The organism is Bradyrhizobium liaoningense, assembly GCF_018130825.1.
Taxonomy (GTDB): domain Bacteria; phylum Pseudomonadota; class Alphaproteobacteria; order Rhizobiales; family Xanthobacteraceae; genus Bradyrhizobium; species Bradyrhizobium liaoningense_B.
Window position 1 is genome coordinate 53,317 of the sequence record NZ_JAFCJS010000006.1, and the last position, 114,519, is coordinate 167,835.

At 64.9% G+C, this 114,519-nt stretch carries 100 protein-coding genes and 1 tRNA gene (2 of these 101 cut by a window edge); 48 read left to right on the forward strand and 53 right to left on the reverse strand.

The window, feature by feature from the left end; all coding sequences use genetic code 11:
* From JQ603_RS25125 to JQ603_RS25155, 7 genes are all read right to left on the reverse strand, one after another.
* Positions 1-453 carry the 5' portion of a TlyA family RNA methyltransferase gene (locus JQ603_RS25125; protein WP_212343365.1) on the reverse strand. 282 nt of this gene lie to the left of the window's left edge, so only the first 453 of its 735 coding nucleotides appear in the window; the start codon lies at positions 451-453; the stop codon falls past the left edge of the window.
* A gap of 20 nt (positions 454-473) precedes the next feature.
* Positions 474-1,028: a nucleoside 2-deoxyribosyltransferase gene (locus JQ603_RS25130; RefSeq protein WP_212343366.1), complete on the reverse strand. Its 555-nt coding sequence runs from the start codon at positions 1,026-1,028 to the stop codon at positions 474-476.
* A 37-nt stretch (positions 1,029-1,065) separates the two neighbouring features.
* Positions 1,066-2,994 carry a 1-deoxy-D-xylulose-5-phosphate synthase gene (dxs, locus tag JQ603_RS25135; protein WP_212343367.1) on the reverse strand — a complete coding sequence of 643 codons (1,929 nt, stop codon included), beginning with the start codon at positions 2,992-2,994 and terminating at the stop codon, positions 1,066-1,068.
* A gap of 582 nt (positions 2,995-3,576) precedes the next feature.
* A complete protein-coding gene (locus JQ603_RS25140; protein WP_018648646.1) occupies positions 3,577-3,828 on the reverse strand; it encodes an exodeoxyribonuclease VII small subunit in 252 nt (83 codons plus the stop codon).
* A gap of 74 nt (positions 3,829-3,902) precedes the next feature.
* Positions 3,903-4,832, reverse strand: coding sequence for a histone deacetylase family protein (locus tag JQ603_RS25145; RefSeq protein ID WP_212343368.1), 930 nt, complete (start codon positions 4,830-4,832; stop codon positions 3,903-3,905).
* Positions 4,833-4,966: 134 nt separating this feature from the next.
* Positions 4,967-6,625, reverse strand: a complete 1,659-nt coding sequence (locus JQ603_RS25150) for a bifunctional metallophosphatase/5'-nucleotidase (protein ID WP_212343369.1) — start codon at positions 6,623-6,625, stop codon at positions 4,967-4,969.
* A 118-nt stretch (positions 6,626-6,743) separates the two neighbouring features.
* Positions 6,744-7,502 (reverse strand): enoyl-CoA hydratase-related protein, encoded by a 759-nt coding sequence (locus JQ603_RS25155; protein WP_212343370.1) that lies wholly within the window; start codon positions 7,500-7,502, stop codon positions 6,744-6,746.
* 81 nt (positions 7,503-7,583) lie between these two features.
* Here JQ603_RS25155 and JQ603_RS25160 point away from each other — a divergent pair, with 81 nt between their 5' ends.
* A complete protein-coding gene (locus tag JQ603_RS25160; RefSeq protein ID WP_212343371.1) occupies positions 7,584-7,778 on the forward strand; it encodes a hypothetical protein in 195 nt (64 codons plus the stop codon).
* Positions 7,756-8,997, forward strand: a complete 1,242-nt coding sequence (locus JQ603_RS25165; protein ID WP_212343372.1) for an MFS transporter — start codon at positions 7,756-7,758, stop codon at positions 8,995-8,997. The genes JQ603_RS25160 and JQ603_RS25165 overlap by 23 nt, the downstream gene beginning before the upstream one ends.
* A gap of 147 nt (positions 8,998-9,144) precedes the next feature.
* Here JQ603_RS25165 and JQ603_RS25170 read toward each other — a convergent pair whose 3' ends face one another.
* A complete protein-coding gene (locus JQ603_RS25170; RefSeq protein WP_212343373.1) occupies positions 9,145-10,923 on the reverse strand; it encodes an acyl-CoA dehydrogenase in 1,779 nt (592 codons plus the stop codon).
* A 258-nt stretch (positions 10,924-11,181) separates the two neighbouring features.
* On the opposite strand from JQ603_RS25170, the gene JQ603_RS25175 reads away from it, so the two are divergent.
* Positions 11,182-11,256, forward strand: a tRNA-Gln gene (locus JQ603_RS25175).
* Between the two features lie 35 nt (positions 11,257-11,291).
* Here JQ603_RS25175 and JQ603_RS25180 read toward each other — a convergent pair.
* From JQ603_RS25180 to JQ603_RS25190, 3 genes are all read right to left on the reverse strand, one after another.
* Entirely contained in the window at positions 11,292-13,256 is a 1,965-nt protein-coding gene (locus JQ603_RS25180; RefSeq protein ID WP_212343374.1) for a sigma-54-dependent Fis family transcriptional regulator, read from the reverse strand.
* 187 nt (positions 13,257-13,443) lie between these two features.
* A complete protein-coding gene (locus JQ603_RS25185) occupies positions 13,444-14,637 on the reverse strand; it encodes a serine hydrolase domain-containing protein (protein ID WP_212343375.1) in 1,194 nt (397 codons plus the stop codon).
* A 77-nt stretch (positions 14,638-14,714) separates the two neighbouring features.
* Positions 14,715-16,346, reverse strand: a complete 1,632-nt coding sequence (locus JQ603_RS25190) for a flavin-containing monooxygenase (RefSeq protein WP_212343376.1) — start codon at positions 16,344-16,346, stop codon at positions 14,715-14,717.
* Between the two features lie 290 nt (positions 16,347-16,636).
* Here JQ603_RS25190 and JQ603_RS25195 point away from each other — a divergent pair, with 290 nt between their 5' ends.
* The 4 genes from JQ603_RS25195 to JQ603_RS25210 all read left to right on the forward strand — a co-directional run bounded on the left by JQ603_RS25195 (position 16,637) and on the right by JQ603_RS25210 (position 21,279).
* Entirely contained in the window at positions 16,637-17,692 is a 1,056-nt protein-coding gene (locus tag JQ603_RS25195) for a LacI family DNA-binding transcriptional regulator (RefSeq protein WP_212343377.1), read from the forward strand.
* A gap of 198 nt (positions 17,693-17,890) precedes the next feature.
* On the forward strand, positions 17,891-19,249 hold the full coding sequence (locus JQ603_RS25200; RefSeq protein WP_212343378.1) for an ABC transporter substrate-binding protein: 1,359 nt from the start codon (positions 17,891-17,893) through the stop codon (positions 19,247-19,249).
* Positions 19,250-19,357: 108 nt separating this feature from the next.
* Positions 19,358-20,275, forward strand: coding sequence for a ribokinase (locus tag JQ603_RS25205; RefSeq protein ID WP_349630758.1), 918 nt, complete (start codon positions 19,358-19,360; stop codon positions 20,273-20,275).
* A gap of 71 nt (positions 20,276-20,346) precedes the next feature.
* Positions 20,347-21,279 carry a dihydrodipicolinate synthase family protein gene (locus tag JQ603_RS25210; RefSeq protein WP_212343379.1) on the forward strand — a complete coding sequence of 311 codons (933 nt, stop codon included), beginning with the start codon at positions 20,347-20,349 and terminating at the stop codon, positions 21,277-21,279.
* A 48-nt stretch (positions 21,280-21,327) separates the two neighbouring features.
* Here JQ603_RS25210 and JQ603_RS25215 read toward each other — a convergent pair whose 3' ends face one another.
* Positions 21,328-22,911: a winged helix-turn-helix domain-containing tetratricopeptide repeat protein gene (locus JQ603_RS25215; protein ID WP_212343380.1), complete on the reverse strand. Its 1,584-nt coding sequence runs from the start codon at positions 22,909-22,911 to the stop codon at positions 21,328-21,330.
* Between the two features lie 114 nt (positions 22,912-23,025).
* Between JQ603_RS25215 and JQ603_RS25220 the strand changes: the two genes are divergently transcribed.
* Complete coding sequence (locus JQ603_RS25220) at positions 23,026-24,417, forward strand: FAD-binding oxidoreductase (RefSeq protein WP_212343381.1); 1,392 nt, start codon at positions 23,026-23,028, stop codon at positions 24,415-24,417.
* A gap of 185 nt (positions 24,418-24,602) precedes the next feature.
* Here JQ603_RS25220 and JQ603_RS25225 read toward each other — a convergent pair whose 3' ends face one another.
* Positions 24,603-25,853 carry an MFS transporter gene (locus JQ603_RS25225; RefSeq protein WP_212343382.1) on the reverse strand — a complete coding sequence of 417 codons (1,251 nt, stop codon included), beginning with the start codon at positions 25,851-25,853 and terminating at the stop codon, positions 24,603-24,605.
* An 89-nt stretch (positions 25,854-25,942) separates the two neighbouring features.
* The gene (locus tag JQ603_RS25230; RefSeq protein WP_212343383.1) at positions 25,943-27,295 is read right to left on the reverse strand and encodes a glycosyltransferase; all 1,353 of its coding nucleotides are present in this window, start codon (positions 27,293-27,295) and stop codon (positions 25,943-25,945) included.
* Positions 27,296-27,661: 366 nt separating this feature from the next.
* Here JQ603_RS25230 and JQ603_RS25235 point away from each other — a divergent pair, with 366 nt between their 5' ends.
* The 8 genes from JQ603_RS25235 to JQ603_RS25270 all read left to right on the forward strand — a co-directional run bounded on the left by JQ603_RS25235 (position 27,662) and on the right by JQ603_RS25270 (position 36,331).
* The gene (locus tag JQ603_RS25235; protein WP_245003845.1) at positions 27,662-28,612 is read left to right on the forward strand and encodes a c-type cytochrome; all 951 of its coding nucleotides are present in this window, start codon (positions 27,662-27,664) and stop codon (positions 28,610-28,612) included.
* A gap of 429 nt (positions 28,613-29,041) precedes the next feature.
* Positions 29,042-29,767 (forward strand): response regulator, encoded by a 726-nt coding sequence (locus JQ603_RS25240; protein ID WP_212343385.1) that lies wholly within the window; start codon positions 29,042-29,044, stop codon positions 29,765-29,767.
* 184 nt (positions 29,768-29,951) lie between these two features.
* Positions 29,952-30,563 (forward strand): DUF1127 domain-containing protein, encoded by a 612-nt coding sequence (locus tag JQ603_RS25245; protein WP_212343386.1) that lies wholly within the window; start codon positions 29,952-29,954, stop codon positions 30,561-30,563.
* Positions 30,564-30,851: 288 nt separating this feature from the next.
* Positions 30,852-31,751: a cytochrome-c peroxidase gene (locus tag JQ603_RS25250; protein ID WP_349630759.1), complete on the forward strand. Its 900-nt coding sequence runs from the start codon at positions 30,852-30,854 to the stop codon at positions 31,749-31,751.
* The gene (locus JQ603_RS25255) at positions 31,748-34,249 is read left to right on the forward strand and encodes a two-component system VirA-like sensor kinase (RefSeq protein WP_212343387.1); all 2,502 of its coding nucleotides are present in this window, start codon (positions 31,748-31,750) and stop codon (positions 34,247-34,249) included. The genes JQ603_RS25250 and JQ603_RS25255 overlap by 4 nt, the downstream gene beginning before the upstream one ends.
* A 119-nt stretch (positions 34,250-34,368) precedes the next feature.
* Positions 34,369-34,659: a hypothetical protein gene (locus JQ603_RS25260; RefSeq protein ID WP_212343388.1), complete on the forward strand. Its 291-nt coding sequence runs from the start codon at positions 34,369-34,371 to the stop codon at positions 34,657-34,659.
* A gap of 216 nt (positions 34,660-34,875) precedes the next feature.
* Positions 34,876-35,172: a hypothetical protein gene (locus JQ603_RS25265; RefSeq protein WP_212343389.1), complete on the forward strand. Its 297-nt coding sequence runs from the start codon at positions 34,876-34,878 to the stop codon at positions 35,170-35,172.
* A 415-nt stretch (positions 35,173-35,587) separates the two neighbouring features.
* Positions 35,588-36,331, forward strand: a complete 744-nt coding sequence (locus tag JQ603_RS25270; protein ID WP_212343390.1) for a class I SAM-dependent methyltransferase — start codon at positions 35,588-35,590, stop codon at positions 36,329-36,331.
* A 148-nt stretch (positions 36,332-36,479) separates the two neighbouring features.
* On the opposite strand, the gene JQ603_RS25275 is transcribed toward JQ603_RS25270, so the two are convergent.
* The 4 genes from JQ603_RS25275 to JQ603_RS25290 form a co-directional block, all read right to left on the reverse strand.
* Positions 36,480-37,628 carry an amidohydrolase gene (locus JQ603_RS25275; protein WP_212343391.1) on the reverse strand — a complete coding sequence of 383 codons (1,149 nt, stop codon included), beginning with the start codon at positions 37,626-37,628 and terminating at the stop codon, positions 36,480-36,482.
* A gap of 100 nt (positions 37,629-37,728) precedes the next feature.
* Positions 37,729-38,817 (reverse strand): mandelate racemase/muconate lactonizing enzyme family protein, encoded by a 1,089-nt coding sequence (locus JQ603_RS25280; RefSeq protein ID WP_212343392.1) that lies wholly within the window; start codon positions 38,815-38,817, stop codon positions 37,729-37,731.
* A gap of 150 nt (positions 38,818-38,967) precedes the next feature.
* Complete coding sequence (locus tag JQ603_RS25285; protein WP_212343393.1) at positions 38,968-40,161, reverse strand: M20/M25/M40 family metallo-hydrolase; 1,194 nt, start codon at positions 40,159-40,161, stop codon at positions 38,968-38,970.
* A 67-nt stretch (positions 40,162-40,228) separates the two neighbouring features.
* A complete protein-coding gene (locus JQ603_RS25290) occupies positions 40,229-41,473 on the reverse strand; it encodes an MFS transporter (protein ID WP_212343394.1) in 1,245 nt (414 codons plus the stop codon).
* A 189-nt stretch (positions 41,474-41,662) separates the two neighbouring features.
* Here JQ603_RS25290 and JQ603_RS25295 point away from each other — a divergent pair, with 189 nt between their 5' ends.
* Entirely contained in the window at positions 41,663-42,001 is a 339-nt protein-coding gene (locus JQ603_RS25295; protein ID WP_212343395.1) for a hypothetical protein, read from the forward strand.
* Positions 42,002-42,009: 8 nt separating this feature from the next.
* On the opposite strand, the gene JQ603_RS25300 is transcribed toward JQ603_RS25295, so the two are convergent.
* The 5 genes from JQ603_RS25300 to JQ603_RS25320 form a co-directional block, all read right to left on the reverse strand.
* The gene (locus JQ603_RS25300) at positions 42,010-42,549 is read right to left on the reverse strand and encodes a hypothetical protein (protein ID WP_212343396.1); all 540 of its coding nucleotides are present in this window, start codon (positions 42,547-42,549) and stop codon (positions 42,010-42,012) included.
* A gap of 234 nt (positions 42,550-42,783) precedes the next feature.
* A complete protein-coding gene (locus tag JQ603_RS25305; protein WP_212343397.1) occupies positions 42,784-44,298 on the reverse strand; it encodes a CYTH and CHAD domain-containing protein in 1,515 nt (504 codons plus the stop codon).
* Between the two features lie 111 nt (positions 44,299-44,409).
* Complete coding sequence (locus JQ603_RS25310) at positions 44,410-44,589, reverse strand: hypothetical protein (protein ID WP_245003846.1); 180 nt, start codon at positions 44,587-44,589, stop codon at positions 44,410-44,412.
* Between the two features lie 14 nt (positions 44,590-44,603).
* Positions 44,604-45,734, reverse strand: coding sequence for a PepSY-associated TM helix domain-containing protein (locus JQ603_RS25315; protein WP_212343399.1), 1,131 nt, complete (start codon positions 45,732-45,734; stop codon positions 44,604-44,606).
* Positions 45,735-45,755: 21 nt separating this feature from the next.
* Positions 45,756-48,038, reverse strand: a complete 2,283-nt coding sequence (locus tag JQ603_RS25320) for a TonB-dependent siderophore receptor (protein ID WP_245003847.1) — start codon at positions 48,036-48,038, stop codon at positions 45,756-45,758.
* 144 nt (positions 48,039-48,182) lie between these two features.
* Between JQ603_RS25320 and JQ603_RS25325 the strand changes: the two genes are divergently transcribed.
* On the forward strand, positions 48,183-48,896 hold the full coding sequence (locus JQ603_RS25325) for a TetR/AcrR family transcriptional regulator (protein ID WP_212343400.1): 714 nt from the start codon (positions 48,183-48,185) through the stop codon (positions 48,894-48,896).
* An 87-nt stretch (positions 48,897-48,983) separates the two neighbouring features.
* Here JQ603_RS25325 and JQ603_RS25330 read toward each other — a convergent pair whose 3' ends face one another.
* On the reverse strand, positions 48,984-49,250 hold the full coding sequence (locus JQ603_RS25330) for an HGGxSTG domain-containing protein (protein WP_212343401.1): 267 nt from the start codon (positions 49,248-49,250) through the stop codon (positions 48,984-48,986).
* Positions 49,247-49,846 carry a hypothetical protein gene (locus JQ603_RS25335; protein ID WP_212343402.1) on the reverse strand — a complete coding sequence of 200 codons (600 nt, stop codon included), beginning with the start codon at positions 49,844-49,846 and terminating at the stop codon, positions 49,247-49,249. Before JQ603_RS25335 ends, JQ603_RS25330 begins: the two co-directional genes overlap by 4 nt.
* Positions 49,847-50,295: 449 nt before the next feature.
* Between JQ603_RS25335 and JQ603_RS25340 the strand changes: the two genes are divergently transcribed.
* A complete protein-coding gene (locus JQ603_RS25340) occupies positions 50,296-51,279 on the forward strand; it encodes a Bug family tripartite tricarboxylate transporter substrate binding protein (RefSeq protein ID WP_212343403.1) in 984 nt (327 codons plus the stop codon).
* Positions 51,280-51,285: 6 nt separating this feature from the next.
* Here the strand turns inward: JQ603_RS25340 and JQ603_RS25345 are convergent, their stop codons facing one another.
* The 4 genes from JQ603_RS25345 to JQ603_RS25360 form a co-directional block, all read right to left on the reverse strand.
* Positions 51,286-53,826 carry a branched-chain amino acid ABC transporter ATP-binding protein/permease gene (locus JQ603_RS25345; RefSeq protein WP_212343404.1) on the reverse strand — a complete coding sequence of 847 codons (2,541 nt, stop codon included), beginning with the start codon at positions 53,824-53,826 and terminating at the stop codon, positions 51,286-51,288.
* Positions 53,823-54,698, reverse strand: a complete 876-nt coding sequence (locus tag JQ603_RS25350; protein ID WP_212343405.1) for a branched-chain amino acid ABC transporter permease — start codon at positions 54,696-54,698, stop codon at positions 53,823-53,825. Before JQ603_RS25350 ends, JQ603_RS25345 begins: the two co-directional genes overlap by 4 nt.
* Before the next feature lie 77 nt (positions 54,699-54,775).
* The gene (locus JQ603_RS25355; protein ID WP_211410959.1) at positions 54,776-56,020 is read right to left on the reverse strand and encodes an ABC transporter substrate-binding protein; all 1,245 of its coding nucleotides are present in this window, start codon (positions 56,018-56,020) and stop codon (positions 54,776-54,778) included.
* 139 nt (positions 56,021-56,159) lie between these two features.
* The gene (locus JQ603_RS25360) at positions 56,160-57,074 is read right to left on the reverse strand and encodes an IclR family transcriptional regulator (protein WP_212343406.1); all 915 of its coding nucleotides are present in this window, start codon (positions 57,072-57,074) and stop codon (positions 56,160-56,162) included.
* A 209-nt stretch (positions 57,075-57,283) separates the two neighbouring features.
* On the opposite strand from JQ603_RS25360, the gene JQ603_RS25365 reads away from it, so the two are divergent.
* Genes JQ603_RS25365 through JQ603_RS25375 form a run of 3 tightly spaced genes read left to right on the forward strand, consistent with a single transcriptional unit; the run spans position 57,284 to position 60,230 of the window.
* On the forward strand, positions 57,284-59,083 hold the full coding sequence (locus tag JQ603_RS25365; protein ID WP_212343407.1) for a thiamine pyrophosphate-binding protein: 1,800 nt from the start codon (positions 57,284-57,286) through the stop codon (positions 59,081-59,083).
* Positions 59,084-59,130: 47 nt separating this feature from the next.
* Positions 59,131-59,835: an SDR family oxidoreductase gene (locus tag JQ603_RS25370; protein ID WP_212343408.1), complete on the forward strand. Its 705-nt coding sequence runs from the start codon at positions 59,131-59,133 to the stop codon at positions 59,833-59,835.
* An 11-nt stretch (positions 59,836-59,846) separates the two neighbouring features.
* Positions 59,847-60,230, forward strand: a complete 384-nt coding sequence (locus JQ603_RS25375) for a cupin domain-containing protein (RefSeq protein WP_212343409.1) — start codon at positions 59,847-59,849, stop codon at positions 60,228-60,230.
* Between the two features lie 12 nt (positions 60,231-60,242).
* On the opposite strand, the gene JQ603_RS25380 is transcribed toward JQ603_RS25375, so the two are convergent.
* A complete protein-coding gene (locus JQ603_RS25380; protein ID WP_212343410.1) occupies positions 60,243-60,704 on the reverse strand; it encodes an NUDIX domain-containing protein in 462 nt (153 codons plus the stop codon).
* Between the two features lie 98 nt (positions 60,705-60,802).
* Between JQ603_RS25380 and JQ603_RS25385 the strand changes: the two genes are divergently transcribed.
* On the forward strand, positions 60,803-61,909 hold the full coding sequence (locus JQ603_RS25385; protein WP_212343411.1) for a DUF1236 domain-containing protein: 1,107 nt from the start codon (positions 60,803-60,805) through the stop codon (positions 61,907-61,909).
* A gap of 50 nt (positions 61,910-61,959) precedes the next feature.
* Here JQ603_RS25385 and JQ603_RS25390 read toward each other — a convergent pair whose 3' ends face one another.
* The 4 genes from JQ603_RS25390 to JQ603_RS25405 all read right to left on the reverse strand — a co-directional run bounded on the left by JQ603_RS25390 (position 61,960) and on the right by JQ603_RS25405 (position 65,694).
* Positions 61,960-62,922 (reverse strand): lytic transglycosylase domain-containing protein, encoded by a 963-nt coding sequence (locus JQ603_RS25390; protein WP_212343412.1) that lies wholly within the window; start codon positions 62,920-62,922, stop codon positions 61,960-61,962.
* Between the two features lie 206 nt (positions 62,923-63,128).
* A complete protein-coding gene (locus JQ603_RS25395) occupies positions 63,129-63,404 on the reverse strand; it encodes a hypothetical protein (RefSeq protein WP_212343413.1) in 276 nt (91 codons plus the stop codon).
* A gap of 78 nt (positions 63,405-63,482) precedes the next feature.
* A complete protein-coding gene (locus JQ603_RS25400) occupies positions 63,483-64,340 on the reverse strand; it encodes a VOC family protein (RefSeq protein ID WP_212343414.1) in 858 nt (285 codons plus the stop codon).
* A 163-nt stretch (positions 64,341-64,503) separates the two neighbouring features.
* Positions 64,504-65,694: a urate hydroxylase PuuD gene (locus JQ603_RS25405; RefSeq protein WP_212343415.1), complete on the reverse strand. Its 1,191-nt coding sequence runs from the start codon at positions 65,692-65,694 to the stop codon at positions 64,504-64,506.
* 236 nt (positions 65,695-65,930) lie between these two features.
* Here JQ603_RS25405 and JQ603_RS25410 point away from each other — a divergent pair, with 236 nt between their 5' ends.
* A complete protein-coding gene (locus tag JQ603_RS25410) occupies positions 65,931-67,262 on the forward strand; it encodes a PQQ-dependent sugar dehydrogenase (protein ID WP_212343416.1) in 1,332 nt (443 codons plus the stop codon).
* A 205-nt stretch (positions 67,263-67,467) separates the two neighbouring features.
* On the opposite strand, the gene JQ603_RS25415 is transcribed toward JQ603_RS25410, so the two are convergent.
* The gene (locus JQ603_RS25415; RefSeq protein WP_212343417.1) at positions 67,468-68,268 is read right to left on the reverse strand and encodes an SDR family NAD(P)-dependent oxidoreductase; all 801 of its coding nucleotides are present in this window, start codon (positions 68,266-68,268) and stop codon (positions 67,468-67,470) included.
* A gap of 210 nt (positions 68,269-68,478) precedes the next feature.
* Here JQ603_RS25415 and JQ603_RS25420 point away from each other — a divergent pair, with 210 nt between their 5' ends.
* Genes JQ603_RS25420 through cyoD form a run of 4 tightly spaced genes read left to right on the forward strand, consistent with a single transcriptional unit; the run spans position 68,479 to position 72,326 of the window.
* On the forward strand, positions 68,479-69,312 hold the full coding sequence (locus JQ603_RS25420) for a cytochrome ubiquinol oxidase subunit II (RefSeq protein ID WP_212343418.1): 834 nt from the start codon (positions 68,479-68,481) through the stop codon (positions 69,310-69,312).
* Positions 69,302-71,302, forward strand: coding sequence for a cytochrome o ubiquinol oxidase subunit I (cyoB, locus tag JQ603_RS25425; RefSeq protein WP_212343419.1), 2,001 nt, complete (start codon positions 69,302-69,304; stop codon positions 71,300-71,302). The genes JQ603_RS25420 and cyoB overlap by 11 nt, the downstream gene beginning before the upstream one ends.
* Positions 71,302-71,943, forward strand: coding sequence for a cytochrome (ubi)quinol oxidase subunit III (locus JQ603_RS25430; RefSeq protein WP_212343420.1), 642 nt, complete (start codon positions 71,302-71,304; stop codon positions 71,941-71,943). The genes cyoB and JQ603_RS25430 overlap by 1 nt, the downstream gene beginning before the upstream one ends.
* Positions 71,940-72,326 carry a cytochrome o ubiquinol oxidase subunit IV gene (gene cyoD / locus JQ603_RS25435; protein WP_212343421.1) on the forward strand — a complete coding sequence of 129 codons (387 nt, stop codon included), beginning with the start codon at positions 71,940-71,942 and terminating at the stop codon, positions 72,324-72,326. Before JQ603_RS25430 ends, cyoD begins: the two co-directional genes overlap by 4 nt.
* Positions 72,327-72,557: 231 nt before the next feature.
* Here cyoD and JQ603_RS25440 read toward each other — a convergent pair whose 3' ends face one another.
* Entirely contained in the window at positions 72,558-73,346 is a 789-nt protein-coding gene (locus tag JQ603_RS25440) for a thermonuclease family protein (protein ID WP_212343422.1), read from the reverse strand.
* Positions 73,347-73,546: 200 nt separating this feature from the next.
* On the opposite strand from JQ603_RS25440, the gene JQ603_RS25445 reads away from it, so the two are divergent.
* From JQ603_RS25445 to JQ603_RS25460, 4 genes are all read left to right on the forward strand, one after another.
* Positions 73,547-75,145 (forward strand): GMC family oxidoreductase, encoded by a 1,599-nt coding sequence (locus JQ603_RS25445; RefSeq protein WP_212343423.1) that lies wholly within the window; start codon positions 73,547-73,549, stop codon positions 75,143-75,145.
* Positions 75,146-75,154: 9 nt separating this feature from the next.
* Entirely contained in the window at positions 75,155-75,604 is a 450-nt protein-coding gene (locus JQ603_RS25450; protein ID WP_212343424.1) for a hypothetical protein, read from the forward strand.
* 97 nt (positions 75,605-75,701) lie between these two features.
* Positions 75,702-76,721, forward strand: coding sequence for a S1C family serine protease (locus tag JQ603_RS25455; protein WP_212343425.1), 1,020 nt, complete (start codon positions 75,702-75,704; stop codon positions 76,719-76,721).
* 58 nt (positions 76,722-76,779) lie between these two features.
* On the forward strand, positions 76,780-78,510 hold the full coding sequence (locus JQ603_RS25460) for an FAD-dependent oxidoreductase (protein WP_212343426.1): 1,731 nt from the start codon (positions 76,780-76,782) through the stop codon (positions 78,508-78,510).
* 142 nt (positions 78,511-78,652) lie between these two features.
* Here the strand turns inward: JQ603_RS25460 and JQ603_RS25465 are convergent, their stop codons facing one another.
* Entirely contained in the window at positions 78,653-82,135 is a 3,483-nt protein-coding gene (locus JQ603_RS25465; protein WP_349630761.1) for an indolepyruvate ferredoxin oxidoreductase family protein, read from the reverse strand.
* 161 nt (positions 82,136-82,296) lie between these two features.
* Here JQ603_RS25465 and JQ603_RS25470 point away from each other — a divergent pair, with 161 nt between their 5' ends.
* The 3 genes from JQ603_RS25470 (at position 82,297) to JQ603_RS25480 (ending at position 85,847) form a co-directional block, all read left to right on the forward strand.
* A complete protein-coding gene (locus JQ603_RS25470; protein WP_212343428.1) occupies positions 82,297-83,265 on the forward strand; it encodes a hypothetical protein in 969 nt (322 codons plus the stop codon).
* 205 nt (positions 83,266-83,470) lie between these two features.
* The gene (locus tag JQ603_RS25475; RefSeq protein WP_212343429.1) at positions 83,471-84,169 is read left to right on the forward strand and encodes a cysteine hydrolase family protein; all 699 of its coding nucleotides are present in this window, start codon (positions 83,471-83,473) and stop codon (positions 84,167-84,169) included.
* 10 nt (positions 84,170-84,179) lie between these two features.
* The gene (locus tag JQ603_RS25480; RefSeq protein ID WP_212343430.1) at positions 84,180-85,847 is read left to right on the forward strand and encodes a regulator; all 1,668 of its coding nucleotides are present in this window, start codon (positions 84,180-84,182) and stop codon (positions 85,845-85,847) included.
* A 60-nt stretch (positions 85,848-85,907) separates the two neighbouring features.
* On the opposite strand, the gene JQ603_RS25485 is transcribed toward JQ603_RS25480, so the two are convergent.
* The 10 genes from JQ603_RS25485 to JQ603_RS25530 all read right to left on the reverse strand — a co-directional run bounded on the left by JQ603_RS25485 (position 85,908) and on the right by JQ603_RS25530 (position 95,051).
* On the reverse strand, positions 85,908-86,732 hold the full coding sequence (locus tag JQ603_RS25485; RefSeq protein WP_212343431.1) for a carbohydrate ABC transporter permease: 825 nt from the start codon (positions 86,730-86,732) through the stop codon (positions 85,908-85,910).
* On the reverse strand, positions 86,729-87,667 hold the full coding sequence (locus tag JQ603_RS25490) for a carbohydrate ABC transporter permease (protein WP_212343432.1): 939 nt from the start codon (positions 87,665-87,667) through the stop codon (positions 86,729-86,731). Before JQ603_RS25490 ends, JQ603_RS25485 begins: the two co-directional genes overlap by 4 nt.
* A complete protein-coding gene (locus tag JQ603_RS25495) occupies positions 87,664-88,989 on the reverse strand; it encodes an ABC transporter substrate-binding protein (RefSeq protein ID WP_212343433.1) in 1,326 nt (441 codons plus the stop codon). The genes JQ603_RS25490 and JQ603_RS25495 overlap by 4 nt, the downstream gene beginning before the upstream one ends.
* A 79-nt stretch (positions 88,990-89,068) precedes the next feature.
* Complete coding sequence (gene soxA, locus JQ603_RS25500) at positions 89,069-89,848, reverse strand: sulfur oxidation c-type cytochrome SoxA (protein WP_212343434.1); 780 nt, start codon at positions 89,846-89,848, stop codon at positions 89,069-89,071.
* On the reverse strand, positions 89,845-90,162 hold the full coding sequence (gene soxZ / locus JQ603_RS25505; protein WP_212343435.1) for a thiosulfate oxidation carrier complex protein SoxZ: 318 nt from the start codon (positions 90,160-90,162) through the stop codon (positions 89,845-89,847). The genes soxA and soxZ overlap by 4 nt, the downstream gene beginning before the upstream one ends.
* Positions 90,162-90,629 carry a SoxY-related AACIE arm protein gene (locus tag JQ603_RS25510; RefSeq protein WP_212343436.1) on the reverse strand — a complete coding sequence of 156 codons (468 nt, stop codon included), beginning with the start codon at positions 90,627-90,629 and terminating at the stop codon, positions 90,162-90,164. Before JQ603_RS25510 ends, soxZ begins: the two co-directional genes overlap by 1 nt.
* Positions 90,630-90,633: 4 nt before the next feature.
* The gene (soxX, locus tag JQ603_RS25515; RefSeq protein ID WP_212343437.1) at positions 90,634-91,080 is read right to left on the reverse strand and encodes a sulfur oxidation c-type cytochrome SoxX; all 447 of its coding nucleotides are present in this window, start codon (positions 91,078-91,080) and stop codon (positions 90,634-90,636) included.
* Positions 91,073-92,356: an NAD(P)/FAD-dependent oxidoreductase gene (locus JQ603_RS25520; protein ID WP_212343438.1), complete on the reverse strand. Its 1,284-nt coding sequence runs from the start codon at positions 92,354-92,356 to the stop codon at positions 91,073-91,075. The genes soxX and JQ603_RS25520 overlap by 8 nt, the downstream gene beginning before the upstream one ends.
* A 47-nt stretch (positions 92,357-92,403) precedes the next feature.
* Positions 92,404-94,590 (reverse strand): xanthine dehydrogenase family protein molybdopterin-binding subunit, encoded by a 2,187-nt coding sequence (locus JQ603_RS25525; protein ID WP_212343439.1) that lies wholly within the window; start codon positions 94,588-94,590, stop codon positions 92,404-92,406.
* Between the two features lie 11 nt (positions 94,591-94,601).
* A complete protein-coding gene (locus JQ603_RS25530) occupies positions 94,602-95,051 on the reverse strand; it encodes a (2Fe-2S)-binding protein (RefSeq protein WP_212343440.1) in 450 nt (149 codons plus the stop codon).
* 269 nt (positions 95,052-95,320) lie between these two features.
* Between JQ603_RS25530 and JQ603_RS25535 the strand changes: the two genes are divergently transcribed.
* The 7 genes from JQ603_RS25535 (at position 95,321) to JQ603_RS25565 (ending at position 103,899) form a co-directional block, all read left to right on the forward strand.
* Positions 95,321-95,575, forward strand: coding sequence for a hypothetical protein (locus tag JQ603_RS25535; protein ID WP_018646167.1), 255 nt, complete (start codon positions 95,321-95,323; stop codon positions 95,573-95,575).
* A gap of 85 nt (positions 95,576-95,660) precedes the next feature.
* The gene (locus JQ603_RS25540) at positions 95,661-96,719 is read left to right on the forward strand and encodes a radical SAM protein (RefSeq protein WP_212343441.1); all 1,059 of its coding nucleotides are present in this window, start codon (positions 95,661-95,663) and stop codon (positions 96,717-96,719) included.
* Positions 96,716-98,662, forward strand: coding sequence for a RiPP maturation radical SAM C-methyltransferase (locus tag JQ603_RS25545; protein WP_212343442.1), 1,947 nt, complete (start codon positions 96,716-96,718; stop codon positions 98,660-98,662). The genes JQ603_RS25540 and JQ603_RS25545 overlap by 4 nt, the downstream gene beginning before the upstream one ends.
* Entirely contained in the window at positions 98,659-99,819 is a 1,161-nt protein-coding gene (locus tag JQ603_RS25550) for a radical SAM protein (RefSeq protein ID WP_212343443.1), read from the forward strand. The genes JQ603_RS25545 and JQ603_RS25550 overlap by 4 nt, the downstream gene beginning before the upstream one ends.
* Positions 99,816-101,231: a hypothetical protein gene (locus JQ603_RS25555; RefSeq protein ID WP_212343444.1), complete on the forward strand. Its 1,416-nt coding sequence runs from the start codon at positions 99,816-99,818 to the stop codon at positions 101,229-101,231. The genes JQ603_RS25550 and JQ603_RS25555 overlap by 4 nt, the downstream gene beginning before the upstream one ends.
* Before the next feature lie 22 nt (positions 101,232-101,253).
* Positions 101,254-102,093, forward strand: a complete 840-nt coding sequence (locus tag JQ603_RS25560) for an aKG-HExxH-type peptide beta-hydroxylase (RefSeq protein ID WP_212343445.1) — start codon at positions 101,254-101,256, stop codon at positions 102,091-102,093.
* 189 nt (positions 102,094-102,282) lie between these two features.
* Positions 102,283-103,899 carry a B12-binding domain-containing radical SAM protein gene (locus JQ603_RS25565; protein WP_212343446.1) on the forward strand — a complete coding sequence of 539 codons (1,617 nt, stop codon included), beginning with the start codon at positions 102,283-102,285 and terminating at the stop codon, positions 103,897-103,899.
* A 5-nt stretch (positions 103,900-103,904) separates the two neighbouring features.
* Here the strand turns inward: JQ603_RS25565 and JQ603_RS25570 are convergent, their stop codons facing one another.
* Positions 103,905-105,293 (reverse strand): MFS transporter, encoded by a 1,389-nt coding sequence (locus JQ603_RS25570; protein WP_212343447.1) that lies wholly within the window; start codon positions 105,291-105,293, stop codon positions 103,905-103,907.
* Between the two features lie 172 nt (positions 105,294-105,465).
* Here JQ603_RS25570 and JQ603_RS25575 point away from each other — a divergent pair, with 172 nt between their 5' ends.
* The 3 genes from JQ603_RS25575 (at position 105,466) to cax (ending at position 108,318) form a co-directional block, all read left to right on the forward strand.
* On the forward strand, positions 105,466-106,527 hold the full coding sequence (locus JQ603_RS25575; protein ID WP_212343448.1) for an isocitrate/isopropylmalate dehydrogenase family protein: 1,062 nt from the start codon (positions 105,466-105,468) through the stop codon (positions 106,525-106,527).
* A gap of 224 nt (positions 106,528-106,751) precedes the next feature.
* Entirely contained in the window at positions 106,752-107,105 is a 354-nt protein-coding gene (locus JQ603_RS25580; protein ID WP_212343449.1) for a UBP-type zinc finger domain-containing protein, read from the forward strand.
* Between the two features lie 112 nt (positions 107,106-107,217).
* Positions 107,218-108,318, forward strand: a complete 1,101-nt coding sequence (gene cax / locus JQ603_RS25585; RefSeq protein WP_212343450.1) for a calcium/proton exchanger — start codon at positions 107,218-107,220, stop codon at positions 108,316-108,318.
* 189 nt (positions 108,319-108,507) lie between these two features.
* Here cax and JQ603_RS25590 read toward each other — a convergent pair whose 3' ends face one another.
* Positions 108,508-108,954: a hypothetical protein gene (locus tag JQ603_RS25590; RefSeq protein ID WP_212343451.1), complete on the reverse strand. Its 447-nt coding sequence runs from the start codon at positions 108,952-108,954 to the stop codon at positions 108,508-108,510.
* Between the two features lie 329 nt (positions 108,955-109,283).
* On the opposite strand from JQ603_RS25590, the gene JQ603_RS25595 reads away from it, so the two are divergent.
* Positions 109,284-109,496 (forward strand): ClpX C4-type zinc finger protein, encoded by a 213-nt coding sequence (locus tag JQ603_RS25595; protein WP_212343452.1) that lies wholly within the window; start codon positions 109,284-109,286, stop codon positions 109,494-109,496.
* Between the two features lie 84 nt (positions 109,497-109,580).
* Here JQ603_RS25595 and JQ603_RS25600 read toward each other — a convergent pair whose 3' ends face one another.
* Complete coding sequence (locus tag JQ603_RS25600) at positions 109,581-109,778, reverse strand: hypothetical protein (protein WP_212343453.1); 198 nt, start codon at positions 109,776-109,778, stop codon at positions 109,581-109,583.
* Between the two features lie 292 nt (positions 109,779-110,070).
* Between JQ603_RS25600 and JQ603_RS25605 the strand changes: the two genes are divergently transcribed.
* Positions 110,071-110,415 (forward strand): hypothetical protein, encoded by a 345-nt coding sequence (locus tag JQ603_RS25605; RefSeq protein WP_212343454.1) that lies wholly within the window; start codon positions 110,071-110,073, stop codon positions 110,413-110,415.
* Between the two features lie 220 nt (positions 110,416-110,635).
* Here the strand turns inward: JQ603_RS25605 and JQ603_RS25610 are convergent, their stop codons facing one another.
* Together JQ603_RS25610 and JQ603_RS25615 are read right to left on the reverse strand one after the other, a co-directional pair.
* Positions 110,636-111,043, reverse strand: a complete 408-nt coding sequence (locus tag JQ603_RS25610) for a hypothetical protein (protein ID WP_212343455.1) — start codon at positions 111,041-111,043, stop codon at positions 110,636-110,638.
* A 466-nt stretch (positions 111,044-111,509) separates the two neighbouring features.
* The gene (locus JQ603_RS25615) at positions 111,510-112,553 is read right to left on the reverse strand and encodes a medium chain dehydrogenase/reductase family protein (RefSeq protein ID WP_212343456.1); all 1,044 of its coding nucleotides are present in this window, start codon (positions 112,551-112,553) and stop codon (positions 111,510-111,512) included.
* A gap of 123 nt (positions 112,554-112,676) precedes the next feature.
* Between JQ603_RS25615 and JQ603_RS25620 the strand changes: the two genes are divergently transcribed.
* Entirely contained in the window at positions 112,677-113,042 is a 366-nt protein-coding gene (locus tag JQ603_RS25620; protein ID WP_212343457.1) for a hypothetical protein, read from the forward strand.
* A 199-nt stretch (positions 113,043-113,241) separates the two neighbouring features.
* On the opposite strand, the gene JQ603_RS25625 is transcribed toward JQ603_RS25620, so the two are convergent.
* Positions 113,242-114,519: the 3' portion of a SulP family inorganic anion transporter gene (locus JQ603_RS25625; RefSeq protein WP_212343458.1), read on the reverse strand. It continues 441 nt past the right edge of the window; only the last 1,278 of its 1,719 coding nucleotides appear in the window; its start codon lies beyond the right edge, outside the window; it ends in the stop codon at positions 113,242-113,244.

The window sequence follows — 114,519 nt, forward strand, 5'->3', positions numbered from 1 at the left end:
GACGACGACATCGGGCCGCGCCGGCAGGCGCTTGCCGTCATAGGCACGGATATCGGTCTCCTCCATCGACACGATCTTGGGATGATCGCGCAGCGAGGGATGCAGCTGGCTGGTGCCGACATCGATCGCGAACACCAGGCTCGCGCCGTTCGCCAGCAACACCTCGGTGAAACCGCCGGTGGAGGCGCCGACGTCGAGGCAGACATGATCTTCGATCTCGATCGGGTAGCGCTCCAGCGCGCCCGCAAGCTTGACGCCGCCGCGCGAGACGTAGGGGTGAGCGGGCTCGGCCTGGATCACCGCATCCTCGGCGATCGTCTCCGACGGTTTTGAAACCTGCTTGTCATCGGCCGTGACGAGGCCGGCCTCGATGGCCGCGCGCGCCCGCGCCCGGCTCTCGAACAGGCCGCGCTCGACCAGCAATACATCCGCGCGCTTGCGGGCAGGGGACATCGGTTCTCTCGGGCTGGTGCTTATTTAGCGATCAATCGCGCGGCCGCCATCCGGACGCAAGTCTCGAACGCGGCCAGATCGTGCCAGACGTCGATCGGCATCGTGGCCGGCGTCACCAGCGGGCAGCCGTGCAGCTCCAGCGCATGGATCATCATGAGGTTGTCGACGAGGCCGAAATCCTCGACCGTCAGCCCCTGGGCATCGACCAGCCGCCCGTCCTCGGAGGTGAGCTCCATGAAGCGACCGACACGGTCGGCATAGGCGGCGCCATCGTTGGAATAGGCGAGACAAAACTTGCGGCGGCCGGCCATGTAGCCGAGCTCATAGACGGTGCCGGGATCGGCGCCGGCGCCGCGGAACGGGGTGAGATTGGCGATGATGGCATCGGCCGCATCCATCATCGCCTCGTTGCCGCAGAAGATCTGCCGCGAGGCGTCGGGCGCGGTGAGGTCGATCGCGTTGTCGAGCGGATAGAGGCCGGTGAGCCCGTGCGCCGCGCAGATCGCAGCCTTGCGCCGGCCGATCTCGACCGCATCCGGCAGGAACACGTCGGGACCTGCCAGATAGATTTTCATGTGAGTGTATCGCTTCGCCGAAGGCCGAAGCTCGCCCTTAGGCGAGCTTGACCGTCTCGGCCTTCACGTCCTTGCCGAGCGCTTCGAACACCTTGGCGACGATGCCCTTGGCGTCGAGACCGGCGCGGCCGTACATCGCGGCGGGCGTGTCGTGATCCTGGAACACGTCGGGCAGCACCATCGAGCGGAACTTGACCAGGCCGGTGTCGAGCACGCCCTGATCGGTCAGGAACTGCGCCACATGCGAGCCGAAGCCGCCAACTGAGCCTTCCTCGATCGTGATCAGGATCTCGTGGTCGCGGGCGAGCTTCAGCACCAGCTCGGTGTCGAGCGGCTTCATGAAGCGCGCATCCGCGATGGTGGTCGACAGGCCGTGCGCGGCGAGTTCGTCGGCCGCCTTCTCGCATTCGGCTAGGCGGGTGCCGAACGAGAGCAGGGCGATCTTGTTGCCCTGGCGGATCGTGCGGCCCTTGCCGATCTCGAGCGGAATGCCGACTTCGGGCATCTCGATGCCGCGGCCTTCGCCGCGCGGATAGCGCAGCGAGCTCGGGCGGTCGTCGATCGCAACCTGGGTCGCCACCATGTGCACCAGCTCGGCCTCGTCCGCCGCCGCCATGATCACCATGTTGGGCAGACAGCCGAGATAGGCGTTGTCGAACGAGCCGGCATGCGTCGCGCCGTCGGCGCCGACGAGGCCGGCGCGGTCGATGGCGAAGCGGACGGGCAGGTTCTGGATCGCGACGTCATGCACGATCTGGTCGTAGCCGCGCTGCAGGAAAGTCGAGTAGATCGCGCAGAACGGCTTGTAGCCTTCGCTGGCGAGGCCGGCGGCGAAGGTCACCGCGTGCTGCTCGGCGATGCCGACGTCGAAGGTACGGTCCGGGAACGCCTTGTTGAAGATGTCGACGCCGGTGCCGGACGGCATCGCCGCGGTGATGGCGACGATCTTGTCGTCCTTCTGCGCTTCCTTGACGAGGCTCGCGCCGAACACGTTCTGGTAGGCCGGCGCATTCGGCTTGGCCTTGGCCTGCGTGCCGGTGGCGACGTCGAACTTGACGACGGCATGGTACTTGTCGGCGGAAGCTTCCGCCGGGCCGTAGCCCTTGCCCTTCTGGGTCACGACGTGGACCAGGATCGGGCCTTCCTCCATGTCGCGCACGTTCTTCAGCACGGGCAGGAGATGGTCGAGATTGTGGCCGTCGATCGGACCGACGTAATAGAAGCCGAGCTCCTCGAACAGCGTGCCGCCGTCCATCATGAAGCCGCGCGAATATTCCTCGACGCGGTTGGCGCGGTTGGCGATGATCTTGGGCAGGCGCTTGTTGATCTGCTTGGCCGCATCGCGCAGCGTGCGATAGGTCTTGCCCGAGTAGAGGCGCGACAGATAGGCGCTCATGGCGCCGACCGGCGGCGCGATCGACATGTCGTTGTCGTTGAGGATGACGATCAGGCGCGAGTTCATCGCACCGGCATTGTTCATGGCCTCATAGGCCATGCCCGCCGACATCGCACCGTCACCGATCACGGCGATAACGTTGTTCTTGCCGCCGGAGAGGTCGCGCGCCACGGCCATGCCGAGGCCGGCGGAGATCGAGGTCGAGGAATGGGCCGCGCCGAACGGATCGTAGTCGCTCTCGCTGCGCTTGGTGAAACCGGACAGGCCGCCGCCGGTGCGCAGGGTGCGAATCCGGTCGCGCCGGCCGGTGAGGATCTTGTGCGGATAGGCCTGGTGGCCGACGTCCCAGATCAGGCGGTCGCGCGGCGTATCGAAGACGTAATGGATCGCGGTGGTGAGCTCGACCACGCCGAGGCCCGCGCCGAAGTGACCGCCGGTCACCGAGACGGCGTCGATGGTCTCCTGCCGCAGCTCGTCGGCGACCTGGCGAACTTGCTCGATCTTGAGCTTGCGCAGGTCTTCCGGTGTCCGGATGGTGTCGAGAAGCGGCGTCTTACTGTATGCGTTCACGGCGATTTCCAATTTGTCAGCGCCGGAAGATCGTTCCGGTGCGCGATGGGTTTGCACAATATCGGCGCAGCGCGAGTCCTTAAACCGTCGGAGCCACCTGCATGGGGCAAGGCCCCGTCTTCAAGCTTAGGTGAGCTTAGGTACGCTCCGGTTCAGTCTCTGTGATCCCTGTCACTTAGATCGGCTTCGTCCGTCCCAGCCAATTTCATTAGCAGTTTGAAGCGCTTGTCGTTGGTAATCGGTGCCCACGCAAGGCTTACAAAAAGCCACACTCCGCGCAGCTTTACACCAAAGCTTGGGCCAAAGCCAACCCGCTGGGCCGATTACGGGCATGCACGTGCAACCCCCGGGCCAGAGTGGTTAACCGTGGCGCCGGCGGCGGGTTCCAAACTTGCCCGGTTCCGCGGCAGTATTTTTGAGCGGAAGCGAGGGCTTTTGGGCGGATTTTGAGGGGCTGGGTGCCCCTCGGCAGGGAGTTCCCTGATCCTTGTCCCGGGTCGGCCCGCCGCGTGAGGGAATCAGCGGCGTGCGATCATGAAATAATGCAGGCGTCAGATGCCCAAACTGGGCCTGACCGCGGCCTTACTGGACGTCGAGCGGTGCGGTTCCTGTGGGCTGGCCACTGGCATCGGTGGTGATCTTGTCGACGCGGGCCTCGGCCTGGCGCAACAGTTCCTCGCAGCGGCGCTTCAGCGCCTCGCCGCGCTCGTAGATCGTCACGGATTCCTCGAGCGGCACCTTGCCGTCCTCGAGCCGCTTCACGATCGTTTCGAGTTCCTCGATCGCGCGCTCGAAGGTGAGCCTGGAGACGTCGATTTGGGTATTTTCAGCCATATCCGTTTCCGATTGCCCGATTCGCTTTCCCTGGAGTGAAGGCGGGTTTTGCGGGCTTAATGTGGCGGGTGCTTTCAAGCGCCCATCAGGGCGCCGACATGCGCCGTAACAGATTCTTTCAGTCCTTGCAGGTCATAGCCGCCCTCGAGCACCGAGACAACGCGGCCCCCGGCGGACTTGTCGGCGAGGTCCATCAGCTTGCGCGTGACCCAGGTGTAGTCCTCCGCGCGCAGGTTCAGCGAGGCCAGCGGATCGCGGTAATGCGCATCGAAGCCCGCCGAGATGATGAGCAGCTCGGGGCTGAATTTTTCGAGCTGCGGCAAAATCAAATTCTCGAACGCGGAGCGGAATTCGGGGCCGCCGTCTTCCGACGCCAGCGGCGCGTTGACGATGGTGTCGTGGTCGCCGCGCTCGCTCTTCGCGCCGGTGCCCGGAAACAGCGGCATCTGGTGCGTCGAGCAGTACATCACGGTCGGGTCCGACCAGAAGATGTCCTGCGTGCCGTTGCCGTGATGCACGTCGAAATCGACGATGGCCGCGCGCTTGATGCCGTATTTGCGCTGCGCATGGCGCGCGGCGATCGCGACATTGTCGAAGAAGCAGAAGCCCATCGGCTTGCCGATCTCGGCGTGATGGCCGGGCGGGCGCACTGCGACGAAAGCATTGCGGTGCTCGCCATTCATAACTGCTTCGGTCGCCGCCACCGCGCCGCCGACGCCGCGCATCACCGCTTCCCACGTGCCAGGGGACATCGAGGTGTCGCCGTCGATATAGACCTGACCGCTGGTCGGCGCGATGTGGCGCAGCTCGGTGACGTAATGCTCGTTGTGGCAGAGCGTGACGAGGTCGAGATCGCCCTCCGGCGCCTGGTCGCGAACGAGAAACTGGAATCGCTCGTGCGACAGCGCTTCCTCCACCGCGCGCAGCCGGTCGGGCCGTTCTGGGTGTCCCGGCGGCGTGACGTGGTCGAGGCAGGCCTTGTGGGAAAGAAGAAGCGTGCTCATCAGGTCGGCCTCATGGGATGCGGGCTCTTGACGTCGCTTGACGCATCCGGCGCCAAAACGCAATGCCAAACCCAATCTATGCGCCTGGACGGGAATGGCAAAGGGTTGTCCCGTTCCGGCCCGTTTGATCCGGATCAATTCACGCGCAGGATCCGAGTCGGAGGCAGCGGGCCGATCGGCCCGTGCGCGCGGAAAAAGGCGAACAGCGCGTCCGCGTCGTAGCCGCCATATTGCGGCGCCGAGCCCTGCTTGGCGACCGTGAAGCCGTCGCCGCCGACGGCGAGGTAATCGTTGAGGGTGACGCGGTAGCCGCTGGCCTGCTCGATCGGCCTGCCGTTGAGCGTCATCTTCTCCGCCATCACGCGCTCGCCGAACGGCTTCGAGCCGTCCCAGGTGTAACTGAACCCGTTCGACACCTGCAGGATCCGCGGCCGCTTCGGGTCGAGCCATTGCTGTTCCAGCATGTCCTTGAGCTGGCTTCCGGTCAGCGTCATCGTGACGAGGCGGTTGCGAAAGGGCTGGCTGGCGAAGACATCGCCGAACGATATGGCGCCGTTCTCCTTCGGGACGATATCGGTGCGGATGCCGCCGGGGTTGGTGAGCGCGATGACAGCGCCGCCATCCTGGGCCGCCTTGGTCGCTGCGAGCTGCGCATCCGCGATGACGTCGCCGAGCGCGCTTTCGCCGGCCTCGTTCGGAACGCGTGACAGCGTCTGCGTCACCGATCCCGCCGGCCGGTTGGCGATCGGCGCCGAAAGCTTGTCATAGGCATCGATCAATGCGGTCTGTTCGGGGTCCTTCGCGAGCGAGGCGTTGGCGACGATGACGTTCTCGGCCCTCGCGCTGACGATGTCGCGCGTTGTCGGATCGAGCTTGAGGTCGATCGCCGTGACCAGCGTACCGTATTTGTCGCCGCTGGTGACGAGCCGTCCGTCGATATCGCAGACATAGGCGCGGTGGGTGTGGCCGCTGACGACGACGTCGACGGCGCGATCGAATTTCTTGACGATGTCGACGATCGGCCCCGTGATGGCGGGGCATTCGTTGTAATCGCCGGAGGGCTCGCCGCCCTGGTGGATCAGCACCACGATCGCCTCGACGCCGCGCGCCTTCAGCTGCGGCACCAGCGCATTCACCGTCTCGGCCTCGTCGCGGAATTCGAGTCCGGCAATGCCTGACGGCGAGACGATGCCCGCCGTCTCCTTCAGCGTCAGTCCGATGAAGGCGACGGGAATTCCGTCGAACTCCCTGATCTCGTAGGGCGGCAGCACGCTCTTGCCGGTCGCAGTCTCGATCGTGGAGGCCGCGAGATAATGGAATTTGGCACCTAGGAAGGGATGCGGTCCCTGGCAGCCGTCGAGCGGATGGCAGCCGCCGTTCTGCATCCTGAGCAGCTCGGTCTTGCCCTCGTCGAATTCGTGATTGCCGACCGAGGTGATCGCAAGCCCCATCATCGAGAGCGACTCGATCGAAGGCTCGTCGTGGAACATCGCCGACAGGAACGGGCTCGCTCCGATCAAATCACCGGCGGCGACGAAGATCGTGTTCTTGTGCCCTTCGCGCAATTGCTTGACCAGCGTCGCCATGTACTCGGCGCCGCCGGCCGCGACCATCACCTTCCTGGTCTTGTCTTCGGGATCATTGATGCGGATGCCGCCCGGCGGCGGCCGCAGATTGCCGTGGAAATCGTTGATCGCGAGAATGCGCAGCTCGACGGGTGCGGCGGTCTGGGCGGAGGCGGGAAGGGGGGCAAGCGCGAGGACAAGCGCAGCAAGGATGGATCCGTATCGCATGGAACCAAGATTAGTCGTTTCGCGCGAAGATTTCACGAAACCTTTTGTTAAGTTGCGGCGGACGCCGCATGTTCCCACCCGCCCCTTGAGGGGGCGGGTGACAACTGAGCGCTCGCCTCTACCGCTTCTTCCGGTTCGCAAACGCGTTGAACGCAGCCACCGCGTCGTCCGATTTCAACCGCTCGCCGAACAGGTGGGCCTCCTGGTCGATGCGGCGGGTCAATTCCTCCGGCGGGGTGCGCAGCAGCTTGCGCGAGGTCGCGACCGCCTCGGCCGGAAGCCGGCAGATCTCGCGCGCTACCTTGCGCGCCTCGACCTCGGTGTGTCCCGGCGAGACCACGCTGTTGACGAAGCCTGCGGCTTCGGCTTGCGCGGCGGTGAAGGTCCGCCCCATCACCAGCATCGCGAAAGCGCGCTGGTACCCCATCGTGTTCGGCATCAGGAGGCTGGCCGCGCCGACCGGTACCAGCCCGAGATGGATATAGGGCGCCGAGAACGTCGCAGCTGTCGAGGCGAGCACGTAGTCGCAATGAAACAGCATCACCGTGCCCATGCCGATCGACGCGCCGTCCACTGCTGCGATGATCGGCTTGACGTTGAGGGCGAGCGAATAGAGAAACTTGGCGCCGTTCGACAGCGTTTCCGGGCGTGCGGTGTCGGCGTGGAGAAAATCGTCGATATCGTCGCCGGCGGTGAACACGCCGGAGCCGCCGGTGATGATCATGCAGCGGATGTCGGGATTGTTCTGCGCGGTATCGATCGCGTGGCTCATCTCCCGGTACATGTCCTGGGTGATCGCGTTCTTCTTGCCCGGACGCCGCAAGGTGATCACGCGCGTCCCCCGCTCTTCGGTGACCACGATATTGCCATTCGGCATGAGAGCCCCCCTGCGCCGTCGCGACGTTTGCCGCCCGCGAGTCTCGCAGACCTCAGCCTACATCATCTTGCTGGCGTGCCAATGCGCTCGCTCAACCTTTTCGAGCTTGAACCCCGCAAGCCCGCGCCCACTGCCGGTTGCATTGCCCATCACATGCTTTTGCGCGTCGCAACAAATGGCTACAATGTTTCATTTGAAAAACCGGTGGTTGTGGGGCACGATCTTGCCCAGTTCCATCTGGTCGGCCCGATTGATGGTTGCCGCAACAGGCGTTGACGAATCTTCGCTGTATTATCGCGGCTGGCGCGTCGTGCTGGCCTGCTTCCTGATGGCCTTCTTCATGTTCGGCTTCGGCCTCTACGGCCAGGGCGTCTATCTCGCCGAACTCCAGCGCGCCCATGGCTGGCCCGGCACGCTGGTCTCCGCGGCCAGCACGTTCTCGTTTCTTCTGACCTCCGTCCTCGTCATCTTCACCGACGATCTGCTCGACCGCATCGGGCTGCGCTCGCTGATCCTGTGCGGGCTTTCCGCACTGGGCGCTTCGACCGTGCTGCTGGCGCTGATGCAGACGCCCTGGCAGCTCTACCTCGCCTATGCGCTGATGTCGGTCGGCTGGACCGGCATGGGTACCGTGGTGATCGCGACCGTGCTGAATTCCTGGTTCGAGCGGCGCCGCGGCCTCGCGCTCAGCCTCGCCTTCAACGGCGCGACCTGCGGCGGCATCATCCTCGTTCCGCTGCTGCTGTCGCTGACCGGCAGCATCGGCTTCCGTTCGGCGATGCTCGCGGCAACGATCGTGATGGTGGTGCTGGTGCTGCCGGTGGTCATCGGCTTCATCGGCTGGCCCGGGGGGACATCATTGGCATCGGGCGGACGACCGTCCGGTGCCGGCACAGCCGCAGTGCATTCGCGCAAGGCGCTGCTCGCCAACGCCGCGTTCTGGACCATGGTGCTGCCGATCGCGATCGCGCTGCTGGCGCAGATGGGGTTCATCATCCACCAGGTGACGTTCCTCGAACCGCTGATCGGTCGCGCCAACGCGGGCCTTGCGGTGACGATCATGGCCGCGATGGCGGTGGTCGGGCGCCTCTCGCTCGGCCTGTTCGTCGACCGGCTCGATCCGCGGCTTGCCTGCGCGGCGTCGATGACCAGCCAGGCGGCCGCGCTCTTCGTGCTGCTCCAGAGCACGAATCCGACTGTGCTGCTGGCGTGCTGCGCCGTCTACGGCTTCTCGATCGGCAACATGATCACGTTCCCGCCCCTGATCATCCAGCGCGAGCTCGGCTCTGCCGCCTTTGCCGCCGCGATGGGATTGGGCACCTCGATCAGCGGCGTCGTCAGCGCCTTCGGCCCGGGCATCGTCGGGCTCGTGCGCAGTTTCACAGGTAGCTACACGACGGCGTTCGCGATGTGCGTGCTGCTGGATCTCGTGGCGGCGGGAATCGTGCTGTGGCGGCCGGGAGGAAGGGCGAAGATCGTTCGTAGGGTGGATTAGCCCTGCAGATGCGCAAAGCGCATCTGCAGGGCGTAATCCACCTCTTCTGTTCACGCGGCGGCACAAGCGGTGGGTTACGCGAGCGGGCTGCGCTGCGCGCAGCCGCAGGCTAACCCACCCTACGCATCGATGCTCGCGGTCAGCAGCTTACCCCAACAACACCGCATCCGCCGCCGCGACCGAGTCCGCGCTCTCGGTCACGGTGCGCTCGAGCGCGCCGGCCTGGACTGTGATGTTCTCGGCGAAGAAACGCGCGAGCGAGACGTAGCGCGCGGCGTCCGTATTGCCGTCGGCCTTCGCGGCGAGCGCCTCGGAGGCCAGCATGCAGCCGCCGAGCGTCGCGCCGAACTGCTGCAAGTAAGGCGTCGCGCCGGCCAGCGCATCGTTCGGCGCCGACGTCACGCGCTCCAGCAGCCATTTGCTGGTGCGCGCCAAGGCCTCCAGCGCCTCGCGAAGCTTGACGCCGGTGGTGCCAAAAGCAGGATCGTTGGAGGCTTCGACCTGTTTGACGGTTGCCGAGAGCTCGTCGAGCAGTGCCCATACGGCAGCGCCGCCGTTCGCCGCGAGCTTTCGCGTGACGAGGTCGATGGCCTGGATGCCGTTGGTGCCCTCATAGATCGCGGTGATGCGCGCGTCGCGATAGTGCTGGGCGGCGCCGGTCTCCTCGATGAAGCCCATGCCGCCATGCACCTGCACGCCGAGATAGGCGACCTCGTTGCCGATATCGGTGGAATAGCCCTTCGCCATCGGCGTCAGCAGCGCCGCGCGTGCGGCGGCCTCAGTGCGGACCTTCGGGTCCTTGGCGCGCAAGGAGACGTCGAGCGCGACGGCGGTGGCGTAGCAGATGGTGCGCGCGGCGGCGGTCTGCGCCCGCATCCGCATCAGCATGCGCTTGACGTCGGGATGCACGAAGATCGCGTCCGAGCCTTCGCCCTTCTTGCCGATGGCGCGGCCCTGCTTGCGCTCCTGCGCATAGGCGAGAGCCTGCTGATAGGCGCGGTCGGCGACGCCGACGCCCTCGAGGCCGACGCCGAGCCGCGCCTGGTTCATCATCGTGAACATGCAGCGCATGCCCTGGTTCTCTTCGCCGATCAGGAAACCGATCGCGCCGCCATGATCGCCCATGGTCATGGTGCAGGTCGGCGAGGCATGCATGCCGAGCTTGTGCTCGACGCCGGAGGCAAAGATGTCGTTACGCTTCCCGAGCGAGCCGTCTGCATTGACCATGAACTTCGGCACGAGGAAGAGCGAGATTCCCTTGGTGCCGGCGGGCGCATCGGGAAGGCGCGCCAGCACGAAATGCACGATGTTGTCGGTCATGTCGTGCTCGCCATAGGTGATGAAGATCTTCGTCCCCTTGATGCGATAGGTGCCGTCGGCCTGCTTCTCGGCGCGGGTGCGCAGCGCGCCGACATCGGAGCCGGCCTGCGGCTCGGTCAGCTGCATGGTGCCGGTCCATTCGCCGGAGACGAGCTTTTCGAGATAGATCGTCTTCAGCTCGTCGCTGCCATGCGCGTCCAGCGCCTCGATCGCCGAGGCCGTCAGCAGCGGACAGAGGCCGAAGGCGACATTGGCCGCGCTCCAGATCTCGGTGCAGGCGGCGTTGATCGCCATCGGCAGGCCCTGGCCGCCGAAATCCTCAGGCCCCGACACCGCGTTCCAGCCGCCCTCGGTCCAGCGCTTGTAGGCATCGGGCCAGCCCGGTGCAGTCGTGACCTTGCCGGCATCCAGCTTGATGCCGTGCTCGTCGCCGACCTTGTTGAGCGGCGCCAGCACGTCGGTTGCGAACTTGCCGGCTTCCTCCAGCACGGCCGCCGCAATGTCGGCGTCGAAATCGCCGTAATGGCCGGCGTCCACCGCCGCCTTCAGCCCGGCGCCATGGTTGAGCGACAGCAGCATGTCAGAGATCGGCGCGCGGTAGGTCATGGTTCACTCCCCGGGGACTGGTCTTGGCGCGGTATTCCCATGAAATGCCGGCGGTCTCAACTGCCCGGACGCCGGACAGCTCTGGCCCGGAGCAGGGCCTCCACCCCGACCTATAATAGAGTGTGGTGCCGCCGATCCCCGGGGCTGTGGTATTTTGCCCCTCCAGGCGGTTGAAATGCCGTGCCGCACCCTATAGACCGACTGCGACCCGAGGGAATCTGCGGTAGCCGGTTCTTCCGCCGTCCCAAGGTCGCCTGTTGGGGCGTAGCCAAGCGGTAAGGCAGCGGATTTTGATTCCGCCATTCGGAGGTTCGATCCCTCCCGCCCCAGCCAGAGCCTAAGCCGCTGAGTTCGCTATATAAACAGCTCTAACGAGAAGACCTTGCCGAGCCCGGGTCGAAGCGAATGTCATAACGATGCAGCTTCGCATAGACGGTGCTCTTGGCAAGACCGAGCGCGGAGGCGGTGGCTGTCACGTTGCCGTTGCACGACCGCAGCGTACGCGAGATCAAGTCACGTTCCGAAGACTCGGCAAGCGACAGACCCGGATCGCGCTCGCCCGGCGTTTCTGATCCCCGGATGGTCTCGGGCAGGTCAGAAGGTTCGATCAGCTCGCCGTTGCCGGTCAGCATGACACTCTCGACCAGGTTGCGCAGCTCGCGGACGTTGCCGGGCCAGTCATGACGCTGCAGCCTCGCAATCGTCTCCGGCGCAAAACGGCGATCGGAAAGACCATAGCGCGCGGTTGCCTGGGCGACGAAATGATCGATCAGCAGCGGAATGTCCTCGCAGCGCTCGCGGAGCGGCGGGATGTCGACGGGGACGACGGCGAGCCGATAAAACAGGTCCTTGCGGAAGCGCTGGGCCTCCACCTCCGCCTGCAGATTACGGTTGGTCGCGACGACGAGGCGGAAGTCGACCTTGCGCACCGCGGTCTCGCCGATCCTGGAGATCTCGCCGTTCTCGAGCGCGCGCAGCAACATGGGCTGGAGGTCGAGCGGCAATTCGCCGATCTCGTCCAGGAACAGCGTGCCGCGCCCGGCGGCTTCGATCTTTCCGGCCATGCCTCCGCGCCTCGCGCCGGTGAACGCGCCGTCGACATAGCCGAACAGTTCGCTGGCGAGCAGCTCGCGCGAGGCGCAGCCGCAATTGACGGCGATGAACGGGCCGTTACGGCGCGGTGAAGCCGCATGGATTCCGTGCGCGAACACCTCCTTGCCGACGCCGGTCTCGCCAAGCAGCAGGACCGGAGCGGCGGACTTGCCGACGCGGCGGCACTTCTCGACCACACTGTGCATCTTCGGGCTGCTGTAGACGGTGTCGGCAAAGGCTTCGCCGCGCGCAGATGACACGAGCTTGCCAGATGCCGCCGGCTTCGGCGCCACCATCACGGTGCCGAGGTGCTCGCCCTGGTGCACCACCGCCTTCAGCCATTCCTCCTTGATCCACGCCGGACGCGAGGTGCCACAGAGCTGATCATCGCGGCTGCCGAGCAGGGGAAATCCGGACTGGCCTCCCGGCGCGCCGAGATCGCGCATGATCTGCGACATCTCTCCGCTGGCCTTGAACGGACGTCCGGCGCTGTCGAACAGCACGGCGTGATGCCGATCCGAAGGCGGCAGCATCCAGAAGCACTGGTCGAGCAGCCGGTAGCGGGCGTCCAGCTCCATCTGCAGCAACTGAGCCTCGATGCGCGCCGCCGCCGAAATCGCCAGCGCGAGTGCCGGCCGCCCATAGGACGAAGACAATCCGGAGATATCGATGACGCCGATCACGGCGCCGTCGATGGGATCGCGGATGACAGAGGCCGAGCAAGTCCAGCGATGGATGCCGGAGCAGAAATGCTCCGTGGCATGCACCTGGATCGGCTGCCCTGTTTCGAGCGCGGTGCCGATCGCGTTGGTGCCGCAGGTCGTCTCGCTCCAGTTGCTGCCGGGCAGCAGATGCGTTTTTTCGACGGCATCGCGCAGCGCGAGCTTGGTGTCACCCTCGAGACGCAACACGACGCCGTCGACATCGGTCAGCACCATCACGGTGCCGGTTTCCAGCATGTAGTCGCGCGCCAGCGCCATCGTCGAAGCGCCGGCCTGGACAAGACGGCTGCGCTTGTCGAGCAGGCGCTGCAACCTGTCATCCCTGATCGGCATCGGAGCCTGGCCACGCCGATAGTCGACCGCCGATTGCTGGCAGCGCTGCCAGGAATCGGTGATCGCCGATCGCACGACCTGCTGACGCGCGCTGCTGCTTCCGGAGAGGAAGCGTTCCCAGCTCGTCAGAACGTCGCGTTCGATACCTGGAGTGGCGAAAGCATCCTCTGGCGTCTGCCCCAACACGTTCCCTCCTTTGACGCGCTGAGTGGTCCAAATCTGCCGGACCCCGAGCTTTATCTCCCGATTGTGAAGCCATCCATGGAAACACGCAACCGGGTACCCCGACCTCGGTGCTATCAGGCTCGCCTCCGACCGCACTGCAAAAGGGTGAGATCGGAGGCGAGTTAAAGGCCTCAAGCCGCAAAGAAATTTACGCCGCCTTGCGTTGGCTCAGGCTGTCGTAGAACGCGGTTTCGAAACGCATGTAGCCGGTGAACGAGGCCACGTCGGCAAAGGGCAGGATCTGGGTTGCCCAATAGCCGCCAAAACCGTTCTGACGGTCGATCCAGTAGAACAGGTTTGCCAGCCCCGCCCAGCCGAGCGCGCCGGCCGGCCGTCCGGTCGGCGCCTTCTCGTCATTGACCATGAAGGTGAACGCCCAGGATTTCGACAGGCCGGGGAAGAACTCCGCATCGTTCGAGAGCGACTTGATGACGCCCGGCAGCGCCGTCACCTTGAGATCGCCGAGTTGGTTCTTCTCGGCCATCGCGACCGTCTCCGGCTTCAAGACCCGGCCGTGCGGGCCGTTTCCGTCGTTCAGCCACATCCGAATGAAGCGCATGTAGTCGCCGACCGTGCTGTAAAGGCCGTGGCCTCCCATATGAACCTCGGGATTGGCAGGCAGTTCGAAGTCCATCGGGGTCAGCGAGCCGTCGGCGTTGCGCGCGTGCACGCCGGCAAGCTTGCTGCGCACCGCGTCGTTGATCTCGAACGTCGTGTTGGCCATGCCGAGCGGCTTGAAGATGCGATCAGTGAAGACCTCGCCAAGCCGCTTGCCGGTGATGCCCTCGACAACCTGGCCGACCCAATCGATGTTCGTTCCATACTCCCACTTCGAGCCGGGATCGAACAGCAGCGGGGTCATGATGGCGGCCTTGGACGAGGTGATCACGCTCGGCTGTCCGTGATCGGTCGCCAGGCGCAGATAGTTCTCGTTGAAAAAGTCGTAGCCGAACCCGCCGGTGTGCAGCAGCAGCATGCGCGTGGTCACGTCGCGCTTCGGGGCGCGAAGCCGGGGCTGCCCCTTGGCATCGAAGCCGTCGATCACCTGCAGCTTGCCGATGTCGGGTGCGTATTTCCTTGCGGGGGCGTCGAGGTCGAGCTTGCCTTCCTCGATCAGTTGCAGTGCGGCCGTGCCGGTGATCGCCTTGGTCGTCGAGAAGATGGCAAAGCTGGAGTCGGTTGTCATCGGTGCCGACTGATCGGTGCGCCGCTTGCCGAGGGCGCCCTCGTAGATGTTGCCGGTGCGATCGGTCACCATCGCCACCACGCCCGGGACGCCCTGGCCGGTCGTGACGGTCTCATGGAGAATGGCGTCGGCTGATGCCTTGAAGTCCTTGGTCATGTGTTCCTCCGAATTGTTGTGTGATGCGGGATGCAGGGCCGCGCGTAGCCAAAATGGTTGCGCGGCCCCGTGTGTCGTTACTGCTTGGCAAAGCCGGGATAGGCCGAGGCGGCGACCTCATCGCACTTCTGGCGATAGGTTCCGACGCCGCCGATATAGGAGAGCAGGCGGCGCGGCTTGCCGTCGACGTTGGAGCCCATGTACCAGGAGTGCGTCTTGGTCACGAGAGTGGTGTTCGCGACCTCGTCGTGATGCGCGACCCAGGCATCCTGCGTATCCTTGGTCGGCTCGATGACCTTCAGATGGTTCTTCCTGAGATAAGCGATGCAATCGCTGATCCACTCGACCTGCTGCTGCAGGCACGTCGTCATGTTGCAGAGCGCCGTCGACGGCGCCAGCGGCGCGCCTGTCGTGAACAGGTTCGGGTAGCCGTGGACCTGCAGCCCCATCGTGGTCCTGATGTCGCGGCTCCACTCGTCTTTGAGCGAACGTCCGTCGCGGCCACGGATGTCGATGCGGGTCAGCGCACCGGAGCCGGCATCGAAGCCGGTGGCCAGGATGATCACATCGAGCCCGTACGACGTTCCGTCGGTGAGCTCGATGCCCTGCGGCGTGATCCGCTTGATCGGGTTGTTCTTGACGCTGACCAGCTCGACATTCGCCTGGTGGAACGCCTCCAGGTAATTGGTCTCGAGCGGAACCCGATGCGTGCCGAAGCCGTAGTCGGCCGGGATCAGCGCCTCGCACAGCTTGGGGTCCCTCAGGCGCGCGCGCATCTTCTTGCGCACGAACTCTGAGATCTCTTCGCTGACCTCTTCCTCGAAGAACATCTCGACGAATGAGGCGAGCCACAGCCGCAGCGAGCCTTCATCCCAGATCTTTTCCAGAACTGCGTGACGCTGCTCCGGGCTGAGATCCTTCCAGCTGCCGTTGGTGAAGTCGTATTCGAAGCCGGTGAACGAATGGGGCAGGACCTTGCGGAATTCCTCGAACCGCGCCTTGTAGGCCTCGACCTCCTTCGGCCCGTATTTCGGGTTCTTCATCGGGATGATGTATTGCGGCGTGCGCACGAACACCTTCAGGCTGCCGACCTCGCTGGCGATGGTCTGGATGACCTGGATGCCGGTGGCGCCATTGCCGACCACGGCGACGCGCTTGCCGGCGAGGTCGAGCTTCTCCTTCGGATAGCGGCCGGTATGGACGAGCGTGCCCTTGAACGTCTCCTGTCCGGGAAAGACCGACGTCAGCGGCGCCGACAGCATGCCGGTGCAGGTGATCAGGAATTGGGTGTCGATGGTGTCACCCGTGTCGGTCGTGATGGTCCAGCGCTGCGTCGCCTCGTTGAAGACTGCGCTGGCAACCGTCGTTGAGAAGCGGATGTCCTTGCGCAGGTCGAGCTTGTCGGCGACGTAGTTGAGCCACTTCTCGATCTCCGGCTGGCCGGGGAAGCGCTCGCTCCAGCTCCAGCCCTTGTAGAGCTCCTCCGAGAACAGGTACTGGTAGATATAGGCCTCGGAGTCGAAGCGGGCGCCCGGATAGCGATTCCAGTACCAGGTGCCGCCGACGCCGGTGGCCGTATCGACGGCCTTGACCTTGAGGCCCAGTTCGTCGCGCAGCTTGTAGAGCTGGTAAAGGCCGGCCACCCCTGTGCCAATCACGACCGCGTCCAGGCTTTCGTGGTTGCGCGCGCCATTTGTCTTCTCACTCATGCATTCCCTCCCATGTCAGAACCTGTTCTCCTCCCCACCGCGAGGCGCGAGAGATGGAAGCTGGGGAACGCAGATTGCGTGCCAGATCGGGTTTCTGGCTTAAGCGCTTGCAGTGATTGAGTTGGTAGTCGCGATATCTGTGCCGCATCCGTTCGAAATTCGAACGGGATGAGCTTGGCTGGACCGGATTTCGATCGGCTGTTCTTGCCCGCGCAGATTTTCGTTGAGGGCCGCCATGGTCACCAATACCATGGCAAAGCACTGATCAATCGCATTCAACCGTGGCCGGGATGACAGCTGGTTCAAAGAGAGCGCGCGGCGGCAGCGGCCGTGTCAAGCTCGAGGAAGTTGCCCGCAAGGCCAATGTCTCGACCGCGACCGTTTCGCGTGCATTCAACGAGCCAGAGAAGGTCTCCGAAGAGGTCAGGCAGCGGGTCAAGGAGGCCGCACGCGCCCTGAACTGGATTCCGAATGCTGCCGGAAGGGCGCTTGCCTCGCGCAGGACGCATATCGCCGGGGCCATCATACCGACGCTTGATAACGAAATATTTGCCCACCAGATCGGCGGCATGCAGAGCGTCTTCAGCGAACGCGGCTTCACGCTGTTCCTGGGCTGCTCGAACTATGATCCGGACGAAGGCTTGAAGCAGGCCGAAGCCATGCTTGCACGAGGCGTGGAAGCGCTTGCCGTAGTCGGTGAAAATCATCCCCCCGAGCTGTTCGATGCGCTCAATTCGCGCGGCATTCCTTACGTCGTGACATACTCCTACAACAAGCTGTCGCCGCATCCGTGCATCGGATTCGACAATCGCGCCGCCTTCAGTCGCATGACCGAGCATCTGCTGTCGCTCGGCCACCGCCGGTTTGCGGCGATCTTTCAACCTGACACCAACAACGACCGCGTGAAGGCGAGGCTTCGCGGCATCAGCGAAGCGCTCGCCGCCGCCGGGCTGGAAATGGCCGCGCAGGATCTGATGATGGGGCCCTCGACGCTGGAGTTCGGCGCGGCAAGTTTTGCGAAATTGATGACGCAGGCGGTGCGGTCCCGGCCGACGGCGATCGTTTGCGGCAATGACAATCTGGCACTCGGTGCGCTGATGGCCGCGCGGGAATGCGGCCTGGAAGCGCCCAGGGATTTCTCGATTACCGGCTTCGACGATCTTGCGATTTCATCGCGCTTTTCTCCCGGGCTCACGACGATGAAGGTCGACAATCAGCAGATCGGCGTGCTCGCGGCCAACGAGCTCCTCGCCGTCATCGCAGGCCGGCAGGGCCGGGCGCAATCCCGGGAAGTCATGCCTGTTCTGAAAATCCGCGAAAGCGCCGGCGAGGCCAGGGGCCGCTGATCCCGCAAAGATAACGGACGCCCGTTCAAGAGCGCGCAAGGTCCGCCCGCACGGGAGCCGCTTGACAGTAGATATGTAAGCGCTTACATGAGCCCGTTTCAAGAACCATGAAAGCAACCGGCGGGCTCCTCGCCGGGATGGGACGGAGAGGAAACGACGATGCGGAATAGCCTTTTGCGGTGGGCCAGAAACTGTTCGATGGCGGTTTCTCTGCTCTTGCCGGTGATGGGAACGGCGAGCTCTGCTGCCGCCGAGGAGAAGCTCGTCGTCTGGTGGAACAAGGGCTACTACAAGGCCGAGGAAGACGCGCTGCTCGACGTCATCAAGAAGTTCGAGGCCAAGACCGGGGTCAAGGTCGAGCTGTCGCAATATGCGACGCAGGACATGATGCCGAAGCTGGTGGCTGCGCTCGATGCCGGCAGTCCGCCCGACGTCACCTATGCGGACACCTATCATTTCCAGGGCGCCGGCAAGTGGGCGTCCGAAGGCAAGCTGGTCGATCTCGGCTCGGTCCTCGCGCCGATCAAGGGCGAGTTCTCCCCGCAGTCGCTCGAAACGGTCATGCTGTACAACGACAAGACCAAGGCGAAGGCCTATTACGCCTTCCCGCTGAAGCAGGCGACGCTGCATCTGCACTATTGGAAGGACATGCTCGAGGAGGGAGGTCTCAAGGAGACCGACATCCCGAAGGACTGGAAGGGCTTCTGGTCGTTCTGGTGCGACAAGGCGCAGCCGGCGGTGCGCAAGGCATCCGGCAAGCGCATCTACGGCATCGGCCATCCCATGGGCGTCGACGCCACCGACAGCTTCATCTCGTTCCTGGTGTTCATGGACGCCTACAACGTCGTGCTCGTTGACGACAACGGCAAGCTCCTGGTCGACGATCCCAAGGTGAAGGCGGGTCTCGTCGCCGCCATGAAGGACTACGTCGAGATCGCCGCGAAAGGCTGCACGCCGCAGTCGGCGACGAGCTGGAAGGACCCCGACAACAACGTCGCCTTCCACAACAAGACGACGATCATGACGCACAATTCGACGGTCTCGCTCCCCGGCAAATGGCTGGACGATTCCAGCAACGAGACGCTCACCGCCGAACAGCGCGACGAGGCGAAGAAGAACTATTACGAGCGCATCCGCACCATGGTCTGGCCTAACAAGCCGGATGGCACGCCGGTCCACACTCGCGGGTCCGTGGTGGTCGGCCTGATCTTCGAGCAGGCCAAGAACAAGGATCGCGCCAAGGAGTTCGTCTCGTTCCTGCTGCGCGATGAAAATCTCCAGCCCTATATCGAAGGCGCGCTCGGCCGCTGGTTCCCAGTCAAGACCGCGGCACAGAAATCCGCCTTCTGGGACGGCGACGTGCATCGCCGCGCCGTGCGCGACCAGTTCTTCGCCGGCGTCGGCGGCTACGAGATGAGCAAGAACTACAAGTTCACCACTCTCAACAACGAGAACGTCTGGATGAAGGCCGTGAACGCCATCGTCACCAACAAGGTGCCGGTCGAAAAGGCCGTCGACGACATGATCGTGCGCATCAAGGAAGTGGCCGGCAACTGATCGCCACTCGCGACTGTTACGCTCACGCGTCGCAAGGCGCGTGAGCGGTTCGAGATCACCGTGTTTGAGATCACCGTACCTGCAGGCGAAGCTACGTGGAGATCGTGCATGTCTCTGATCACCGTCTTCGGCTCCATCAATGTCGACCTCGTCGCGGGTGTCGACGCAATTGCCAGACCCGGCGAGACAGTGCTCGCGACCGGCTACGTGACGCTCTGCGGCGGGAAGGGCGCCAACCAGGCGGTCGCCGCCGCGCGCGTGTCGCCGCAGGGGCGGGTGGCCATGGTCGGCCGGATCGGACGTGATGGGTTCGGCCGGCTCTGCGTGGACAACCTCGCGGCCAACGGGGTCATCGTCGACCGCGTCGCGACAGGCACCGAGCCGACCGGGTGTGCCTTCATCACCGTCAGTGCCGACGGCGAGAATGCCATTACGGTCGCGAGCGGTGCCAATGGATATCTCACGGCGGACGCGATACCGGCGGCCGAACTTTCCTCGACGACGACGACCCTCGTCCTTCAGATGGAGGTCCCGCTTCAGGCCTCGCTCAGCGCTGCGCGCGCCGTCCGCAAGGCGGGAGGTCGCGTGATCTGGAATCTCGCGCCCGTGCCGGAGCGGCTCAGCACGGACGATCTGCGTTCGCTTCTTGCCGTGACCAGCGTTCTCGTCGTGAACGAGCACGAGGCCCGTGTTGCTGCGCTGCGGCTCGGCTGGAGCGGCGAAAGTTTTGAGGAGGCCGCCGCCCTGCTCGCGACCACCGGCGGCGTGACCTGCATCGTGACCGCGGGACCGTTGGGTGCGCGCGCGTTTCATCCGGATGGCACGCGCCTCGCCGTTTCGGCCGAGCGGATCATCCCGATCGACACGACCGGGGCGGGCGACACGTTCGTCGGCATCCTGGCGGCAGGACTCGACGAGGAGCGTGGCTGGAATGAAGTGCTTGCCCGCGCGTGCCGCGGCGCCTCGCTGGCCTGCCTTGCACATGGCGCACAGCGCGGCATGCCCACTGCCGAGGCCCTCTCGTGAGGACCTGCGCGCGTATCCCTTTGCGACGGGCTCTCGCCTGTCATCGATTTCAACGTTGTTGGAGCTGACTTGTGACTGCAACCATCAAAGGCATCATTCCGGTGATGCTGACGCCGTTCACCGAAGCGAACGCGATCGACTATGCGGGCCTGGAAAACCTCATCGAATGGTACATTGCCAATGGCGCCGATGCGCTGTTCGCCGTGGCCCAGTCGAGCGAGATGCAGTTCCTGAACCTCGATGAGCGCATCGCGCTGGCGCGTTTCGTCGCCCGAACGGCAGCCGGCAGGGTGCCCGTCATTGCCTCGGGCCACGTCAGTGAATCGCGCGAGGATCAGGTGACCGAGCTGACCTCCATCGCCAAAACCGGCGTGGACGGACTGGTCCTGGTGACGAACCGGTTCGATCCGAAGGGGCAGGGCGGCGCCGTCTTCATGGACAATCTGCGCCATCTGCTCGGCGCGCTCCCCGCCGGCCTTCCTCTCGGTCTCTACGAATGCCCCGCGCCGTTCCGCCGGCTCCTATCCGACGACGAACTGGCGTTCTGTGCCGAGAGCGGACGGTTCGCGATTCTCAAGGATGTGTCCTGCGACCTCGACACCGTGAAGCGCCGCGTGACGCTGACGAAAAACTCCTCGCTCGCGATCGTCAACGCCAATGCGGCGATCGCCTTTGACGCCATGAGAAGCGGATCCGCCGGCTTCACCGGCGTGTTCACGAACTTCCACCCCGATCTCTACAAATGGCTGTTGACCGACAGCTCGCGGCATCCGGCGCTGGCCGACGATCTCTCCGTCTACCTCGCGCTCGCGGCCATGGCCGAGCCGATGGGCTATCCCAAGCTCGCAAAACTGTACCATCAGAGGCTCGGCACGTTCGCATGCGTCCACAGCCGGGCCGTCGACTTCGACATCCGCGAGCGGTTCTGGGCGCTCGACGCGCTGCTCGACAAGATCATGCAGGGTCAGGCGAGCTTCCGTGCGAGGATTGCGGCCGCGGGCTGATCAGAAACGATGTGATCGGTGGCTCGACCGTTTTTGCCGCTTCGGCCGCTATGCGAAATCGGCGAGCTCGCCACTCAGGCCGGCCTTGCGTAAGCCGTCGAGGAAATGGTCGCGGTCGGTGGGATCTCTGTACCTGGCGGCGCGTATCCGGGCGAGTTCGAGCGTGTTGACCGGCAGCGCCTCGCCACGCTCGCTCAATTCCAGACCTCGCTCTCGAATGAATGCACGCACCTCGATGTCCGCCTCACTCAGTCGATCGGTTTGCGCGTAGCACGCCGCAAGCAGCGCGTGGGACCAGCGATCACTCGATCGCGCTTCCCTGAGCACCTTGATCGCCTGTTCGTAGTCGCGCGCCGAATAGAGCGCCAGCGCGTGATACCAATGGTAGATGTTGGGTGGAAACGGGTTGAGCTGCTTGGCCGATCTGATCCATGTGAGCGCTTCCCGCCAATGTCCCCAGTAGACCAGGATATTGGCAAACGCGGCGGCGACGTCGGCATCGTTCGGGTTGAGTGCCAGAGCCCGCTTGAAGTGAGTTTCGGCCTCCTGGTCACGGTTCTGCAGGAAAAGAAGCTGGGCGAAGACGCCGTGCGACCAGGCATCATTCTCATCGAGGTCGAGCGCGATCTCGACCGCGCGACGCGCGTCATCCAGCGAAGGCGCGGCGGGTGATTCCAGAAACGCGGCGCAGACGATCGTCCAGGCGATATTGGCGTGAGCGCGTGCATACGCTGGATCGAACTCCACGGCTCTTGTGAAGCAACCCTTCGCCTCATCCATACTTGTTACGGTCAACTGACGCCATCGCTCGTTCCCCAACAAGACGAGATCGTAGGCCGTGATGTTCGAGGTCTGCTTGCCTCTTGCGATCTCGCGGCCCGCGTTCTCGACACGGCCGGGTAGCGCCGAGACGATCCTGCCGACGATCTCGTCCTGGATGGCGAATATGTCTTCGATCTCGCGGTCGTAGCGCTCCGTCCAAAGGGTGAAGCCGCTCACGGCATCCAGAAGCTGGACGGTCACCCGCACCCGTTTTTCGATCCGGCGTGCGCTCCCTTCCACCAGATATCGTACGCCGAGCTGGCGGCCGATCTCTCTGATGTCGGACGTCCTGGCGCGGTAGACGAAGCTGGAATGGCGGGCCACGACGAAGAGCGACCGGAAACGCGACAATTCCGTAATCACGTCTTCCGTGACTCCGTCGGAAAAGTAGTCCTGAGCCGGATCGCCGCTCAAGTTCGAAAACGGCAGCACGGCGATCGATGGCTTTTCGGAGGGAGTAGACGGGAGCAACGTTTGCCGGCTGCCATCGAACAGGGCTGCGGCTGGCGGGCCGACGTAACGGTAACCGCGGCGCGGCAGGGTCTCGATCCAACTGCTGCCGCCTTCGACGTCTGCAAACGTCCGGCGCAGCGCCGCTATCTGTACGGTCAGATTACTTTCCTCGACGGCGAGTCCCGGCCAGGCCGCTTCCATCAGCGCGTCCTTGGCGACCGGCTTTCCAGCCTGCTCCAGCAGCAGCCGAAGCAGTGCGATCGCGCGTCCGCCGAGAGCAACCGGCTCGGCGTCGCGAAACAGCGTGCCGGCGTCTGTCTCGAGACGAAAGGGACCAAAATCGTAGATCGTCGCCATGGCCTAGAGACACCATTTTTGGCGAAATTTGCAACTTTTTCCGATCGGATTCAGGAAACGATCCGGCGCTCCGTGAGACCATGGCATGGGCAGTGGCGGCGAGGAGCAAATCGGATGGAGCAGCGGCAGCCAGACGACGACTTGATGGGCAAATCGGACTCCGAACCCTGGTCCGCCCCACAGGCGCGGCTCAAGGGCAAGGTGGTCTTCAAGGGGGACGCCGGCTACGACGAGGCGCGCAAGGTCTGGAATGGCGCCATCGACAAGAAGCCGGCCGTGATCGTCTACTGCGCGGATGCGCAGGATGTGGTCGAGGCCGTGTCGTTCGCGAGATCCCGCACGTTCCCGGTGGCCGTTCGCAGCGGAGGCCACAATGTCGCTGGCCTCTCGGTCTGTGACGACGGCATGGTCATCGACCTGTCGCGGATGAAGCGCATCGAGGTCGATCCGGTCCGTCGCACCGCGCGCGCAGAGGCAGGCCTCGATCTCGGCGAGTTCGATCGTGCCACGCAGGCGCACGGTCTGGCGACCACCATGGGAGTCAACAGCGATACCGGCATCGCCGGGCTCACGCTCGGCGGCGGCTTCGGCAAGCTCGGGCGAAAATACGGACTGACCTGCGACAACCTGATTGCCGCCGAAGTGGTGACGGCCGATGGAAAGATCCTGAGGGCCAGCGCGACCGAACACCCCGACCTGTTCTGGGGCCTTCGAGGCGGCGGCGGCAACTTCGGCATCGTGACTGCGTTCGAATACCGACTCCATTCCATCGGTACCTCATTGCTCGTTGCGTCGGCGCTTCATCCTTTCGATCAGGCGCGCGAGGCCATGCGGTTCTACGATGAATTCGCCCGCAACGCTGCCGACGAGGTCAACGTCGATGCTGCCCTCGTGACGCTTCCGTCGGGAGATCGATACTTCAGCATCTCCGGCTGCTATGTCGGCTCGCATCATGACGGCGAGCAAGCGCTTTCACCGATCATCAAGTTCGGCTCGCCCGTCGAGACCCGCCTCGCAAGCGTTCCCTATCTCGAGATTCAGTCGGGCGGCGATGCCCTGTTTCCGCGGGGACGCCGCTACTACTGGAAGGCGCAGTTCCTGCGCGAGGTCCGTGCGGGTGCGATCGACGCGCTGCTCGACGCCTATGCGAGCGCGCCGAACACGTCGTCGCTATTGGTCTTCCAGCACGTCGGCGGCGCAATTGCGCGCGTTCCGGCATCCGACTCGCCCTACGCAAACCGCGATGCAGCGTTCGACTGCTTCCCGGTCGCGATCTGGGATGATCCGGCCGACGACGACGCGAACATGCATTGGGCGCGCGAACTGTGGAGCGCGGTCAGGCCCTATTCGACCGGCGGCGTCTACGCGAACAATCTCGGCGAGGAGGGCGAGGATCGTGTTCGCGACGCCTATGGCGAGAACTATCCGCGCTTGGCCGCGCTCAAGACCAAGTATGATCCGACCAATTTCTTCCGCCTGAACCAGAATATCAAGCCGACGGCGTAGTTCATGGCATCGGGGAGAAGCCAAATGCGAAGCCCGCTGGCCATCCTTGCTGCTCTGTCCGTCGCGCGTGCTCACGGCGGCAGATGCGCCCGATCGGGGTGCATTGCCGCAGCAAGTTGAGAGGGGTTGCGGGGAGCAGACCGGGACCTGCCGGCAGCGGGTATGCGCCGACGACCGCCTGCGCCTCAGGATCCCGTGGGGCTCCGGATCGCCGTGCCGGCATCGATCGCCCGCGACTGCAAACGACGGTCGGCGGGACGCGCGACGAGAAGATAAAGGCCCAAAGCGAGGAGCGACGACGCAGCCATGACCGCCGTCATCGACAGCGCGGTCCGTCCGTCGAAACGCGCCGCCACCAGTCCGCTCGATACCGCACCTGCGATCAGTTGAACGCTCCCGGCAGCCGCGCTGACGGCGCCGGCGATGTCGGGGAGGTGCTGCATCGTCGCGCTCATCACGTTCGGCACGCTCAGTCCGAAGCCGAGCGCCACCGCCATCAAGAGCACGACGACGAGCGCCGTGGGCATCCAGCCGGCCGACGTCATCGCGAGCAGGGCGACGCTGGCCGCCGACGACAGCGTCAGCCCGGTCGCGAGCATGTGGCTGGAGGATATCCCGCGCCGGCCGAGCTGGCCGTCGACGAAGGCGCCGGCCATCACGGACGCCGAGCAGGCACTGAAGATCAGTCCGTATTGCGCGGGCGAGAGCCCGACGGCGCCGACGAAGAACAGCGATGCGCCCGTGACGTAGGCAAACACCGTCGCGCCGCCCGCGGCGCCGACCAGGATGAAAGGCAACGAAACCGGATGCGTCAGCACTCGGCGGTAGCTGTCGGTCACGGCGGACGGGATCAGGCGTGCGGAAGGTGCGATCGTCGCGGTCTCGGCGAAGCGAAACATCACCACCACCAGCAGCATCGCGCCGATCGCGGTCTGGGCCGCATAGATCGATCGCCAGCCGGCCGCCGCCAGCAGGGCGGCGCCGGCCGTCGGCGCGATGACGGTCGCGACGTTGACCGCGACCATGACGTTGGCGATCTTGCCGCGTGCGGCGTCGCCGTCGAACAGATCGCGGATGATGGCGAAGGTCGTGGCCGTCGCCGCAGCGCCGATTCCCTGGAAGAAGCGGCACACGAGCAGAAGCGGCAGCGAGGTGGCAAGCGCACAACTGATGCTGGCGGCGATGAACAGCGCGAGGCCGAATGCCAGGACCGGCTTGCGGCCGAGGCGGTCGGAGACCGGTCCGTAGATCAGCGGCGCCGTGGCGAGGCTGAGCATGAAGGCGCTCATCGTCAGGCCGACGTCCGAGGCGCTCGCGCCCAGCGTGGCCCCGGTGGCTGCCAGTGCCGGCAGGTTGATGTCGATGCCGGAATACGGCACGGCCGCGAGAGCGCCGAGCAGCACCGTGAATGCGAAGGAGTGCGGTTCGATCCGCATGGACGACTATCCGAAGGCGTGTGGCGAAGTTTCACGAGGCGCTGGAGCGCAGTCGCGCCGCGCTCCATCATTCCATCAGGCGGCGGCGATCAGGCGCGCCGGCCGGCACGCCGCCCCTGGCTCGCCGCAACTGCGCGCAGGCGTGAGACCTCGGTCTCGTCGGTCACGAGTTCGCCGATGATCCGGACAATCTCCGCGCGCGTATCGATCTCGGCGAATTCGTCCGCGATCTGCGTCGCGCGCAGCTGATAGCGCGGCTGATCGAGCACCGCTCGCACCGCATTGCGTATGGCTTCCGGCGTCGGCTCGTTGGTTTCGAGGTCGATGCCGACGCCGGACCATGCAACCCGCGCGTTGACGTCGGCCTTGTCCTCGGTCAATCCCGCGGTGACCAGCGGAATGCCGAAGCTCATGGCCTGGTTGACGCTGCCATAGCCGCCATTGGTGACGAGCACGTCGACGTTCGGCAGCAGCCATTCGAACGGCAGATAGCGGGCGAGACGCGCGTTCGACGGGACCTTGCCGGGAATGGCGTCGACCGGACGGCCGCCTGCGGTCGCGATCACTATGATGTCGGGCTCGTCGGCAAGCGCTGCCAGCGTCGGGGCGACCAGCAGGTTGAAATTGTGGTTGGCCACCGTTCCCTGCGTCACCAGAACGATCTTGCGTGTACCGTCGAGCTCCTCGGCCCATGACGGCGGCGGAACCTGGTTGGCAATGATCGGAGGCGTGCCGACGAAATGCACCGAAGACGGCATCTCGCGGGGGAATTCGAAGCTCGGCACGGACAATTGCAGATAGGCATCCGCGAGCGCGACCACCGAATGGAACAGCGGCATCGATATCGGCCCGACGCCGAGGGACTTGAGGGCCCGGTTCAGGCGCAGCGACACCGGCTGATCGACCGCCGCATCGAACTCCCGGGCCTTGGCGGCATATTGATCGCGCTGCTCGATGGTCTTTGCCGGCGGCAGGCCGAGGAAATTCGGCGCGCCGTCCTCGCGCGCCCAATGCAGGAACGAGGTCCCGCAGAGCGCGATCGGCGGCCGCTGCGAGCGCGGTCCGAGCAGCATCGGCAGCACGCCGAACAGCATGTCGTCGCCGACGATGATGTCGGCCGGAAACTGCCGCAGCGCCTGCAGCAGTCCCTGGTGTTGCGCCGGAATGGCGTCGACGAAGATGCGCTCCAACGCCACGCGGAACCACTCGAGCCCCGGTGGGATGGATTTCAGTTCCGGGACCAGCGAGAAGACGTCGTTCGGATCGAGGTCCGCGCCCTCCGGCAGGGGAAAGAATTTGACGCCGCTGGCCTCGACGCGGGCACGAAAGGCGGTGCCCGTCATGAAGGCAACTTCGTGGCCCTCGGCGACCAGGATCTGCGTGATCGCCAGCATCGGATTGAGATGACCCGTCGCAGGCGTCGAAGCGATAAGAATCTTCATGGGAGATGACCTCTTGATGATCGATGCTCGGTCGCCAACAGGGCGGCCGCTCGATTGAGCAGAGGCAATTGAGGGGATCGTCGTTACACCAAGGCTTCCGATGACCGCCAAATGGTTACGCCGGAAACGCAACGTGGCGCTGCCGGGGCCGGCCGTACGGGCGGCGATGATGTCCGCGCCCGAGAATTACAATTGTAACGCGAGCGCCGGGCGATGAAACGGGACGGTAACGGCACGCTCGTAAGCCGCCGGTGCGCCGGTGGGCGGGCCGCAGATATTGAGCGGCCGTTTCAGCCGCAGGCGGTGATTGACGACAGGCATATTTGCGCAGGCTTCGACCCCGCGCAGAATTCGTTGAGGAAGGCCATGCAGAATATCGTCGCCCTGGCTGCGATCGTTACTCTGATCGCGCTTCTGGTCTGGTCCGGCGCGTGCGCCCTGCGGGCCAGGCATCCTCTCGTGAAATGGTGCGGCCTGCTTCTGGCGGCAATGCCGGCCATTGCGCTGTCCGGCGTGAGCGCGCTGATGGCCGCCGGCATCGTCAAGCAGCATTCGCGCTCCGCACCGGTCCCCGATCTCGAGGTCGAGGCCACGCCGGAGCGGATTGCGCGTGGCAGGGCGGTCGCCGACAGCTTCTGCGCCGGATGTCACTCGAGCAGCGGCGTGCTCTCGGGTGGCGGCGACGTCGGCAGGGATCTCCCGCTTCCCATCGGCTCCTTCGTGCCCGCGAATTTGACTCCCGCCGGAGCCTTGAAGCACTGGTCCGACGGCGAGATCTTTCGCGCCATTCGCAATGGCGTCGACGCGCGCGGACGATGGCTCGCGATCATGTCCTTCACGAATGCCGGCCGGCTCAGTGACGAGGACACCAAGGCCGTGATCGCCTATATCCGCAGCTTGCCCGCCACCGGCGAGCAGACGCCGGAGCCTCCGGATCGCTTCAGCCTGCTGGGCCTTGCGATGCTGGGCGCGGGACTGTTGCCGGACGCCAAGCCGGTGTTCACCGGTGTGATCATCGCGCCGCCGAAGGGGCCGACAGCCCGTTACGGCAGGTACTTGCTGTCCTATCAGGACTGCCGCGAATGTCACGGCAAGGATCTCGCAGGCGGCGTGCCCGGACAGTTGCCGCCGCTCGGGCCCGACCTCGGTGTCGTCAAGGAGTGGAGCCAGGCGCAGTTCATCGCCACCATGCGTACGGGCTTCGATCCGAGCGGACATCGGCTCGGCGAGCAAATGCCGTGGCGGCCAATCGGGCGGATGGACGACGACGAGCTCGCTGCGATCTACCAGTATCTTCTGGGTCTGCCCCGTTCCTGATGCATCCCCGCGAATGATCCGTGCGGCCGCTCCCGCCCGGCCGCACGTTCGCGACTTAGGTGCACGCTGAACACGCGAGCGCATGGCGCGCCGCTGCAGGCGACGCTGCGCCTCGGGAAAATGCAAGCGGTCACATCGCCGCCAGCGACGCGGCCCGTCGTCATCGCCGAACAGTCCCTTCGTCGCCGGCGAACATTCAAGCAGGCGGGGACACTGGAATCGCTTAAAAGTAGCATTAGCTAGGATCACAATGCTTCACGTCTGCGATATCCAACGCACTTGGCCGCAGAAATACCGGGTTACAGCGTCATCAACGCGTTACGGACGCCGTCGCGCACAGCGAGGTTTTGGCAGTCCCCTGTACTATTCGAGTGATTGCAAATCTTAGGACGCGACTCTGTTGGTGACGGCAGATTTTGAGAGAGAAGTATGCTTGCAGATGTTGGCCACATCGTCGTCGTCGACGACGATCCCACCTTGCGACAGATGGTGATCAGATATCTGGAGGAGCACAATGTCCCGACCAGGGCGGCGTCCAGCAGGTCTGAACTGAACCACTATCTCGAAGCCAGTCAGCCCAGCCTGATCATTCTCGACCTTCGCCTCGGTCAGGAGGACGGTCTCGACCTGCTGCGGGAAATCCGTTCGCATTCCGACGTGCCCGTCATCATCACGACCGGTCATCGCCCGGATGAGATCGATCGCATCGTCGGCCTCGAGCTCGGCGCCGACGACTACATCATCAAGCCGTTCTCCTTGCGGGAATTGCTGGCGCGTGTCCGGGCGGTGTTGCGGCGACAGGAGATGGGCCGGGCCGCGCGCGCCCGCGATCCCGAGCGCGGAGGCTATCGCTTCGGCGGATGGAAGCTGGAACGCCGCGGCCGCAAGCTCATCGATCCCAGCGAAACGCCGGTCCCGCTCAGCAAGGGGGAGTATGCCCTGTTGCTGGCCTTCCTCGAGGCGCCGCAACGCCCGCTGACCCGCGAGCATCTGCTTCAGGCGACCCGTATCCATGAGGACATCTTCGATCGCAGCATCGACGTTCAGGTGCTGCGGCTGCGGCGCAAGCTGGAGGCCGATCCGAGTGCGCCGCGCGTCATCCAGACCGAGCGCGGCGTCGGCTATGTCTTCGCGGTTCCCGTAGAACCGTTCTAGAGCATGATCCACGCCCGGAGGATCGCACTGGCGCAAAGCGTGCAGCGGCTTTCCGAAAAGGTCATGCTCAAACAGAAACGCGGCCGCGGGATTGCAACTGTAACCCCTTTGCCGATGACGGTGATTTCGGTGTAACGCCCGGCCTGCACATTGCCTCCCACCAACAGCGTGTGGGAGATTTACGATGAAGACGCATTCTCGCAATGTGATCCGTTCCGTTCGACCGGATGACGCAGAGCCCGACGGGGCGCGGGTCGCCTGGTCCGATGGCCGCGGCGTTGCCCGTCTCGCCCGCACCGCGAGGCTGGACCAGGTGGAGACTGGTTCGGACCTCTCGCGGCAAGCTGCGGCGCCGGACCGGGAGGTCAGCGTGATCCGGTCGGTGGTCTTTGCCTTCATGGAAGGGTTTGCTCTCTATGGCGCCGCATTGCATCCGTCCGCAGCCATGCCGGTTCATGCGATCCTGGCGGCGCGGCGGGATTGGGAGCCGTACCCGGACGCGGGCGAGCCGGCGAAGCCGATGCAGAACGGCGATGGCCGCGGAACCCTGAGCACCGAAAACATCGTCAAACTCGATCGCCTCCTGCCGCGCGACATGCAGCCGGAGCGGCGCTGGAGCTGGCTGCGCTCAGCCGGTGAAACGCTGACGCTTCTGCTGTCGCATGTGCGCCGGGAGCGCGAGATCAGGAGGGCCGTTGCGGCCTTGGCGGAACTCGACGACCGGACACTGCGCGATCTCGGAATCCGCAGCCGTTCGGAGATCGAGTGGACGGTGAGGTACTGTCATGATTGCTGACGTGATCTACCTTGCCATCGCCGGGCTGGACGTGTGCCACGCTGCGTGCCGTTCGATGATCTCGGGCGACCTCAGGGGCGGCATGTTCGGCCTCTGTGCTCTCGTCTGGTGGTGGCCGCGTTCACGACATCATCGCGCTTCGATCAAAAGCCCTTGAGCGGCCGCCGTCGCTTCCACTTCCACCCCATATCACTGACAGTGCAACTATTGACTGGATTTCGCGGAGCCGGGCCAGGCGCCGGCTATCGGGGCGGAGTAATCGCCATCTGCGCGGTGTTGCTGTGCTGCGTGGAGGTGACGCCCGCGCCGTCGCAGTCGCCGCCGGCACCGGTGCCGGCACTGGACCGCGGGGAGCCGATCACGCCGATTCCGCCGGCTCCCACCGTCGATCCACTGAAGGCGGCACTTGGCGAGAGGCTGTTTGGCGATCGCCGGCTCTCGCATGACAATTCCCGCACCTGCCAATATTGCCACGATGTCGCGACCAGCGGTGCGAGCCAGAGGCGGCACGATGTCGATCTCGACGGGGTGGAGCTCGCGCTCAACACGCCCACCGTCTTCAATTCGACGCTCAGCTTTCGCTTCAGCTGGGAAGGAAAATTCCGCACCGTCGAGGCTGACATCAAGGCATCGCTGGAAAGCCCGCACACGATGGGCAGCAGCGCGGCGGAGATCTCCGCAAAGCTCGATGCCGATCCCGACATGCGCGATCGTTTCGTCGCGGCCTATGGCCGGCGCCCGGACGGCGGCGACGTCGTCGACGCGCTCGCAAGCTATCAGCGCACGCTGCTCACGCCCGGCAGCAGGTTCGATCGCTGGCTGGAGGGCGACGACGCAGCCCTGTCGGCCGAGGAGCTGGACGGCTACCGCCTGTTCAAGTCGCTGGGCTGCTCGGCCTGTCACCAGGGCGTCAACGTCGGCGGCAATCTGTTCGAGCGGCACGGCATATTCCACCCGCTGGCGTCGCCCGAGCCGAAGATCCTGCGCGTGCCCAGCCTGCGCAACGTCGCGACGACGGCCCCCTATTTTCATGATGGCAGCGCGCCGACGCTGGAGGACGCGGTTCGCAAGATGGCGTTGGCGCAGTTGAATGCGACGCTGACGGACCGGCAGGCCAGGGCGCTCGTCGCCTTCCTCAACAGCTTGACCGGGACCTATCGCGGCACGCCCGTCGGGGGCTCGCCATGAAATCAGCTCCCGCGGTGGTCAGTGTCGCGTTCGTGCTCGCGCTTCTCACCTGGCTCTTGTTGAACGGGCTGAACGTCAATTCGGCGCGTTACGACAGCCAGCTTGAGGCGCTCGGGGATTTCACCCGGTTCGAGCGCGGGATGACCAGGGAAGTCCTCACCGCGCGCGCCGGCTTGTCGCGCAATTATGACGCGCTGGTGCAGATGGTGAATGCCTATGACGATGCCCTGACGCGGTTGCGCGACACGGCGGGCCTCGACGTCGAGCAGGCGAGGGCCATCGACGTCCTGTCGGCGCGGGCCGACCGGCAGGAGAGCCTGATCGAGCGGTTCAAGAGCAGGAATGCGTTGCTGCAGAACTCCTTTGCCTATTTCGGCCTGTTCAGCGACAAGCTGGCCGAGTCGGACTCCCGGCCGCTGGTGACGGCCGCCTCCGCGCTGGCGGCCGGCATGCTGCGCCTGACGCTCGACACCTCGGATGCCGCTGCGCGCCAGGTCGAGGACCGCCTGGAGGAGCTGGCGCAACTGCAGGCGCCGGCGGCGGAGAAGGATTCGGTCCGGGCGCTGCTGACCCACGGACAGATGCTGCATGACCTGCTGCCCGATATCGACACCATCCTGAAGGCGCTGGTCGCCGATTCCAACAACCGCGAGCAGGATGCCATGCTGGCGGTCATCCTGAAACGACAGCACGCCGCGCGCGCCTCGGCGCGCAAGACGCGTTTGCTGCAATACATCACCTCCCTGCTGCTGCTCTCCGGCATCATCTATTTCGGAATGCTGCTCCGTAAACGGGCCATGGCGCTGCGCCGCCGCGCCGCGTTCGAGCACGTGATCGCCAACATCTCGATGCTGTTCATCAATTCGAACAGCGAGCGGATCGCCGCGGATGTCGAGATGGCGCTTCACGAGCTTGCCGGATGCATCGGCGCGGACCGCGCCTATTTCGCCTGCGTTGCCGGCACGACGGTGCATACCTATCGCTGGTCTCGCGAAGGCATCGAATTCGAGCAGGGCTGGCCGGAGCGGGCACTGGACTTCGCGCAGCGATTTGACGGCCGCGAGGACGGCATCGTCTATATTCCCCAGGTGAGTTGTCCGCACCCAAACGACACCATGAGCCTGCTCGCCGAAGCCGGCGTCAGCGGCTGGCTCTGCATCATGGCGGCCTCCGGAAGCCGCGACGGGATTCTCGGCTTCGATGCCGTGCATGGAGACGCGCTCACCTACTGGTCCGAGGTTTCGCTGTTTCGCATGGCCTTCGATGCGATTGGCAATGCGATCAGGCGGGCCCGGCTCGAGGGCGAGAAGGAGCGTCTCCAGGCGAGCCTGCAGCAGGCGCGCCGCATGGAGACCATCGGAACCTTTGCCAGCGGCATCGCCCACAACTTCAACAACATCGTTGGTGCAATTCTCGGCTACGCCGAAATGGCCGACGCGCGGATCCCCTCGGGAAGCCGGCCCGCCGCGAGCCTCGCCGAGATCCGCCGGGCCGGCGAGCGGGCGCGCGAGCTGGTCGAGCAGATTCTCAGCTTCGGCCGCCGCGGCGAGGGCCGGCGGGAGCGCGTGTGCGTCAAGACCCTGATCGACGAAACCAGGTCGCTGCTCGCCGCGTCACTGCCTTCGCATGTCAGGCTCGAGGTGAGCGAAACGGCCGAAGCTTCCGTCGTGACCGGGGAGCCGGCCCAGTTGCAGCAGGTCATCCTGAATCTGTGCAACAACGCCGCGCAGGCGATGAAGGAGCCCGGCCGCATCGAGCTCCGCATCAAGACATGCGATCTCGCAAGGCCGCTGCCGGTCGGGCGCAGCGAGGTCGGCCCTGGCCGCTTCATCGTCATTTCAGTCACCGATCCCGGTCCTGGCATGGATGAGGCGACGCTGGAGCGGATCTTCGAGCCGTTCTTCACCACCCGCTCGGAGGGCAACGGCCTTGGGCTCGCGACGGTGCGCGAGATCGTCGAGCAACATGGTGGCGCCGTCGCGGTGCGGAGCCGGCCGGACGCCGGCACGCGCTTCGACGTCTGGCTGCCATCGGGCGAGCCCGACGAGCCGCAGCTGCCTTCACACGGCTCCGATCCGGCGCTCCTTGGCGCCGGCGAAACCGTGCTCGTGATCGACACCGATCGCCGCCGCCTGTTGCGCTATGAGGAGATCCTCGCGGCGCTCGGCTACGAACCCGTCGGCTTCACCAGGCTGGCGGAAGCCATCGCCGCCTGCCGGGCCGCGCACGCCCGCTTCGACGCGGCGCTGGTGTGTCATCTGCCCGGAGGCTCCTCGCTCGATGTCGCGGCGGCGTTGCATGATGCCGCACCGGATCTGCCGATCATCCTGGCGGCGCCCTCGACGCGCGACCTGGCGATGCCCTCGCTCGAGACGTCGGGCATCACCGAGCTCGTTCATCATCCGCTGGTGTCGGCGGAGCTCGCCGGCGTGCTGGCGCGGAGCCTCGCCTCGTCCGCGACGGGCGGCAGATCCAGGCGAATAGCCGGAGTTTCCTGAAGCAGGCTCCGCAGGCTGTTTCAGCCGTAACGCGATCGCATCGCGGACGACATGGCCGGGTAGCCGGCATCTCCTATCAAGGCGCGGCTTCGCAATGTCACCGCGATAGGAGAAGAATGATGTCGATCAGACTTGGTGTGACCATCGTCGCAGCTACGGTGTTGCTCTGGCCGGTTTCGAGCCTCCGGGCGGGAGAAGGCGCGCGCGCCGGCGCCCGTTCGATGATCGTCCCGCCCGGCAGTCTCGCCCCGACAAGGTTCGCGGACCTGTTCCGGCAAGCTCCCGTCGGACACCGACAGCCGCGGCCCAGCGACATGTTCGCGCCTGTGCAGACCTCGCCCGTCGACGCCGAGCTGCGACGTCTCGACGAGGAGATCAATCGCAAGCTGATCATCTGTCGCGGCTGCTGATCATGCCGGAGGGCGGCGGGCACCCGGCCCGCCGCCCTCGCGTGCTAGGACGTGGACACGAGGTCTGCTTCCTGAAGGGGACTCGAACGGGGCCATGCAAGTGGCCAAGGCAGCCTTTGACCCATAGCGGACATGGCGCTTTGTGCTGTACGCTAGAGCTGGGCAGCGCGATAGGAAAGCCTATTACGCGATCATTGGCTTGGTCTGTGGATGCGGATGTATCGAGAGCTCTCTATCTGGAAGCGAATTGACGCCGAAAGAGCCGTTCACTTCAGATGCTTTGAGGACGTTGCTTCGCATCTTTTTTGCGTCCAAAGCGCCGACTTTTATGTCTTGCCAGTGACGGTCAACGCCCGCCGTGAGTTCGATCGCCAATTTGTCGAGCTTTTTATCGAAGTCGAGCCGATGGAACGCAGTCGATGGTTCGTCACTGTTGACCAGGCCATTGCTGCACATGAGGAGGAGTTCTTCTCGATGGGGCGCGATGTTGTCGAGCAGGAAAAGAAGAAGTGATGTGACGTCTGGAACTGGCCCGTGGCGGACCCTAGCTCGGAGCGCCGCGAGGTCTGCTTCCTGATGGTGACCTGAACAGGGCCATGCAAGCTGGCTAAGGCAGCCTTTGACCCTAAGCTGCCGTTGAAATCTGTCGGACTGTCTAGCGCGTCGGCGATCGCAGGGGGCGACGTTTATCCAGTAATCGCGTTCCGGCTCATCGTCCGCATTCGGCAATTAGCCCATATGCGAACCTGGTCGCGTCGCATCGGACGTCCGCTTCTAGGGGCAGAGCAGGCCTGTAAGGTCTGCAGGCCAAGGTCTCGCGAATGATGCCATAGCGATCCTCGTGGGTTGCAGACGTCGATAATACAGGTGACCTCTACTTGCGACTTCGATATGTTGCAGTTGCTGCCAGGTTGAGGGGAGTCCAGCCATGGCGACGTCAACTGCCGCCGGCTATTCGAGCAGAGTGAGCGAGTATGTCTCCGGGCGTCCCGAATATCCGGTGGCCTTGCTCTCTGACCTGCCGCAGTCCGACACGATCATCGATCTTGGCGCTGGCACCGGGAAATTTACTGAGCTGTTGGCACTGAGCGGAAAGCACATTCTGGCGGTGGAACCGATCGCTGAGATGGCTGCGCGCATTCCGGTCGATCGTCTGGCGGCAGTTGAAGTCCTTATCGGTAGTGCCGAGAGCATTCCGGCGCCTGATAGAGTTGCGGGTCTGGTTTGTTGCGCTACCGCCTTTCATTGGTTCGACTATGAAAAGGCGACACGGGAGATTTTTCGAGTTCTGAAGCCGAACGGCGCTCTCGCTTTGATCTGGAATGTGCGGGACGAGCGCGTACCCTGGGTCGCGGCGTTTTCTAGGATCATGGATGGCTATGCGAGTGATACACCGCGGCAGTCTACCGGCAAATGGCGCGTGATCTTCGACGATGCCCGCTTCCGCCACCTGGAGAGTAAAAGCTATCCATTCAGTCAATCTATGCCGCCCAGCGGAATCAGGGACCGCGCCCTGTCGACCAGCTTCATCGCTGTCTTGCCGAGTGAGGAACAGGACCGCGTTCTCACCGCGGTTGATAGCATCATCCAAAATGATCCCGCGCTGATCGGGCACCCCATCGTCGCGTTTCCTTACGTGACGGAGCTGCACCTATTCGTAAAACAGGGCTGACCGCAATACTCGGCCCGTCGGTCGTATCCCATTCACTTGCTGCGGTGCATGAAGTCCGCTTTTGGCCCTTAGCGGACATCACGGTGTGTCCGCTCTGAGGTCTGCCTTCGGGAGTAAAGCTGATGCGGCCGATTTATGAGTACACGCCCTAGTTCGCGCTGAGCGCCGTCTTGGCGACCTCGGCCATCCAGCCGGATGCGACGGGGAGGATCGCGTCGTTGAAATCGTAGCGCGGGCCGTGCAGCTCGGCGCCGTCGCGCAATTCGCCGTTGCCGATCCAGACGAAGGCGCCGGGCCGATGCTTGAGGTAGAAGGCGAAGTCCTCGCCGGCCATGCTCGGCGCGAGGTCGCGGCAGAGAGGGGCCTGCACCTTCTCGGCGGCGAGGCGCGCGAGGCCCGCCTCGGCCGGCGTGTTGATCACCACGCCGACGCCCATGACGATCTCGGGCGTGACCTTGACGCCGAAGCTCGTGGCAATGCCGGCGCAGGTCCGTTCGATCCCACTGAGGATGGTGTCCTTGATCTCCTCGCGATGAAACCGCAGGGTGCCGCGGATCGTGACGCGTCCGGCGATCTGGTTCGGCGCGGTGCCGCCCTCGATCGTGCACAGCGACAGCACCGCGGTGTCGAGCGGATCGACGCTGCGCGAGACGATCGACTGCAGCGCCACGATCAGATGGCCGGCCGTCATCACGGGATCGCGCGTCAGATGCGGCATGCCGGCGTGTCCCGCATGGCCCTCGATGGTGATGGTGACGCGTCCGCCGGAGGCCATGACGACGCCGTCATGGACCGCGATGCTGCCGGCCTGAAGACCGGGCCAGTTGTGGAAGCCGAACACCCGCTCCATCGGAAAGCGCTCGAACAGCCCGTCCGCAACCATCGTGCGCGCGCCGCCATAACCTTCTTCGGCCGGCTGGAAGATGAAATCGACCGTTCCGCTCCAGCTGGTGTCGGCGGCGAGCAGCGCCGCTGCGCCGAGCAGCGAGGCGGTGTGCCCGTCATGGCCGCAGGCATGCATCACGCCGGAACTGGTCGAGGCGTAGGGCAGGCCGGTGTCCTCGGTGATCGGCAGCGCATCCATGTCGGCGCGCAGGCCGACGCGCCCTTGCGCCGATCCGCGCCTCAAGGTCGCGACAATGCCGTGGCCGCCGACATCAGCCTCGAAGGGAATACCGAGCTCGGTGAGCCTGTCCTGCACGAAGGCAGAGGTTTCCTTCTCCTGGAGGGACAGTTCGGGGTGGGCATGCAGATGCCGGCGCCACGCGGTCAGTTTCTGGTGCAGCTCGGGTGTCAAGGCGGGGGTCTCTCGAATTTGGCGACCCGCCACCATACCGAAATCCTCGGCCCGTGCATCCGGTGCCAGCGAATAGCTCGCGTGCAACAGAGCGCGTTGCCTACGCCGCCAGCTTCGCCAGCCCCTTCCAGTCGAAGCCGATGCCGTGGCCCGGCCGCGAGGCGGCCTGCGCCTTGCCGTCCTCGAGCACCAGCGGATGCTCGATATAGGCGTCCAGGCCGAAACCATGCGCCTCGAGGTAAGAGCGGTTCGGGCAGGCCGCGAGCAGATGCACGGTGATGTCGTGCGCGCCGTGGCTGGTGACGGGCAGGTTGAAGGCCTCCGCCAGCCGCGCGATCTTCATGAAGGCGGTGACGCCGCCGCAATTGGTGACGTCGGGCTCGGGATAGGACACCGCACCCGCGACGATGTAGTTCTTGAACTCCCACAGCGATCGCAAATTCTCGCCCGCCGCGATCGGCACGCCGCCGGCCTGCATGATGCGGGCATGGCCCGCGACGTCGTCGGGGATAACAGGCTCCTCGAGCCAGGTGAGATCGTAGGGCACGAAGGCGCGGGCGGCGCGGATCGCTTCCTCGACCGTCCACTTCATGTTGGCATCCGCCATCAGCGGGAAGCCGTCGCCGAGATGCTGTCGCATCGCCCGCACGCGGGCGACATCGGAGGCAAGGTCGGGCCGGCCGACCTTCATCTTGATGGCGCGGAATCCCTTCGCGAGATTGCCGTCGGTCTGCTTGAGCAGCGCCTCGACCGGGAGATCGAGGTCGATGCCGCCGGCATAGCAGGGCACGCGCGCATCGAAGCCGCCGAGCAACTGGTATAGCGGCAGCTTCGCGCGCCGCGCCTTCAGGTCCCACAGCGCGATGTCGAGCGCCGAGAGTGCCAGCACCGTCGGCCCGCCGCGCCCGCCATAATGCAGCGCCCACCAGACGTGATGCCAGATCGCCTCCGTGTCGTCGGCCTCGCGCCCTTCGACCAGCGGCGGAATCTCGCGCCCGAGGATGTCGGCGGTGGCTCCGCCATTTCGGCCCACAGTATAGGTGTAGCCGACGCCCTCCGCACCATCGGCATCGCGGATGCGGCAGGTGATCAGCTCGAACGCCGCGATCTCGCCATGGGTGGAATCGGACAGCGTGACGGGGAGGGGAATCCGGTAGAGCCCGGTCTCGATCTTTGCGATGCGTGCCATATGGCCTCCCTGTTTTTTTCTTTTTTCGTAGGGTGGGTTAGCTAGCGGATGCGCGTAGCGCAGTCCGCTGGCGTAACCCACCTCTTCTGTCTCTGCGGATACGAACAGTGGTGGGTTACGCCTTCGGCTAACCCACCCTACGAACCTGACTCACCGCATCGTCGCAACCTGCAGCGCCAGCGCGCAGGCGCGATCGTATTCGTCGAGATTGATCCACTCGTCGACCGTATGCGCCTCGTTCTGGCCGGCGCCGAAGGTCACGGTCGGAATGCCGTGGCGGACCATCCAGTTGGCATCGAGGCCGCCATTGGCGGCGCGGACGTTCGGGGTGCCGCCGACCGCGGACACCGCCTCGATCGCGCGCTTCACCACGGGGAGGTTCTCCTTCATGCGGAACGGATAGTAGTCGGTCTCGGCCTTGAACTTGACCTTGCCGGACTTGCCTTGCGCGTTCGTGACCTTCTTTGCCGCCTTCTCGAACGCGGCCTTGTAGGCCTTGGTGATCTCCTTGAAGAATTTTCCGTCATGGCTGCGGCATTCGCCGCGCACATGCACGTAGTCGGTGACGACGTTGGTGGCATCGCCCGCGGGGCGGCCTTCGCCGCCGGTGACGGGGCCGACATTGCTGGTGCCTTGCTGCTTGCCCTTCACCACCTTGCCGAACCAGCCGCCGGCCTTCACGTCCGCAAGCGCGAGGGCCATGATCATGGTTGAGGAGATGCCGCGCTCGGGTGCGACGCCCGCATGCGAGGCGCGGCCGAAGATCTCGACGGTCCAGCGGTCGGCGCCGACCGCCCCGATCACGACGTTGGACGCCGAGCCGCCGTCATAGTTGAACGCCATCACCGGCGAGCCGAGCTCGTCCAGCTTGACGTGGCGCGCGCCATAGAGCCCGCTCTCCTCGCGCACGCAGAACAGCAGCGTGATCGGCGGATGATCGAGCTTCTGTTTTGCCAGCTCGGCGGCCAGCGTCACCAGCACGCCGCAGCCGCAGCGGTTGTCGCCGCCGAGCGCGGTCTTGGCCTCGTTGACGATCTTGCGGCCGGACTTCTTCGGCTTGGCGCCGGCGCACAGCGGCACCGTGTCCATGTGGGTCATGAACATGATCCGCGGCTGGTTGTGCAGCGCGCCGCGGCCGGGCAGGTCGACGATGAGGTTGCCGGTCTCGGTCGGCACGGGAATGCGTGTGTTGGCATCGTCGAGCCGGATCGCCTTCGCCGGCACGCCGGCCTCCTTCAGCGCGGCTGTGAGCTCACGCCCGATCGCCGCCTCCTGTCCGGTGACGCCCTCTACAGTGAGGAAGCGCATGAGACGATCGGTAGCGGCTTTGTGGTCGACAGGCATGGACTGGAATTCCCTTGATGCGAGTAGCGGCGCAGCATCCCCTGTGCTTCCGCATTTCGCAAGGGGCTCAGACAGGTCGCGTGTAGATCAAAAAGATCAGCACGCCGAACGCCAGTGCCGCGGCCATGAACAGCAGCACGGCCGGCAGCCCGGCGAGCGCCGCCACCGCGCCGGTGACGGATTGCATCAGCGCGGTGCCGAGAAAGAAGGCGAGGTTGACGGCCGCGAGTGCCTTGCCTGCGACCTGCGCGTCGACGAGTTGCCTGGACATGCCGAACAGCAGCGGCTGGGAGGAGGTGAAGAGCCCGATCAGCACGAACAGTGCCAGATCGTAGTACGGCGGCATGACGTTCACGCCGAACAGCCATGCGACGGCAAAGTGCGGCGCTCCCAGCGCCATCAGCGCGAGCAGCAGCACCGCGACCGCGTGGGTGCCCGCGACCAGCTCGCGGCGGCGGCCGAGCCTGCGGTCGATCATGCCGATCAGCAGGGGACCTGCGATCATCGCCAGCGTGAACGCACCGAGCTGGTTGCCGGCCTCGACCCGCGTCAGTCCCTTGATCTCCATCAGCCATGGTCCGCCCCACAGGCCGCGGAGCACCAGCGTGCTCGCCAGCGACACCAGCGCCAGCGCGATCACGCCGCGCAGCGGCCGCGACAGGCCGAGCCTGACCACCTCCGTCATCTGCGACAACGGCGAGGAGTCGTCCTTGTGCTCGGCCGGCTGGCTCGGCACCAGCACGAACACCGCGAGCGCGACGAGGATGCCGCCGAGCGCCGAGATCCAGAACCCGGCGCGCCAGCCGAAATTGTCGATCACGAAGGCGAGCGGGCTCGACGATAGCAGCATGCCGACATTGCCGATCGAGAGGATGGCGCCCGACCACAATCCGAACCGCGCCGCGGACAATTGCTTGGCGGCGAGCGTCATCGGGCACATCAGCATGCCCGAGGTCGCGACGCCCAGCATGAGCTGCCCGACCGCAAAACTCTCAGGTCCGGTCGCAAACCCCGAGGCCACCGCGCCGAGCACGGTTCCTGCGAGCAGGCCGAGCGACACCGGCCGCACGCCGAACCGGTCCATCGCCGCGCCGACCGGGATCTGCGAGGCCGCAAAGGCGAAATGATAGACGGAGGTCAGGCTCGCCAGCGCCTGCGGCTCGATGCGGAAATCCGCCGCCATCAGGTCGAGACTGACGGCCGGAATCGTGCGCAGCAAGGTCGAGAGCATGTGCCCGCAGGCGAGCGCTACCAGCGCGAAGATCAGCGCGCGGCTGGCATCGCCCGCGTCGTCGGTCGCAGCAGTCCCCATCGGCATTCCGTCCCGGCAATTTTCCTGTGGCGTTACACGATCGGGGCGACCGTGCCAAGCCGGAGCAATGGCCTCGCCACACGCCTCTGAGGCTGTGCGCGATTATTTGTGTTACGAGGACGCGCAACAGCCGCTTGCCTCGATTTCCCCTTTGTGCTGGCATGCCGAAAACGACCCGGGGGAAGTGTCATGCAACGATATGTCGCCCGTGCCAACATCGATCACTATATCGGCCTTCTGAACGGAGGCGATCTGCCGCCTCATAACCGGGACACGATCCTCAAGCTGCTGATCGCGGAAGAAGACTCGCTCGGCCATGACCTCGAGCATCTCGAGTTTGCGGAAAGCCGGGCGGCGAGCGGCCGCCAGCGGCTGAACCATCTGGTGCGCCTGCGCGGCGCTTTTGCGCCCGGCACGACCGAGCGCGCGCAAGCCGACCGGACCGTGGTCAACTTCGAAAGGCTCCAGGCGCTGCTGGACGACTTCTGTCATCGCCTGCGCGACAGGATCAACGCGCGGGGCCTGTAGGCGCCCGCTCACCCGACCCGCGGATTCACCACCACATAGCCGCGCAACGAGCGCGCATGGATGCGCGTGGCCCGGCCGCCTGAATTGCCGTCATACGCCATCCACACGTCTCCCCCGACATGCTGCTCCAGAACGAAGACGTGCCCGTGCCGCGCGGCGACCATCCCGGGGGCGGGCGAGGTCCGCGGAAAGCGCAGCCAGTTCGCAGCCAGGTTCAATCCCGGCACGATGTGGCCAAATACGCGGATCGCCGCCGCGCAACCGCAGAAAGAGCGCGGGCAGCCGGAAGGGCGGCCGCCGACGACTTGGGCCGTGCCTTCCACTGTTGCAACCCGCATGATGGCAACGCGTCCCGTGCCCTCGCGCGGCGCGCCAAGTCCCGATGCCGTCGTGCGCATGTTCGAGCCGGAGAAGTCGCAGGGCATGGTGACGTTGCACTCGGGCGGCGGCGCCACGAGGAGGGATCGAGCGGGGCGTGCATCGGCAGCGCCCGTTGAAATCGCGACAATACAAGTAAAAGCAAAACCAAACGCAACATGACGGCGCATCGCAGGTCTCCAGGTTCATGAAGCCTGCCCCGCCGCAGAGAAGGAACAAAATCCTGGACCAAAATACGACGGCGAACCCGGGCGAAATGAGAAACTTTTGTGGCGCTCTTAACCCAAGTTAGGTGAACGTCCGGCCGGACGCCACCACGGCCACGCCCGCAGCGGCTTCAGCGCGTCATCCGGCAAGGAGCCGATCTACGTCTGCAACGACCGATAATGTGCCGGTTTTCGTGGTCATATGCCCGGTGCGATGCGCAGCCGGTGCAATCGATGAAGCTCCCCGGCGGCGTCCTTCATCAGGTTGCGCGCCGCCTCACGCTCCCGGCCGACGATGAACCCCGATGCAAAAGCCTGCGCGCGCCGGTTCGCCGGCGGCGCCGCCAACGCCGTCTCCGTCGCCAGCTCGCGATGCGTCATGAAGTCGTTGAGCGATCCCAGCGCGGATTGAATCGCCTTCAGCTGGCCGGAAAGGCTTGCGAGCTGCTTGCGGTCGCGATTGCCGTAGAGGCTCCCAAAGAAGTCGACGGCGTAGCGGATCTTCTTGATCCTGATCCGCAGCTTGTGACGCTGCATCGGGTCGAGATCGTCCAGATGCTTGCCCTGCTTGCGCGCCTTCCTGATCCGGCGGTCCAGCACCGCCGCGGCGTAAGCGGCAATCGACTGGTCGTCATCGGCGCGGGGCTGTCCGGTCTCGATCCACTCGATCACGTCGATCAGCAGGCGGCGGTAGCGGGGCGATTCGACGGCCTCGCGGGCGCGCGCGAAGGCGGCCCTTCGCTCCGCGGAAAACTTCTTGGCGATCGCGCGAGCGCCGCGTTTCGGGACGCCCTGGCCGGCGATCGGCAGAATGCTTTCTGTGAGGAAGACGTCGATCTCGCGCGCCGCCGCCAGCTCGCCCGTAAGCCATTTGAGCTCGGCCTTGATCCGTTCCGTGCTGGCGCGCGGCAGGATGTCGGAGAACAGCGAGATCGCGGCCCGCAGGCGCCGCAGGCCGACGCGCATCTGGTGGACACCTTCCGAATCCATCTCCCGCACCGGATCGGCATTCGTCGTAATCTGGCGAAGCGTCGAATGCGCGATCACGCCGAAGGCATTGCGCGGCGAGAGCTCGCCCTTCAGCTCGATCGGCCCGGCGTGCTGCGCGCCTGCGCCGTGTCCCGTCACGAGTTGAAAGCCTCGCTCCGCTTTCGAGCGCAGATCGAGCTCGGCGCCCGTTCTGCGTTCGAGATTGCGCGCCAGTCTGAACAGATCGGCGACCTGCCCGGATTTCAATTCCAGCTCGAGCTCGGCGACCGGCCGCGAGCGCCGCCCGGCGCCGATGCGGCCGCGGTCGACGGCGAGCTCGATCCGGCTCTTTCGCACCCGCCTTGCCTCGGTGGTGCGATGGACCTCGGTCTGAAACACCGGCCGCAGCTTGCGTGAAAGTTTCTTGGACGCGAGATCCGCAAGAGGCGTGTTCTTGATCTTCTCGAAGTCGGGCTTCGCGCCTGCGACCTCATGTTCCCATTCGCCGCGTGTCACCGTTCCGGAGCCGCCGGCCTTCACGGTCTGCACATAGCGATCGCCAGCCTTGCGGACGCGGAGCGTGAGACCATGTCGCCTGAGCTTCTGCTTGCCGGTGTCGTAATAGGTCGACACCAGATCCTGCTCGGACCGGTCGCCGCGTCGTCCGTTCGATGTGCCGGCGCGCAACACGGATGACAGCTTTCGCGGCGCAAGGCGGAATTTGAGTTCCGTTTCGGCATTCATCGGGCATGCTTCCGTTGCCCATTCAAAGTAGCGCCGGTGCGAGAAGTTCCGTGTGCAACGGGCATTTCGAATCCCGATGCGGGCAGTGCGGAGAGCGGACCGGACACGGCGTCAGGATTGTTCGGGCGGCAACAGGCCGCGAACGAGATAATATCCGCTGCATAGGCAAGGCACCGCCAGCGTCACCCACGAAAGGGGCCACCAGAACCCCCCTTCACCGATCAGGGCCGCGAGCAGACCGAACAGCGTCACGAGCGCCAGCAGCGCCGGGATCGCCCAGGGCGCTTGCATTGTCCGGCCTGTCGTCATCGGGCGGGCTCAGCCGGGACTGCTCCCACGGCGTCGACGACAGCACGGCCCGAGCGCCATTTGGCGAGCCAGAGATACAGGCCGCTGATCAGGATGATCATGGTGACGATGTCGAGGATCGCCCAGATGATCTTCAGCGGCAACCCGCCGTAGTCGCCGAAATGCAGCGGCTGCGACACGAACAGAGCCGTCGCGTACCATGGCATGTCGCGAACCGCGACGACTTCGCCGCTGGCCGCATCGATGATGGCCGGTTTGAGGATGCGGCTCGTGAGCGGCGTATCGCCGGTCAGGAACGCCGCGTAATGCGTGGGCGTGGAAAACGGGCTGCCCGGAAAGGCGAGCGTCGTGACCGTCATTCCCGGCACGGCTGCGCGGACCCTGGCGAGCACCAGGTCGACCGGTGCCCTGCGATCGTCTTGCGCCTGTCCGCTGTTTTGCGCCGCCATCTCGATCAACTGGTTCGACTGCCACATCAGCTCGATCGGCGCCGCCAGCGTATTGATCACGCCCGTCAGCGTGACGATGCCGAACCAGGCCAGGGTGATGATGCCGAGCAGATTGTGGAGGTCGAGCCAGCGCAGCCGGTTGCTGTGCCGCTTGCGTATCTCGCCGAACCTGAGGCGCCGCGCAAACGGCCCGTACAGGACCATGCCAGAGACGATCGATACGGCCAGCAACAGTCCCATGCCTCCGAGGAACAGCGTGCCCTTGATGCCGGCAAACAAATCGGCATGAAGCCGCAGCATGACATAGATGAAGCCCTCATTGGGCTGGTCGGCGCTGAGTGCCTTGCCGGTCCTGACGTCGAACACCTTGTAGAAGAAGGTGTCCGGGGCAGACGTCATGCTGGCGGCCGTCGGTATCTTCACGATCGGTTTCTCGCGATCGTAGAACAGATACGGCACGACCTCACCCGGCCGCCCGGCGAGCGCCTGGGCGATCATCGTGTCCACGGACGCGCGGCTGCCGGAATCGGCGACCTCGTCGATCGCGGGGCTTGGTCCCAGCTCCTCGTGAAAGATGAGGGGCAGTCCCGTGAGACACAGGAGCAGCGCAAAGATCGTGCAGATCAGGCTGCTCCACTTGTGAATCCAGGACCACCACCGCAGCCGTGTCGCTGTCATGGCCGGCACAGCATCATGCGATCACCACCGGTAGCGCAGGCCCGCGAGCGCGAGCCGGCCGTTTCCGAACTGGCAGTAGAAGTTGGAGCTGCAACTGGTGTAGTAGCTCTTGTCGAAGAGGTTGGTGACGTTCAGCGTGACCTCCGCGCCCTTCCAGGCGCGCACGAGATTGGCGAGGTCGTAGCGCACTGCGGCGTCGAACACGACGTATCCCGGCGAAACCAGGCTGTTGATGTCGTCGCCATAGCTCGGGCCGACCGAACGGACGCCGCCGCCGATGGTCAGGCCGGCGAGGCCGCCGGTGAGAAAGCTGTAATTGGCCCACAGCGACTCGAAATGCGTCGGCACGGCCTGCGGGCGCTTGCCGATCGCCGTGAGGTCGGTCGATCGGGTGACCTTGGTGTCGAGGAAGGTCGAGGCCGCGATGATCTCGATGTTCTCGGTCAGCTTGCCGCGCGCCTCCAGCTCGACGCCGCGCGAGTGGATCTCGCCCTGCTGCACGCTGAGGCCCGCAACAGCGGACGGCGTCAGCGTGTTCTGCTGGCGCAGGTCGAACACGGCTGCGGTGAACAGCATGTCGACAAAGGCCGGCTTGTATTTCACGCCGCCTTCATACTGCTCGCCCGTCGTGGGCACGAAGGGCAGGCCGCCGGGCCCGACACCGATCGTCGGCTCGAACGACGTCGAATAGCTGACGTAAGGCGCCAGACCGTTGTCGAAGAGATAAAGCAGACCGGCGCGATAGGTCTGCTTGTCGCTGTCCTGCGACGTCTTGGCCAGCGAGATCCGGTTGTCGTTGTTCTGCTCGGTCCAGTCGTGCCGCGTGCCGAGCGTCAGGCGAAAGCCGCCGAACTTCATCTGGTCCTGGACGTAGATGCCGGTCTGCGACAGCGACTGGTCGTTGTTGATGAACGGAAACAGCGTTCCCACCGGCTGATAATAAGCGGGGTTCACGACGTCGAGCGAGGTTGCGGCGCCGAACTGATAGAGCCATGAGCTGCGCGCGTTCTGCTGGTCCCAGCCGGCGAGCACGGTGTGCTCGACCTCTGATGTCCTGAAGTCGAAGCGCAGGCGGTTGTCTGCGGCGATGCCGTCGGCGCTCTCGGTGGACCGGATCGCCGCGCGGGGAATCGTGCCGGCCGCGGTGATCGGGCCGAACATCTGAAGCGACTGGAAGTCGGTATCGACCTTGGCGTAGCGCAGCGCCGAGTGGAAGCTGACGACGTCGTTCAGGCGGCGGTCGAACACATAGCCGACACCCGATTGCTCGCGGTCGAAACGATCGAACCCGGGATCGCCGATGTTCAGATTGCGATTGAGATACGGCCGGTATGCTGCCGGCGCCAGCGATTGCGGATAGAGCGAGTTGAAATATCCGCCCTTGGGATCATGCTGATAGAAGCCGGATACCGTCAGCTGCGTATCGGCGTCCGGGCGCCACGTGATCGCCGGCGCCACGCCAAAGCGCTGCTCGTCCACGTCGTCATAGCGCGTGCCCGACATCCGGCCGATCGCGCTGATGCTGTAGAGCCATTGATGCGCAGCATCCAGCGAACCCTGGCTGGTGATGCCGCCCTGGATGCGGCCGTAGCTGCCGCCTTCGATGCGCACCTCGTTGTAGGGGACGTCGCTCGGCTGGCGGCTGACCAGATTGACGAGACCACCGGGGCTGATCTGCCCGTACAGGACGGCCGAGGGGCCCTTGATGACCTCGATGCGATCGAGCAGGAACGCGTCGATCGACGTCACCGCGAAAGCCTGGCCGCGCGGCAGCTTCAATCCATCCAGGAAGCTGACGAAATTGGTCGAGATGCCGAAGCCGCCGATGCCGCGCAGGAACACGCTGTCATAGCGCGTGGTCGCATCCACTTCGGAGAGGACGCCTGCCGAATATCTGAGGGCATTGCCGACGGTCTGCGGATTCTGCTCGTCGATCTGCCGGCGCGTTACCGTGGTGACCGATTGCGGAGTCTCCAGTACGGGCGTGGACGTCTTCGTCGCCGTCGACTGGTTGGTGGAAAGCACCCGGTCGCGCGTGTCCTGCCGGCCTGATGTGGATGCCGCTGCTGGAGCAGCCGGCGCCGGTGCCGTCGGATTGCTCCTCGCCCGGGCGCTGCGCCGCGTCGTCACCTGTTGACGCTGTGATGCGACGTTGCGCGCCGCCCGTTGCGCTTGCGGTGCGTCCACCGTGACCGGCGGCAGCGCGGTGTTTTGCGCAAAGGCCGGCACGTCGAACGCCAGAAAAGCAGTAGAACCAAGCAAAAGTGCCGCACCTCGCAGAGTCCGCTGCGATCCCCCGGTCATTCCCATTTCAAAACCCCAACCAAAATCTGCGGACCGGCTTAAAACAAAACGGGACGGAACTGTCCAGTTATGCGGTTGGCATTTTCGAGTATTTAGAACTATTAAAAGTCCAGCGGATGATTCCGGGACCGCGCAGGGGAAGGCATGAAGACGGCAGTGAAGACCGGCAAGCGCAGCAGGACATCCGCCAAGGCACCCGTCAGCAAGCGTGTCGGCGCAAGGCGGGAAGGCCGTGGCGGCCGGCCGACCAAGGCGGAAGCGCAGGCGATCGAAGACCGGATCCTTTCGGTTGCGGCAGAATTGTTCGCCAGGGACGGCTATGCTGCGACATCCATGGAGCGCGTCGTCTCGGAATGCGGCGCCGGCAAGGATACCATCTACCGGCGCTACCCATCGAAGCGCGCGATCTTCGATGCCGTTCTCGGGCGAAGCCGCCGCCGCATCATGGCGCTCCTTGCCGATCTTCAAGTCAGGCAGTCGGGTCAGAACAGCCTTGCGCAGCTCAAGGAGCTGGCGAGTTGTCTCCTCGACATCAATCTCGATCCGGAGCTGGTGGCCTTCAAGAGGATCGCCGCGAGCGAGATGATGGTGGCTGCCGGAAACGACGCCGAGCCGGAGCCGGACGCCATCATGTCGCTACTGCGGACCTCCGTGACCAAAGCCCAGTCCGATCAGCGCCTCGTCTCGGGCGATACGAACTTCCTGACCGACTTTCTCATCAACAGCATCATCGTCGGCCCGACCACGCTGGCGATGTTCGGATTCAAGCCGCTCGCCTCGGCCAAGGAGCGGAAGCTGTATTTCGACAAGGCATGGAAGCTGTTTCTTGGCGGCGCTGTCGGACGGCAGGACAGGTGAGGGCTGCCGGTCGCCTTGACGGTCTTTTGGCTGGCCGATATGCCGGCGACGCGCCGCTGTGACCGCTGGATGACGCGGCGGCGCAGATCAGGTCAGCTCCTTCAGCAGTTTGTGCGCTTCGTCCAGCAGAGAGCAGATCTGCCTTCGCTCGCTGATCGCTTCCCCAGCGAACCGTCCATGCTTGCGCGCGTTCCGGTTTCCTGGCGGCGCGCCGCATCCCGGTGCGCCGCCGTGCATGCGGCAACGCGCCTTGCCGTGCGCGGCCGGCGAACGGCAGGCCGTGCCGCTGCGGGTCATGGCGCCACAGCGCGGACTGGCCCGCATCGAGAGGGTGTTGCGGGTGTGGCCGGTCATACGACACTACCTTGTCTTGCTTCGCTCTGGCTCTCCGCAACGATCACATTCGCATGCTGCGTGAGGTTCCCCACGATCGCCTTGCCGCCGTCCTGCACCGACAGGTTCTGCACGGTGATCGCGCGCTCGCCGCTGTTGCGATGGCGGCTCAGGGCCTCGGTCTGTGCCGCGAAGGTGCGGGCCAACCGGGTCAGGGCGCGCGTGGCGCTTTCCTGTTGCGCAAGGTCGTCGGTGAAGGCAAGGCGGCAGGCGGAGCGCATCGCCATGGCGTGAACCGCCACCATCTGCGCCGCGAGCATGGCCTCGATGGAATCCCTGGGCGCGATGCTCTTCATCATCGAGACCATGAAGGCGAGATTGGCCTCGTCCGGCTTCTGCCCGATCACGCTCGCCTTCATGAGCTGCTTCAGGATGCCTTGCAGCGCGTCGCGATCGACCGCGCCGAGGGCCTCGGCGAGCAGGCGCTCGCCGGCTTGCTGATCGGGATGGTCGATCGCGATGCGCCGCCGATGCAGCCTGATCCGCGGGCTTGCCGGTCTGCCGTAACCGTTCGCCGCGATGGATGTCGTGCTGGTGTGTTCCAGAGCTGTCGTCATGTCGATGTGTCCCTTGCCGGTGCACGCGCGGGCTCGCGTGAAGCGAAGCCGATCGCGCTTTGCGCGGCGGTTGCGATTTTCAGACGTCGATGCGGGATTTACGCGGAGCCGCCGCGAGGCGCCCATGGCCGGGCGGGCCGGATGCTCACGGTGATCGCGATGATGCCATTCTGCCACTGTTTTGCCCGACGGGTCAAACTAATTTAGCAAAATCAGAAATCGTGGGTCCGCCTCGCAAGCCCTTGATCCGGCAGAGGCCGGCTACTGTGCATGGGGTTGTTTTCGCACTTTTTTGTTGAGACCACTTCTTACGTGCCGCGCGGCGGAATTGTTCGGCACCACGCCGGTGAAACGCGATTGCGAAATCCGGTGCGGCCGCTCATCATGGTCTTCGCCTGTGCCGCACCAACAAACATGCACAAGCGGCGCGCGAGGCTGGGAGAGAACGAATGCAACGAACGGCTCGCCTGCTGGCGCTCATCGCCGGACTATGCGCCGCTGCGCTGACGACCGAGGCGCTCGCGCAGAAATATCCGTCGCGGCCGGTGAAGATCATGGTCGGCTTCAGCGCGGGCGGCCCCGTCGATGTCGTCGCGCGCATCGTCGGCGATCGGCTCGGCAACAAGCTCGGACAGCCCTTCGTGGTCGAGAACCGCGCCGGCGCCAACGGCATGATCGCCGCCGAAGGTGTCGCACGTGCCGATGCGGACGGCTACACCATGCTCGCCTGCAACTCCTCCACCATCACGCTGAACAAGACGCTGTTCAAAGACATCCGCTACGATCCGGAGAAAGACTTCGCCCCGCTGACCACCGTCGTGTCGGCGCCGCTGGTGCTGGTGGTCAATCCGGAGAATCCCAAGACCGCCGACATCAAGACCGTCGCCGATCTCGTCGCGGCGGCGAAGGCGGCACCCGGCGCGCTCGCCTATGGCTCGGGCGGCAACGGCAACCTCGCCCATCTCGCCATGGAGCTGCTCGCCCAGAAGGCCGGCATCAAGCTGATCCACGTGCCCTATCGCGGCGGCGCGGCGTCCGAGGTCGGCATCCTCGCGCAGGAGGTTTTGGCGGTGTTCGATCCGCTCTCCGCGGTGCCGCTGGTGAAGGCCGGCAAGCTGCGCGCGCTCGCGGTGTCCTCGGCCGAGCGGCTGCCGGCGCTGCCCGACGTGCCGACCGTCGCGGAAGCCGGCTATCCCGGCTTCGACATCTCGTTCTGGGTCGGCTTCTTCATGCCGAAGACAACACCCGCGCCGATCCTTCAGACGCTGCACCAGGAGATCGTCACTGCGGCCAAGGATCCGGCGGTCGCGGACAAGCTCGGCTCGCAGGGCGTCGTCAGCGTGCTGAGCCCGGCCGACTACGCCGCCAAGATCGCGAAGGAGACGAAGGAGCTGGCCGAGGTCGTGGCGGCCGCGAACATCAAGGCGGAGTAGGGCAAGCTAGAGCCACAGGATCTGCTTGCGATAGCCGAGATCGTTCAGCAGCGGCGCGGCCGGTCCCTGGTGGAACACGGCGCCGCGCTCCAGCGCGAAGACGCGGTCGGCGAGCGCCAGCACGAGATCGAGATTGTGCTCGACGATCACGATCGACATGTGCTTGCGGAGCTGGTCGAACACCTTGAACAGCTCCAGCGTCACCGCCGGCGCGAGGCCCTCGAACGGCTCGTCGAGCAGCAAGAGGCGTACATTGCCGGACATCGCGCGGGCGACCGCCACCATCTGCTGCTCGCCGCCGGAGAGATAGTCGGCGGCGACGTTCATGCGCTCCTTCAGGCGCGGAAAATAGTGCAGGATCTGCTCTTCGTTCCAGACCACGCCGTCGCTGCCGTCGGTCTTGCGGGCGAGGCGTCCGAGCGCGAGGTTTTCGCGCACGGTCATGCCGGCGAACAGCCCGCGGCCCTGCGGCACATAGCCGACGCCGCGGCGCGCGATGTCGGGTGCGGGAAGGCTCGCGATGTCGCTGCCGCGATAGTCGATGGTACCTGATGCGGCCGGCACCAGGCCGGCGACGGTTTTCAGCAGCGTCGACTTGCCGGCGCCGTTGCGTCCCAGGAGCGCGACGATCTCGCCCTCGCGCACGTCGAGCGCGGCATCGCTGAGGATGTGGCTCTTGCCGTAGAAGGTGTTGACACGGTCGAGGCGGAGCACGGTGTCGCGCGCATCGGCCGCCTCCAGGCTGCGCCGATGCTCGACTGGAGGAATTCCCTTGCCGGTGTAGATCTCCTGCACGCGCAGATCGGCCCGCACCGCTTTGGGGCAGTCGGACATCAGCACCTCGCCCTGGTTCATCACGGTGACCACTTGCGAGAAGCCGAGCACGCGGTCGATGTCGTGCTCGACGATCAGCACGGGAATGTTGGCCGCGATGTTCTTGACGAGGTTGGAGACGCGCTCGCGTTCTGCTGCGGCAAGGCCCGCCAGCGGCTCGTCCAGCAGCAGCACCTGCGGTTTTGAGCCGAGCGCGATGCCGAGATCGACCAGCCGCTGCCCGCCATAGGAGAGCTCGCCGCCTTCGATCTCCTCGATGCCCTCGAGCCCGAGGAATTTGACCAGCGCCGCGGTCTCGGCATGGATGCCTTCGTAGGCGTCGATGTCGTTCCAGATGTTGAAGCGCATCGGCCGCCGCGCCTGCAGCGACAGGCGCAAATTCTCATAGATGGTCAGTCCGCGAAACAGGTTTGTGATCTGGAACGAGCGCGCCAGTCCCTGGTGGCAGATCGCATTCGCCGGCACGCCGGCGATGTCGCGGCCCTGCAGGCGGATCGTGCCTTGATCCGGTGCATAGAGGCCGGAGACCAGATTGAACAGCGTGGTCTTGCCGGCGCCGTTCGGCCCGATCAGCGCATGGATCTCGCCGGCGGCAACGGAGATGCTGGCATTCTCGACGGCGCGGATGCCGCCGAATTTTCGCGAGACGCCGCTGACCTCGAGCACGGTGCCCTTGAGTGCTTCCGGCCGCAGGAAGTCGGGCAGCGGTAGGCCCTCATAGATCTTGCGGCGGCTCATCGCGGCCGTTTCTTCCGCGGGCGGACGCAGGCGCCGCATGATCAGCGCACCGATGCCGACAAGGCCGCCGGGCGAATACATCACGAAGGCCACGAAGGTGAGGCCGAACCAGAACAGCCAGTCCGACGTCCAGATCGAGAACAGCTCGCGGAACAGGATGAAGAACAGCGCGCCGAGCGCGGGCCCAAGCAGGCTGCGCATGCCGCCGATGACGACCATGGCGAGCAGCTCGCCGGCGAACGGCACCGAGACGGCTTCGGCGGAGACGAGATAGTTCAGGAAACCGATCAGGGCGCCGGCAAGGCCGGTGACGACGGCCGAGATCACGAACACCGCGAGCTTGTAGCGCTCGACCGGGTAGCCCTGAAAGCTCGCGCGCAGCTGGTTCTCGCGGATCGCGACCAGCACATGCCCGAACGGCGAGCGCACCAGGCGCATCAGCATGTACAGCACGGCGAGCCCGATCACCGCGACCACGATGTAGTAGTTGAGCGCACTGTCGAAGCTGACGGTGCCGATGCCGCCGCGCTTCAATCCGCCGAGGCCATCTTCACCGCCGGTGAGGCTCGTCCAGCGGAACGCGGTGGTGTAGACGAGGGCAGCCAGCGCCAGCGTCAGCAGCGAGAAATAGACGCCGCGCCGGCGCAGGATCAGCATGCCGATCGCGGTGGACGCAATCGCGACCACGACCATCGATCCCAGCAGCGGCAGCCAGATCTCGCCGGGGAAGAAACGCAGCTGGATCAGGCCGGCGGCATAGGCGCCGATGCCGAACCAGGCGCTGTGACCGAACGAGACGAGGCCGGTATAGCCGATGCAGAGGTTCAGCCCCATGGTCGCGATCGCAAGGCCGACGATCCAGGTGCCGGTGTTCAGCGACAGGCCGAATGCCTTCAGCAGGAACGGCAGCGCGACGATCGCGACCGTCGCGATCAGCAGCGGCTGCAGCTTCGCGGTTGCGGAGGCGACCCTCATTCGAATTTCTCGATGCGCTCGCCGAGCAGGCCGCGCGGACGCACCAGCAGCACCAGGAACATCAGGATGTAGACCGAGGCTTCACCGGCCGCAGGCTCGAAGTGAATGGCGATGCCGCGCACCACGCCGACGAGCAGCGCCGAGATGACGACGCCCCAGAAGCTGCCGAGACCCCCGATCACGACGACGACGAAGGCGATGGTCATGATCTCGGCGCCCATCGCCGGATGCACCGTGGTGATCGGCGCGAAGAACGCGCCGCCGAGCGCGGCCATGCCGACGCCGAGCATCACGATCGCGGTCATGTAGGGCTGCAGCCGGATGCCGAGTGCCGCGACCATGTCCGGCCGCTGGATGCCGGCGCGGACCACGCGCCCGAACGAGGTCTTCTGCAGCAGCAGCCAGACGCCGAGCAGGATCGCCGCGACCACGGCGAGGATCAAGAGGCGATAGCGCGAGAACAGAAAGTCGCCGACGATCACCGAGCCGCGAAAGCTCTGCGGGATCTCGGTCGAGACGGGCGCAGCGCCCCAGTTCATGCGGATCGCCTGCTCTGCGACCATTGCGAGGCCGAAGGTCACGAGCAGGCTCAGAATCGGATCGGCTGTGTAGAAGCGGCGCAGGATGAAGCGTTCGAACAAAATGCCGAGCAGGGCGACGGCAAACGGCGAGATCGCCACGGAGGCGCCGAAGCCGAGGCGTTTCGTCAGCTCGACGCAGACATAGGCACCTAACGCATAGAAGGCGCCGTGGGCGAGGTTGACGATGCCGCCGACCGAGAAGATCAGCGACAGCCCGAGCGCGATGAGCAGGTAATAGCCGCCGAGCACGAGGCCATTCACCACCTGTTCCAGCAAGAACTCGAACTGCATGTTGCGTCCATCGCTTTGATGAAGAACGGCGCCGGCAGGGCCGGCGCCGTTGACGTCTATCGGCCGGGCCCGTTGCGTCAGGCCTTCATCTCGCAGGGATTCTGCTCCCTGGTCGGATAGATCGTCTCGAGCGGATCGTTTGCCGCCGGCACTGCATCGCCCAGCACCAGCATGTCCCACTGGTCCTTCATCTGGTCCTTCGGCTTCACCGTGAACGGATAGGCCTCCTGCACCAGCTGGTGATCCCAGCCGCGGAAATAGGCTTTGCGCGCCTTGCCGATGTCGAACTGCGACTGCTTCTCGAAATAGGCGATCAGCTCGCTGCTGTCGGTCGACTTCGTGGTGTTGATCGCCTCCGCCAAGAGCTTCAGCGTGACGTAGTCGATCCAGGCATGGTTCTCCGGCGGCTTGCCGTATTTCTTGCTGAACGCGGCGACGAAGGCCTTCGAGGCGGGATTGTCCAGCGTGTGATACCAGACCGTCGGCCAGGTGCCGCTGAGATTGCCCGCACCCGCAGCCCAGGCATCCCCGGTGTTGAGATTGAAGCCGACCAAAGGATAGGGCAGGCCGAACTCGGCATATTGCTTGACGAGATTGGTCACCTGGTTGCCGGCGAGGTTGCAGCAGACCACGTCGGGTTTCGCTTGCCGCACTTTCAGCAGATACGGGCTGAAATCGGTGGCGTCGGTCGCGATCAGTTCGTCGCCGATCAGGTTGGCGTCGTGCGTGCCGAAGAAGGCTTTCGCGGCCTTCAAGAGGTCATGGCCAAAAATGTAGTCGGCGGTCAGCGTGAAGAACTTCTTGCCCTTCACCATGCCCTTCTGCGACAGCGCGGTGCCGACGGCGTTGACCATCACCGTGTTCGGGATGTCGCAGTGGAACGAGTACTTGTTGCAGTTCTTGCCGCGCAGCGCGTCCGAGCGCGCGCCGGTCGAGAAGAACACTTTCTTGTTGCGCTCGGCGACCTGCATGATGGTGAGCGAGGAGGCCGAGGAGATTTCGCCGAGCAGCACCACCGCGCCGTCCTGCTCCAGCATGCGCTGCGCCTTGGTCGCGGCGGTCGCCGGGTTGATCGAGTCCTCCGAGAGCAGATCGATTGGCTTGCCCAGGATGCCGCCAGAGGCGTTGATCTCTTCCGCCGCGAGCTTCACCCCGAGCTGTGCGTAGCTGCCGATCACGCCGAGGAAGCCGGTGAGCGGCGTCAGGTGCCCGATCCGGATCTTCTCGGCCTGTGCCCTCACGATTGCGGGAAATCCCAGTGCGGACGCGCCAACGAAGGCTGCGCCCGCCCGTAACAACGTCCGTCGCGGGTAGCGGATCATGTCTATCTCCTCCCGGGTGCATCGTGCCTCTCTTCAAAACCGGGCATCCGATAATGTGAGAGATATTTTTTTAATGCTGGAGGATAATCCCGAACGCCATTGCCGGTGTCAACCGGCAAAATCGCCGCCTGCGCGCGGTTCAGACTTTCTGCGCGAACGCCTTGTGCGCCCGGTCCTTGGCGCCGAACTCGACCGACAGGCGGTCGGCGGCGGCCTGCACGACCTGCGCGCCGGCGTGCAGCGCCTGGTTGGAGAGGCGCCAGATCGGGCCGGAAATGCCGAGCGCGCCGATCACCTGCCCAGTGAAATCGGTGACCGGCACGGCGACGCAGCGCACTTCCGGATTGAACTCGCCGTCGTCGAAGGCGACGCCCGTGCGCTGCACTTCCGCGATATCGCGCATGAGGACGGCGGCATCGGTGATGGACTTCGGCGTCGAAGGTTTCAGCTCCGCGCGATCGAGGAAGCGCTTGAGCTGCTCGGGGCGGAGCGAGGCCAGAATGATCTTGCCGAGCGCGGTGCAGTGCGCGGGGCGCACGACGCCGACGCGGTCGGTGAGCTGGAACGCGCCGGGGCCGCTTGTGCGCGCGATGACGACGACCGCATCGCCCATCCGCACGGCAAAATGGCTGCTTTCGCCGGTCTGGCGCGACAGCTCCTCCAGCACGGGGGTCGCGACATTGACCATCTCGATCTCGTCGAGCGCGGATGCGGCGAGCGCGAACAAGGGGCGACCGATGCGGTAGCGCTTGCTGTCCTTTTCCTGGCGGAGATAGCCGAGCGAGACCAGCGTCTTTGCCAGATGAAACGTGGTGGAGTTGTGCAGCCCGACCAGCTTGCTGAGTTCTGCTAGGCCAATGCCCTCGCGATGGCGCGCGACCTCTTCGAGGATCGAGAAGGCGCGGCCGAGCGACTGCACGCCGCCGCCGCGCTGCTTGTCGTCGGCCTCGACGTCGCCAGCGGCGCTGGGTGCGGGGACCAGCTTGGCAATCGCAGCCTTGCGCGGGCTTGCAGGCTTCTCGGTCGTGGGCTTGGTGCGCGATTTCAAGGACAAGGCCCCCTTCTCGTGAATCGTCGTGACTCCGCTGTTGCGACACTAGCACGCAATCGGCGCGAGCTTGGTGTTTCCTCGAGGGGAGACTATCACAATATAAATTGACGTACAGCATTATGAGAAATAGGCTCCCGCGGCCCTGTGATGACCGGCCGCGTTCCCCGCATCGGTGCAGAAGAAAGTCGTCGGGCCGAGAGGGAGACGGGTTGATGTCGAAGAACATGCTCAATGGCGCCCAGGTCATCGTCGACTATCTGATCCAGGAGAAGGTGCCGCAGGTGTTCGGGCTGTGCGGCCATGGCAACATCCAGTTCATCGACGCGCTGTACGAGCGCTCCCAGGAGATCAAGACCATCTCCGTGCATCACGAGAGCGTCGCCGGTTTCATGGCCGACGTCTATTACCGCGTCTCCGGCAGGCCGACGGCGACCTTCACCTCCTGCGGGCCGGGCTCGGCGAATTTGCCGATCTCGCTCGCCAACGCCTTCCTCGATTCCGTGCCGTTCATGGCGATCACCGGCAACGTGCCGACCAGCCAGTTCAACCGCGGCGCATTCCAGGAGATGTACCGGCACCATCAGGCGGACTTCCCGTCCACGGTGCGCACGATCTGCAAGAAGGTGTTCCAGCCGACCCGCGGCGAGATGGTGCCGCTCGCGGTGCGGCAGGCCTGGAAGACCATGATCACCGGACGGCCCGGGCCGGTGGTGGTCGACGTGCCCTTCGACGTGTTCATGGAGTCAGCTGCGGAAGAAGCACCGAAGGCGATCGAGTGGAACGCCAACATCTCCAGCCGCTGCGGCGCCGATCCTGACGGCGTCGAGAAGGCGGTCGACATGTTGCTCTCCGCCGAGCGGCCGGTGATGCTGGTCGGGCAGGGCGTTCGCTATGGCGGAGCGGCGGATGAATTGCGCAAGCTCGCCGAACGGCTTCAGATCCCGGTGGCGGCGTCCGCGAGCGGTCTCGGCGCGCTCGACGTCAATCATCCGCTGGCGCTGGGGCTCGTCGCACGCGCCGGGCATTACCAGGCCAATCACGCGACCCGTCAGGCCGATGTGCTGCTAGCGCTCGGAGTCCGTTTCGACGACCGCACCTCGAGCTCGTGGATTCCAGGCTATTCCTTCACGATCCCGCCGACGAAGCTGATCCATGTCGACATCGATCCCGAAGAGATCGGCCGCAACTATCCCGTCGCGCTCGGACTGATGGCCGACGTGCGCACCTTTCTGCGGCAAGTCCACGCCGAGCTCGATCGCCGCGACAACCTTTTCAAGAAGTCGGATGCGCGCAAAAGATGGCTGGCGCAGATCGACGGCTATCGCAAGGAGTGGGACAAGTTCGTCGCGCCCGGCTTCTCCGACGACACCACGCCGATCAATCCGCAGCGCGCGGCTGCCGAGATCGACAAGGCGCTGCCGGAGGACGCGATCCTGGTGTCCGACATCGGCGTGCATCACAACTGGCTGCTCGGCTTCTGCAAGCCGAAGCGGCCGGATTCGCTGATCGGCTCGATGGGCTTTGGCCCGATGGGCTTTGGCGTCGCCGGCGTGATGGGTGCGAAGTTCGCGGCGCCCGATCGTCCCTGCGTGTCCGTCTGCGGCGACGGTGCCTTCTTCATGCATGCCAACGTGCTCGGCACGGCGGTCGAATACAATCTGCCCGTGGTCTGGGTGGTCTGGAACAATTACGCCTATGCTTCGATCCGCGGTCTTCAGCGCGGCTATCTCGGCGGACGTGAGCTCGCCACTGACTTCAAGCATCCTGAAACCGGCGAGCGCTACAACCCTGATTTCGCGGCGATGGCGCGTTCCTGCGGCGTGGAGGGCGTGCGGGTCGACCGCGCCGGTGACATCGGCGAAGCCATCCGCAAGGGCATTGCCGCCAACAGGCCCTATCTGATCGACGTCGACATCGCCGCCGACGTCAATCCGGCCGGTGCCGGCGTCTGGGAATTGCCGGGCCTCGGTCAGAGCAAGGCCGGCATCGGCACGCGCTTCCAGCCGGGCTGATCGCACGCCTTTTCAATCGCCAATTCAGAAAGTGACGGGAGATGGAAATGACGCTCGCAGGCAAGAAGGTCGTCGTGATCGGCGGCTCCTCAGGCATCGGCCTTGCCACGGCAGAGCTCGCGAAGGCGGAGGGCGCGGACGTCGTCATCGCTTCGCGCAGCGCCGCCAAGCTCGATCCCGTTGCCGAGCGGCTGAAGGTTGCGGCCATTCCCACCGACGTCACCAGCGACCAGAGCGTCGCTGACCTGTTTCGCCGCACCGGCCCCGTCGATCACGTCGTGCTGACGGCGGCGCAGCTTCGCACCGGACCGTTCAAGACGGTTGCGATGGAGGACGTGCGCGGCACGATGGAAGGAAAATTCTGGGGCGCCTGGCGCGTGGCGCGCGAAGCCGAGATCCGTCCGGGCGGCTCGCTGACGCTGGTCACCGGCTTCCTCAGCGTCCGGCCGCGGCCGAACTCGGCGATCATCAGTGCGGCCAATGGCGCGCTGGAATCGCTCGCCCGGGCGCTCGCGCTCGAGCTTGCGCCGGTGCGCGTGAATGCGGTGTCGCCGGGCGTGATCGATACGCCGATCCGAGCCGCGATGCCGGAGGCGGCGCGCAAGGAGATGCTGGCGAAGACGGCGGCGGCACTGCCGGTCGGCCGCGTCGGCGTCGCCGAGGACATCGCCCGCCAGATCGGAAGCTTCATGACCAATGGTTTTGCCACGGGTTCGATCGTCTATATCGACGGTGGCGCACTGGTGAACTAGGGAGCACGATCATGGCCGAGGAGATTGGCGGCGCCTTCATCCGCAACATCGCAGAAGTGCCCTGGCGCGAATTCCCCAACCATTTTGGCGGTGCGCTGTCAAAGCCGCTGGTGATGCCGGAGACGGCGGGCTCGCGCCGCATCGACTATCGCATCTCGATGTACCAGCCGATGGCCTATGTGGCGCGGCATCATCACGAGGTGCAGGAGCAGGTCTATCACGTGCTCGACGGCGAAGGGTTGATGGAGATATCAGGCAAGAACCATGTCGTGCGTAAGCACGATGTGATCTTTCTGCCGCCGGGCGTCGAGCATGCGATCTCGAACTCCGGTCTGACCGACCTCGTCTTCCTGGTCGTGACCTCGCCGGTGACGGACGACGACAAGCCGGTATGAGCGGCGCGCGGCCTATCCGTCGCCGACCAGCTGCGCAAGGCGTTCGAGCAGTGGGCGTTGTCCTGCGTTGATCTTTTGTTGCGCAGCTTCGATCGTGAACCATTCGGCGCGGTCGACCTCAGGAAAGTGCTGCCGTTTGCCGCTGCGCGGCGGCCATTCGATTTCGAACGTGTTGCTGCGAATGCTGCCGGTATCGACATCGAGCTCGGCCGCGAATGCGGTGACGATCTTGCCGCCGCGCTGCCTGATCTGACCAAGCACGATCAATGGGATCGTCAGTTCAAGTCCAAGCTCTTCGGCAAACTCCCGCCGCGCGGCGATTTCTGCGTCTTCTCCGTCCGCGTATTCTCCCTTCGGGATCGTCCACGCGCCGAGATCCTTGTTGCGCCAGAACGGTCCTCCGGGATGAACGAGCAGAACCTCGAGATCGCGGCGCTTGCGATAGGCGATGATCCCGGCGCTCTTCGATGGCATCGCAAGTTCCCTCACGGCCTCTGTTCCGGGAAAAACTGGAACTGAGCTTCCCAGCGCCGGTTAGTAGCCAAACTTGAACCGGACAAAGGGAGTGAAGCATGATCCGACTGTTGGCAACAACCGCACTGGGGCTGGTGCTGGCAAGCGCCGCCGTTGCGCAATCGCCTGGCACGAACACGAAGCCCGAGCAGACGCCGCGATCGCAATCGAATTCCGCCGCGCCGTCCACCACCTCGCCGTCGGGCGCAGCGAATACGCAGCAGCCCACATCGCAACCGCAGCAATCACCGACGGCGGCGCAGAATACGCAGACCACCACACCTCCGTCAGGGCCCAACGCCGGCTCCGGCACCTCCAATGCTGCCAACAGCACGGATACGCGACCGCAAAGCGGGACGGCCAACCCGAGCACAACCGGGAACCAGCCTGCGACCCAGCAGAGCGCCAATCCACCGGCAACGAACACGAACCAGGCGCAGGATCGGTCCAATCCGCCGTCGAACAACAGCAACCAGGCGCAGCAGGCACCGAGCGGGACCGGGACCAACCAGGCTCAGCAGGCGCCGAATGCGCCGGCCAGCAATCAGGCGCAGGGTGAGCGGGCGGGAACCAATTCGCAGGCCGCTGCCCAAACTGATGTCAATCTCAACCGCCAGCAGGAGACCAGGATCAGCGCCTCGATCTCGCACCTGAACGTGCGGCCGCTCACCAACGTCAATTTCTCGCTGAATGTCGGCACGGTGGTGCCGCGCGACATCCAGCTATCGACGCTGCCGCCCGATGTCGTCGAGATCGTGCCGCAATATCGCGGTTACAGCTTCGCGCTGGTGAAGGATCAGATCGTCGTGGTCGATCCTGCGAGCTACAAGATCGTGACGGTCCTTCCATATTCCGGGCAGTCGACCGCGACGACGACCACGCGCGAGCGCAGCTCCAGCAAGTTCTCGGATCGCGATCGCGAGGTGATCCGCAAGCATGCGAAGTCCCGCACCGAAGGACGGAGTGAGGCGCGGACCACCGGCAGTACCGCACGGAGCGAGATGCGAGTCGGCGACCGCGTCCCCGAGACTGTCGAGGTCGAGGAATTCCCGAGCACGGTCTATCGCGACGCGCCAGACCTGCGGGAATATCGCTACATCCATCGCGATACGCGGACCTACGTCATCGAGCCTCGCGAACGTCTCGTGATCGAGGAGATCGACTAGTCCGAAAATCCCGGGAAGCCGCTCAATCGAGCGGCTTTCCGACCCGCGCGTCAGCCCGAAGATCGTTCGCGCGTGGCAAGCCGGATGGCGCGGGCCTTGGCGTTCTTGCCGGCCGCGCGCGCCGCGATCATGCTGCGCGCCTTGCCGCGGGCCGAAGCGCTCTTCCGCAGCAGGGATGCGAACCGCTTGCGCGCACGGCTTGCCGAGAGGCGCGCCGCCCCCTGCTCGGCCTTGCGCATGATGGTGATGATCGACGGCGTCAGGTTTACCGGCACCCAGACGACGTCCTTCGTCTTGGAGAGGCTGCCGATGCCTTCGCATGGCGCCTCGCGCGGCAGGTCGATCCGGATCGCGAGAGCCTCCGCGCGCTCCGTCCAGTCCTCAGCTCTGGTGCCGGTGATGATGCGGACATAATCGCGTGTCTCGCGCGGCAGCTCGCTTTCCTTGGCGAGCCATTTCTGGATGCGGCCGGGCCCTGCGTTGTAGGCGGCCGCCGCGAGACCGAGATTGCCGAAATCGTCGCGGAGCTTGCGCAAGAACTTTGCCGATGCCGGCAAGGCCTTCATGGGATCGAAGGGATCATCGAGGCCGACTTCGGCGGCCGTCTCCGGCATGAACTGCGCGACGCCCTGCGCACCGGCCGCGCTGACCTCGTTGGAACGGAAGCGGCTTTCCTGCCAGAGCAGGCGCGCGAAGAACGGCACGGGAATGCCGCTGACCTCAGCCGCTTCCCTCAGCGCGTGACAGAATTGGTCGGTTGGCGAAGCCGGGGCCTGCACGACGGCTTCGATCGTGAGCGCCGGCTCGATCGTCTCCTCGTAAGCCGCGCGCGCGTTCGCGAGCTCAATGGCCTGCACGCTCGCGAGGAAGAGATCGACCAGAGGAACCAGTGAGGGGGCGCGATCGGCCTTGGGAGTGGAGTTGTCGAAGCTTGGTGCCTGCCAGGAGGGCGATGAGCCGACGTCGCACATCAGAATCAGGAACGCAGCGCAAGCCGCGACGAGAAATCGCATCTCGGAAAGAGTCCTCAAACTGTGGGGGAACAAGCAGCGCGTTGCGCCGCTGACGAGGACTTCTTTAACCGTAATTGCGGCGAAGCTGCGATTCCAACGGGCGCCCGGTGTTAGTACGGTGTTCCCGCCGCAGAACATGCACCATCGGCCCGCGGATCTTCGGGAACCGCAGCGCTGTCACGCGTAGTGTGCGCAAACTGCCGCGCTTATGTCTTGGGAAAATCCTTGCGCATCGCGATCTCGGCGGCGTCGCCGGGCGACAGCACGGTCTGATCGAAGGCGGCCTGCGGCTTCGTCATGATGTCGTAGAGCGAAATGCCCTTGATCGGCTTGTCCATCAGCTCGCGGACGCAGTCGGCGAGCGTGCCGTTGTAGACGAGATAGGGCGGACCCCGATCCTTCTGTCTCTCGCCCTTCAGCGACGGCCACTTCTTCAGTTCGGCCGGCGCGTCATAGGCGATCGGCGATCCCTCTTTGAACATGCGTTTGGCCCCGGACGGCTTGGACTGCCGGGAATCCTAGCGCCGCCGGGTAAACACACGTTAAAGAATTAGTTCAAATCAGCCGGCAACGAAGGCGAGCAGGGTGCCGTTGGCCTTGGCCGGCGGCACCACGATTGCGGCCCCGCTTCGTACCGCCGCCGAACCCAGCGCCTGCTCGGTCGCCGCGAGATCGCCGCTGACGAGCACCAGCGCTGCGCCGCCGCGCTCGGAGAGACCGGCCAGCGGCACGCCGGGATAGCGTTTGCCGAGCTGCTCCAGCGTCAGATAGACGAAATCGGCACGATCGCCACCTGAGGGCACGGTAACTGCGCCGTCGGCGTCCGGCTTTGGCTCGCGGTCGATCAGCCGGGCGAGGTGGGCGGCATCCTTCGCCGGCTCCGGCGTTGCGATCAGCGTCTGCTTGATCCGCTTGGCCGCGTTGGCGTGCTTCATCAATTCGGGGATCCACACCGTCTCGCGCGTCTTGTGCTGGCAGGCGAAGATGCGGACGCCGCCGGGCGCTTCCGCGGTCGGCCACATGAAGGTGCGGAATTTTGCAGCCGAGACCGTTCCGTTCGGCAGCGTGACAGGCCGCTCGAAATCGGTCGGGCCGATCGGCTCCAGGCCGCGTGCGCGAATCTCCTCGGCGCCTGCGGCGGAATCGACCGCGGTGAAGGCGATGCGCTCGATGCCCTCGCCGTGCCTGTCAACGAAGGCGCGGGCCGGCGCGTTGTGCTCGGTTGCCACCAGCACGCCGAGCAGCTCCATATAGTCGGGGTCGAACATGATGGTGTAGTTGCCGGTGCCCATATGCGCGCTGTGGGTGCCGCGCGGGGAGATGGTGAAGCCGAGCTGCCGGTAATTCTCGGCGGCCTTGTCGAGGTCTTTCACCATGACCACGGCGTGGTCGATACCGATGACGTTCTTGAGGGCCACTGTTCTCTTCCCCGAATGCAAACTGACTTATACAGACTGACTTGGACCGCTGCGTCAGCGGCCGTCGTCCCTGTCTACGACGGATGGGCGGTCAAGTCATTTTCAAATCGGCGGGAGATGCGGAATTTCATTCCGCGAAATGCGCGATCGACGCGTGTCGGCCTCAGCGGGCCTGCTCGATATAGGCTGCGAGGATGGCGCGCTCCTCGCTGGTCATCTCGGTGATATTGCCAGGCGGCATCGCGGTGGACCAAGCCGCCACGCGACCGATCAGGCGGATGTTGCGCTGGATGTGCTCGGGCGCATCGAGCAGAATGCCCTTCGGCGCGGTCACGATCCCGGCCCAGACCGGCTCAGCCGCGTGGCACATGCTGCAACGGGACATCACGATCTCCTCGACATTGGCGAGCGTGGCCGGCGTCGACAATGCGCCCGTCTTCACCTCGCGCGGGCCGGCAGCGGAGAGGAAGAGGATCGCGATCACGCCCGCTGCGGCGACGCCCCAGACCCACCACGGCGACTGGCGCCCGGCATGGCGCTCGTTGAAGAAATGGCGGATCACCGGCCCGAGCGCCAGGATGATCGCGACGATGATCCAGTTGAAGCGCGTGGCGTAGAGCAGGGGATAGTGGTTGCTGATCATCAGCACGACCACGGGGAGCGTCAAATAGTTGTTGTGGACCGAGCGCTCCTTGCTGGTCTTGCCGAGTTTTGGATCAGGCGCCTGTCCCGCGATCAGCGCCGCCACGATCTTCTTCTGGTTCGGGATGATCAGCGTGAAGACATTGGCGACCATGATGGTGCCGATGATCGCCCCGATCTGATTGAAGGCGCCGCGGCCGCTCAGCACATGGGTGAAGGCATAAGTGAGCGCGACCAGGAACAGGTAGCCGCCGATGGCGAAGGGCAGCTCGCGCTGGGCGAGCCCGGTGCGGCACGCGGCCTCATAGAGCAGCCACGCCAGAGCCAGGCTGAAAAAGCTGAACAGGCCGGCCTGAAATGGCGTGAGATCGAGGATCGACTTGTCGACCAGGAACAGGTCGGCCTCGAGATAATAGACGACGACCATCAGCGCGAAGCCGGACAGCCAGGTGGTGTAGGCCTCCCATTTGAACCAGGTCAGCTCGTTCGGCATCTGGCTGGGGGCGACCAGATATTTCATGATCCGGTAGAAGCCGCCGCCATGGACCTGCCAGGCCTCGCCCTGCACGCCGTCAGGCAGGTCACCTCTGGGCTTGAGACTGAGGTCGAGAGCGATGAAATAGAAGGAACTGCCGATCCAGGCGATCGCCGCCACCACATGCAGCCAGCGGAGCAGCAGGCTCGCCCATTCCGATATGATGGATCCCCACATGATCACCCCATCAGGTGCGGCATGGATGCCGCAGCTTTGATGACCGCAACCGGCGGCCGCTCCCTTGCAATGTGTTGCACCTATCCGCGGTGTTTTCCAGTACGATGGATCGTGGCTGATGCACATCGTGCGGGCATGAGCTGATGTGGGATGCGGCAGGCGATTTGCCTGTCGTGGACCATTTGCAGGTCGATCGAGATTAACGTGCGAGACATGCAGGCCGGGAGGAAGGCGAGATGAAAAGCAGGACATGGACCGCAGCACTGGCCGCGGGATTGCTGGCTGCGGCCACAAACGGCGCGCAAGCCGAGCCGGTGCTGCAGGGCAAGGACGCCTATGGCGATTGGCGGGCCGACAAGCCCGGCGCGGTCAGGGTGATCCGGCCGCAGGACCTCGCCAGGCCCAATGCGACGCCGTCGGTTGCCAGCTTCTCGCGCGTGGTGCCGCGGCCGTCGCAGGCATCGCTCCAGGTGCCGGCCGGCTTCAAGATTGAGCTGTTCGCCGAAGGCTTGCGCGCGCCGCGCATCATCAGGGTCGCGCCGAACGGCGATGTCTTCGTCGCGGAAACGCGGGCCGGCACCATTCGCGTGCTGCGCACTGGGGAGGGCGGCAAGGTCGCGACCAACGAGGTGTTTGCCAGCGGCTTGAAGCAGCCATTCGGCATCGCCTTCTTTCCAAATGGCGACAACCCGCAATGGGTCTATGTCGCCAACACCGACAGCGTCGTCCGCTTTCCCTATCAGGCCGGCGATCTCAAGGCGCGCGGCAAGGCGCAGACGATCGTGGCAAGCCTGCCGCATGACGGCGGCCATTCCACCCGCGACATCGTCTTCACGCCGGATGGCAAGCGCATGCTGGTCTCGGTGGGTTCGCTCAGCAATGTCGCCGAAGGCATGGGCACGCCGCCGGGCGGGATGGACGCGTGGGCGAAGGCGCAGCCGCTTGGCGCAACGTGGGCGAGCGAGCTCGAGCGCGCCACGGTGCTGGCCTTCAATCCCGATGGCAAGGAGCGGAAGATCTACGCCACCGGCATCCGCAACTGCGTCGGCCTTGCAATGCAGCCGCAGACAGGCTTGCCCTGGTGCTCGACCAACGAACGCGACGGCCTCGGCGACGACCTCGTGCCGGATTACGTGACCAGCGTGAAGGAGGGCGCGTTCTACGGCTGGCCTTGGTTCTATATCGGCAACAATGAAGACCCGCGCCATGCCGGCGCGCGGCCCGACCTCAAGGACAAGGTGACGGTCCCCGACGTGCTGATCCAGCCGCACTCGGCCTCGCTCGGCATGACGTTCTACGAGGGCACACAGTTTCCATCGGAGTACCAGGGCGACGCCTTCGCCGCCGAGCACGGCTCCTGGAACCGCTCCAAGCGCACCGGTTACAAGGTGATCCGCATCCGCATGAAGGACGGTAAGCCGACGGGCGAGTATGAGGATTTCGTCACGGGGTTTGTCGTGAGCGACACGGAGGTGTGGGGCAGGCCGGTGGGTGTGGCAGTTGCCAAGGATGGGTCGTTGCTGATCTCGGAAGATGGCAACGGCACGATCTGGCGGGTGACGCACTGATCTTACCCTTCCCTGGAGGGGGAGGGTCGATCGCGCGCAGCGCGAGCGGGGTGGGGTGATCTCTCCACACAGACACTGTTGGACGGGGAGGGACCTTCACCCCACCCCGCTACGCATTGCGCTACGCTTCATGCGTAGCGACCCACGAGCGAGCTTCGCTCGTCTCGGACCCCTCCAGGGGAGGGTAAGAGCAGCGTGCTCGCTTCTATCCCCTTCTCACGCTCGCGCCGCCATCCACCGGCAGTGTCACGCCGGTGATGAAATTCGCCTCATCCGACGCCAGGAACAGCGCGGCGTTCGCGACGTCCCAGCCCGTGCCCATCTTCCTGCGCAGCGGCACCTTGCTGTCGCGCTCGGCTTCGACCTCGGCGCGGGTCTTGTGCCATTCGCGGGCGCGGGTATCGACCGCCATCGGTGTGTTCATCAGCCCGGGCAGGATGACGTTGGCGCGGATGCTGTATTCGGCGTTCTGGTAGGCGAGCTGTTCGGTGAAGGCGATCATCGCCGACTTCGTCGCCTTGTAGGCGACATAAGGATACGTCGTGATCGCCGCCATGGAGGAGATGTTGATGATGGCGCCGCTCTTCTGCGCGCGCATGATCGGGATCACCTCTTTCGCCGCGAGGATGCAGCTCTTCAAATTGATGGCGACGACGCGGTCGAACGCCTCCTCGGTCAGTTGCAGCAATTCGGCATCGCCGCCGGAGAGACTCACGCCGACATTGTTGTGCAGCACGTCGATCCGGCCCCAGCGCGTCTGCGCGTCCTTGACCATCGCCTTGATGTCGGCGGACTTGGTCACGTCGGCCTTGAAGGCTGCGGCGGTGCCGCCTTTCGCGGTGATCATCGCCACCGTTTCCTGCGCCGATTCCAGATGATGGTCGACGCACAGAACCTTCGCGCCTTCGCGCGCGAAGGTCAGTGCGGTGGCGCGGCCGTTGCCCATCCCTTCGCCGGGGCTTTGCCCGGCCCCGACCAGGATGGCGACCTTGTCGTTCATGCGCATGACGCTTTCTCCCTGCTTTTTCATCACGATAGCACGTGGGAGCAGCGGCAGAAGACCGAACATGCATGGCTGCGTCGCTCCCGCGAAAAGCACCTGCCAGCCATTGGTTTGCTGCTGCGCAGGAACCGATCTCACGGGATCGCGTTTGTTGCGGAGCCTTTTCCGCGCTAGGTTCTCTCCCGGGGCTTCCCAATCGCCAGTGGCTTGCCGATGAATCTGCTCGACCCACAAGGGCCCGTGGCTGCGGCCAACAGCACCATCCTAGTCGATTCCGTCTTCATCATGCTCGTGATCGTGGTCCCGACCATTGTCGCGATTCTGGCTTTTGCGTTCTGGTTTCGCGCCTCGAATCCGAAAGCGCGTTACCAGCCTGACTTCGTCTACTCCGGTCGCGTCGAAATGGTGGTGTGGTCGATCCCGGCGCTGACCGTCATCCTGCTCGGCGGCGTCGCCTGGATCGGCTCGCACCAGCTCGATCCCGCAGCGCCGGTGCCGGGGACCGGCAGTCCGGTGCGCATCCAGGCCGTCTCGCTCGACTGGAAGTGGCTCTTCATCTATCCGGACCAGCGCATCGCGACCGTCAACACGCTGACGGTGCCGGCCGGCGCGGAGCTGAATTTCCAGCTGACGTCGTCGAGCGTGATGAACACGTTCTTCATCCCGCAGCTCGGCAGCATGATCTACACCATGAACGGCATGGTGACGCGGCTGAATCTGCGCGCCGACAACGAGGGCAAGCTTCAGGGCCTCTCCGCGCATTTCTCCGGCGACGGCTTTCCCGACATGATGTTCGACGTCAACGTGATCTCGCCGCTGGCGTTTCCCGAATGGGTCGCGACCACGGCGAAGAGCGATGCCGTGCTGAACGAGGACAGCTACAAGAAGCTGATGCAGCAGGGCATCGAGCGGGGCCGGCCGACCTATCGCCTCGAAGACCCCCGCCTGTTCGACCTGATCGCGACCCAGCACATTCCGCCAGGGCCCGGCCCGGAGCTCGCATCCGAGGCCGGGCGGTCGCACAGTGGAGGCCACGATGCTCGGTAAGCTCGATTGGTCGGCCATTCCGTTCGATCAGCCGATCCCGCTCGTCGCCGGCGCGGTGGTGCTGGTTGCGATCCTCGCCGTGCTGATCTGGGTCGTGGTGAGGGGGCATCTGCCCTATCTCTGGCATGAATGGATCACCAGCGTCGATCACAAGCGCATCGGCGTCATGTACATCCTGCTGGCCTCGGTGATGCTGCTGCGCGGCGGCAGCGACGCCATCATGATGCGGATCCAGCAGGCGGTCGCCTACCAGTCGCAGGGCTATCTGCCGCCGGAGCACTACAACCAGATCTTCTCGGCGCACGGCACCATCATGATCTTCTTCGTAGCGATGCCGTTCGTGATCGGGCTGATGAATCTGGTCGTGCCGCTCCAGCTCGGCGTCCGCGACGTTGCCTTCCCGACGCTCAATTCGGTCGGCTTCTGGCTGACCGCGACCGGCGCGCTGCTGGTCAATATCTCGCTGGTCGTCGGCGAGTTCGCGCGCACCGGCTGGCTCGCGTTTCCACCGCTGTCGGGACTGTCCTATTCACCCGGCGTCGGCGTCGACTATTACGCCTGGTCGCTGCAGATCTCCGGCGTCGGCACGCTGGTCGCCGGCATCAATCTCGTCACCACGGTGCTGAAGCTGCGTACCAGGGGCATGAACTATCTGCGCATGCCGATGTTCTGCTGGACCACGCTGGCCTCGAACCTCCTGATTGTCTCAGCGTTCCCGATCCTCACCGCGACGCTCGCGATGCTCTTGCTCGACCGCTATCTCGGCTTCCACTTCTTCACGAATGAAGCCGGCGGCAACGTCATGATGTTCATGAACCTGATCTGGGCCTGGGGGCACCCCGAGGTCTACATCCTCGTGCTGCCGGCCTTCGGCATCTTCTCCGAAGTGGTGTCGACCTTCTCAGGTAAGGCGCTGTTCGGCTACCGCTCGATGGTGCTTGCGACCATGGCGATCTGCGTCGTCTCCTTCATGGTCTGGTTGCACCATTTCTTCACCATGGGCGCAGGGCCGGACGTCAATGCCATCTTCGGCATCGCCAGCATGATCATCGCGATCCCGACCGGCGTGAAGATCTACAACTGGCTGTTCACGATGTATGGCGGCCGCATCCGCTTTGCGACGCCGATGCTGTGGTCGGTCGGCTTCATGGTCACCTTCATCATCGGTGGCTTGACCGGCGTGCTGGTCGCGGTGCCGCCGGCGGACTTCATGCTCCACAACAGCATGTTCCTGGTCGCCCACTTCCACAACGTCATCATCGGCGGCGTGCTGTTCGGCGCCTTCGCCGGTTTCGAATACTGGTTCCCCAAGGCGTTTGGTTTCCGCCTCGACGAGCGCTGGGGCAAGGCTGCGTTCTGGTTCACCTTCACGGGCTTCTGGATCACCTTCATGCCGCTCTACATCGCGGGCATGCTCGGCATGACCAGGCGCTTGCAGCATTACGACGTCGCGGCGTGGCGGCCCTGGATGATCGTCGCGGCATTCGGGATGGCCGTGCTGTCGATCGGGGTGATCTGCCAGATCATGCAGCTCGTGGTCAGCATCCGCAATCGCGAGGCGCTGCGCGACCGCACCGGCGATCCCTGGGATGGCCGCTCGCTGGAATGGGCGACGTCCTCGCCGCCGCCGGTGTTCAACTTCGCCTTCCATCCCGATGTCCGCGGCGAGGACGCCTATTGGGACATGAAGGCGCGCGCCCAGCAGCAATCGTTCGAGCATGACGTGCCCGAATATCAGGACATCGAGATGCCCCGGAACTCGCCGACCGGGTTCGTCTGCGCGTTCTTTGCCAGCATCATGGGCTTTGCGCTGATCTGGCACATCTGGTGGATGGTGATCCTGGGCGGCATCGGCGCGTTCGCGACCTTCGTCGTGTTCGCCTGGCGCGACCATGACGAATACGTCATTCCCGCCGAGGAGGTCGCCCGCATCGATCGCGTCAATCTCGAGGAGCGGCGCAGCCTCGTCAGCATGGCGGGAGCGGTCTGATGGCGATGACAGCGACCGTCGGCCATGCCCATGCCGATCCCCACCACATCGGCGTCGTCATCGAGCATCCCGGGCCCGCGTCGAAGCGGATCGTCACCGCCTACGGTTTCTGGGTCTTCCTGCTCTCCGACATCGTGATGTTCTCCTGCTTCTTTGCGGCCTATGCGGTGCTGTCCGGCCAGACCGCGGATGGCCCGAAGGGCTCGGAGATCTTCGAGCAGCGGAACGTCGCGATCGAGACTGTCTGCCTGCTGCTGTCGAGTTTTACCTGCGGCATGGCCAGCATTGCCGCCGACGTGCGCAACCGGTTCTGGTTCTACCTCGGCATGGCCGTGACCTGTGTGCTCGGCGTGATCTTCCTCGTCATCGAGTTCCGCGAATTCGCCGATCTCGTTGCGCGCGGCTATGGCCCCTCGCGCAGCGCCTTCCTGACGTCGTTCTTCTCGCTGGTCGGCTGCCACGGCCTGCACGTCTCTGCCGGCGTGCTCTGGCTGCTCACCATGATGGCCCAGGTTTTTGCAAAGGGCTTTCGCGCCGACGTGCTGCGGCGGATGATGTGCTTTGCGCTGTTCTGGCACGCACTCGACATCATCTGGGTCGGGGTGTTCTCCGTCGTCTACCTGCTTGGGGGTGCCCCATGAGCGATCAGACGCATATTCCGGCCGGGCACGATCTCGCGCCGGGCGAGGAAGAGCAGCACAGTGTCGGTGAGCGGATCCTGGGTTATGTCGTCGGCCTTGTGCTCGCGCTGTTGCTCACGGCGACCTCGTTCTTCATCGCCGGCACCGATCTGGTCTGGCAGCCTTCGATCCCGGTCGCGCTGATCGTGCTGGCGATCGCGCAGATGGGCGTGCACCTGGTGTTCTTCCTGCACATCACCACGGGTCCTGACAACACCAACAACGTGCTGGCGCTGGCTTTCGGGCTGCTGGTCGTGTTCCTGGTGGTCGGCGGCACCGTCTGGATCATGTCGCATCTGAACGCGAACATGCCGCCGATGGACCAGATCATGATGCGCCAGTAGCGGGGGACGATGCAGGGCCCGCCCCAAAAAAGAAGAGCCGCTTGTTGTGACAAGCGGCCCAAGTCTAGGGAGGAAACGCCCGAGCAAAGACAATCCGATGAGGATCGTCTGCCAAGGAAACGCTCGCGCAAAGCGCGTGCGCACTTTGATAAGTGCAGCAACTCCCGCCGAGGTTCAATTCCGGATCAATACGGTCTCGGACTACCACTCACGGATGCGTGAAGGAATTTTTCACTTTGGCCGGCGGCAATTATAGGCCTTGCGAAAGCCGGCGGCCTGGGCGTCGTCCTCGGAGCAGAACCAGCGGTCCGGCTTGGTGGTCGCGGGATAGCTTGGGCAGCCCCGCAAATGATAGATGCCGATATTTCCGGTGACGCGGGCGCGCACCGCGAGCTTGCCCTTGATGCTGCAGCTCGGCGGCATCGTCAGCTCGTCCGGGAACAGCACGGCGCGGATCTCCTTGTCGCGATCGGAGCGGCAGGCGGCGCCCAGCAGCGCACCGTCCTTCTTGCCGCTGCGGAATTCTTGCGGTGCAACAAAGCAGCCCTTCCAGATCCCGGCTGAGGCTGTCTTCGCCTCGGACGCCGCCGGCTTGACGTTCGCCTTGATCGGCTCGCGCGCGACAGCATAGCCGAGCTTGACCAGTTGCTCGTTCAAGGTCGCCTTGTCGCCCTCGGCCGTGCAGATGGCGCGGTGGCGTTTGCCAAAACTCTTTTCCGGCCCGACATCGTCGCAGCGCACGGAGCGCTTGTTGATCAGCTTCGTCAGCTGGTCGCGGGCCTCGATGCCGCAGGTCCAGGGATCGGCGTGGTCGTCGATGCAGACCTGGTCCAGCTCCGGCGCGTCGACGCCGTCAAGCCGGTAGGTGACGTCGCCAAGCTGGATGGAATTGCCGTCGCGGACCGTCGCGGCGGCGGTCAGGGCGGAGACCGGCTCGGAAGACGCCAGAAATCCGGACAAAACGAAAAACAAAACGAGCGCAAAAGCGCGGGCGGCGGCAAAGAAATTTCGGAAGGACATGCGGTCTCGCTATCGATTGCTCGTGCGCCCTGTTCCTAGCATCCGGACGTGGCGATACCAATGGTCTGCGCCCTGCGAAGTGCGACATTCCGGCCTCGCGGCTTTACTCGGCCGCAGCTCTCCCCCTATCGTCCGTCGGCCTCGCGGAGCGCGAACGGCCGAATCGCCCGGTAAGCGGCGAGGGGGAGGACAAGGTTGCGATGAAAGATCCCGTGGACGTCCTGATCATCGGCGCCGGCGCATCGGGGGCGGCGGTGGCGTGGTCGCTGGCCGAAACCAAGATGCACATTCTCTGCCTGGAGCAGGGCGGCTGGATGAACCCGGCGGAATATCCTAGTACGGGCCGGGATTGGGAGGCCAAGTTCTACGGCGAGTGGTCGTCGAGCCCCAATGTTCGCGGCCGGCCCGAGGACTACCCGATCAACGACGACAATTCGCCGATCAAGGTGGTGAACTACAACGCGGTCGGCGGCTCGACCGTGATGTACACCGCACACTGGCCGCGGTTGCACCCGTCCGATTTCAAGGTGAAGACGCTCGACGGCGTCGCCGACGACTGGCCGATCGATTACGATGCGCTGACGCCGTTCTTCGAAGAGAACGACCGCATCATGGGCACGTCGGGGCTCTCAGGCGATCCGCTCTCGCCGCTGACCCACCCGCCAATGCCGCAGCAGCCGATGGGATTGTCCGGCGCCATCATCGGCAAGGCCATGAACGAGCTCGGCTGGCACTGGTGGCCGTCGGACACGACGGTCGCGACGATGGACTATGAGGGGCGGGCGCGCTGCATCAATCTCGGCCATTGCACGCCGGCCTGCGCGCAAGGCGCAAAGTCCTCCACCGACATCACCTATTGGCCGCATGCGATCCGCGCCGGCGTCGAGCTGCGCACCCATTGCCGGGTGCGCGAGATCACCACCGACGAGAACGGCATGGCCTCGGGCGTGGTCTATTACGACAAGGATGGCGTCGAGCAGTTCCAGCCGGCGCATGTCGTCATCATCGCCTGCAACGGCGTCGGCACGCCGCGGCTGCTCCTCAACTCCGCGTCCGGCCGCTTCCCGAACGGTCTTGCCAATTCGTCCGGTCTTGTCGGCAAGAACCTGATGTTCCACCCCTATGCGCAGATCTACGGCTATGTGAAGGAGCCGACTGACTCCAACCGCGCGCCGCCGACCTGCCTGTGGAGCAAGGAATGGTATGACACCGACCTGTCGCGCGGCTTCGTGCGCGGCTACGGCGTTCAGTTCGTGCGCGGAGCAGGGCCGGTGTTCGAGGCCGTCGTCAGCGAGCAGAAGGGCATCCTGCCGTGGGGCGCGGATCATCACCGCGTCTTCCGCAAGCTCAACGGCCATCGCTTGGGTTTCTCCGCGATCTGCGAGGACCTCCCGGAGGAGCACAATCGCGTCACGCTCGATCCGATCCTGAAGGACAGCCACGGCATTCCCGCGCCGAAGATCGACTACACCATCAGCGAGAACAGCCGGAAGATGATGGAGCATGCGCTGGCGCGCGGCCGGGAGTTTCTCGAGACGGCGGGAGCGAGCGACATCTGCGTCAACTCGCCGATCCCATGGGGCGGCTGGCACCTGCTCGGCACGGCGCGGATGGGCACCGACCCCGAGCGCTCCGTCGTCAACGAATGGGGCCGCTCGCACGACGTCAAAAACCTCTTCATCGTCGACGGCAGCATCTTCGTCACCTCCGGCGGCGTGAACCCGACCTCCACCATCCAGGCCCTCGCGCTCTACATCGCCGACCAGATGAAGCAGCGCCTCGCCAATTTGTTCGACTAGAGGACCGATATGTCCGAGCAGATGACCCTTACGCCGCGGCAGCGCCAGGACTTGCGCATCATCGCCGCGATGATCATTCCACCGAGCGAGGAATATCGCGTCCCCGGCGCCGATGACGACATCATCCAGGCCGACATCGTCGCAACGCTGGGCCGGGACACCAGGCCGGTCGCGGCGGCGCTCGACCATCTGGCGCGACTTGCGGGGATGTCGCTCGCCGAGCTCGCGCCCGACGCACGCGACGGCGTCGCGCAGCAGTTCCGCAAGCACGGCGGCGTGCCGGCAGCAACGCTCGTCCGCGTCGTTATGCAATGCTACTACCGGGACGACCGCGTGCTGCGATCGCTCGGGCTGGAGCTGCGCGCGCCGTTTCCGAAGGGCCATGTGCTCCCCGACGGTGACTGGTCGCTGCTCGATCCGGTCAAGGCGAGGGCGGGCACGCTGCGGCGCGCGCCCTAGCCACTTGGGCAGTCCAAGCCCAACCCTGCACTCCAGACGGGTCCCTTGCGCTGGCGGGAACAGGCCACCATCTGTGTGAGCCTCAAGGACTCTTGCCATGCTGGATTACACCTCAGATATCGCCGATGACGCCCCGTCATCGCGAACGACCGCGGGTGCCCCGGCCGATGACCGGGCCCTGCTGGACGCCTATTCCAATGCCGTGATCGACGTCACCGACCGCGTCGGTCCTGCGGTCGTGCGCGTCGAGACCGGGCCGAAAGTGCCGAACGGCCGCGAGCGCGGCGGGCTCGGCTCCGGCATCGTGATCTCGCCGGACGGCCTCGTCCTCACCAACAGCCATGTGGTCGGTACGTCGAAGGAGATCCGGCTGCGCGACGTCGAGGGCCATGTCGGCGACGCCCGGGTGCTCGGCGTCGATCCCGACACCGATCTTGCGCTGCTGCGCGCCAATGGCGTGCGCGATCTGCCCTATGCCGCGCTCGGCAATTCCAAGTCCTTGCGGCGCGGCCAGCTCGTGATCGCAATCGGCAATCCGCTCGGCTTCGAATCGACCGTGACCGCCGGCGTGGTCTCGGCGCTCGGCCGCTCGATCCGCTCGGTCAGCGGCCGCACCATCGAGGACGTGATCCAGACCGATGCCGCGCTCAATCCCGGCAATTCTGGTGGGCCGCTGGTGTCGTCGAACGCCGAGGTGATCGGCATCAACACGGCCATCATCAACGGCGCGCAGGGCATCTGCTTTGCGGTCGCCAGCAACACCGCGCAATTCGTGCTGTCGGAGATCATCCGCCACGGCTATGTCCGCCGCGCCTATATCGGTGTTGCCGGGCAGACCGCGCCGGTGCCGCGGCGGCACGCAGTGCTGGCCGGCGTCGAGAACAAGATGGGCGCGCTCTTGATGCAGATCGAGCCCGATGGACCGGCGGCGAAGGCGGGCCTGCTGCCCGGCGACGTCGTGATCAGGCTCGACGGCGTCGAGATCAACGGCGTCGACGATCTGATCCGCGTGCTCGACCGCGACCGCATCGGCCGCCGTCTCGCCATGGACGTGCTGCGGCTCGGCCGCCTGCGGGCGATCGACATCGACCCGATCGAGCGCAAGCCGCAGCGCTAGCTGCAAGCTCGCTGGCGGGGTATGACGGTGTCATGCCTTGCTTCCGGACACCTGCCGTATGATGCCGGCGCACGAGAGCTACGACGTCATTGTCATCGGCGCCGGTGCCGGTGGCATGACGGCCGCGGCCGTTGCTGCCGTGGAAGGCCTGCGCGTTCTGGTGATCGAGAAGACCGCCTTCGTCGGCGGCACCACCGCGTGGTCCGGCGGCATGGTCTGGATCCCCGCCAATGCCAAGATGAAAGAGGCGGGGCTCTCGGACAGCGTCACGGATGCCGTCCAGTATTTGTCGAGCACGGTGCCCGAGCCCGCCAATGCCGGCCTGCGCGCCGCCTTCCTCGCGCGCGGACCGGAGGCGGTCGCATGGCTCGAGGTCAATACCGAGGTGCGGCTCCAGCCCGTCAAGGTCTATCCGGATTATTATCCGGAGCGGCTGGGCGCAACATCAGGCGGTCGCGTGCTTGAGCCGGTGGCCTTCGACGGCACGCGGCTGGGCCAGGCCTTCGCGCGGCTGCGGCCGCCGCTGCCGGAGTTCACGCTGTTCGGCGGAATGATGGTCAACCGGCTCGACATTCCGCATCTGCGGCGTGTCGGAAAATCGCTGCGCTCGACCCTGCGCGCGGCGCGGCTGGTGTCCGCATACGCGTTGCAGCGGCTGCGCAGCCCGCGCGGCACGACACTGCATCTCGGCAACGCGCTCGCCGCGCGGCTCTACGCCTCGCTGCTGGCGCGGCAGGTCGAAATCCTCTTCAGCGCCGATATCGAGGATCTGTCGATGCAAGGCGATCGCGTCGCCGGCGTGGTGATCCGTCACGGCGCCCGCGACCGCCTGATTGCCGCGCGCCGCGGCGTGGTGCTGGCGACCGGCGGCTTCTCGCACGACGCCGCTTTGCGCAAGCGCTTCTTCCCTGCGGCTGCGGGATTTGTCTCGGCGACGAACATATCGGGCACCGGCGACGGGCTTCGGCTTGCGGCCACAGCCGGTGCCGCGCTCAACACGGACGCGACCAGCCCGGCCTATTGGGTGCCGGCCTCGCTGTTCCGCCGCGCCGACGGCAGCCGCGGCGTGTTCCCGCATACGGTGACCGACCGCGCCAAGCCCGGCGTGATCGCCGTCAACGCCGCGGGCCGCCGCTTCGTCAACGAGGCGCTGTCCTACCACGAGTTCGTGCTTGCCATGCTGCGCGACGGCAATGGTGAGCCGGACCGGCCGTTCTATCTCGTCTGCGACCGCGTGTTCCTGTGGGCTTACGGCCTCGGCCGCATCAAGCCGTTCACGCGCAGTGTCCGGCGCTATGTCGCAAGCGGCGAGCTGATCGAGGCTGCCGATGTCGCGCAACTGGCGGGCAGGATCGGCATCAAGCCCTCTGCGCTGACGGCGACGCTTGCGAGCTACAACGAAGGTGCGAAGGAGGGGCGCGATCCCGAATTCGGCCGCGGCAGCACCATCTACCAGCGCCATCTTGGCGACGCCTCCCACAAGCCCAACCCTTGCGTTGCGCCGATCGTCCGCGCGCCGTTCTTTGCGATGCGGATCTATCCCGCCGACCTCGGCACCGCGATCGGCATGAAGGTCGACGCGCAGGCCCGCGTGCTGCGCGAGGACGGCACTCCGATCGCGGGGCTCTATGCCTGCGGCAACGACATGGGCTCGATCACGAACGGCAATTATCCGGGGCCGGGCATCACGCTAGGCCCGGCGCTGACGTTCGGGTACGTCGCGGGACGGCATCTGGCGGAGGGTGGGGTGGTGGTGCTGCCACCAAGCGTCGCCACAACACCAGTCTAGCCATCCCCACCGCTGTCATGCCCCGCGAAGGCGGGGCATCCAGTACGCCGCGGCCTATCCGTATTTCACTGCCGTCTCGGAGTACTGGATCGCCCGGTCAAGCCGGGCGACGACACCTGTGTGCTTGGTGACAATGCGGCCGCTACTCCGCAGCCGCGGCAAAGCGGCTGTTCTCCAGCTCCGCTTCAAGCTGCGCCCTCTCGGCCGCCGCCAGCTTGATATTGGCTTCCTTGACATGGCCGAAGCCGCGGATGCTCTCCGGCACGCGCGCAAGTCGTGCCAGCAGCGGGATCTGCTCCGCCTTCAATCCAGCGATGCGCTGATCGATCATGGCAAAATAATCCTCGATCAGCTTGCGCTCGGTCCGGCGTTCCTCGGTGCGGCCGAACGGATCGAACGCGCCGCCACGCAAGAATTTCAGCTTTGCCAGCACGCGGAAGGCATGGAGCATCCAGCCGCCGAACTCCTGCTTCTGGAGGCGGCCGGTCGTCTTGTCACGCTTGGCGAAGATCGGCGGTGCCAGGTGATACTTCAGCGTGAAGTCGCCGTCGAACTTCTCCGACACCTTCTTCGCAAAACTGCCGTCGGTATAGAGCCGTGCGACCTCGTACTCGTCCTTGTAGGACATCAGCTTGAACAGGTTCTTCGCCACGGCTTCCGTCAGCTCGGTGGACGCGGGCGAGGCGGCGCTCTCCGCCTTGCGCACCTTGGCAACCGCCGAAAGATAGCGGTCGGCGTAGGCCTTGTCCTGATAGCCCGTCAAAAACTCCGCGCGCGTCGCGATGATGTCGTCGAGCGATTTTGTGGGCGCGGAAGCGCGGGCCTTGAACTGGAGCACGCTGCGCACCCGCGACATGTCATGGGCGGCAAGGCGCCCCCAGGTGAAGGCGAGCTTGTTCATCTCGATGGCGGCACCATTGATCTCGATGGCGCGGAGCAGGGCCTCCAGCGAGAGCGGGATCGCGCCCTTCTGGAAGGCGAAGCCGAGCATGAAGGGATTGGTCGCGATGCTGTCGCCCATCAGCGCAGCGGCAATGCCTGTCGCGTCGATGATGTCGAGGTTCTTGTCGCCGATGGCGTCGCGCAGCACGGTCTGCATCGCGCCCATCTCGAAATCGAGATCGGGGTTTTGCACGAAGCTCGCGGTCGGCTGCAGATCGGCGTTGATGTAGGCCTTGGTCATTCCGCGCTCGGCGCGGCTGAGCGCGGTCGGGCCGGCCGAGACGATCATGTCGCAGCCGAGGATGACGTCGGCGCCGCCGGTGGTGATGCGCACGGCGGAGATGTCTTCCGGCTTCGGCGCGATGCGGACATGGCTCATCACCGCGCCGTTCTTCTGCGACAGGCCGGTGAAATCGAGCGCGGAACAGCCGCGGCCGTCGACATGGGCGGCCATGCCAAGCAGGGCGCCGATGGTGATGACGCCGGTGCCGCCGATGCCGGTGACGAGGATGTTGTAGGGGCCGTCGAGCTCACGCGCCGGCGGCAGCGGCAGATCGGCGAACAGCTGCCCGGAATCCACGGCCGAGGTCTTCATGCGCTTCAGCGTGCCGCCATGCACGGTGACAAAGCTCGGGCAAAAGCCCTCGACGCAGGAAAAGTCCTTGTTGCAGTTCGACTGGTCGATCTGGCGCTTGCGGCCGAATTCGGTCTCCAGCGGCTGCACCGAGACGCAGTTGGAGGCCTGCGAGCAGTCGCCGCAGCCTTCGCAGACGAGCTCGTTGATGAAGGCGCGCTTGGCGGGATCGGGATAGAGCCCGCGCTTGCGGCGGCGGCGCTTTTCCGCTGCGCAGGTCTGGTCGTAGATGATGACCGTGAGGCCCTTGATATCGCGCAGCTCGCGCTGCACGGCATCGAGCTCGCGGCGGTGATGGATGGTCGCGCCCTGCGGGAAGTAGTTGCCTTCAGGGTATTTGCTGGGATCGTCCGAGACGATCGCAAGCCGCTTGACGCCTTCCGCCCAGACCTGATGCGCGATCTGCGCGACGTTGAAGGCGCCTTCGGCCGGCTGGCCGCCGGTCATCGCCACGGCGTCATTGTAGAGGATCTTGTAGGTGATGTTGATGCCGGCGGCGGAGGCGGCGCGGAGCGCCAGCAGGCCGGAATGGGTGTAGGTGCCGTCGCCGAGATTCTGGAAAATGTGCTTCTCGGTGGTGAAGGGCGACTGGCCGATCCAGTTCACGCCTTCGGCGCCCATATGCGAGATCAAATCGGTGCGACGGGTCGGCATGCTCAGGGCCATGCCGTGGCAGCCGATGCCGGCCATGGCGCGGCTGCCTTCGGGCACGCGCGTCGAGGTGTTGTGCGGACAACCCGAGCAGAAGAACGGCGTGCGCGCGAGCGTGATCTGCGTGCTCGTGGTGACGGGATTGTCGAAGGCCTCGAGCCGCGCCAGGCGCTGCTCGAGCACCGGGCTGTGATGGCCGAGCTTGCGCAGCCGCGCGACGAGGGCGGAGGCCACGATCGTCGGCGTCAGCTCACCCTCGCTCGGCAACAGCGGCGCGCCGCTTTCGTCGCGCTTGCCCGTGACGGTCGGGCGCTTTGAGGCATCCACGTTGTAGAGGATGCGCATCAGCTGGTCTTCGATGAAGCCGCGCTTCTCTTCGACCACCAGCACGTCCTGAAGACCTTCGGCGAAACGCCTGGCGCCGCTTTCCTCCAGCGGCCAGGTCAGCGCGACCTTGTAGATGCGAAGGCCGAGATCCTGCGCGTCCTTGTCGGTGATGCCGAGGTCAGCCAGCGCCTGGCGGAGATCGAGATAGGCCTTGCCGGTCGCGACGATGCCGAGCCGGGCCGGCCTGGAATCGAGCACGATGCGGTCGAGCTGGTTGGCGCGGGCGAAGGCCTGCACGGCGGCCATCTTCGGGCCGAACAGGCGCTTCTCGGCCTCCAGCGGCGGATCGGGCCAGCGGATGTTGAGGCCGCCGGGCGGCATCTCGAAATCATCGGGCAGCACGATCTTGATGCGTTCAGGGTCGCTGTCGATCGATGCCGAGCTCTCCACGGTCTCGCTGATCGCCTTGAAGCCGACCCAGCAGCCGGAGAAGCGCGACAGCGCGAAACCGTAGAGACCCAGATCGAGATAATCCTGCAGCGTGGCGGGATTGATCACGGGGATCATCGCCGCCGCGAACACCTGCTCGCTCTGATGCGCCAGCGTCGAGGACTGGCAGCCATGGTCGTCGCCCGCGAGCGCGAGCACGCCGCCATTGAGCGAGGTGCCGGCCGCATTGGCATGCTTGAGCGCATCGACCGAGCGGTCGACGCCCGGCCCCTTGCCGTACCAGATGCCGAACACACCATCGACCTTGGCGCCGGGAAACAGGCCGACCTGCTGGCTGCCCCAGACGGCGGTTGCCGCCAGATCCTCATTCAGGCCGGGGACGAAGGCGATGTCGTGCTGCTGCAGATGCGACTTCGCGCGCCACAGCGCGTGGTCGTACATGCCGAGCGGGGAACCGCGATAGCCCGAGATGAAGCCGCCGGTGTTGAGGCCCTGAAGCCGGTCGCGTTCGCGCTGCAACATGGGGAGGCGGACCAGGGCCTGCGTTCCGGACAGGAAGATCCGCTTCGATTCGAGCCGGTATTTATCGTCCAGCTCGACCTGCATCAGCGTCATTTCGATGTCCTTGTTCTTCTTGGTCCGGCGGGGATTTTGCGCCGCGGAAAAAGGTGCGGCGCTTGCGAAGCGGGTGTTGCCAGTCAAAAGCATGGACCACCGAAGTCAATATCGCTGGCCGCATCCGTGGCGGTCCTGTTAGTCATGGCTGCCTGTGGAGGAAAGCCATGACTGCAAACGCATTCGGAACCGAGATCACCGAGACCGCCGAGGCGCTGATCGGGCCGTGGCGCAAGCCGCGCCAGATGCTTCAGGCGCAAACCTACGATGCGCACGCCTCCATCCATGACGATGCCACCGCCCAGAAGCTCGGCTTCAAGGGCGGCACCATCGAAGGCCCGACGCATTTCAGCCAGTTCGCCCCGCTCGGCGCGCGGCTGTGGGGGCAGGCCTGGTTCGAGAGTGGCTGCCTGTCCGCGCATTACCGCAGCGTCTGCTACGAGGGCGAGGAGGTGCAGGCGATCCTGTCGAAGCCATTGCCGGGCACAAGCCAATGCCAGATCCAGATGGTGAAGCGCGACGGCACCGAGGTGCTGCGCGGGACGGCCTCGGTCGGTGATGCACAGGTTGCAACCGCGCTCGAGACGCGTCTTGGCGAGCTCAAGCCGCTCACCGATCCCGTCATCCTGCGCGACGTGAAGGTGGCACAGACCGGCAAGCGGCAGACGGTGCGGATGGCGTTCGACCAGAACATGGGCGACCTCTATCCGTTCTCGCTCAGGCAGAAGCTCGCCGTCATCACCGAGAGCTCGCCGTACTATTCGGGCGCGGACAATGCTTTTGCGAATCCTTGGCGCAGGCCGATCATCCCGATGGAGATGCTGAGCGTGCTGTTCCAGTACCGCTCCAAGGAGGATCCGCTGCCGGCCAGGGGACCGGCCGTCGGTCTGTTCGCCGACCAGGAGATCCGCCTGGTGAAGGGTCCGCTCTTTGTCAACGAGGAATATGAAGTCGAGCGCGAGGTGGTCGCGCTCTCCGGCAGCCGCCGCACCGAAAGCGCCTGGGCAAAGACGCGCGTGTTCGACAAGGCGGGTACGGTGGTGGCGACGATGCTGCTCAACATGGCGACGCTGAAGGACTCCTATGCGCCGTATGAGGAGGAGTATCGGCGGCTGTATGGAGATACTGCCCGCTAAAAAAGCGGGCTCGGCCGTCGCTCATGCTTTGAGCAAATGCACGCCGTAAAGCCGTCGCACAGCGAATAAGCAGACCCGCGCTCCTCCGATAACATTCTGACAGCGCAGTAAATTTCCGCGCGCCGTCGGTCCGATCGTTATTGTACACAATGGCACGGCGCTTGCAGAACTCCTGGCAAAGAGAGTTCTCGCGGGGGCCTGCGTTATGTTGAACTCAGCCAAGCCGACACCGGGCGTCATCAGCGCCGAGCCCGAGCCGATCAAGCTCGACTGGCCCGCCACCGCGCTTCTCATCATCGACATGCAGCGCGACTTCATGGAGCCCGGCGGCTTCGGCGAGACGCTGGGCAATGACGTCAGCCAGCTCGCGCGCGCGGTGAAGCCGATCGGCGCCGTGCTGAAGGCGGCGCGCGACACCGGCATGCTGGTGATCCACACCCGCGAGGGCCATCTGCCTGACCTGTCCGATGCACCGCCGGCGAAGGTCGAGCGCGGCGCGCCGTCCCTGCGCATCGGCGATCCCGGCCCGATGGGCCGCATCCTCATTCGCGGCGAGGCCGGCCACGACATCATCCCCGAGCTCTATCCGCTCGACAGCGAGGTCGTGATCGACAAGCCCGGCAAGGGCGCGTTCTACGCCACCGAGCTGACCGATGTGCTGGAGAAATACGGCATCGAAAATCTCCTGGTGTGCGGCGTCACCACTGAAGTGTGCGTCAACACCACCGTGCGCGAAGCCAACGACCGCGGTTATCGCTGCGTCGTCATTTCGGACGGCTGCGCATCGTACTTCCCCGAGTTTCACGAGATGGGCCTGAGGATGATCAAGGCCCAGGGCGGCATCTTCGGCTGGGTCGCGGACTCAGCCGCAGTTCTGGAGGCAATGAAAGTTTCGACCACATAGGGGTATTATCATGAGCACATTGATGGGGACGGCCGGCAAATCTGATCTGAGCAAGTCCGATTTCAAGCCGGCACTATGGACATCGGGCGACTGGAACGCGTTTTTCGGCTTCGGCACCAACATCCTCGTCAACATGCTCGTGCTCACGGGCCTGTTGCGCTTCGTTTTGAAGATGCCTGATAGCCTCGTGTTCGGCCGCATCCTGCCCGCACTCGGGCTGATGATGTGCCTGTCCACCTTCTATTATGCGTATCTCGCCTATCGCCTCGCGCAGAAAACCGGCCGCGACGATGTCTGCGCGCTGCCGTCGGGCGTCAGCGTGCCGCACATGTTCATCGTCACCTTCGTGATCATGCTGCCGATCACGCTCAAGACCGGCGATCCGCTCAAGGGCTGGTCGGCCGGTCTCGTCTGGGTGTTCTTCCAGAGCTTCATCCTGATGATCGGCGGCTTCATTGCCCCGTTCATTCGAAAAATCACGCCGCGCGCGGCGCTGCTCGGCACGCTCGCCGGCGTCTCCGTCACCTTCATCTCGATGCGGCCCGCACTTGAGATGTACATGACGCCGCAGATCGGTCTCGTCTGCTTCGCCATCATCCTGGTGAGCTGGTTCGGCGGCGTGAAATACTGGCGCGGCATTCCCGCGGGCCTCGTCGCCATTGCGGCCGGCATGATCATCGCCTGGGGCTCGAACCTGTTCGGGCTCGGCCTCGGCGGGTTGAGCATTGCGGGCGTTGGCGCTGCCTTCGCAAACTTCGGCTTCTCGGTGCCGATTCCCGCCGTGGGCTACGTCTTCTCCGGCTTCGAGTTCCTCGGCATCATCCTCGTCACCGCCATTCCCTTCGGCATCTACGACCTCGTCGAGGCCATGGACAATGTCGAGAGCGCGGAAGCGGCCGGCGACGAATATCCGACCACGCGCGTGCTCACCGCCGACGGCGTCGTCAGCCTGATCGGCTGCCTGATGGGCAATCCCTTCATCAACGCGGTCTATATCGGCCATCCCGGCTGGAAGGCGATGGGCGGCCGCATCGGCTATTCGGCCGCGACCGGCATCATGGTGGTGGTGCTGGCCTGGTTCGGCATCATCTCGGTGCTGCTGGCGCTGGTGCCCGTCGTCGCGATCTCGCCGATCCTGCTCTATATCGGCATGCTCATCGGCGCGCAGGCGTTCCAGACCACGCCGGTCAAGCACGCGCCCGCGATCGTGCTGGCGCTGACGCCGCATCTGGCGGCCTGGGCCAAGCTCCAGATCGACACCATGCTGGCCTCGACCATGAGTGCGGCGGCGACCGTCGGCGGCATGGCCGCCGACAAGGCCGACGCGGTCAAGACAGCTGCGGTCGCAGCGCTGCCGCAGCAGGGCGTATTCTATCACGGCCTCGAGGTGATGGGCGGCGGCTCCATTCTCGGCGGCCTCATCCTCGGCGCGATCGGCGTCTTCATCATCGAGCGCGATTTCGAGAAGGCCTCGGCGTTCGCTCTGGTCGGTGCGGTGCTTACCTATTTCGGCTTCATGCACGGCGAAGCCGTCGGCATCGGCGGCGGCTTCGGCGTCACGCCCGCAGTGGCATTTGCCTACGCCGTGATGGCGGCCGGACTGTTCGCGGCGAGCAAGCTCGGCACCACCGAGCACTACGCCGCGCATCCGGAGATGCACGCCGCGCCGGCGGAGTAGGAACGGACGGCAGCAACAAAACCGGCCGGGCGACGTCGTGTCGCCCGGCCGTTTCATCTGTTATCCGCCCTTCACAGCCCCCGCCGTCAGTCCGGCGACGATCTGCCTCTGCGCCAGCACCGTCAGCAGCAGCACCGGGAAGGTGACGATCAGCGCGGCGGCGGCCAGCGGGCCCCAGCTCAACTGGTCGAACGAGATCATGTTGTAGACCGCAACCGGAAGCGTGCGCGTTTCGCGCCCTGCCAGCACGATGCCGAACACAAAATTGTTCCAGGAGAAGATCACCGCGAGAATGAAGGCGACCGCGATGCCGGGCTTGGCGATCGGCAGCGCGACGTGGCGGAACACCTGCCAGCGGCCGGCACCGTCGATGAGGGCGGCTTCTTCCAGCTCCATCGGAGTCGTCTCGAAATAGCCGATCATGATCCAGATCACGATCGGCACGGTCACGACGAGATGGATGATGATCTGCGGCACCAGCGTGCCGAGCAGACCGAGCCACTGGAACAGCAGGAACAGCGGGATGAGGTAGGACAGGCCCGGCGTGATGCGGGCGATCAGGATCACGATCGCGGATTTATGCGCGGCCATGCGCGCGATGCCGTAGCCGGCGGGGACCCCGACGATGAGCGCCAGCACGGTCGCGCTGCCGGTGACGATCAGGCTGTTCATGAAATAGGTCAGGAAGCGGTTGGAGGCGAGCACGTCGGCATAGTTCTTCCAGGCGATGCGATCCGGAAAGAACACCGGCGGGTAGGCGGCATTGTCGACCTCGAACTTGAGCGACAGCGAGATCATCCAGAGGAAGAACAGGATCGCCGGCGAGACGATGATGAAGACGGAGAGCCACAGGCCGATTTTGCCGATGATCTGACGGGGTGTCATGCGCCCCTCGCGATTTCGGTCCACAGCATGCGCTGGCGGGCATAGAGCATCACCGCCGCAAGCAGGACAATCAGCAGGAAGAACACGACCGCGATCGCCGAGCCGTAGCCGAGGTCGTAATAGGTGAAGGCGACGCTGTAGAGGTAGATGTTGATGGTCTCCGAGGCCGACCCCGGTCCGCCTTGCGTGATCGCGAAGATGATGTCGAAGCTCTTCACCGCGTCGATCATGCGGATCATGCCGGCGATGAACAGGAACGGCATGATCAGCGGCAGCGTGATGAAGCGGAACACCTGCCAGAAGCTGGCGCCGTCGATCTGCGCGCTCTCGTAAGGCTCTGTCGGGATCGCGGCGAGGCCGCCGAGCACGATCAGCATCACCAGCGGCGTCCATTGCCAGGTCTCGACCAGCACCAGCGAGGGAATCACGGTTGCGGGGTGAAAGACCCAGAGCTGTGCGGGGATCCCGACCAGCGACAGCAGATAGTTCAGCACGCCGAGCTGCGGGTGGAACATCATGGTCCAGACCAGCGCGATCGCCACCGGCGTCGCCATCATCGGCATGATGAAGACGCCGCGCAGAAATCCGCGGCCGGCAAAGTTCTGGTGAAACACCACGGCTGAGAGCGTGCCGAGGATCAGGGGCAGCACCACCGACAGCACGGTGTAGACCAGCGTGTGGCCCACCGCCTCGAGAAAGCGCGGATCGCTCGTGAGCCGCAGATAGTTGGAGAACCCGACGAAGGTGGTCGGCGAACCGACCTTCCATTCGTTCAGGCTCATCCAGATCGTGAAGACCCACGGGAAGATGATGATGGCGAGCACGACGACCAGTGCCGGCACCACGAAGGGCCAGTAGGACGGCGGCCGCAGCTCCTTCTCCGGCGCGGCTTCGGACCGTGCCGCGGCCGGAGTCGATTGTGTCAACGCACTCACGCTTTTTCACTGCGCTCCAGGATCGGCCGGAACTGCTCGTGGGCTTTTTTCAGCTCTGTGGCGGGGTCGGTACCTGTGATGGTCGAGGTAATTGCGGCGCCGACAAGATCGCGGAATTCGGCGACCGGGATGATCACGGGCAGGCCCAGCTTGCTGATCTTGGCGGAATCAATCACCGACTGCAGCCATTCCTTCGGCATCTTCACGCCGCTCTGGACCTCGGGGTCATTCAGGATCGAGTTGCGGAACGGCACGCCGCCGCCGGCCTGCAACAGCCGCGCGCCTTGCTTCTTGGAGACCACCCACTGGCAGAGCAGATAGGCGGCTTCCTTGTTCTTGCTCGCCGCAGCGATGCCGATGCCGTCACCATAGGTGGCCGAATATTGTCCCTTCGGTCCGGCGGGGACGACGGTGTAGCCGACCTTGCCGACGACGCGCGAGGCGGCAGGATCTTCCAGCGGCGGCGCCCAGCCAACGCCGTCGATCCACATTGCGGAACGTCCTTGCGTGAACGAAGCCATCGACTCCATCCAGTTGAAGCCGACGACGCCGGGCGGAGCGACCTTCGTCAGCAGCGTCTGGTAGATTTTTGTTGCCTCGATTGCTTCCGGACCGTCGGTCAGGATGTTGCCTTTGGCGTCGAGGAATTCCCCGCCGCAATTGAGGAAGAAGTTCGTCCACAACGTCATGTTGGCATTGCGCAGGCCGCGCCCGACGAAGCCGAAGGTGCCTTCCTTGGCGTCGGTGAGCTTCTCGGCAGCCGCGATCATCTCGTCGAAGGTCTTGGGCACAGCGACGCCCTTTTTCTGAAACAGCTCCTTGTTGTAATAGAGGATGAAATAGTCGACCGACCAGGGCAGCGACAGCATCTGGCCCTTGTCGTTCTTGGCGTATTGCAGGCCGGCGGCCGAGAAGTCGCTCTCGACGAGATCCGGCGCGGTCAGCGTCGGGTCCTTCATGAAGGGCGTGATGTCGGCGAGCCAGCCGGCTTTTTCGAACTGCCGCTTCTGCACGTGATAGCTGAGATGCACGACGTCGAAGCTCGGCCGTCCCGAGGTGAGCTCGATCACGACCTTCTGCCGCTGTTGCTGCTCGGGGATCTGCTCGGACTCGACCTGGATGCCGGTGAGCTCGGTGAACTCCTTGATGTTCTTTTGCAGGTTGTCGCCGCGTGGACCCTTGGCGAGGATCACCTCCAGCTTGGTCCCGGCGTATTTCTTCCAGTTGACCTCGGCGCGCGCGGGCAATCCGGTCAGGCTGAGCGCGCCGGTTGCGGCGGTGCCCTTAAGCAGCGTGCGGCGCGAGATGTTGTGGTTGGCCAATTCAGTCCCTCCCTTTGACTCATTTTCTTTGGGAGGGATACTAGCGGCCGTACCACGCCTGCCTAGTCCTAATCTACGATCAGGGACGTACGGCCGGCGTCTCCATCGGCAGGCCGCGCGCCCGCGACATCAGGTACAGTTCGAGCGCGACGAGCTCGGGCGAGCCGTAATCAAAGGCCCGGGCGCGAACGCCGCTAATGCAGCTGCGCAACCGGCGCTCGATCGACCCCAGCGTCTGCCACTCCAGGCGGTAGAGCGGATAGCCGGTCGGCTGCGCTTGCGTGATCGGCGCGCCCGCGAGGCGCTTGTCGAAGTTGTCGTCGTGGCAGTTGGTGCAGGCGAGATTGAGCTGTCCCTCGCGCTGCATGAAGAGGTCGCGGCCCTCGTCGACGAATGGCTTGAGCCGCGGATCGTCGCCCGCGGCGATCGGAATGCCGCGCGACTGGTGGCCGACGAAGGCGGACAGGGCCAGAAGGTCACGGCTCTCGTAAGGTAGCGGCGGTGCCTGCTGATGATTGGCCCGGCAGAGATTGATGCGCTGGTCGAGCGTGACGGGACGCACCAGCGCGTTGTCGAAGGCGGGATAGCGCGCCGCGACGCCCTTCATGCTGCTGCGCGCATCGCCATGACAATCCGCGCAGGCCTTGCCGGCGTCGCCCATCTTCTTGCCCCACAGCGTCTCGCCGTCGAGCACGAACAGCATGCCCGGATTGGACGTGTCGTCGTCCTGCATGGCGCGCGTGTCGGGCCCCATGAACGAATAGCCGGAGCGGCGCGCATCGGGCGGGATTTCGCCGGCGAGCAGGGCGGGGCCCGTGACCAGCAGCATCGCCGCCGCTATCGCGCGCCAAAAAATCATTCGACCGTGATCGATGCGGAGGCGGTGGATGAATAGCCGTTGTCGCCGGTCCATTCGAATTCGAACTTGCCGCTCTCCTTCGCGACGGTGAAGAACGACAGATACGGATTCGCGGCGATCGCCGGAAACAGGTCGGCGCGGAAGATCTCGGCGCCGTTGTAGCGGCAGGTGAAGCTCGTGATGATATCGCGCGGCACCAGTCTGCCGTCCGCGGTGTGGCGGAAGCCGGTCTCCATGATGTGCGAGGTCAGGGTACGGATCTCGATGATGTCGCCGCGTTTCGCCTTTGCGGGAACGTTGATGAGCGCGGCCATCAGTTCATCTCCTCGGTGCAGGCGGCCAGCGTCACGACCACGTCGGCCATGGCCTGCCAGAAGGTGTCGTCGGACAACCGCGCGATCGCCACCACCTTCTGGGTGTCGGCGAGCCGGATCCTCGTCGAGACCTGGGCACGGCCGGAGGAGGGATTGAGATAGAAGTTGCCGATGTTCGGCTGCGGGTTCTTCTCGTTGAAGACATGGATGCTCTTGACGTAGTCGGTCGCCGTCATCGGGCTGGCGACGCTCACCATCATCGGCACGGTGTTGCCGTTCTCGACCAGCGGCGGAATGTCGAGCTTCACCCTGCCGGTGCGGATCGATGCCTCGCCGACGACGTTGCGGATCGCTGCGGTGAGCATCGCAGGCGTCGCCTCGAGCGGCCGCAGCGTGATGATCGGGATCGTCCCGGCAGCCGTGACGCCTCCGGCAAGGCTCAAAAATCGTCGTCGCGTGGTTGGCATGAGCCTAGTCCCGAAGCGTTGCAAGAAAAGCCACGATGTCCTCGATCTCCGCAGCCGACAAGATCGGCTTGCCGGCAAAATTGCGCCCGACGCGGACGAGGCCGTCGTTGCGATAATAGGATGGCATGATGGTCTCCGCATTGAAGCGGGACGCATCGACCAGCCGAAGCCGCAACTGGCTCGCCGACCACCGGTTCCCGGCGCCGGCGAGATCGGGCGCGAGGTCGCCCTGGAACCGTGTTTCCGGAAACGGACCGGAATGGCAGAGGATGCAGGTGGTCGTGCGCGCCAGCACCAGCGCGCGTCCGCGCGCGGCATCGCCGGGCGCGCCGGTGAGCGATTGCGGAATGCTGTCGCCGACGATCTTGTAGGGCACGAGCTCATCCGCATTCGCGCTGCAGGCGAGACTGGCGGCGATCAGGGCTGCGATATGGACCGATGATCTAGCCAAAGGTGTCCGCCGTGATGGTTTGAAACCAGCGCTCGGCTTCAGTTGCTTCGCGCGCGCGCAATTCGCGCGGAGCATCGACCGGGCTCGTCGTGCCGCCTTCGACCTCGGCAAAGATATCGCCTCTGGGCTGGTAATTGCCGGCGAGCGAGAAGCCGTAACCGGGAGCGACGGTGTTGTAGCAGACGCCGGTCAGCCGCGGCGCCTCCGGTGCACGACCTGCGAGCAAAGCGACAATCACCGCGGCACAGGCCTTGCCTTGCGCGCTCGCAGCGGAGGCCGATTTCGGGATGCCGCCGCCGAGGCAGGCATCGCCGATGACGTGGATGTTCGGAACGAGCTTCGACTCGAAGGTCACAGGATCGATCGGGCACCAGCCGGTGTGGTCCGCTGCGCCCGCGATTTCGGCGATGCGCCCGGCACGCTGCGGCGGAATGACGTTGGCGACCTCAGGCGTGTAGTTGCCGAATTCGGTGACGATGGTCCTGGTCGCGGCATCGACCGAGGTCACGCGGCCGCCTTGCGACAGACCGATGCGCTCGATCATGTCGCCGTAGAGCTCCTTCCACGCCTTCTCGAACAGCCGCTGCTGGGAGAAACTGTCCTTGGCGTCGAGGATCAGCACTTTCGAACGCGGCTTCTTCGTCTTCAGGTAATGTGCGATCAGGCTGGCGCGCTCGTAGGGCGCCGGCGGGCAGCGCGAGGGATTGGCGGGGATCGCAATGGCGACCGTGCCGCCGTCTTCCATCGCCTCCAACTGTCGGCGGAGCAACAGCGTCTGCGCGCCGGCCTTCCAGGCATGCGGCATCTTTTCCGATGCGGTCTCGTCGTAGCCGGGCAGGGCCTCGACATGGAAGTCGATGCCGGGCGAGAGCACGAGACGGTCGTAAGGCAGCGCGACGCCGTCAGTCGTCATGACGCTGCGCCGGTCCGGCTCGATTGCGGTCACGGCCTGGCCGATCACGGTGATGCCATCCGCTGCGAGCTTGTCGTAGCCGAATCGCTGCGCGTCGATATCGCGCAGGCCCGCAATCACCTCGTTGCTGAAGGGACAGGGGGTGAAGATCGCGTTGGGTTCGATCAGGATGACCTGCAAATCTCCCTGCGCGCGCTTCAGCGCGCGGGCGCAAGCCGCGCCGCCGAAACCGCCGCCGACCACGACGATACGTCCCGTGGATTGCGCGTGCGAAATCGATGGCCGCGCCAACGCTGCGGCCGCCATGGTGATGCCGAACACGGCATTGCGCCGTGTCACCGGGCGCGTGGTCATCAGGGGCATCTGGAAAGGGCTGCGGCGGCAATCTCTCGCCGCCGCAGCATGTTGCTTCAGGCGAAGGTGATGTTCTGGTCGCGCAGCGGCACCGAGCGGATGCGCTTGCCGGTCGCTGCGAAGTAGGCGTTGAGCACCGCCGGCGCCGCGACGCCGATGGTCGGCTCGCCGACGCCGCCCCAGAATCCGCCGCTCGGCACCATCACCGATTCCACCTTCGGCATCTCGTTGATGCGCATCGAATTGTAGGTGTCGAAGTTGGTCTGCTCGATCTTGCCGTCCTTGACCGTGCAGCCGCCGTAGAACAGCGCCGAGAGGCCATAGACGAAGGACCCCGCGATCTGCCGCTCCACCTGCGCCGGATTGACGATGTAGCCGGGATCGGTGGAGGCGACGATGCGATGCACCTTGATCTTGCTGCCCTCGGTCACCGAGATCTCGGCAGCACCGGCAACATAGCTGCCGTAGCCCATCACCTGCGCGATGCCGCGATAGACGCCCTGCGGCGCCGGTGTATTCCAGCCGATCTTCTCGGCAACGGCATTGAGCACCGCCAGGTGCTTGGGATGGTTGCCCATCAGCTTGCGGCGGAACTCCAGGGGGTCCTGGCCTGCGGCATGGGCGAGTTCGTCCATGAAGCATTCCATGTAGATCGCGTTGTGATTGACGTTGACGCCGCGCCAGAAGCCCGGCGGGACGTGCGGATTGCGCATCGCATGCTCGACCAGCAGGTTCGGCACCGAATAGCCGATCGCGGCCTCGCCGGATTGGGCGACACCCTGGAATGCCGCCGGATCCATGCCGTTCTGCAGCGCTTCGGGGCGGAGCGAGAACAGGATCGACTGCCCGGACAGACGGTAGTGCAGCGCGACGAGGTTGTTGTTGGCATCGAACGCACCGGTCATCTTGCACTGGGTGATCGGGTGATACCGACCGTGCGCCATATCCTCTTCGCGCGACCACAGCAGCTTGACCGGTGTGCCCGGCATCTGCTTGGCGACCATGACCGCCTGGCGGACATAGTCGGTCTGGCCGCGCCGGCCGAAGCCGCCGCCGGGCATCACCTTGTGCACGTCGCACTTCTCCGCCGGCAGGCCGGAAGCCTCCAGCACCGCCGCGAAGGCGGCTTCGCCGTTCTGCGTGCCGCACCAGACCTCGCACTTGTCCGCGGTGTAGAGCGCGGTGGCGTTCATCGGCTCCATCGTGGCGTGGTTCTGGTAGGGATAGCTGTAGACAGCCTCGACCTTCTTCGCGGCTCCGGCGATTGCCGCCTTCGCGTCACCGTTCTTGTTGCCGACATAGGCGGGCTGCCCGTCGTCGAGGCCTTCGGCCAGCCATTTCGCGATCGACTCGCTGGAGACCTTGGCGTTGTCGCCCTCGTCCCAGACGATCGGCAGCGCCTCCAGCGCGGTCTTGGCGTGCCACCAGGTGTCGGCCACGACCGCGACCGCAGTATCGCCGACCTTGACGACCTTCTTGACGCCTTTCATGCCCGCGACCTTGGCCTCGTCATAGCTCTTCAGCTTGCCGCCGAACACCGGGCAGTCCTTGATCGCGGCGTTCAGCATGCCCGGCAGCTTGACGTCGATGCCGTAAGTCATGGCGCCGGTGGTCTTGTCGGCGGTGTCGAGCCGCAGCAGGCCTTTGCCGACGATGGTCCAGTCCTTGGGATCCTTGAGCTTGACGTCGGCTGGCGGCGTCAGCTTTGCGGCGGCCTCGGCGACCTTGCCGTAGGTCGTGGTCCGGCCCGATGCCTTATGGGTGATGACGCCCCTGGCAACGGTGCATTCGGAGGCCGGCACTTTCCACTCATTGGCGGCGGCCTCGATCAGCATCACGCGCGCGGTAGCGCCCCCCTTGCGGACATAGTCCTGCGAGGAGCGGATGCCGCGGCTGCCGCCGGTGGAGAAATCGCCCCAGACGCGCTTGCGGGCGACGCTCTGGCCGGGTGTCGGATATTCGGTGGTGACCTTCGACCAGTCGCATTCGAGCTCTTCGGCGACGAGCTGCGCGAGGCCGGTGAGCGAGCCCTGGCCCATCTCGGAGCGAGCGATACGGATCACGACGGTGTCGTCGGGCCTGACCACGACCCAGGCGCCGATCTCGGGCGATCCGTCAGCGGCGCGCACCACAGTGGGGCCGCCGAAGGGGATGTCGAGCCCGATTGCCAGGCCCGCGCCGACAGCAGCGCTGCCGATGACGAAGGCACGACGATTCATCTTGGGAGAGACGTGCTTGTTCATGAGGCGGCTCCTTAGGCGCTTGCGATCGTGTGGATCGCCTCGCGCACCTGCTGGAAGGTGCCGCAGCGGCAGATATTGGTGATGGCCTCGTCGATATCGGCATCGGTCGGCTTCGGCTTCTCGCTCAGCAGCGCCGCCACCGCCATGATCATGCCGCTCTGGCAATAGCCGCATTGAGGAACGTCCTTCGCGATCCAGGCTTCCTGCACCTTGTGCAGCGTGCCGCCGACGGCGAGCCCTTCGATCGTGGTGATCTTCTTGCCCTCGGCCTCGCTGACCGTGATCCCGCAGGAGCGCATCGCCACGCCGTCGAGGTGGACTGTGCAGGCGCCGCATTGTGCGATGCCGCAGCCGTATTTGGTGCCGGACAGGCCGGCATTCTCGCGGATCGCCCAGAGCAGCGGCGTATCCGGCTCGACGTCGAGTGTGAAGGTTTTTCCGTTGATTGTTAGGTTTGCCATCGCAGTCCCCTGATTGGCCCAATCCACCGATTAGACTCAGGGGCGCAATGTGTCCGGCAAATTGGAACTGTTCAAATCAAGAGTCCGAGGGGTGGCCGTCAAAGAGATCGAAACGCGCGGGGAAGAATGTTGGGCGCGCGGTGTTGCGGCGTGTGAACGGCGGTGCATGGCCGCAGCGCTTGGCCGCACAGAATTAATTTGACTAACCCAGGGCGTTGTACAACCTTTGCGTTTGGTGGATCATTAGTCCATCCTAAGGGAGAAGTGCCATGGGCCGCATCGTCACGATTGATCTCGAAAAAGTTCTCGCGTCAGGTAACGATCTCAAAGCCAAGTCGCCTTCTGGACTCACGACACACGCAGACCTGCTCGGCCTTGCCAGCGACGTCAGCAAGGATCCCGTCTCGTATCTGAGCAGCGTTGGCGTTCAGCTCGACGACCAGACGGCGACAATGTTGCGGAGCAAGCTCGCCACGCGGAGCGGCGGCGTGCAGGCCGGAACGATCCATATCGACATCCTCTGATCCCGCGTCGGCAAATATCTCGTCGGCAGATCATGATGGCCGGCTGACCGGTTCGCCGGGCAGCCGGGATATGAGGTCGTCGGCCATGGCGTTCGGCGCACAATTCTTATCCGATTTTCGTGCGGCGAGGGTGACGCCCGCCAATCTCGTTCTCAACGTCACCCTGAAATGTCCGCTCAAATGTTCGCACTGCTGCTTTTCTTCTGACATGTTTCACGGCGGCCATCTGTCCGCCGCTGACGTCCATCGCTGCATTCGCCAGGCCGCAGAAATCCCGTCGATGGAGATCGTTCATTTCGTCGGTGGCGATCCGATGCTGCATGCCGATATCGTTGCCGAGGCCGTCGCGCTGGCGGCATCACTGGGCTTGCGCGCCGGTATCACCACGAGCGCATTCTGGGCCAAGTCGCCCGCGCGCGCGACGGCGGCCGTCCGGCGTTTGCGCACGGCCGGCCTCACCGAAATGACGTTGTCTTACGACGATCCCCATGCCGAGTTCGTGCCGCTCAATTTCATTGCTAACGCGGTGGCGGCAGCGCGTGAGTGCGGCCTGCTGCTTCGGATCGCGGTGGTGGTTGAAGCGGGCTCGAAGATCACCGCCGCGAGCCTGCGCGCCGATCTCGGTCTTCAGGACGAGCCCGGCATCAACATCTATGAGACCGTCGCCAATTCGACGGGCCGCGGCGAGGGCACGGACGCGGACACGCAGGCCGGGCGCGTTCATCATGCCTCGGCCTATCGCGGTCCCTGCGAGTCCGTTCTTCATACGGTTACGGTCGATCATGAGGGCGGGATTCGGCCGTGTTGCGGCGTGCTGCCTCACTATGACTCGTTGAAGGTGGGGCATATCGAGAAGGAAGGGATTGAAGCCGCCATGCGCGCGGCCGCGGACGACCCGCTCTATAGATGGATCCGGCTGGAAGGACCCGTCGCCATCCTCGCCGCTGTCACGGCCGACGACCCCGTACCGATGCGCGCGGAGGACTTTGACGGCATCTGCACCGCATGCGATCGCATCTTCCGCTCGCCGGAGCTGTTGGCGCGGGTGCGCGAAGCTGCCGAAACGCGCCGCGGCCAGATCGAGACCTGCGAGATCCTGCTGGACGGACAACCGGTGCCTGCCAACATCGCGGCCGTCCCATGAGCACCGATGTCCTCTTCTGCTCGGCACCGGTGATGTCCGTGGTGCGGCCGTCGGCGGCGCTCGGCCTGTTGCAGGCGCTGCTGCGGCAGAGAGGCATTCGCGCCGAGACGCTCTATCTGAATTTGATGTTCGCCGACCGCATCGGGCTCGATTTGAACGAGCAGCTTGCGGAGAAGCTCCCGAGCCAGCTCCTGGCCGGCGACTGGCTGTTTGGCGATTGCCTGGGCGGGCGGCCCGACCGGCCGCAGGTGCAGCGCCACATCCGCGAGCTCGGCACCGCCATCGCGCGCAAGGGGCTGGAGCAGCTCTACGAGATCCGCCGCGACCTGATCCCGTCTTTCGTCGCCGAGGCAGCCGACCGGCTGCTCGAGCGAAATCCCAAAATCATCGGCTTCACCTCGATGTTCGAGCAGACGGCGGCTTCGCTCGCGATTGCGGCCGCGGTCAAGGCGCGCGATCCGTCAGTCGTGGTCTGCTTCGGCGGCGCCAATTGCCACGGTCCGATGGGCGCGGTGCTGCTGAAGAATTTTGCGCAGATCGACTACGTCTTCAATGGCGAGGCCGATACCGTGTTCGGCCCGACCGTGGAGGCGATCCTGCGCGGCGAACAGCCCCGCGGCCTGCCGGGATGCCTGTCGCGCGACCAGCCCGCAACGGGTGCAGCGGCCGGTCCGACCGCGATGGATGCGCTGCCGATTCCCGACTACGCCGATTATTTCGCGCAACTGGCCGGGCTGTCCGAAGCCGCGCGTGTGCGGCCCTCGATCCCGTTCGAGTCCTCGCGCGGTTGCTGGTGGGGCCAGAAACACCATTGCACATTCTGCGGCCTGAACGGGGAGGGCATGGCGTTCAGGGCCAAGTCGGCGCCGCGCGTGCTCGACGAGGTCGAGACGCTGCATGCTCAGTTCGGGATCAACAGGTTCGCCGCGACCGACAACATCCTGGGCATGTCCCACATCGACGGCGTGCTGGGACAGCTCGCCGAGCGCCCGGCGCGCGGCTTCCGTTTCTTCTACGAGATCAAGGCCAACATGGACGAGGCGCAGCTCGAGACGCTGGCGCTCGCGGGGACGGTCTGGTTGCAGCCCGGCATCGAGAGCCTGTCGGATCCGGTGCTGCATCTCATGCGCAAGGGCGTGAGCGCTCTGCTCAATTTGCGTCTGCTGCGCAATTGCCGCGAGCTCGGCGTCGGACTGGTCTGGTCGATCCTTTATGGCTTCCCCGGAGAGCCGCCCGAGGCCTACGACACTGTCGCCGAGATGGTCCCGCTGCTGGAACATCTGCAGCCGCCGGTCGGCTGCGGCCGCATTCGCCTCGACCGCTTCAGCCCCAATTTCGAGCGCGCCGCAGAGCTCGGTTTTCGCAATGTCACGCCGATGCCGGCCTATGGCGCGATCTACGACGTCCCGGACGAGGATCTCGCGAACCTCGCTTATTTCTTCGAGGGCGATGCCCCCGACGCCGCGCGCGAGCAGGATCTGGCGGCGCTGAAGACCGCGAGCGCGGCATGGCGCACGCGCTGGTTCGACCAGCCCTTCGCGCCGCAATTGACGATGACGGCTGTCGGCACTGCCCATCTCGTCAGCGATACGCGGGCATGCGCGCTTCAGCCGTTCTATTGCCCGGCGCCGGCCGAGATTGCCGTGCTCAATCTGCTGCGCAATCCCTGCACGCGGCCAAGCGCCGTTGCGCAGCTCGCAGATCGTTTCGATGCAGCGTCGGTCGAGGCCGCGATGGACGCGGTTTTGGCTCGGCGGTTCGCGGTCGAGATCGAGGGTCGGATGCTGTCGCTGGTCACGGAGGCCGGCCGCGAGATCTTTGACGCCGATGCCCGCGCCGAGTTTCCGCTCGGATTCGTCCTGCCACGCGAACGCACGGCTGTTCGCGCGGCCTTATTGGACGTCCACGACGAGCCGGCAGACCTGGAACGGGTGCAGCCATGACCGTCGAAGTCCGCCCGCTCGGTGACAAGTGCAACATCAAGTGCCGTTACTGCTATCAGGAGGGCATCCGCACCGCCGGCAACGTTCCGACGCGCTACGATCTCGACGCGATCATGGCGACGCTGGACAGGCTGGCGGAGCCGTTCAGCCTGTTCGGCGGCGAGATCATGCTGACGCGCCGGTCCGATCTGGAGCGCCTGATGCAGCTCGGCTTCGACCGTCACGGCGGTGTCGGCATGCAGACCAACGGCACGCTGATCGAGGAGTGCGACATCGAGCTCTTCAGGAAATATCGCGTGCGCATCGGCATCTCGATCGACGGACCGGGACCGCTCAACGATGCCCGCTGGGCCGGCAGCCTCGCGGCAACGCGGCGCGCGACCGCCCGCATCGAGGCCGCGATCGAGACGCTGTGCCGGGAAGGTATGCCGCCGAATGTAATCGTGACGCTGAACCGGATGAACGCTGCGCCGGATCGGCTGGGCGTGCTGTGCGACTGGATCGGATTTTTGGGCGGGCTCGGTGTGCGCAAGCTGCGCCTGCATCTGCTGGAGCAGGACGAAACCGAGGCCGGCGAGGGTCTCGCACTCACCGCGCAGGAGAACCTGGCGGCCCTACGGCGATTGTGCCGGCTCGAACGGGAGTTGCCGTCAGTTCAGTTCGACATCTTCGCCGAGATGGCCGCGATGCTCCGGGGCGAAGACGCCCGCACCTCGTGCGTATTCCATGCCTGCGATCCCTATGCGACCCGCGCCGTGGTGGGCGTCGAGAGCGACGGCCGGCTCGGCAATTGCGGCCGAACCAACAAGGACGGCGTGACCCATCTGCGCGCGAGCCGCGAGGCGTTCGAGCGTCAGCTCTCGCTCTATCGCACGCCGCAGGCCGATGGCGGATGCCAGGGCTGCCGGTTCTTCCTCGCGTGCAAGGGCAATTGTCCGGGCACGGCGATCGGGGGAGACTGGCGGATGCGCTCGGTCGACTGCCCGGTATGGTTCGGTCTGTTCGAGGACATCGAGACCGAGCTTCAGGCGAACGGGGAAACCGTGATCAGCCGGTCGGACCGCCGCTCCGACCTCGAAGCCAAGATGATCGCGGCCTGGTCGATCGGTGACAATCCGACCTTGCATTCGCTGATCCAGCAGGCGGACGCACCATGACGTCCGCCTGGTTGACATGGCCGCGTCCTCCGCTTGCGGCGACCCCGCGCGAGCCTGTTGCCGCCAAGGCGGCTGCACAACGCATCAGCTTCAGCGGGCCGCAAGCCCGTACGCTCTGGCAGCCGCGTCTGGAATGTCTTTGGCATGCCGCGCTCGCGATCGAATTCGAGATGGTGCGCCAAGGGCGCCTTCCGGCGACGCTGGTGTGGACTGGCTATGATGGCGTCGATGCCTTGACGGCGCAGGCACGCGCGATCGGTCTCGAAGCGAAGCCGGTCAAGGCGTCGCTCGGCTATGCTGCGGACTGGCCGCTTGAGGCATCGATCGACGAGCCGAAGCAGCTGCTCGACTATGCGTTCCTGATCGGCGCTGCGCCGCTGGATACATCGATCGCGGAGCCTGCGTCGGATGGACTGGAGCAAGCGGCGATGCGGTTCGGCTATCCCTCCTGCTGCACAAGGTCCTGGGCGAATTACCTCCGGCACGGCGGAAGCGATCCGCTGGCGAGCCTTCTCGCGTGCGACGACAAGGCGCGAATGCCGGCCCACCTCGCGCTCGCGGTTCTGGGACTGGGGCCGGTACGGCACGCGCCGTGTTCGGCGCACTGCTCCGCGACGCGAGATCGTTCCCGCGCGTTCCTCGATCTCGGCGGCGAACTCGGATTTGTCGAAGAGATGGCATGGCTCGAAGAGATCGCCGATTGGGCCGTCGATGCCTCGGTGGTCAACGGCATCGCAGAGGTCACGACGGCGGCCTTCCGCTGCACGTGGCTCTCCGACGAGGGAACGGCGCGGGCTCGGCCGCTGCGTCACGCGGTGAGACGCCCGGAAAAACGCAAGGCCGCGCCGGTCGAACCCGCGGACAACGCCAACATCCTCGCCGAACTCGGCAATGGATTTGAAGCGGCCGGATTCGAAAGCCCCTTCGCCATGCGCTCGCGCTTCAGCACGGTGGTGTGGGAGCAGACCGCCGCGTTGCGCCGCGCCACGTCAGCCGTGCATGTCGGGTGCGGCGACGGGCTCCTGCTGGAGCTGATCGCGCAAACGAAGCCTAAGCTGAGACTGTACGGCACCGAGGAAGATGCTGCGGCAGTGGAGGCCGCGCGCCGGCGCCTCGGCGCTTCCCTGCCGGTGCTCGGCGGGTCCAGCCTCGAGGCGCTTGCGGCGCTGTCGCGCCTTGTACCCGAAGGAGTCGACCTAGCCTTCGTCGATCCGGACCAGCTTGGCGGCCGCGACGCGCTGGCCGCGGTCCGCGCGATCGCAAAAACGGTGATCGTGATTGGCACCGACCGCTCGCTGCACCGGTTCAAGGACATGACTACGTATGCCGCAGCGATGGGGCTCGCCTTGTTGCCTGGACGGGCAGCGAGAGTCTCTGCGGCGCTCTCGCCGGCGAATGATCGCCTGCACTGACCGGTTCGAAGGAGAACGCGCCATGGATGTGACGTCGATTGACTGGGAACGCACGGCACGACCGCAGGCCGATGGCTACGACACCGCCGTTGCCCTCGGCCTGATCGAAAGCGAGCCGGCGCCGTGGCGACCGCTGCCGCCGCAGCGGACTCCGGCGAACGGCGCGCCGACCATCGCGGAGGGCAGGGTTGCCCTTCGCACCGAGGATCCATTGCTGCCCGCGCCGCGCTTCGTCCCCGACGCGCAAGCGGCCCCGGCAATGGAGCAGGCGCTTCACTACGTCCGCCGCTGGCCGCTCGCCGCAAGGCAGTGGCCTGACATCGTGCATACGATCCAGTGCTATCACGACACCGAGCAGCCGACCGAAGGGCCCGGCCGCCTCGGTTCGGCCAGCCACTCGGTCGATGCGCGATTCGGCGTCATCGGCCTGACGGTGAACTGCCCGCTCGCGACCGCGCAGGCGATCGTTCATGAAATGGCGCATCACAAGCTGCGGGCATTCGGCGTCGCCAACGAGAATGCGATCCGGATCATCAGCAATCCGCAGGACGAGCTCTATCCCAGCCCGATCGTGGTCGACCGGCCGCGCCCGATGACGGCGGTGCTGCACGCGCAATATTCGTTCATCCACGTCACCCAGCTGGACGTGCACATGCTGGAGCAGGAGGAGGACCCGCTCGTTCGCAGCGACATCCGTGCGCTGCTCGCGCGCAATGCATCCCGGATGGAGAAGGGGTTCGAGACCTTGCGGCAGCATGCCCGCACGGATGCGGCCGGCCGGGAGTTTCTCGGCGCGTTCTTCACCTGGTGCAGCGATGTCCTGGCGAGCAGCCGGAAGATGCTGGCGACCGAGCGCGCCTGATCGGCTCACCCCGGGGCGGGCCGGGTTCCAGCCCCCCGGAATGCCAGATATGCGGCCTGAAGCGACACCCGGCCATGAACGCAGGTTCTTGGCCCAATTACCGCCGCGTTGCGGCGACAGTTTGTCCCTTTTGCCGGGGTGCAAGACGGAAATGCTTTGCTACACTGCACCCGACGCAACAGGAGTTCCATGAAGGTGCCGGGTCCCAACGTGCTGATGCTCTATCCGCTGTTTTCGGCAGAGTCCTTCTGGAGCTTTGGCGAATCCTGCAAGGTGATGGGCGTCAAGCGCCCTGCCGCCCCTTTGGGCCTCATCACCGTTGCCGCGATGCTGCCCGAGAGCTGGACAGTCCGGCTGATCGACTGCAACACGCAAGCCTTCGGCGACGACGACCTCGCCTGGGCCGACGTCGTCTTCACCGGCGGCATGTTGCCGCAACAGTCCGATACGCTGCGCCTGATCGAGCTCTGCCGCGCCGCCGGCAAGCCGGTGGTCGTCGGGGGCCCCGATCCCACCTCCAGCCCCCACATCTACGAGCGGGCCGACTTCCGGGTGCTTGGCGAGGCCGAGGGCGTCATCGATGAGTTCATCGCCGCCTGGGAGGGCGGGGCCCGCTCCGGTGTCTTCACCGCGCCGAAATTCCAGGCCGACGTCACCAAGACGCCGGTGCCGCGCTTCGACCTGCTCAAATTCGAGGACTATCTCTATATCGGCGTGCAGTATTCGCGCGGCTGCCCTTTCACCTGCGAATTCTGCGACATCATCGAGCTCTATGGCCGCGTGCCCAGGACCAAGACGACCGAGCAGATGTTCGTCGAGCTCGAGACGCTCTACAACATGGGCTACCGCGGCCATCTCGACTTCGTCGACGACAATTTCATCGGCAACAAGAAGTCGTTGCGGCAGTTCCTGCCGCAGCTCGCCGAGTGGCAGCGCGCCCACAACTATCCCTTCGAGCTGTCGACCGAGGCCTCGGTCAATCTCGCCGACGATCCTGAATTGCTGGAGTTGATGGGAGCCGCAAATTTCTTCGGCATCTTCGTCGGCATCGAAAGTCCGGATCCCGCGACGCTGGTCGCGATGCGCAAGAAGCAGAACACGCGGCGCAACATCGCCGAGAGCATCCACAAGATCTACGCCGCCGGCATACTCGTCACCGCGGGCTTCATCGTCGGCTTCGACAACGAGAAGGTCTCGATGGCGGAGGCGATGATCGATTTCATCGAGGAGGCCGCGATTCCGGTCGCCATGGTCGGCCTGCTCTACGCGTTGCCGAACACGCAGCTGACGCGGCGCCTCGAGCGCGAGGGCCGGCTGCATCAGGGCCACGACGTGGCGCCGACCATCGGTGCCGATCAGTGCACTGCCGGCATCAACTTCGATCCGGTCCGCCCGTTGCGCGACATCCTGATGGACTACAAGCGGGTACTGGAGCACATCTACAGCCCGGCGGCGTATGCGCGGCGCGTCGACCGCCTGATGACGCTGCTCGACCGATCCAGGCAGCGCCCCGAACTCGCCGAAGGAGACATCCGCGCCAGGCTCGGCGCGATGGAAACGGTGCACCGCGTGGTCAGCGCGCTTCCCGAGGCGCGCGGGCCGCTGTGGCAGACCTTCATGAACTGCGCAAAGCGCGACACCTCATCGGCGCGGATCGCGGTGCAGATGATCGCGGCCTATGCGCATCTCGGGCCGTTCTCGCGCAAGGTCATCGAAGCCATCGATACGCGCCTCGCTGCGATCGATGACGAGCCGGTCGTCCCCGCGGCGGCCATTGACGTGACGGCGGCCCGGCACCTGGCCTGAGCGGTTTACTTCACCGCGAGCCGCAAGAAGCTCATGACGCTGCCGAGCGCGGCAAAGCCCGCGCCGAGGGCCAGCGCGACGGTTGCGCCGTCGTGACCGGCAAGCGCGAAGCAGAGCGCGGCAAGCGCCGCGCCCGTGGTCTGGCCGGTCAGGCGCGCGGTGGCGACGATGCCGGAGGCGCTGCCGCTGCGATGGGGCGGAGCGCTCGACATCACCGCCTTCATGTTTGGCGCCTGGAAGAAGCCGAATCCCATGCCGCAGATCACCATCCGCCAGATGATGTCGGGGATGGCGGGGTTGGACGGAAGCATCGCGAGCAAGGCCATGCCCAGGCCAAGCAGCACGAGGCCGATGCCGCCGAGCAGGCCGACGGCATGGCGGTCGGAGAGACGGCCTGCGATCGGCGCCATGATGCCGACCACCAGCGGCCATGGCGTCATGAAGAAGCCGGTCTCGACCTGGGAGCGCCCGAGCACGTCCTCGAAATAGAACGGCAGCGAGACGAAGGCGAGGCCCTGCACGGCGAAGGAGCACACCGCGGTCGCCGCCGACAGCGCGAACATGGGACGGCTGAACAGGTCGATCGGCAGCATCGGCGCGGGATGGTCGGCATGGCGACGCGTCAGGATGAAGCCGAACGCGATGCCCGCGACCAGCTCGATGCCGACGATGACCGGCGACAGATTGTGCGCGGCGCTGCCGATGCCGGTGATGAACAGGCCGAGGCAGGCCGACGCCAGGATCGCGCCGAGGAAGTCAAAGCCGTGATCGGCGCGCGGCGTCTTCGGCAGCATCGCAAAGCCGATGCCGATCGCGACCAGGCCGAACGGGATGTTGACCGCGAACAGCCACGGCCACGGGCCGAGTGCGAGGATGGCGGAGGCGATCGAGGGGCCGAAGGTGAAGGCGGTCGCGACCACGAGCGCGTTGTGACCGAAACCGCGGCCCAGCATCCTGCCGGGATAGACGAAGCGCACCAGCGCGGTGTTGACGCTCATGATGCCGCTGGCGCCGAGGCCTTGCAGCGTGCGCGCGACCAGCAGGCTGTCCAGCGACCACGCCACCGCGCAGAACAGCGAGGCGATGGTGAACAGGATCAGGCCGCCGAGATAGATGCGCTGATGCCCGACGATCTCGCCGAGCGCCCCGAGCGGCAGCAGCGTCGCCACCAGCGCGATCTGGTAGACGTTGACCACCCAGACCGACTGCTCCGGCGTGACATGCAGGTCGGCGGCAATGGCGGGCAGGGCGATGTTGGCGATCGCGGTGTCGAGCGAGGCCATCGCCAGCGCGGTGAAGATCGCGGTAATCGCCCAGCGCCGCTGCGCAGCCGGAAGGCCGTCGGCGGTGATGTGGTCGGGCTCGCGCGCTGCGGCAGGTAACGTGATTGTCATTGCGTGAGCGCGTTGCTCCGGCGGCGTGGCTAAAACGGACTTTTGGCATGTACTACGCCGAAGGCCGCTGCCACAGGCATATGCTTGCATGCTGTGTATGCGCGAAGGTGAGGCGATGCGGCTGCGCTCTGGCGTATGATCGCGTCGGCTGCCGCAATGACAGGGAAACGCCATGCAAATCGTCGTTCTGCCGGGTGACGGCATCGGCCCCGAGATCACGACCGCGACATCGGGCGTGCTGCGCGCGGCCTCCGAACGCTTCCAGCTCAATCTGCGGCTGGAGGAGCATGCGGTCGGGCATGCGAGCCTGAAGCTATCAGGAACGACCGTGCGGCCCGAACTGCTCGACATCGTCCGCGCCGCCGACGGCCTCATCTTGGGGCCGACCGCGACCTTCGACTTCAAGGACGAGGCGCATGGCGAGATCAACCCGTCCAGGCACTTCCGCAAGAACCTCGACCTCTATGCCAATGTCCGGCCCGCGCGCACTTATGAGGGGCGGCCCGGCCGGCTCGGCGCGTTCGACCTCGTCGTCGTCCGAGAGAACACCGAAGGTTTTTACGCCGACCGCAACATGGAGCAGGGCAATGGCGAGATGCTGGTCACGCCCGACGTCGTGATCTCGCTGCGCCGGATCACGCGCCTGTGCTGCGAGCGCATCGCGCACGCCGCCTGCCGCCTCGCGATGAAGCGGCGCAGGCGTCTCACCATCGTGCACAAGGCCAATGTGCTCAAGATCGGCGACGGCATGTTCCTCGACATCTGCCGCGCGGCGGCGAAGGGCTATCCCGGTCTCGACGTCGACGACATCCTGGTCGATGCCATGATGGCGCATGTGGTGCGGAGCCCCGATCGCTTCGATGTGATCGTCTCGACCAACATGTTCGGCGACATCCTGTCCGATCTCACGGCGGAGCTGTCAGGCAGCCTCGGCCTCGGCGGCTCGCTCAATGTCGGCGACCGCTACGCCATGGCGCAGGCCGCGCACGGCTCGGCGCCCGACATCGCAGGCCAGGACGTCGCCAATCCGATCTCGCTGATCCTGTCGACGGCCCTGCTGCTGGCCTGGCATGGCGAGAAGACGAGCGCCGTGCGTTACGAGGAAGCGGCGCGTGCGATCGAGTCGGCGGTAGCCAAGGCGCTTCGTGAGGGCAGGGCGACGCGCGACGTCGGCGGCAGGCTCGGCACCATCGCGGCGGGGGCGGCGATCGCGGAGATCCTGCAGGCGGAGTGAGTGCTGCTGAGTTTTTGGAGGACTAAAACAAAAAAGTCGAAAAACAACCCCATGCACAGTAGAGCGGCCCTTGATCGATAAGGGATTTTCGCGACGCGTCGCGACGGCATGCGCGGCCGCGATCAAGTTGACCCGTCGGGCAAAACACTGGCAGGATGCTATCGTGGCGGATCGCGGCGCGAATGTATCTGCGCCGGCGGCGCGCACTTGCAATGGGTTGACCTATGAAGCCTGAGCCGGATGGCATCAACCTCGCAGCCAAGCCAAGCGGAACGGGTTGCGTGGAATGCTCGGCTGCAGGCGGGTGGTGGCTGCATCTGCGCCGATGCGTCGAATGCGGTCACATCGGCTGTTGCGATGCCTCGCCCAATCAGCACGCATCGAAACACAATGCGGCGACAGGTCATCCGATCATCACGAGCTTCGAGCCGGGCGAACGATGGTTTTACGACTATCGCACGGGACAGGCTTTCGCCGGCCCGAAGCTTCAAGGCCCGCAATCGCGTCCGTTGGATCAGCCGGTGCCTGGACCCGCCGGGGCGGTGCCTCCGGACTGGCAAACGCGGCTTCATGAATAGGCGGTAGGCGGCACTCCCCGGCGAGGTGGCCCTCTCCGTTGAGCCAGATCAATACTCGCCCCCGCGGCCGCCGGACCTTTCCATCAGCGCAGCGATGGAAAGGGCGGCCGACATGCAGACTCTGCTCAGGGAAATCCGGGATACCCCTTTGCTCTGGATGCTGGTGTTCGTGCCGATCGTGCTGGTGGCCGAGGCGGTGGCCCCGCATTCCCACACGCTGCTGTTCGTGCTGGCCGTGCTTGCCATCGTGCCGCTGGCCGCGCTGCTCAGCCACGCCACCGAAGCGGTCGCCGCGAAGACCGGCGATGCCGTGGGCGGACTGCTCAATGCGACGCTCGGCAATCTGACGGAGCTGATCATCGCCATCGCGGCGCTGCACGCAGGCCAGTACATGCTGGTGAAGGCCTCGATTGCGGGCGCGATCGTCACCAACGCGGTGTTCATGTTAGGGGCCTGCCTGCTGCTCGGCGGCCTGCGCTACCACGTGCAGGAGTACAACCGCGCCGGCGCGCGGCTCTCGTCCGGCCTGCTGCTGATGGCAACCGTCGCCCTGCTTGCGCCGTCCGCAGTCGCCGATCTCGCGCACCTGCCGCAGGACGGGGGCGTCCTGAACAAGCTCAGCCTCGGCATTTCAGTCCTGCTCATCGTCGTTTACGGGCTCGGCCTGTTGTTCTCGCTCGGAACGCACAAGGAATTGTTTGCAAGCGCCGATCATGGCGACGACAAGGAGGCGCACTGGCCGATCGGATTAGCCGTCGGCACGCTGCTGGTCGTCACCGTGCTGGTCGCGCTGGTCAGCGAAATCTTCGTGGAATCGGTGCAGAAGGCGGCGGAGACCTTCGGGATGAGCCCGGCCTTTGTCGGCTTCATCGTCGTCTCGATGGTCGGCGCCGCCGCCGAGTTCACGGTGGCCTTCGCCGCGGCGCGCAAGGACCGGCTCGACATGGTCGTCGGCATCGCGCTGGGCAGCGCCTCGCAGATCGCACTGTTCGTCGCACCCGCGCTGGTGCTGCTCAGCTACGTCGTGGGACCGAAGCCGATGGACCTGCAGTTCTGGCCGGGCGCCGTCACCATGGTGATGATTGCAACGGTGACGTCGGCCTTCATCACCACCAGTGGACGCTCGGCCTGGTTCGTCGGCGCCCTGATGATCTTCATCTATGCGGTGTTTGCACTGACGCTGTATGTCGTCCCGCCGGCGGGCCAGGGATGAGCTTCGCCGGCCCGCCGATATGAATTGGCCCATCGGAGAATGGTGGCCCGCGGCAAGCCATCCTCCGACGCGGCGAATACGCTTTCGCTAAGGCATGATCCGGAAAAGTGCGAAGCGGTTTTCCAGAAAAGATCATGAGAAAACAAAAACCTAAAGCGCGGTGACGATCCGTCCAAATCTCATCGCGCTTTAGTAGGCCCAGTAGCTGCCGGAGGGCGCGCAATAGTCGCTGCCATAATCATAATATGACGCGGCCGGGTAGCCGTAGCCGTAAGCGGGATAACCGCCATAGTAGCCGCCATAGCTTCCATAATAAGCGCTTCGCGCAATCGCGCCGCCGACGACGGCGCCGGCCAGTCCATAACCGAGGCCGCGATAACCGTAGCCGCGATAGCCCCAGCCGCGATAACCGTAACCGCCGCGATAACCCCATCCGACGCCGCGATAGCCATAGCCGCCACGCCAGCCGTAGCCGCCACCCCAGCCGCCAACCCAACGCACTTCCGTCGTGGTCTGATCGACCATCGCTTTCATCGTCGAAAGATGCGTCGGAATCGGCCCGGCCTGGGCGCCGGTGCCGAGAAGCAGGGCGCTCGCAGCGAGGACGAGGGTACGCAGGGAACTCGAGGAGGTCATGATCGATCATCTCCTTGGCTGGAGGCGGCGCGTTCTGCGCGGCCATCGGGCCCATTCCGGTGTGGCGCTGCCGTGGCGGGCTTGATCTAGATCAAGCATATTGGGCATGGCAGCGGGGCGCAGAGGGGCCGCAAGTCTCGGCTGCAGAGGCGAAAGCGAGGTTTCTTCGGCTCGGCAGACGTTTCGGCTTTGGATCCGTAACCGACCTGCCAAGCGCCTCTCATCAAAGACCACGTTTGACCCATCGCCGACATCGGCATGGTTGTATAAGATCATCTCAACCTGCGAACCACCGGGTGACCGAATTCGGCTGGCGGAAGGATCAGAGGATGGCGAACTTGGAATTAGTTTGCTCCTTTTGTGGAAAGGAGCCGAGAGAAGTTGTTTCCGTCGTCAACGCGGTGTCCGTGAACGTAAAAGGCCAGCAAACCGCCGGTACCATTTGCAATGAATGCGTTGAGCTTTGCGTGCAGGTCATCGGTTTGCAAAAGCCGGAGTGGCTTGAGCGACACCGCCAGTTTGTCGCCACGCTAGGAAAGTGACGCGCGACGTCAGCTGTTAGCCGGTAGCTGACCTGCCAGGTACTTCTCGTTGAAGATCGTTTGTGACCAGCAGACGTTTAGAGGTCACCGATCATGATCGCGCCTTTCAACATTGCGGTACAGCGTGATCACAACGATGGCTGGAATTCCCCAGAAGGTTGCTACTAGGAGACCAACAAAACCAAAGGTGTTCGCGTCTTTGCTCCCACCGAGAAGCAATGTGGCCACTAACACCGATATAGCGACCATTCCAACAAGCTTAGCAAAAGACTTCGCGTTCACGAGCCTTGATCCTTGATGTGAATGATCACTCTGCCCCTGATGTTAGCCACAGGGCCGTAGGATGGGTAGAGCCCTTGCGAAACCCATCACGATTTACGTCGGCTGTGTCGATGGGTTTCGCTGCGCTCTACCCATCCTACGCGGTGCGCCTATCTTGCAGCTCATCAGCCGGGACGCAGGTGTACCGTGCCGGCGCGTCGCGTCAGGCGGCGCGCTGACGCCCCTTCCCAGTCTGGAACTTTGCCGACGGTTGGTCGTTCCCGGTGAGCGGGCGCAAATGTAGGCAGAAGCCATGAAATGGATGCTTGTGGTCCTGGTTGGCGGCGTCTCACCCGTCAATACCGATCTGGTGTTCGACAAGTTCAGTGAATGCCTCGCCGCTGAGGAACAAATGCGACAGCACTACGCCGATGCGTTCGACGCGTGGGATCGCATGGCTGCGACGAGAATTGACCGGCGCAGGGACTACAAGAAAGCTCGCGAGACCGAGGCCAAACGGCTGTTGAGCAACGTGGGGACGTGCGTCCCGCATGGCGGCGGTGATCAGCAGCCCGTCACCTCGCAGCAGCAACCTCCCGCCACACCATCGCAACAGCCTGCTACGCCATCCCCGTCGCAGCCGGCGCCGCGAACGTAGCAGCAGCCCGTAGCCCGTAGGATGGGTAGAGCACTTGCGAAACCCATCACGCTTCATGTCGGATGTTGTCGATGGGTTTCGCTGCGCTCTGCCCATCCTACGCGGTGCTGTCTACGGCGGCGCAGCATCCTTGAGACCGCCCGTGCTGCTCCTCGGTAACCACTGGCGGTTAGTCGAATACGCCATCCGCATCTGCAAATCGGTCTCGAAGAAACGAGCCTTAAGCTTTTAGGTCCGTGATCCTCATAATTGCGACCACGTTTCCGTCATTGTACGCCTGCTCTTTCGTGTCCTTGTTGCAGGTCCAGACAAAGTTCTTCTTGCCCGTAAAGACCTTTCCCTCCTGATCGAGCCGAAGCTCCCCTTCGGTGATGTGGCAAACCATGGCATTCATCATCGGGGGGCCCATGGTCTTCGACCCCGGCTGCATGATGACGTCGCGCATCGAGACGGTCTTGAAACCGGGGATGAGGGATGGTGTCTCGCCCTCGTATTCACGCACCACCACTCCTGGCCACGGCGTCGTATCCTTGTAGCCCGCGGTTTGAGCGGAGGCGGGCTTCATCACGGCGGCGGTAGCCGCGGCCAACCCGATTCCCAATGCAGACCTTCGATTGATCTTGCTCATCGCTTTCTCCTGAAGTTACTGCAACGCGGCGCCGCAGAAGCGGCTCACGCATTCTTGGACTGTGAATGGTCATGCGAGACCGAAAAAGGGGCGGTCTCTTAAGGATGCGTACCTGCCGACAGCATTAGTTCTGCTCGTTCGTCCCGAACGGCGACTTCGGCACATCCCGCTTCAACGGCAACTGCATTCTACGCCACCTGAGGTGCTTGAGAAACAGGCGGTTTCGTCTGAAGACCCGATCGGCATACCGTCAAGAGCGGAGGACTGCGGCTCCAAGGAATGCCCGGAGTTGGCCTGAGCTGCCGTCGGGATATCAGCTATCAATGGTTCACCGGACCAAGAGCACGTACTGAGTTCGACTGCCGCTCATGGCCCGTGGCTGACTTTTAGCTCAGAGCGTCGCTGACGCCTCGGGCGCCAGAAGTCGAGGGCCTCATCGTAATATTATCGCCAGCCGCCGGTCGCGTCAGGCGGCGCGCTGGCTGCGTCGCGAGGAGAGATCCGGGCAGAGCACGAGCTTGCCTTCGAGACCGCCAGCCTCGAGACGACGGTGGGCATCGGCGACCTCCTCGAAGGAGATTCGCTCCGCGATGCGCGGCCGGATGGCACCACTTGCCAGAAGCCCGAACAGTTGCTTCAGGTCCTCCTTGAACCAGGTGGGATGTCGCGCCCGCATGGCATTGACCGAGTAAAAGCGGGCTCGCTTGCCGCCGGGCAACAATCTCCACAAGTACAGGCGCGCGATCTCCATCACGATAGGAAGCATTCGACGCTGTGCCTGCACGCTCGCCGAGAAGCCGATGGCACAGAGCAGGCCGCCTGGCTTGAGCGCCGCGTATGAGCGGCGATAGCCGTTTTCGCCGACGCCGTCGACGATGACGTCGAACCCACCCGGCAGAATCCGCGTGAAGTCCTCGTGCTGGTAGTCGATCGGCGCTGCCCCCAGCTTTTGGACGAGCGCCATGTGCTCGCTGCGTACAGTGCCCCACAGCTCGAGGCCGGCCAGCCTCCCAAGCACGAGCAGCGCCTGGCCGACCGCGCCGGCAGCCCCATGAACGAGAACGCGCTGGCCCTGCTGGACCTTGGCCGCGCGGTGCAGAAGTTGGTACGCGGTCGTCCAGCTCAAGATCAGCGCGGCCGCTTCGGCGGCGTCCACGCCTGCGGGCACCCGGGTCAGGTCGGTGGCCCGAAGCGTGCGATACGCGGCGTTCGACCCGACCACCGTCATGTCGGCCACGCGGTCGCCGATCTGAAAGTCGCGCACGCCTTCGCCGAGCTGATCGATTTCTCCCACCACATCGTAGCCCATCACGAATGGCGGACGGAGCCGCATCGTTTGCGGGTAGAGATGCCGCCTGATCAACACTTCGGTATAATTGAGGCTCGATGCGAGGACGCGAACGCGCACCTCGCCGCGGCCAGCGGTCGGCAGGTGGGCGTCGACGACCTCCAGTGTCTCGGGATCACCGAAGCGGCTGACCTGAACAACGCGATTGCGCTGCTCCGTCATGGGCGATCTCCATGCAATGCCGTCATTCAGCGCAAGGGCGGGCAGACTGCCGTCAGGCTCGGAAAATTGAATTGATCCAGATCAAGCTCGAGCGTGCACTGCTTGGAATTCTCCTCGGGCCAAATGACCAGCCGGGTCATCTGGCGCCATCATTCTTATTTTTTATTGGAGGGGAATATGCCTGCAGTCATTATGCAGTTCGTTTCGCATCCAAGACCCGGTAGCGATCTTGCGACCGTCCTACAGCTGGCAAAGGACGGCGCGACACTCTGGAGGAAGCACGGGGCCGATGTCAGCTTTTGGTCGGTGATCGGCGGCGAGGTCGGGAACTACGCCTTCGTCGCTCGCTTTGATAATGTAGAAGCTTATGGCCGGACCTTGGCGTCGCTGGGTGCCGATCCGGCTTTTGTTGAATTTCAAGCCAAGCGGCTGAAGGCCGGGCAATCGGATTGGGTACGCTCCAACGTTGCCATCCAGGTTGAACTTTGACGGAGCGCCTTCTCTCCCGCGTGCGAGACCGCCTTCGGGCGGTCTCTTGCTGTGCGATCGATGTCACCTGCTGGCCCGACGCTGAATTGGCGGATCTCTCGTTGAAGTTCGGTCAGCGCGTGGGATAGGTGGAGCACTTGCGAAACCCATCGGGTTTTACGGCGGGCATTGTCGACGGGTTTCGCTGCGCTCCACCATCTTACGAATCAACCTCGACCTGATCCTCCCATTCGACGTTGTTGATTTCCAGGTAGCTCGAGACGGCCGAGCCGATGGTCGGAAAGAACTGCGCCTCGCCGACCTGGGCGTACAGGCCAAACCGCTTCAGCTTGTCCTTCACGGGATCCTTGAGCTCGGCAAAGCAGAGCTCGATGCCCCTGGCGTGCAGCGCCTCGTCCAGTTCGGCAACGGTATCGCATGCGGTGACGTCGACGCTCGTGACCGGCTCGGCGGCGACGACCAGCCAGCGCACGGGTGTTGGCGATTTCTCGATCGCGGCCAGAATTCGCTCCTTGAAGAACTCGGCATTGGCGAAGAACAGCGGCGCATCCCAGCGGAACAGCACCAGTCCGGGGATCAGGCGGGCATCGGGATATCGCGTGATGTCGTGATAGCCCTTGACGCCGTGCGCCCGCCCCAGAATGGCGGAGTGCGGACGCCAGCCGTCCCACAGAAACTCCGCAATGGCCACCGCGATGGCGAGGCCGATTCCCGGGATAGCGCCGAGCACGGCCACGCCCACGAAGCACAGCACCGTCAACCAGAATTCCCAGCGCTGGATCCGGTAGATTCGTTTGAGGTCGCTGATCTCGATCAGGCCGATCGCGGCTGCGATCACCACCGCCGCCAATGCGGCATTCGGCAGGTGCTGCAACAGGTTCGGCGCAAGCAGCAGAAGAAACGCGATAGCGAGCGCGCCGACGACGCTCGTCAGCTGGGTGCGCGCGCCGGCGGCCTCGGCAACGGGCGTACGCGAGGAGCTGCTGCTGATCGGGAAGCCCTGGAAAAAGCCGGTCGCGAGGTTGGCCGCGCCGAGACCCACCATCTCCTGGTTCGGATCGACCTTGTCGCCCAATCGAGCCGCATAGGTTCGCGACAACACGCTGGTGTCGGCGAACGAGACCAGAGCGATGGCGCAGCCGCCGGCCACGACCGAAACCAGATCGCCATAGCCGATCCAGGGAACGGAGAAGGCCGGCAGACCTTGAGGAAGTGGCCCCAAGACCTTCACGCCATGACCAGTTCCGAGATCGAGTAGTGCAACGACAAGGGTCGCGCCCACGACGGCAATCAGGATTCCCGGCAGCCGTTTGCTGTCCTTGAGCAGCAGGATGACCATCAACGTGCCAAGTCCGACTGCGAATGCGACCCAATTTATCTTGCCGTCGGCGATCCCGCTGGCGATCGCCCACAGGTCTCTCAGCGGTCCCTGGCTCTCGATCGAGAAGCCGAGCAGCTTCGGCAGCTGGCTGATCAG

Bases quoted from the DNA above. Each gene is read 5' to 3' on its own strand.
- JQ603_RS25575 (WP_212343448.1), top strand. From the start codon at position 105,466: ATGCAAATCGTCGTTCTGCCGGGTGACGGCATCGGCCCCGAGATCACG.
- JQ603_RS25160 (WP_212343371.1), top strand. From the start codon at position 7,584: ATGCGCTCGCTCAACCTTTTCGAGCTTGAACCCCGCAAGCCCGCGCCC.
- JQ603_RS25285 (WP_212343393.1), bottom strand. From the start codon at position 40,161: ATGCCTGTCGACCACAAAGCCGCTACCGATCGTCTCATGCGCTTCCTC.
- JQ603_RS25420 (WP_212343418.1), top strand. From the start codon at position 68,479: ATGAATCTGCTCGACCCACAAGGGCCCGTGGCTGCGGCCAACAGCACC.
- JQ603_RS25185 (WP_212343375.1), bottom strand. From the start codon at position 14,637: ATGACCAAGGACTTCAAGGCATCAGCCGACGCCATTCTCCATGAGACC.
- JQ603_RS25445 (WP_212343423.1), top strand. From the start codon at position 73,547: ATGAAAGATCCCGTGGACGTCCTGATCATCGGCGCCGGCGCATCGGGG.
- soxZ (WP_212343435.1), bottom strand. From the start codon at position 90,162: ATGGCCGCGCTCATCAACGTTCCCGCAAAGGCGAAACGCGGCGACATC.
- JQ603_RS25590 (WP_212343451.1), bottom strand. From the start codon at position 108,954: ATGACCTCCTCGAGTTCCCTGCGTACCCTCGTCCTCGCTGCGAGCGCC.
- JQ603_RS25340 (WP_212343403.1), top strand. From the start codon at position 50,296: ATGCAACGAACGGCTCGCCTGCTGGCGCTCATCGCCGGACTATGCGCC.
- JQ603_RS25165 (WP_212343372.1), top strand. From the start codon at position 7,756: ATGGTTGCCGCAACAGGCGTTGACGAATCTTCGCTGTATTATCGCGGC.
- JQ603_RS25305 (WP_212343397.1), bottom strand. From the start codon at position 44,298: ATGAATGCCGAAACGGAACTCAAATTCCGCCTTGCGCCGCGAAAGCTG.
- JQ603_RS25595 (WP_212343452.1), top strand. From the start codon at position 109,284: ATGGCGAACTTGGAATTAGTTTGCTCCTTTTGTGGAAAGGAGCCGAGA.
- JQ603_RS25385 (WP_212343411.1), top strand. From the start codon at position 60,803: ATGATCCGACTGTTGGCAACAACCGCACTGGGGCTGGTGCTGGCAAGC.
- JQ603_RS25220 (WP_212343381.1), top strand. From the start codon at position 23,026: ATGGAGCAGCGGCAGCCAGACGACGACTTGATGGGCAAATCGGACTCC.
- JQ603_RS25480 (WP_212343430.1), top strand. From the start codon at position 84,180: ATGAGCACATTGATGGGGACGGCCGGCAAATCTGATCTGAGCAAGTCC.
- JQ603_RS25310 (WP_245003846.1), bottom strand. From the start codon at position 44,589: ATGCAAGCGCCCTGGGCGATCCCGGCGCTGCTGGCGCTCGTGACGCTG.
- JQ603_RS25405 (WP_212343415.1), bottom strand. From the start codon at position 65,694: ATGTGGGGATCCATCATATCGGAATGGGCGAGCCTGCTGCTCCGCTGG.
- JQ603_RS25565 (WP_212343446.1), top strand. From the start codon at position 102,283: ATGAAGGTGCCGGGTCCCAACGTGCTGATGCTCTATCCGCTGTTTTCG.
- JQ603_RS25615 (WP_212343456.1), bottom strand. From the start codon at position 112,553: ATGACGGAGCAGCGCAATCGCGTTGTTCAGGTCAGCCGCTTCGGTGAT.
- JQ603_RS25325 (WP_212343400.1), top strand. From the start codon at position 48,183: ATGAAGACGGCAGTGAAGACCGGCAAGCGCAGCAGGACATCCGCCAAG.
- JQ603_RS25150 (WP_212343369.1), bottom strand. From the start codon at position 6,625: ATGCGATACGGATCCATCCTTGCTGCGCTTGTCCTCGCGCTTGCCCCC.
- JQ603_RS25380 (WP_212343410.1), bottom strand. From the start codon at position 60,704: ATGCCATCGAAGAGCGCCGGGATCATCGCCTATCGCAAGCGCCGCGAT.
- JQ603_RS25365 (WP_212343407.1), top strand. From the start codon at position 57,284: ATGTCGAAGAACATGCTCAATGGCGCCCAGGTCATCGTCGACTATCTG.
- JQ603_RS25525 (WP_212343439.1), bottom strand. From the start codon at position 94,590: ATGAACAAGCACGTCTCTCCCAAGATGAATCGTCGTGCCTTCGTCATC.
- JQ603_RS25170 (WP_212343373.1), bottom strand. From the start codon at position 10,923: ATGACCTACCGCGCGCCGATCTCTGACATGCTGCTGTCGCTCAACCAT.
- JQ603_RS25475 (WP_212343429.1), top strand. From the start codon at position 83,471: ATGTTGAACTCAGCCAAGCCGACACCGGGCGTCATCAGCGCCGAGCCC.
- JQ603_RS25230 (WP_212343383.1), bottom strand. From the start codon at position 27,295: ATGAAGATTCTTATCGCTTCGACGCCTGCGACGGGTCATCTCAATCCG.
- JQ603_RS25260 (WP_212343388.1), top strand. From the start codon at position 34,369: ATGTCGATCAGACTTGGTGTGACCATCGTCGCAGCTACGGTGTTGCTC.
- JQ603_RS25320 (WP_245003847.1), bottom strand. From the start codon at position 48,038: ATGACCGGGGGATCGCAGCGGACTCTGCGAGGTGCGGCACTTTTGCTT.
- JQ603_RS25520 (WP_212343438.1), bottom strand. From the start codon at position 92,356: ATGCCCCTGATGACCACGCGCCCGGTGACACGGCGCAATGCCGTGTTC.
- JQ603_RS25550 (WP_212343443.1), top strand. From the start codon at position 98,659: ATGACCGTCGAAGTCCGCCCGCTCGGTGACAAGTGCAACATCAAGTGC.
- JQ603_RS25430 (WP_212343420.1), top strand. From the start codon at position 71,302: ATGGCGATGACAGCGACCGTCGGCCATGCCCATGCCGATCCCCACCAC.
- JQ603_RS25510 (WP_212343436.1), bottom strand. From the start codon at position 90,629: ATGCCAACCACGCGACGACGATTTTTGAGCCTTGCCGGAGGCGTCACG.
- JQ603_RS25605 (WP_212343454.1), top strand. From the start codon at position 110,071: ATGAAATGGATGCTTGTGGTCCTGGTTGGCGGCGTCTCACCCGTCAAT.
- JQ603_RS25570 (WP_212343447.1), bottom strand. From the start codon at position 105,293: ATGACAATCACGTTACCTGCCGCAGCGCGCGAGCCCGACCACATCACC.
- JQ603_RS25295 (WP_212343395.1), top strand. From the start codon at position 41,663: ATGCAACGATATGTCGCCCGTGCCAACATCGATCACTATATCGGCCTT.
- JQ603_RS25195 (WP_212343377.1), top strand. From the start codon at position 16,637: ATGACAGCTGGTTCAAAGAGAGCGCGCGGCGGCAGCGGCCGTGTCAAG.
- JQ603_RS25190 (WP_212343376.1), bottom strand. From the start codon at position 16,346: ATGAGTGAGAAGACAAATGGCGCGCGCAACCACGAAAGCCTGGACGCG.
- JQ603_RS25205 (WP_349630758.1), top strand. From the start codon at position 19,358: ATGTCTCTGATCACCGTCTTCGGCTCCATCAATGTCGACCTCGTCGCG.
- JQ603_RS25200 (WP_212343378.1), top strand. From the start codon at position 17,891: ATGGCGGTTTCTCTGCTCTTGCCGGTGATGGGAACGGCGAGCTCTGCT.
- JQ603_RS25215 (WP_212343380.1), bottom strand. From the start codon at position 22,911: ATGGCGACGATCTACGATTTTGGTCCCTTTCGTCTCGAGACAGACGCC.
- JQ603_RS25440 (WP_212343422.1), bottom strand. From the start codon at position 73,346: ATGTCCTTCCGAAATTTCTTTGCCGCCGCCCGCGCTTTTGCGCTCGTT.
- JQ603_RS25255 (WP_212343387.1), top strand. From the start codon at position 31,748: ATGAAATCAGCTCCCGCGGTGGTCAGTGTCGCGTTCGTGCTCGCGCTT.
- JQ603_RS25245 (WP_212343386.1), top strand. From the start codon at position 29,952: ATGAAGACGCATTCTCGCAATGTGATCCGTTCCGTTCGACCGGATGAC.
- cyoD (WP_212343421.1), top strand. From the start codon at position 71,940: ATGAGCGATCAGACGCATATTCCGGCCGGGCACGATCTCGCGCCGGGC.
- JQ603_RS25560 (WP_212343445.1), top strand. From the start codon at position 101,254: ATGGATGTGACGTCGATTGACTGGGAACGCACGGCACGACCGCAGGCC.
- JQ603_RS25240 (WP_212343385.1), top strand. From the start codon at position 29,042: ATGCTTGCAGATGTTGGCCACATCGTCGTCGTCGACGACGATCCCACC.
- JQ603_RS25455 (WP_212343425.1), top strand. From the start codon at position 75,702: ATGCTGGATTACACCTCAGATATCGCCGATGACGCCCCGTCATCGCGA.
- JQ603_RS25535 (WP_018646167.1), top strand. From the start codon at position 95,321: ATGGGCCGCATCGTCACGATTGATCTCGAAAAAGTTCTCGCGTCAGGT.
- soxA (WP_212343434.1), bottom strand. From the start codon at position 89,848: ATGATTTTTTGGCGCGCGATAGCGGCGGCGATGCTGCTGGTCACGGGC.
- JQ603_RS25140 (WP_018648646.1), bottom strand. From the start codon at position 3,828: ATGGCTGAAAATACCCAAATCGACGTCTCCAGGCTCACCTTCGAGCGC.
- JQ603_RS25375 (WP_212343409.1), top strand. From the start codon at position 59,847: ATGGCCGAGGAGATTGGCGGCGCCTTCATCCGCAACATCGCAGAAGTG.
- JQ603_RS25370 (WP_212343408.1), top strand. From the start codon at position 59,131: ATGACGCTCGCAGGCAAGAAGGTCGTCGTGATCGGCGGCTCCTCAGGC.
- JQ603_RS25410 (WP_212343416.1), top strand. From the start codon at position 65,931: ATGAAAAGCAGGACATGGACCGCAGCACTGGCCGCGGGATTGCTGGCT.
- JQ603_RS25470 (WP_212343428.1), top strand. From the start codon at position 82,297: ATGACTGCAAACGCATTCGGAACCGAGATCACCGAGACCGCCGAGGCG.
- JQ603_RS25315 (WP_212343399.1), bottom strand. From the start codon at position 45,734: ATGACAGCGACACGGCTGCGGTGGTGGTCCTGGATTCACAAGTGGAGC.
- JQ603_RS25300 (WP_212343396.1), bottom strand. From the start codon at position 42,549: ATGCGCCGTCATGTTGCGTTTGGTTTTGCTTTTACTTGTATTGTCGCG.
- JQ603_RS25345 (WP_212343404.1), bottom strand. From the start codon at position 53,826: ATGAGGGTCGCCTCCGCAACCGCGAAGCTGCAGCCGCTGCTGATCGCG.
- JQ603_RS25415 (WP_212343417.1), bottom strand. From the start codon at position 68,268: ATGCGCATGAACGACAAGGTCGCCATCCTGGTCGGGGCCGGGCAAAGC.
- JQ603_RS25350 (WP_212343405.1), bottom strand. From the start codon at position 54,698: ATGCAGTTCGAGTTCTTGCTGGAACAGGTGGTGAATGGCCTCGTGCTC.
- JQ603_RS25395 (WP_212343413.1), bottom strand. From the start codon at position 63,404: ATGTTCAAAGAGGGATCGCCGATCGCCTATGACGCGCCGGCCGAACTG.
- JQ603_RS25450 (WP_212343424.1), top strand. From the start codon at position 75,155: ATGTCCGAGCAGATGACCCTTACGCCGCGGCAGCGCCAGGACTTGCGC.
- JQ603_RS25225 (WP_212343382.1), bottom strand. From the start codon at position 25,853: ATGCGGATCGAACCGCACTCCTTCGCATTCACGGTGCTGCTCGGCGCT.
- JQ603_RS25610 (WP_212343455.1), bottom strand. From the start codon at position 111,043: ATGAGCAAGATCAATCGAAGGTCTGCATTGGGAATCGGGTTGGCCGCG.
- JQ603_RS25580 (WP_212343449.1), top strand. From the start codon at position 106,752: ATGAAGCCTGAGCCGGATGGCATCAACCTCGCAGCCAAGCCAAGCGGA.
- cax (WP_212343450.1), top strand. From the start codon at position 107,218: ATGCAGACTCTGCTCAGGGAAATCCGGGATACCCCTTTGCTCTGGATG.
- JQ603_RS25330 (WP_212343401.1), bottom strand. From the start codon at position 49,250: ATGACCGGCCACACCCGCAACACCCTCTCGATGCGGGCCAGTCCGCGC.
- JQ603_RS25280 (WP_212343392.1), bottom strand. From the start codon at position 38,817: ATGGCACGCATCGCAAAGATCGAGACCGGGCTCTACCGGATTCCCCTC.
- JQ603_RS25460 (WP_212343426.1), top strand. From the start codon at position 76,780: ATGATGCCGGCGCACGAGAGCTACGACGTCATTGTCATCGGCGCCGGT.
- JQ603_RS25335 (WP_212343402.1), bottom strand. From the start codon at position 49,846: ATGACGACAGCTCTGGAACACACCAGCACGACATCCATCGCGGCGAAC.
- JQ603_RS25270 (WP_212343390.1), top strand. From the start codon at position 35,588: ATGGCGACGTCAACTGCCGCCGGCTATTCGAGCAGAGTGAGCGAGTAT.
- JQ603_RS25355 (WP_211410959.1), bottom strand. From the start codon at position 56,020: ATGATCCGCTACCCGCGACGGACGTTGTTACGGGCGGGCGCAGCCTTC.
- JQ603_RS25290 (WP_212343394.1), bottom strand. From the start codon at position 41,473: ATGGGGACTGCTGCGACCGACGACGCGGGCGATGCCAGCCGCGCGCTG.
- JQ603_RS25540 (WP_212343441.1), top strand. From the start codon at position 95,661: ATGGCGTTCGGCGCACAATTCTTATCCGATTTTCGTGCGGCGAGGGTG.
- JQ603_RS25155 (WP_212343370.1), bottom strand. From the start codon at position 7,502: ATGCCGAATGGCAATATCGTGGTCACCGAAGAGCGGGGGACGCGCGTG.
- JQ603_RS25485 (WP_212343431.1), bottom strand. From the start codon at position 86,732: ATGACACCCCGTCAGATCATCGGCAAAATCGGCCTGTGGCTCTCCGTC.
- JQ603_RS25130 (WP_212343366.1), bottom strand. From the start codon at position 1,028: ATGAAAATCTATCTGGCAGGTCCCGACGTGTTCCTGCCGGATGCGGTC.
- JQ603_RS25620 (WP_212343457.1), top strand. From the start codon at position 112,677: ATGACCAGCCGGGTCATCTGGCGCCATCATTCTTATTTTTTATTGGAG.
- JQ603_RS25555 (WP_212343444.1), top strand. From the start codon at position 99,816: ATGACGTCCGCCTGGTTGACATGGCCGCGTCCTCCGCTTGCGGCGACC.
- JQ603_RS25265 (WP_212343389.1), top strand. From the start codon at position 34,876: ATGTATCGAGAGCTCTCTATCTGGAAGCGAATTGACGCCGAAAGAGCC.
- JQ603_RS25390 (WP_212343412.1), bottom strand. From the start codon at position 62,922: ATGCGATTTCTCGTCGCGGCTTGCGCTGCGTTCCTGATTCTGATGTGC.
- JQ603_RS25530 (WP_212343440.1), bottom strand. From the start codon at position 95,051: ATGGCAAACCTAACAATCAACGGAAAAACCTTCACACTCGACGTCGAG.
- JQ603_RS25145 (WP_212343368.1), bottom strand. From the start codon at position 4,832: ATGAGCACGCTTCTTCTTTCCCACAAGGCCTGCCTCGACCACGTCACG.
- JQ603_RS25235 (WP_245003845.1), top strand. From the start codon at position 27,662: ATGCAGAATATCGTCGCCCTGGCTGCGATCGTTACTCTGATCGCGCTT.
- JQ603_RS25545 (WP_212343442.1), top strand. From the start codon at position 96,716: ATGAGCACCGATGTCCTCTTCTGCTCGGCACCGGTGATGTCCGTGGTG.
- cyoB (WP_212343419.1), top strand. From the start codon at position 69,302: ATGCTCGGTAAGCTCGATTGGTCGGCCATTCCGTTCGATCAGCCGATC.